A 115,343-nucleotide genomic window follows, 5' to 3' on the forward strand; every position below is an offset into this window, starting at 1 on the left:
GCATCAGCGCAGCAGAAAGACCACCGAATACGGTTCTGCCCTGACCCCAGCTCGCTGGCAATGTCAGCTGGGCTTGTGCGTTTTTTAATGCGGGTAGAGAAATGAGTTCGTCAAATGTCATAGGACTTATGTTTAGTTAGGTTTTGATGCTCTTATCTGGTCATACCAGGGTGAAAATGTCAAATTTAGCAAAATTTTGATGAAAAAAACGGCATGGCGAAAAAATTTCAAAAAAAATCACTTTTTTTTTGTTGTGACGCTTGAATTACAAATTGCCGCCCCTATTTATCAAGTCATCTAACAGAACAACGAATTTTTGAAGTCGGAGAAGATTCACATGGGTAAAATTATTGGAATCGATTTAGGTACTACTAACTCTTGTGTAGCGGTACTTGATGGTGATAAGACACGCGTTATCGAAAACGCTGAAGGGGATCGTACAACGCCATCGGTTATTGCATTTACCGAAGAGGGCGAAACGCTAGTAGGTCAACCGGCAAAACGTCAGGCTGTGACTAACCCTCAGAACACACTGTACGCAATCAAGCGTTTGATCGGTCGTCGTTTTGAAGACGAAGAAGTACAGCGCGACATCGGCATCATGCCATTTAAGATTGTTAAAGCAGACAATGGCGATGCCTGGGTTGAAGTACGTGGCGAAAAGCGTGCAGCACCTCAGATTTCTGCTGAAGTCCTGAAGAAAATGAAAAAGACTGCCGAGGATTTCCTGGGCGAAGAAGTTACAGAAGCAGTAATCACAGTTCCTGCTTACTTCAACGATTCACAGCGTCAGGCAACAAAAGATGCCGGTCGTATTGCTGGTCTTGATGTAAAACGTATCATCAACGAACCAACAGCTGCGGCACTTGCCTACGGTATGGACAAAAAACAAGGCGACAACGTTGTTGCAGTATATGACTTGGGTGGTGGTACATTCGATATCTCAATCATCGAGATTGATGAAGTTGAAGGTGAGCACACATTCGAAGTACTGGCGACTAACGGTGACACGCACTTAGGTGGTGAAGATTTCGATAACCGTGTAATCAACTACCTGGTTGCTGAATTTAAGAAAGACCAGGGCATTGACCTGAAAACCGATCCGCTGGCAATGCAGCGTGTGAAAGAAGCTGCTGAAAAAGCGAAGATTGAGCTTTCATCTGCACAGCAAACTGAGGTGAACCTGCCTTATGTTACTGCTGACGCAACAGGTCCTAAGCACATGAACGTGAAGCTAACTCGTGCAAAACTAGAGTCTCTGGTTGAAGACCTGGTTGCACAGTCTATCGAGCCACTAAAGCGTGCACTGGCTGATGCAGATCTGTCTGTAAGCGACGTAAATGACATCATCCTGGTGGGTGGTCAAACACGTATGCCTCTGGTACAGAAGAAAGTTGCAGAGTTCTTTGGTAAAGAGCCTCGTAAAGACGTTAACCCTGATGAAGCGGTAGCCGTTGGTGCTGCGGTTCAAGGTGGTGTACTTGCTGGTGATGTAAAAGACGTCCTACTGCTAGACGTTTGTCCTCTGTCTCTGGGTATTGAGACTATGGGTCAGGTTATGACTGCGCTTATTGAGAAAAACACGACGATCCCTACCAAGAAGTCGCAAACTTTCTCAACAGCAGAAGACAACCAGTCTGCGGTAACGATTCATGTACTGCAAGGTGAGCGTAAGCGTTCAAGCGACAATAAGTCTCTTGGCCAGTTCAACCTGGAAGGTATTCGTCCTGCACAGCGCGGCGTACCACAAATCGAAGTAACGTTTGACGTTGACGCGGACGGCATCTTGCATGTATCTGCGAAAGACAAAGACACAGGTAAAGAGCAGAAGATCACGATTCAGGCGTCTTCAGGTCTGAGCGACGATGAAATCGAAAATATGGTTCGTGATGCAGAAGCGAATGCCGAAGAAGACAAGAAGTTCGAAGAGCTGGTAGGCGCTCGTAACCAGGCTGATGCTTTGGTTCACGCTACTCGCAAGCAAATTGAAGAAGCCGGCGACGACCTGCCAGCTGACGACAAAACAGCAATCGAAGCGGCACTGTCTGAGTTGGAAACAGCGATTAAAGGCGAAAGCAAAGAAGAAATCGATGCTAAGACCCAGGCACTTGCAGAAAAATCTCAGAAGCTAATGGAAATTGCTCAGGCGAAAGCCCAAGCGCAACAACAAGCTGGCGGTGACGCAGGTGCACAGCAAGCAAACAAAGCTGACGACGATGTAGTAGATGCTGAGTTTGAAGAAGTTAAAGACGACAAGTAATTGTTGACTTGTAAGCGCACACAGGCCTAGCCTGGAGTGCTAAACAGGGCCTGTTTATCCTTCAAGTTCTAGCGAATGGCAAAGGTAAGCAGGCTCTGACGTATTTAAATTAGAGCGGATAAGTGGACGAACAGAGGCGCTAAGCCTCATCTGTGGCACAATTAAACACCTATTCGCCAGGCGGTCATCATAGTGGCTGATCGCTCAGTAAGATGTGTGAGAACTATGTCAAAACAAGACTATTACGACGTTCTTGGGGTATCAAAAGACGCCGGTGAACGTGAGATTAAAAAGGCCTATAAACGCCTTGCAATGAAGTATCACCCAGACAGAACGGCGGGCGATGCTGAGCTGGAAGCAAAGTTTAAGGAAGTAAAAGAAGCCTACGAAGTCTTAACTGATAGTCAAAAACGCCAGATGTATGATCAATACGGCCATGCTGCCTTTGAACAAAACGGTGGTGCAGGCCATGGTGGATTTGGCGGCGGTGCTGATTTTGGTGACATTTTCGGGGACGTATTCGGTGATATTTTTGGAGGCGGCAGACGTCAGTCACGCCAACAGCGCGGAGCAGACTTGCGCTACAGTTTGGATCTGAGCCTGGAAGATGCGGTACGAGGCAAAGAAGTCGAGATCCAGGTACCGACCTGGGTATCCTGTAAGCCTTGTGATGGCAGCGGTGCAAAGTCTGGATCTAAGCCTAAGACGTGTTCTACCTGTCACGGTGCAGGCCAGGTGCAAATGCGTCAGGGATTCTTCGCGGTGCAACAAACCTGTCCTACCTGTCAGGGTAGCGGCCAGGTTATTTCGGACCCCTGTGATAGTTGTCATGGTCAGGGTCGCGTTGAGAAGACTAAAACCCTGTCTGTTAAAATCCCTGCTGGCGTTGATACCGGTGACCGTATCAGATTGTCAGGAGAGGGCGAAGCGGGTATGCACGGTGCACCAGCTGGTGACCTGTATGTTCAGGTGAGCGTGAGAGAGCACCCGATTTTTGTCCGTGATGGTAATAACCTGTACTGTGAAGTGCCTATCAGCTACACCACAGCAGCATTAGGTGGGGAAATTGAAGTACCGACGCTTGATGGCAGAGCAAACCTCAAAGTGCCTTCTGAGAGCCAAACCGGAAAAATGTTCAGAATGCGCGGTAAAGGCGTGAAGTCGGTCCGTAGTGGCGCTGTGGGCGACTTGATCTGTAAAGTCGTGATAGAAACACCGGTTAACCTTAATGAGAGACAAAAAGAGCTACTAAAAGAGCTGGAAGAGAGTATGGGCAGTGATGCAGGTAAGAACCGTCCCAAGGCTCAGGGGTTTTTTGATGGCGTGAAGAAGTTCTTTGATGACCTGACCAAGTAATACGACATTTGTCATTGATAATGTTTAACGCTCGAAAAACAAACGGCGCTTAATTGCGCCGTTTTCTCTCAGTTTAAAAGCATGAGATAATCCATATCTCCAGTGCATTTACATGCCAGCACCGTTCGACTGTGCCCTGTTAAGAGAAGTCCATCGTTACAGCCTAATCGCTTACACTTGGACGCACAGGCCACACTGCTTTCCCAAAAGTGATATTCATTGGTCAAAAAAGACAGAGCAACGTAGCTAACCGCACATACGGCCGCGATACGAACAAGATGTCTGTTCATAACGACTCCAAGCTGCAATAATACAGTGCGTATAGAGTTAATAAGACTTTAGTCTAATTTGGCACTTTGTCCACCATCGGGTAAGTTTAAATTCAGATAAAGTGCAATTACTGATTTGTAGGCAAACAAAACCAGGAAGATCCGCCATGACCCCTGCGATAACCTTACTTGAACGACAAAAAATCAGCTATCAAGTTTTGAAGTTTGACCACGACCCCGACGTTACCGATTTTGCACAGGAAGCGACAGAGGCTTTGGCATTATCACCCAATCAAGTGTTTAAAACGCTAGTGATCAATGTGGATGGTAAGTTGAGTATCGCAGTCACACCGGCAAATAAATTGGTCGACTTGAAGGTATTTGCCAAGCGTTGCAAAGGTAAAAAAGCACAGCTTGCAACACAACAACAAGCAGAAAACGCCACCGGGTATCAACTGGGTGGTATTAGTCCCTTTGCGCATAAGAAGCGCTTACCAGTAATATTGCATAGCTCAGCACTAAGTTACGATACGATTTATGTGAGCGGTGGCCGGCGAGGGCTAGAATTAGCCGTGAGTCCCATTGCTTTACAAGTAGTTTGCTCTGCGCAAGTGGCTGACTTTTGAATTGGCTCATCATCCCTGTGCGATAACCCCCTCCGTCAAAGATATAGTTAAGTCTCATCAACGCTTAATTCAGAACAAAAAACAGACAACAAGATAATTTCAGCGAACACTTGTAAGCTATTAATTCTTTATAGGTTTTTTAATCAACTCAGACCATTCAGTAAAAAAGCCGTTAAAAAAAGGCTTAGAGTAATTGATCTAAACGAAATTTTGTGCCGTAATGTAACTATATCAATCTGGTCGGATGAGTTTATTATGAGTTTAAGAACACAACTAAGAAAAATATTGCCTAGCATTTCGGTGACTGAACAAGAAGCACTCGATGCGGGTGATGTATGGCTTGAAGGCTCTATCTATCGCGGGAAACCAGACTTCGACGCATTGCGCGCGGTACCAGAAGCCAAATTAAGCAGCGAAGAACAAGCATTTCTGGACGGTCCGGTACAGGAATTGATGGCGATGATCGATGATTCTGTGATCCAGAACGAAAAGCATTTGCCAGAGCATATCCTTGAATTTTTGAAAAAAGAGCGTTTCTTCTCTTTGATCATTCCTAAAGAGTACGGTGGCAGAGAGTTCAGCCCTTATGCAAATTCAACCATAGTGGGCACTATCGCAACTAAGTCTTCGGCTGTTGCTGTGACCGTGATGGTTCCAAACTCGCTTGGTCCGGGCGAGCTACTGATGCACTACGGCACTAAAGAGCAGCAGGCACACTACCTGCCACGTTTGGCGAACGGAACTGACATTCCATGTTTTGCGTTAACCAGCCCGGAAGCCGGCTCAGATGCAGGTGGTATTCCTGATCAAGGGATCGTAACCAAAGGTGAATACAATGGTGAAGAGGTTCTGGGCCTGGAAGTGACCTGGGACAAACGCTATATCACTTTGGCGCCTATTGCCACGGTACTGGGCCTGGCGTTTAAAGTCTTTGACCCACAAGGTTTGTTGGGCGGTAAAGAATCTCTGGGTATTACCTGTGCCCTGATCCCTAAATCACATCCAGGTGTTGAACTGGGCAATCGCCACGACCCTATGGGTATTCGTTTCTATAACGGTACGACGCGTGGTGAGAAAGTGTTCATTCCGATGGACTTCATCATCGGTGGCCAACAAAACATCGGCCGAGGATGGCAAATGCTGGTGAGCTGTCTGGGGGCTGGTCGTGGTATTTCATTACCTGCGTTGGGCGTATCGACCAGTCAGGTAGCGCTTAAGTCTGCGTCTGAGTACGCGGCAGTGCGTGAGCAGTTCGGGCTTGCAATTGGTCAGTTTGAAGGCATTCAGGAAAAACTGGCTGATATCGCAGGTAAAACTTACCTGCAAGAAGCCATGCGTGTTTTAACCACAGAAGGTCTGGGAATGGGCCTGAAGCCTTCAGTGGTCACGGCAATTGCAAAGTATCACATGACGGAAACTGGCCGAGATGTACTTGATTCCGCAATGGATATCTTAGCGGGTAAAGCCATTCAGAACGGTCCGCAAAATACGCTTGCCAGCGGGTACGTAGCTCAACCAATTGCAATTACAGTAGAAGGCGCCAACATCCTCACCCGTAATCTGATGATTTTTGGTCAAGGTGTAATGCGTTGTCACCCATATCTGCAGTCAATGGTCGAAGCAATTCATAGCGAAGAGGCTAACGCTGACAAGACATTTAACAAGATATTACGTAAGACGGTTGGCTACAGCGTTGCAAATAGCTTACGTGCATTCAAGTTGGGTCTGCTGCCTTTCACGGCGGGCAGCAAATCAAGTTTGCCAGAAGTGCAGCAATATGAAAAAGCAGCTCAGCGTTTGTCAGCAAAACTGGCAGTGTATGCGGATTTTTCACTACTTGTTTTGGGCGGAAAGTTAAAACAAGCTGAAATGTTGTCTGCGCGTTTGGGCGATGTGATGAGCTACTTGTATGCCGCGATGGCTTCTATTAAGTACTACGAGCAAAAAGTGGCTGTTACAGACCGAGAAGCGGCTGCACCTTACTTCCACTATGCAACACGTTATGCACTGGTTGAAGCTGAACAGGCACTGCATAAGTTTCTGGACAACTTCCCGGCGGCCGGAACGCGTAAATTTATGCGTGTACTGACTCTGCAGTTTGGTCATGCTATGCCACGTATCAACGATGACATGGTACGTGAATTGGCGACGGCAGCACAACTGGATACCGCGTTCAAAGCCCAGTTGACTCACCTGGTTAAGCCTCAAGCGGGCGATGGACACGACATCAACGAGCAGGCCTACAAAGCTAAGATTGCATGTCTGGATCTGCTGAGCAAAGTGAAGAAGGCCCTGAAGAAGCGCGAAATCAAAGCGGGTGTGCGTTTCTACGAAACACTGGATAATGCCTTGATTGCCAAAGTGATCACTGAGACTGAGTATGCACAGCTGATTGACTACAACCGCAAGCGTGAAAAGGCGATCCGTGTTGATGAGTTTGACTTTGATCTCAACCTTCTGGACGATCAGGCTGGATCAGGTAATGTCAAATCAGCTGTGAATCAATAAGCAGTAAAATAATATTTTTTACAAAGCCCCGTTTAACCGGGGCTTTTTCGTAAGTCATTGTCATTGCTATCCTTGAAGTATTTGTAGGCGTGTTACACTGTGAGATAAACATATCTTCAGTACGTTATTGTCAACATAAACTTAAGAACTCAGGGAATGTTATGTCAGCCACCACACTTGTTTCACACGTGATGACCATGTTGCCAGACTCGCAGCACAGCCAAGCGCTGTGGAGTGGCTGTGGTCACATTTATAAGTTTACTTATCAAGGACACATGCTCGTTGCGAAAGTTGCGACTGTGCCAGCACAGCTCGATCACAGGCACATTACGCAAAGTGAGCATTCGCTGAATCGTAAGTATCGCTCCTTTGAAAAGGAACTGAGGTTTTATCGGGATACAGCGCAAAGTTATGCTAATGAATGTGCATTACCAGAAGTAAAAGCCTTAGCAAACCAAAATCAGGTTTTTATCTCTGTATTTACTGACTTTGAATCTCAGGGATATCACAACGTCAGCAAAGCAGACCCTGTGCACGTGAATCTAATGATCGCGTGGCTGGCGCGTTTTCATGCGGCAGGACTTGTCAGTCCAAACCTGCGCGGCATATACGGGCGAGGAAACTACTGGCATTTGAGCACACGTCCGGACGAGTATGAACGCATGACGTCAGGCTTACTTAAAAGCTGTGCGAAACAGATTGACCAACGGTTGTTGGATTGTCCCTATCAGACCCTGATTCACGGTGATGCAAAGCTGGCTAATTTCGCTTTTTCTCGGAGTCAGGCGTTGGGCTACGATTTCCAGCATATAGGGGAGGGTATTGGAGTTGCTGATGTTATGCTGCTGCTTACCAGCTTGTATTGTGGACGTGATCTGGAGTTACATGCTGAGCAATATCTTGACGTATACTTTGAGCAGCTTTCTGAGGCATTAGCTGAGCACTGGTCCAAAGAGCAGTTTCACGACCTGGAAAAGTGCTGGCGACAACGATGGGCGTTTGTATGGGCGGATTTTCATCGCTTTTTACTTGGCTGGAAACCGGATCATGAAAAACTGACATCATACATGCTCCACCAAACAGAGCTTTGCCTTGAACAACTTGGAGAAGCGTAATGCTGATGGCCCTGTTCAGTGCTCTGTGCTGGGCGTGCTTTGATTTCTTGCGCAAGCAATTGGCTCAGCAATTTAGCGCCCCATTAATGTCAATTATGTTCAGTTTGCTGGTGTTACCTGGCTACCTGATTTACTGGGCCTGGCTCGAAGCCCCTCTGCCTGAAGCAGGGTATTTTATTCCAGGCACTGTCAGTGGCTTGCTCGCGGCACTAGGCAGTGTGTGCTTTATTCGCGGCTTAGCAGTAGGAAAAATTGCTGTGATGCTCCCCTTGCTGTCTGTCACCCCTGTGGTGTCTGGCGCTTTTGCCTGGGCCTGGCTGGGAGAGCCGTTAGGTGAAGCTGAGTTAGTGGCCTTGACGGCCATTACTCTGGGGTCGTTCATATTACAAGGTGGCAGACTGTCAATGACAGAGCGGGGTACAGGGTACATGCTGGTAACCGCATTGTGTTGGGGGATGTGCATCGTATTCGATAAACAGGCACTTAAATTTGGCACTGTCAGCTTTCATTTAATCTTTTTGACTTTGTCCGTGGTACTCATAAACAGTATTATTTTCAGGCCTGAGCTAGCCATTAAATTGATTTTGAGATCGAAATGGCTGTGGGGATGTGCGGCATTCGTATTTTCATTCGCTGTATTATGTCAGCTGGTTGCCTTACAGCAGTTACAGCCTGGGGTAATGGAAGCCATTAAACGTGCCATCGGAATTATCAGTGCGGCGTTGCTAGGCGTTTATTTCTATAAAGAAACACTAAAACGCCACCAGTGGTTCAGTATCTTTGTTATCCTTGCCGGGACCTTGGCCTTATATTAAAAGAGCAAGCTTAGTGCCTGCTCCCTGAGCGACAACCTCATCCCTGAGCGCTGTCTTGGTTTAGTTACTTACATTGCGCGCCTTTGCGCCATACATTGCTGAAGATGTCAGGACGAGCGCCCAGTGACCACCAGGTTGCCTGATACTCGTAGCCTTTGTAAGACACTTTATCGCCTGTGTTGTAGTAGGTGCCTGAATTCCACGCTTCTACACCACTACAGCCCCCACCATTACCGCCATCTGTCACAGTAACACTCAGGCTCTTAGTCGCCGTTTTGTTATTTGTACCAGTTACTGTCAAAGTGACGTTGTAAGTACCTGCCTGTGCATAGGTGTGGCTAGGGCTGGTTTGTGAGCTCGAATTACCATCACCAAAGCTCCAGCTATAAGAGCCTGCGCTTGATTTGTTACTGAACTGGACGCTCAGGCCGTTTGAAGTTGCTGAGAAGTCGGCGATAAGGCCAGGACCACTACAGTTTCCATTTGTCAGATAGTCATAGGCAGCTTTCGCCTGTACGATACCGTGTCCATAATAGTTATCGCGTCCAGCTGCACCTTTGTCCTTCGCTGTAGCATTCAGTGCAGAGCGGATCTGATCTGCACTACAACTTGGGAAGTTGCTCCAGACCAGTGCTGCCACACCAGAGACGTGAGGTGTAGCCATAGATGTACCGCTGATGCTCTTATAGCCATTGTCATTCCAGGTTGAATTTACATTCACACCCGGGCCTGCAATTTCAACCTGGCTGTTGTACTGTGAAAATGAAGCGACTCTTTCAGAGCTATCTACGGCTGCTACAGAGACAACTGCGTCATAAGAGGCTGGGTAGCTGAATGAGCTATTAGAGCCATTACCTGCTGCTGCGATGTGTAACATGCCACGCTGTGCACTTTGGGCAAAAGCATTGCGTTCTGCTGTTGAGCTACCGCTGCCTCCCAAACTCATACTAGTTACGTTTGCGCCCGCTGCCTCACATTGCTCGATTGCTTTTATCAGGTCTGAACCGTAAGCCCAGCGGCCTTGGTCATTGAAGACCTTAACAATATGTAAACCAAGTTGACCTGACGGATTCACACCAACCACACCCTGGCCATTGCCACCAAGGGCTGCAATCGTACCAGCAACGTGTGTGCCGTGGCCATTGCCATCCTGATACCAATTGCCAGTGTTATAAGAGCCGTGGCCGTCGTTGCCGGTAACACCTGTGTTTGGCAGGTCCGGGTGGCCGCGTGTGTAACCCGTATCCATGATACAGACTTTCTTATTTCCGGCACTGCTATCACTAACCTGGTTTGCCTGAACCATAGTGATGCCGTAAGGGACTGACTCTGCGTAAGGAGAGACAGACTGGCTGCTCACCTCAGGTAGAAAGCGCTTAGGATCCACCTCTACAGATTCAACGTTTCCACTGGCTTCCAGCTCTGCTAATTGTTCAGCGGTTAATTCCATAACGACGGCATTGACACTTGGCAAAGTCTCAATCGCTTCAACATTGGCCTGTGTAGCAATGCTGGCCAGGCCCTGTGCTTTAAACTGAGACAGTTCTGCGCCTGATACACGCATAGGAAGTGTATTCGCAACTGCTGAATCTTTGACTGTAACGATGACACGCTGCGTTTCAGCAGCTTGCGCTGTGCTAAGTGCTGCTGTGACACTCAGGGCCAGCAATGAGTATTTTACGCCTGTTAGAACTTTGGTTTTCATAAGTTTACCTTTATTACATGTTGTTAACCCTTATAACTAAAACAGGGAATGTTAGCGCTGTCAATAATGAAAAAATTAGGAATATTTCCTTGGGGATTTTTTATACTTTTGAGGCTGGTTTCGTGGATAGAATTTTGTTGCATATGCAACTTGCGTGGTAATATATTTTTTATATTAAGAATAAAAAAATTAAAATTTTATTTGCTGATTCAGTGTCTTAATATTGTAACTTTGGCCGCCAGTCGTAAACTTTTTGAAGTCTATGTCACGTAAACCACGACCGTGCAATGCGTCATACAATGGTCTAAATTTTTCAGAATATGGTCGAAAAATAGCGATTTTTTGCTCGCCGATTGCACTTATCTTGCGGTCATGGAATTTTCTAATCTCTGTTAGCAGGTAGCCACCTAAGAAAACGTGACCGCCCAGTGACACATCGACTGCCTTTTCGTGTCCTTCATCCCAGTTTATGCCGCCAATGTGTACTTGATCTCTGATATTGAGTTCTGTTGCAGCCCGTGCGGCGCCGCGGGCAATAGCGTCATTAGCGCACCAGATCAGTCTTGTATCCGGAAATCGTTGCAGTAGTCCTGTTGCCAACTCATACGCACTTTTTTCTGACCATTGTGCATCAACCCGGTCAACCAGGTTGACACCATAGTTTCTGTTGGTATAGCCAAGCAAGCCTTGCTCTCGTTCAATTGCAGCCCTGGTGGCAACATCGCCGAGCAATGCTAGCATAGTGCTGCGTTCTCCTGTTTGTTGTAACTCATCAGGCAAAGACTGATGGAGTAGTTCTGCAAGCAGTCGGCCAGCCTGATAGTTGTCTGGGGTGACGGAACCCAACACGCCAATCCCTTTAGCTGAGACGCGCTTCAGCGCAAGCTTATCAGGACTATTGAGTAAAAAGGAGACCCGTTTATGCTCGCCTGTTGCTGTAAGCAATGCGTCAGTAATTACCCCTTTTTCGTCAACCAATACCAAATAGTCTGAATTGGACAGCAGGGCTTGCTGAGCGAGTTTTTTCATAACGATATGATTTCGTTCCGCGTATAGCGTCGTCAGCTGGATATCGAGATCCTCAGCAGCAGCATCCATGACTTTAGAAACATTGTGCCAGAAAGCCCCGGTAGGATTGTCTTGTTTGTGGCCTGGATTTATAAAGGTGACTGTAATTGGCTGAGCGTAAGTGGTGAATGCAGCAAAAAACAGTGTGATGACCATGATAAGTAATCGTTTCATTACACCTCTCAATATGAAGACGTTAGTTTGTTTGCCACGTTTTTACTTATATACTAGCCCATTCTTAAATAAGGGGGGAAAATGAGACGCCTGGTAATTATTCTTTTTTCACTGTTTTTTGTTCAGTCGGCTATTTCATCACAAGGTCAGGATTTAAATCAGACCATGAAAAATATGGGGCATGCATATAAGCAAGCGATGGAAGCCACAGAAGCGCAAGAGATTAATCGACATCTGAACACCATGTTGTCATTACTCAAGCAAAGTAAACTACATAATTTTAAAACCGATGTTAAAGCTGAGTCATTACAGGGACTTGAAAAAGTTGTTGGTGTAATAAACGAAGCGCAAAGTTTGCTGGCTCAACAGCAAATCCAACAGGCTAAACAGTTGTTAAAAGAAGTCGATGCATTGCGTAAAGACTATCACAAGTTGCACGAGCCGCCTGGCTTTTGGGAGTTGCTGTTTGGTAAATAGCGTTTAGCGTTTCCACATTGCCCCGGGGTCACGTAATGGTGGGCCTCAGGGCAAAAGCGTCCTAAATTTGCCAACTTATATCAAGTTTTATGGTTCGTTCGGCATGATAGGGTGCATCTTCGTCTGCTGTGGTTCGATGCAGACGGTTGAAGAGGTTTAAAACGCCCGCTCTTAGTGTCCAGCTTTCGTCCACATACCAGCTCATATTTAAGTCTGCGACAAGGCTGCGATCCAATGCTGCTTCACCAGAGCCAACGTTTCGTTTTGCCAGTTGATAATGGACGGCGGGTGCAAACTCAAAGGACTGCCAGACATATCGGCCAGACAGGCTAAGTTTGCTGGGTGAAATGTCAGCAAGATAAGCGCCCGATTTACTTTTTCCTTGCTGATGTGTGTACCCGAATGTATAAGACAGTGCGTCACTGACTTCTATGTGAGTGGATACTTCTGCCCCGGAAATTGTTGCCTGATCCAGGTTTTGATAAGTTCTGTCTCCCGACACCAGTTTGACTCTTTCTATATAGTCATCCAGCTGGGTATGAAATAAGTTCACGGTGGTATCTATACTGTCTTTTTTGAGGCGATAAGTCAGTTCAAGTCCCTGGCTTGTCTCAGGCTCTAGTTCTAGATTACCCAGCGTATTTCCTCGTGGTGTAACACCATTAAAATATAGCTCTGTAAGTGTAGGGAACCGGAACGCACTGGCATAGTTTAAAGACAGGCTATGGGATTGCCATTGCTTGGTGACCCCAAGGCTGTGGCTGATATGATTGTCAGATTTGCTGATGCCAAAGTTACTAGCACTGAAATGGTCAAAGCGCGCACCAAAATCGACTCTCCACCCCTTGTCTTCCCATATGCCGTTAATAAAGGCCGCAATATTGTCTTGTGTGCCATCGAGCAAAGTACTGCTCGCAGGATCGCCTGCGTCTTTCAGGTCTGATTCTTGATCTGTGATTGATACTCCACGCCTTGCTGTCCAATCTAAGCCAGCGCGTAGCGGCAGGCCGTACAAGTCGTATTCGTGATACAGGTTAGTCCCTAGCGTGTGGGACTGGTATTGGGTTAAGTTATGTCGTTTTCCAATACGTGTAACGTCGCTATCCCAGTTTTGATAATGATGAAACACATTAACAAACCACTGCTCAGAGTTTAAAGACAGCTGTGCGAGACTGTGCATGTCTTCGGGATAAACCGCTATCTGGCTGTCAGGGAAAGTGACACTATTCTTTCCGACGTCTTTGCTAATGGAAGGGAGCCAAGACATGTTTAGTTCGATACCATTAGTAAGTGTATGATGGTAACGTAAACTAGAGGAAAATTGCTCAAATCCATTGTTTAGCTCGTCGCCGTTTGGTGCGTAGCTCTTTTCTTTTTTCCTGTATGCAAACGCCAGGTTGTAGTGCTCCTCTCCGGTAATGGCAAGCAGGCGACGGCCTTTTCCTGTATCTTCATACCCTAGCTCAAGCGTATCCTGCTCCCCCTGAACTGAATTCATGGAAATAACGCCGCCTATTGCTTCTGAACCATAGAGCATGGCCGCAGGGCCTTTTTGAACACTGGCAAGTTGCAGTAAGCCCGGATCAATAAAAGAGGCTGAATTACCAGCGCGCCTGTCGGTGAGTAAAACGATGCCGTTGACTTCTGTTCTGACACGCCAGCGACTGAGGCCCCGAATACTATAGCTCTGATATAGGCCACCCTGACCATTCAGCGAAACGCCTGGAACCTGTATTATCCAATCTGCAATAGTGTTATTCGCACCAAGCAAATCATCCTTGCTAACATGTGCTATGTTAACGTTTGTAAATGATTCTGAGGCAAGTAAATTTTTCCCGCCTATGACTTCAATTGTTTCAATAGCGCTGCCTTGCGCCGCGATCGTGGATAGTAATAAACACTGGATCATGTACTGCAAACCCTAATTTAGCTGTTCTTATACAGTAAGAACTCATTCATATTTGATGAAATTCTGTTATTGTTACATTTTGAATGTACCTTTAATTGCTAATGAAGTTAAAGCAAATGCGGTGAAATGACGTTGTTTGTAACTTTCTGTATTTGTGCTTAACTTTATTGACGTTTTTTGGTGTGAACGGTTCAAAGGCAAACTCGTGTTTCGGTTTGCTGACATTTAATTAAAACGATAAATAAACTGAAGGGAAAAATATGAAACTCTTACATCCTGTTAGCCTGGCTGTGGCGATAGCGCTGGGCGGTGCCAGTTATTTGACATATCAACATGCGCAAGAGACGCCATATGAGCAAAAGGCTGACTATCTGGCTGCAAAAGCAGAGAAAAAAGCTAATTCACCGAAACGTTATGACAAGCCGAAAGAGGCACAAGAGTTTTATATTTCGCAGCGTCTGCCTAAAGGCGTAGAAACGATTCCAACTGAAAAGTATTCGCAGGCGCTTGAAGATATTAAAAATATGCGCCGTTACTCATTGGCTGACAACAAGGTTGTCTTTGATTATGTGCCTCAGCTTAACTCTCCTGATGGAGTACACCGCGAACTTGGGCAGTGGGAAGAACTAGGCCCGGGTAACATAGGCGGTCGTACCAGGGCCTTAATCATTCACCCAACTGAACACGATACTATGTATACTGCGGGTGTTGCTGGTGGTGTCTGGAAAACAACTGATGCGGGCAAATCATGGCATCCACTGAGTGATCTAGCAACAAACCTTGCAGTAACAACCCTGACTTTTGCTCCAAACGATCCTAATACTATCTACGCGGGTACGGGTGAAGGCTTTTTTAATGCAGATGCGTTACGCGGTGATGGCATCTTTAAGTCCACAGACGGCGGTATGACCTGGACGCAACTGGAAGCGACTGCTGGTAATGAGCTATTCCACTACACTAATAAAATCGTATTTGGGAAGAACGACCCGTCGACACTTTATGCAGCCACTCGCGGTGGTGTTCAGCGTTCAAAAGACAATGGTACAAGCTGGGAAACGGTATTCGTAAAAGAGGGTGCGGGTGTTGGGTGTACAGATTTGACTGTAGTCGATGGTGGTGATCACGATGTGCTAGTCACCGCTTGTGGTTCTTTTGATACAGGTGGATTGCACCGAAGTGCCGATGGTGGTGATACCTGGGCGGCAGTGCTGGAACTTGAAAACCAAGGCCGCTCAACTATCGCTGTGGCACCGTCTGACAATAACATCATGTATGCACTGCTGGCCAATATTGGTGATCACGGTATGGAAGCAGTCTATAAGTCAGAAGATATGGGTGTCACCTGGACCGCGACTGTCACTCGGGACACGGCAGATGATTTTAGCCGACTCTTACTGAGTAATACTGTTTTCGGATTATTCCCTCAGTGTGGATATGGTCCAGAGCCACAGTTTTATAACCAGGGCTGGTATGACAATATCATTGCTGTAGACCCGGTAAACCCTGACGTTGTGTGGACGGGTGGTATTGATATGTTCCGTTCTGATGATGGTGGTAAATCCTTCGTGCCGGCCAGTATCTGGTGGTTCGATATGGACCACGAGCTTTATGCTCACGCAGACCAACATACCATCGTTTTCCACCCAGCGTATGATGGTGTGAATAACACGACCATGTTCGTTGGTAACGATGGCGGTATCCAAAGAACGGACAACGCGCTTGATAAGCGCCTTGATATTGAACAGGTCTGTGGTGCATCCAACGATCCTACAGGAAAAGTGAATTGGCAAACACTTAACAATGGGTATGCGGTAACACAATTCTACCATGGTACGGTTATGCCTGATGGCACGGCTTATTTTGGTGGTACTCAGGATAATGGTACTTTGCTTGGTGAAGACGGCGGGTTTAACGAATGGCGTGAAATTTCCGGTGGTGATGGCGGTTGGACTGCTGTTGACCCAACCAATCCAAATATTCTTTTCTCTGAGTTCACAGGTCTGTCAATTCAAAAATCGCTTGATGGCGGTCAGACTTTCGCGGATGCAACGAACGGCATCAGCGGCGATGATGGCTTCCCGTTCATTACGCGATTCGAAATGGCACCATCTAATCCTCAGGTATTGTGGATTGGAGGAAGCCAGTTGTGGCGTACGACTGACCAGGCTGAAAATTGGGTAGCAGGTAGCCCGGCATTAGACAGCTCTGTTTATGCTATCGGTATTGCGCCGCAAGACGAAAACATTGTTGCTGCGGGTACCCGAGAAGGTTATATCTACATTAATTACAACGCTGGAGAAGCAGACGCTTCCACTCCTTGGAATAGCTTCAAGATTGGAGAAGAAGGTGAGCGCGCCACCGTCAGCGCGATAGCATTTGACCCGACGGATGACAAAATTGCTTACGCAACTGTTTCGACTTTTGACCAGGCACATGTTTGGAAAACCACTGACGGTGGTAAGAGCTGGATGCCTATCGATAAAGACATTCCGAACGTGCCGGCAACGTCTGTTGCGGTTGATCCAAACAACGCACAACGCGTTATTATTGGTACCGACTTAGGTGTGTTTATTTCGACTGATGGTGGTGAAAACTGGTTTGCTGATGGTTCAGGTCTGGCAAATACCAACGTTGCTAAGGTGACTTTCCATGGAAACGAGGTCTTTGCATTCACCCATGGACGCAGTGCTTACAAAGTCGCATCAGCCACCGACGAGCATTATGAAATTACGCTGGATGAAGACTCTTCAGTGAACGTCTCGTCTGCGTTTGCAGACAGGTTCAAAAACGCTTTTGCATCGGTCGAAATTGCTGAGCTACCTGAATCAGGCGATCTGATGCTGGGAGAAGAGTTATTGGCTGTTGGTGCGGTTGTTGCGCTGGACAAGTTCGACATGGTGACCTACAAGCCAGACGCTAATTTTGCCGGAGAAGATTCCTTCAAGTTCACCGGTACTGCTGAAAAAGCCGAGTCGACGCAAGAGGTAACCGTTGAGCTTACCGTTGAAGGCGTCAATGACATGCCTGTTATCGCCGAGCTTGAAAACCTTGAAATCATGTTAGGTCAGGCAGTTGAAGTTGACTTTAATGGCAAAGTTTCTGACATGGACAGTGAAGACATTACCCTGTCAATTGAGCCGCAGGTCCCAGGTCTGAGATTCTCAGAAGGTGTCTTGAGTGGTATTGCAAGCAGCGTATTCAGCGGTGATGTTAAACTACATGCAACAGATGGGGAGCATGAGGTATCAGCAAGCTTCGCTGTCAATATCTATGATGCTTCTCCGGTCATTGAGTCAAATCAGAGCTTCGAAGTGGCTGAGAATACACCAATCGGCACCGTTGTCGGGCAACTGGTATTCAGCGACCCAGATGCAGAGGTATCGCCGGTAGAGAAGTTCCACGTCTATGGTGACAGCTTCTTTAGTGTTGACGCTGAGGGTAATGTAATCGTTGCGAAAGAGTTGGATTTTGAGTTCCAGGAAGAGGTCTACTTTGGCGTTCAGGCTGAAGATACCTATGGTAACTTGTCTAACCATGCTGAAGTGCATGTCACAATCAGAGATCTGCGTGGTGATGACGATGATGATGATGATGGCGATTCAGGTTCATTCGCTTGGTTATCACTACTAAGTTTACCATTAGCAATGCTACGCAGAAGACGCAAGTAATCTAACTGAAGATGAATTTAAGGCGAGTCGGTGTTAACTGATTCGCCTTTTTTGTGTCCTGAGCCAGCGCGTAATTTGCACGTTATGCGCAATTTAGTCGAACTGAGGTTACTTTTTATAACAAATTGTTGATAGATTGACCGAACGGCATACAAAGCACTGGATCTTACGAACTAGGCTGATATAACTAGCTATGGATTGAGAAACAGGAATTCGTCATGATGGACAAAACACAACAATTGGATAACAGCGTGATTGCTGAATTACAAAATAAAGACCATTCAGAGCAATTAAAGCAACTGGATAACCTGAGCTGCACCCATGGCGATATCATTGAGCTATTGGCACAGTACCTGGCTTTGAGCGAGCAAGATGATGATAGCCAGTTTGACGCCTGGTACGATGCGTTATGCCCAGATCAACTGACCGTTTTAAAGGCGTTCGAAATTTTTCGGGCCCACTATGAGCAGGCCCATTAATCATTCGAAAGTTGCGGGTGTTCAAAGACCACACTCGTTAGCGTATTGAGAGGTCGTATTTTGCTACCAGGCACTCAATGTATTTATAACGGATAGACATGGGCTTTTCGTGTTCCATATGGTGACTAAGTGCCCGGTTTAAGAGTTTTAGCGCGCTTAGCAATTCAGCTCTATGTTCTGGCGCAATATGGCTGGCTGTGCGCTCTTCAGTCAATGCATCGACCAGCGCACGGCCCAGGTCAATGTATACGACTTCTTCCACGAGTCCATTTTGGCTGATAACACCGTACTTGCTGCACAAGTATTGCTGCCAGCTTTGCTGAATATGTTCCGGTAAGTCTTCGTTAAATCGACAATCATGGCTGACGAGGCCTTGCTGAGCACATTTGCTCAATGTCTGAGTGTACTTTTGCTGGAATAATTCATAGGCATGTGATGATTGCTCTACCTGATGTTTAAGTAATTGCTGACCCCATTGTTCCGCTCCTCGTGGATAAAACTCTGTGTGCTCAACACATTCATACAGCCCAAGATAGGAACTGCATTTTATCTGGTTTTCCAGACTGTAACTGGCATTAGGAAAAATACACAGCTCCTGCCAATTGAGCAGCTGATCCTGCGTGATTCTGAGCGTGCTGCATAGCTCTTCGGCACTGAAAAAGTGTGTATTAAGATGTTGGGACAGACGCATAAAATAAACACTGGTTATATGTACAGTGCTTGTATTGTGTCGGAATCAACCTGTTTAGGCAAGTTGTTTTACAAAATTTCCACTTGCCCCTCGGATCTGACATTTATTTATGTTAAAACTTAGCGCCAACAAAGAACTGAACGATATCCGTATGCGCAACATAAACACCATAAAACAAGCCAGTTTAATTACTGCTATCAAAACACCTTATGATTTGCATGGTAACATTGACCTTGCCGGCTTCGACAGGCTTGTCGACGCTCAGGTAGCGGCGGGCGTTGATGGGATCATTGTGGGTGGTACCACAGGTGAAGGCCAGTTGATGAACTGGGAAGAGCACCTGATGCTCATCGCCCATAGTGTGAATAAATTTTCAGACAGACTGGTGATTGTCGGCAATACCGGTAGCAACAACACCCGTGAAGCGGTCAAAGCAACGGAATATGGTTTCGCATCAGGAATGGATGCTGCACTGCAGATCAACCCTTATTATGGACGTACGTCAGAGGCAGGGTTGAATGAGCACTTTTCGCGTTTGCTTGAGATTGGGCCTGCATTTATCTACAACGTGCCAGGGCGTACAGGTCAGGATCTGACACCTGATATTATAGAGCCACTTGCTCAACATGCTAATTTTGTTGGTATGAAAGAGTGTGCGGGACATGAGCGGATCGCCCATTACGAAGAGAAGGGCATTGCTTGCTGGTCTGGCAACGATGATCAGGCTCATGACAGCCGCCATTTACATCAATCACATGGGGTGATTTCGGTTACCTCAAATCTTGTACCGCAGTTATTCCGAACACTGATGGACAATAAGAATGATGAGTTGAATGCTCAGTTGCAGCCATTGATGAATTGGTTGTTCTGCGAACCAAACCCTATAGCGATTAACACAGCGTTAGCAATGACCGGCGCGGCATTGCCTGTATTTCGCTTGCCTTATGTGCCATTGAACGAGGAACAACAGAAGCTCGGCGCAGAGCTTATCAACAGTCTGAGTCACGAAGCTGTGGTCGGTGGTGCTGCTACAGTCATCAACTCTGAAGATGTTAAATTATATTAACCGCTTACTATTGGTGACACTGAACCCGTAAATAGCGTATAATCTGCGGCCCTTCATTATTGGTCGCAGGTTTTTTGCTATGAATTTTAAGTCTTTCAGTTTTCCCGATGCCTTGTTACAAGCGCTTGATGAATTAAATTTCCATACCCTGACGCCGATACAGCAAGCTGCTATTCCAGTGGTAAGGCGTGGACACGATGTCCTGGCAACGGCGCAAACCGGAACGGGTAAAACCGCAGCGTTTGCACTGCCTGTGATCCACCGTCTGTTGGAGGGAGAGTCACTAGAATCGCCAAGAGCGTTGATCCTGGCTCCGACTCGTGAGTTGGCAGAGCAAATTGCCACTAACTGCGACGCATTTTGTCAATATACCCCTTTAACCGTTCAGGCTGTCTTTGGTGGTGTGAACGTTGATGGCCAAACACAGCGCTTGTCTCAGGGGGTGGATATCCTGGTTGCGACACCGGGCCGTTTGCTCGATTTAATTCGTTTAGGTGCTGTCAGTCTTGCACAAGTTAAATACTTGGTGCTGGATGAAGCTGACCGTATGCTGGATATGGGTTTTATCGCCGATATGCAGAAGGTTATTAACATGGTGAGCGAAGACAGACAGTTGTTGTTATTCTCTGCGACCTTCCCAACAGCCGTAAAACAATTCGCAAAGCAAGTGCTTAGAGAACCAAAACTCGTTCAGGCAGCCAAAGAGAATACGACTGCTGAAACTGTACGGCATGTCGTGTACCCGGTAGAACAAAAACGTAAGCAAGAGTTACTTTCAGAATTAATCGGCAAGAAAAACTGGTTGCAAGTGCTGGTCTTCGTCAATATGAAGGACGATGCAGATCAGCTTGTCAAAGAGCTTGAATTGGATGGTATTAGCGCGACAGTATGTCACGGTGACAAAAGTCAGGGTGCTCGCCGTCGTGCACTACGCGAATTCAAAGAAGGTAAAGTCAGAGTATTAGTGGCAACTGAAGTAGCGGCTCGCGGTATCGACATTGATGGCCTGCCGCGTGTTATTAACTATGACCTACCGTATCTGGCAGAAGACTATGTGCACCGTATAGGCCGTACCGGTCGTGCCGGCAATTCGGGTCAGGCAATTTCTTTTGTGGCGCGAGAGGAAGAGCAGACCCTGATCCACATCGAAACCTTAATAGGGCAAAAGATCAAGCGATACTACTTACCCGGCTATGAGGTCGCGAGCAGAGAAAACCTGATTGAAAACTTGGCCAAGAAGCCATCTCATCAGCGTCGAAAAGCACGTACTAATCGACCAAGCAACCAGGCCAGTGGCGAAGCTCGTGCTAAAAACCGCTCTAAAATTAGTAATGTACGTCAGAGATTAAAAGGCGCCCAGCTAAAATTACAGAAATAACTAAAAGCTAGAGGTCTGGTCCGGCGGGCCAGACCTCAGCGATCAGCGATACATGCCTAATTCAGTCCCTTCTTTTTTACATACCGCTTCAATAGCAGGGTGTCTTGAGATACCTCCCAGATAGCGGCCCAGATGCTCAAACTGCAGTGGAGGTTTGGCAAGCTCGTCTGCCCAGATGCACAGCATAAATAGATAGCAGTCACAGACTGTGAATTGCTCACCGACCATATAGGTCTTGTCCGCGAGATGTCTGTCCAGCAAAGTGAGCATGTCCTGAACCCGCGACTGCTGAGTCCGAATAATGTCATCATACATTAGCGCGCTTTGTGTATGCCGCTCCGGATAGAAATAGATCATCAACTCCGCTTGCACTGTTGTAGTGAGATACATCAGCCATTGATAAAACTCAGCTCTGTGCTGTGGCTCTGAAGGTATTAGGTTGCCTTCAGGATGTTTTTCACATAAATAGAGGCAAATTGCAGCACTCTCAAACAAAACAAACTCGTCATCTACCAGCGTAGGGATCCTTCCTGTGGGGTTGAGCCGTAAGTACTGTGCCGATCTTTGAACATTTTTTTTTCTGTCGACAAGTTCAAGCTGGTAAGGGACCTGGAGGGCTTCTAGAACAAAGTGGGGTGCTAAACTCGCATTGCGTGGATAGTAAAACAGTGTATACATGGTTAGCCTTAAATAGTTTATGTCGTAGGTTGTAAACTCCTTTTCGGCGATTCCTATAGGACTGTAGGACAGCATCGACTATTAAACAAATAGAACCTTGCATATTCGCCAAAAAAAATGCCAGCAAGCGCTGGCATCATTTCGTTAGGGTTGATAATAAATTGGTGAGTTAGGCCCGACAGGTAAGCCAAACCCAAATACCCAGATATAGAAAAGTGCCACCCAGCCGACAAAGAAACACATACTGTAAGGCAGCATGGTTGCGACCAGAGTACCTATTCCCATATCCTTTTTATATTTGGTAGCAACGGCCAGGATCAGGCCAAAATAACTCATCATAGGTGTGATCAGGTTAGTTACTGAGTCACCAATACGGTAAGCGGCCTGAATCGTTTCAGGGGCATAGCCCACCAGCATCAGCATAGGCACAAAAATTGGCGCCGTAACTGCCCACTGAGCCGATGACGATCCCAGGCTCAGGTTAACAACCGCACACATTAAGATAAACAATACGAAGACTTCAGGTCCCGTCAGGTTCAGTGCTTGCAACATAGCGGCGCCATTGATAGCCAGAATAGTTCCCAGGTTTGTCCATTTAAAGAAGGCAACAAACTGAGCGGCAAAGAATACCAGCACTATATACATGCCCATCGAACTCATGCTCTTACTCATGGCATCAATGACGTCACGATCGTTGCGCATGGTGCCAACAACGCGTCCGTAGACAAAACCAGGAATAGCAAATGTCACAAAGATAAATACAACTATACCCTTAAGGAAAGGAGAGCCTGCGACCGCGCCTGTTTCGGGGTGACGCAGAATGCCATTTTCTGGGACTATGGTTAATGCTAGCAGAGCAGAAACAACCAGTAAGGCAACACCGGCCCACTTTAGACCAGATCTTTCTTTGTCAGTGAGATGTTCAATATTGTTGCTTGAGAGATCGATACTGGCTTCATCGGGGTTATATTTACCCAGTCGAGGTTCAACAATGGCTTCCGTTACCCAGGTACCTACGATGGCAATCAGGAATACAGAAATCATCATGAAGTACCAGTTTGCCTCCGGCCCAACCTGATAGCTAGGGTCGATCATCTGAGCAGCAGGAGTGGTAATACCGGCAAGAAGTGGATCTATAGTACCCAGCAATAAGTTTGCACTGTAACCACCCGAAACACCTGCAAATGCAGCCGCCAGACCTGCCAATGGGTGGCGTCCCAGGCTATGGAATATCATGGCTGCCAATGGAATTAAAACAACATAACCGAGTTCTGAAGCGGTATTCGAAAGAATCGCAGCAAACACAACCATAAAGGTAACGAGGCGTTTTGATGCGCCCATTACCATGCCTCGCATTGCAGCAGAGAGCATACCTGAGTGTTCTGCAACACTCACACCCAGAAGTGCGACCAGAACGGTCCCAAGTGGCGCAAAGCCGGTAAAGTTAGTAACGAGTCCGGTGACAATACGCTGCAGACCTTCTGCGCTCATCAAGCTGACTACCTCAATCACACCGTCTGGCGCGCGACCTTTTGCTCCTTCTGGGCGAGGGTCTATGGCACTGAGGCCCATCCAGTCGGCAATGCCACTGAAAACGACAATGGCGACACAGAACATCGCAAACAGAGTGATGGGGTGGGGCAGCATATTGCCCAGAAACTCAACCGTTGCTAAAAAGCGGTTAAACAGGCCGCCTTGCTTTTGGTTGGATTGATCAGCTGACGTCTCTACAGCATTCGACATAGCAAATTTCTCGGTTATAAAAAATGCCGTTACTCTACCACCATTCACTCGCTAGTTTTATAGCAAAGCGTTAATTTTGAAAGATTCTGAGACAAAATGAGTAAAATACTCAGCTGTACCTAACAATAAAGGTCAATCTTTGGCCTCGTTAGCCATTTGGTATATAAAGTTGAGCTTATTGATAAAGTCCTCTTTATTCTTCTCGTGCTGGTAATCCATATGATAAGTATTGTGAAAACCAAACCTGAGTAACAAAGCACTGCCTTCAAGATAGATGGTATAGCCATCGGGATCTGAGTAGGCACGGATCCCCTCAAACAGCTTACCGTTTTCCTCTGCTTCACCATGTTGCTGAATATATTCATATACGGCGAGTATTTGACGACTATCGATTTCATTTTTCATATCTTACTCCTGTCATAGCAATGGGTTTGCAACTTCCTTCGACCAGGGCACCAAACCTAACTGAATTCAACTGGCCCTGGTTCCACTGTAACCTAAGCTGTGGCAGGATCAATGTCTCTGACCGCATTTTAGGAGTTGTTTTGCAGTTACATTTTTTAGGGACTTCATCAGGAAGCCCGAGTCTGAGCAGAAATATGTCAGCAACCGGCGTCAGTTTCGACAAAAGCAAATCCTGGTTGCTGGTAGACTGTGGAGAAGCGACTCAGCACCAGCTTCTAAAGTCCGATTTATCCGCCTATCACTTAAGTGTGATTTGTATCAGCCACCTGCATGGCGATCATTGTTATGGTTTACCGGGTTTACTCGCGTCTATGGCCATGTCAGGCAGGCAAGCTCCGGTTCATCTTATTGCCCCTCAGGCGGTCATCCAGTTTGTTATGTCGACACTGGCAGTAACTCAAGTGGCTTTGCCGTTTAGTCTGTATACGATGCCAATTGAGCAAAATGATCAGTTAGTGTGTTTTGAGTTTTGTAAGATAGAAATTATTGCGCTGAAACACCGAGTGCCCAGTTTCGGATTCAAAATCACAGAAACTGGCATCCCGCGTAAATTAAGAGTGGCCCAGTTGGCAAAGGACGGTGTTACAAGCGGTCCACATTACAACTCCCTGCAAAAAGGTCAGGATGTCAATTTTGCAGGGCGACAACTACGCGCTGATACTTATGCCTTTCCCAGCTGGCAGCCTAGAGTGGTGATTATTTGCGGCGATAACGAAAAACCTGCGTTGTTGACACCCCATTGCGCCGAAATTGACATGTTGGTTCATGAGGCAACGTTTACCCACTCTGACCTTATGAAGGTCGGCACGCACACAGGGCATAGCGATGCTAAACGGGTTGCGCAGTTTGCACAGCAGCAAAACGTCAGTGCATTAACTCTGACTCATTTTAGTGTCAGATATCATGGTGAAGGCATGCTGGAAGCACTTGAGCAGGAAGCCAGAGCTTATTTTCAGGGTACATTGCATCTGGCTTTCGATTCTTTGGTGGTGACTATTCCCAAACGACTACTTTCTGAGTGAACAGAATAGGCCCCAGTCTTGTTCAACCTGGCTTGCATAATGGTTTGCTGACGCGATAAGTTCGGTTTTATACTCCGGCATGATGTCACAGACAACTTGCTGGAACATCAATGAGCGACGGTCGCCACGCATATGTGCATAGGCCAGGGCTTTGGCACAGGCTTCTGTATACTGACTCAAGCCATTGCGCTCAGCGGCACGTTTGCCTAACACAATGTGCTCCGGATCAATGCCAACGCGGGCATGATGGCGGGAACGTACTAGCCAGTGGACTCCTTGCCATAACGCATCATCCAGAACCAGATCGGGCCTGCGCTGCATCTGACGCTGGCAATTGACCGTCAGGTGAGCATGATTGAGTCGATTTGTTGGGCTCAGGTCGGCATTATAATGTAAGGGGGCGGCGAGTCTTTGCTGCTTGACTTCGACTATGTGGTATAGCTCAGCTGAAGAGCAACATTTCGGACCTACCAGTAAGTAATAACGTTTGAGATTATTCGACCCCGTGCCAGCATCAATGCGCTCAACGCAATCGACTATCTCGTCGTCAACATATGGGCGGAAATATTCAACTAAGGTATTGTACAAATCTTCATGAAGCCGAGAGAATTTCTCACCATTGTCCTTAAACCTAAGAGGGGTAGTGTTGAGATCTACTTCTTTGGCCAGGCTACTTTTTAGGTTAAATGCGACGCCCCCGACCAGGCGCTGCAGGCCCTTTTGCCAACGCTTGTGTAATATATGCTCCTGGTTGAACTCGGTCAGGGCACTTTGATTATTGTTTTCTCCCCGCAATGAGGCCTGGCAGGTAGCCACATAACTGTCAATGAAAGTCTGTTGGGCCTGATTAACCTGTGCCGAGTCCGCCAGCGGCTTTTGCCTGAGCTTTAAATCATCGCTGGAGCTCTGAAGCAAGGCACCCTCTTGCTGGGCAAGCGGTATGCTGACCAAAAAACGCAGCAGATCCCAAACTGCATGACCAATACAGGCATCATCAAAATCGTTGGGTGAAAAAACCAATGTCTCACCATGAGAGCCTTCTTCACTCAAAAAGCCAAAATTACTGGCATGACAATCCCCCTGGACATAAGTCAGGGGTAACTCAAACAGTGGTTGTGGCAATGTAATGACATCATTGGCAATGTCTCTGTACATTAAAGGGGCGCTGCCACGGAAAAAACGGAATGCGCTCGACGCCATTTTAGTGTGTTTAGGCAAAGTCATGCTTGGGTGTGTACCATCATGGTGATCAAAATATTGACCCAGTACATCTGCTCTTTCCATTAGTCCTTCCTCTTATGTTTGATACCTAAATGCTCTTTTGCCAGTTTAACCACATTTGGGTCAACCGGAGGCGGTGTAATATCGACCCCCTCACTTAGCGTTTTAACTAGCGTTTTTAGTACTTCTACCCGGGTATACCATTTGTGCTCTGCAAGTACCAGATGCCAAGGCGCTTGTTGGGTATCGGTCAGGGTAAACATGTCATCTACAGCTTGCTCATATTCTTTGCGTTTATTGCGATTTCTAATATCTTCTTCTGTCAGTTTCCAGCGTTTGTAGGGGTTGTTTAGTCGTTCCTCGAAACGTTTGAGTTGCTCGTCGGCGCTGATATGTAAAAATAGTTTTACCACTTTGACGTTGTCATCATGGAGCAGGCGTTCAAATTCATTGATTTCCTGGTAAGCACGCTGCCACTGCGTTTGTGTCGCAAACCCTTCAACACGTTCTACCAGCACTCGGCCGAAATAGGAGCGGTCAAAAATAGTCAGCGTGCCGGCTTTGGGCAACTTGTTATAGAAGCGATAAAGATAGTGTCTGCTTTGTTCTTCTTCTTTGGGGGCACTGATGGGGAAAACCTGATATCCTCGAGGATCCAGGCGTTCAGTAATGCGGCGGATAGCGCCGCCTTTACCTGCGGCATCCCATCCTTCAAAGATAATCAGCGCCCTGTGGCCCTGATGGTAATACGCTTGTTGCACATGTAGCAGCTCATTCTGCCAGTATTTGAGTGCCTGACGATAGGCCTTTTTGTCATCCAGCGCAGGATGTTCCAACGGTGCCTTAACCGTGATTTTGCGATTCAATAGTACACTTAACTTTGGTTCAATATTCACAGCTGCACCTCGTTGGCAGTTTATACTGTCATGACCGCGACACGTTGTCAGCTAAACAGCTTCTACGCTAGCTCACATAAATGACAGTTTAGTTAAGGTCATTATCCGACAACAGAAAACTTAACCTGTAATCTGCCCTGAAACAACCGGTGTGTGGTCACATACTGACATAGTTTTTGCTGTGGAGTATTGATCTGGCAAGGGAAATAGATTTGACTGACAATAAAAAAGCAGCCGATTGGCTGCTTTAACAAGTTACTGTGATATACGCTTAACGTGCGTTAGTACTCTCGAAAATCTTGTCGGCTGATGCAGCAACAAAGCCCGTGTAGATCTCGCCATCTGGCTTGTTGTAGCGTAGTGCGAACTCGTAGAAACAGCTTGGAATGCTGAATTCACCATCGCTGAAAGCAAGGGTATGGTGGTCTGCCAGAGTAGATGACTGTTCAAGTAGCACTTCAGGAGAACCTTTGATCTCGCCGCCCGATGCGTTTAGTTCGAATCCAGCATCTTTCAACGCTTGGTTTACGGACTCAATAGTCTCGAAGTTGCCCAGATGGTTAATACTGACTGTAAAGTGGTTAGCACGGTAGCCCCAGGCTGCCATCCAGGCTGCGTATTCAGACTCGGCCAGAAGTTGTTTGTAAGTTTCATGGCTGACCTGCCAGTGCGTACCTGAATACAGGAAGTTGTCAGCAGTGACGGCGCTCTCATCGATTTGCTCAACAAGTTCGTTCACAATGGCTTGAAGTTCTTCAGAGCACTTTTCAACCAACAGCTCAGAGATGAATACTTTTGGCTTAGTCGGGTCGCTGTGTTCGAAATGTTTAGCGTATAGTTTTTTAGCTTCGAAGTGGTATTCACCGCACTCTGTATAGCCTACCGCTTTGAAATGAGCAGCCAGTTTTTCCAGGCCAATTTTTTCGTGGTTAAAGGTACGCAGTGCAATATGATCGTTGATCACGTCATCTTGCTGTGTAGAACCAAGTAGTTCGTGAACTTTAACAGCAGAAGGAGTAACTTCAAGGTAGTTATTCCATAGTTTTTCAAATAAGCTATCTACATTGTTGTGCATAATGACAATCCTTAAAATGGCGGCTCAGCCGCGTTAAATGTTACGACTAAGCACGACGCAAACGTTTAATTCAGTTGTGACATCAGGCGAAGATATTGGTTAGTCAAATAACCTGATGTACTAATGTGTATCAGAGTATAAACCCGCTGATTTCATCGCCCTCACAGACTTGAAGTGCTGTTGCAATGTCGGCACTTACTTTGAACGTGCTGGAGTCCGCGCACCACCTAACCTGAGTGGCAAAAGTAGCCCTAAAATCGGCTAAACGACAGTTAGAAACAGACCAGGTTTCGCTTCCCGTTATACTAAGTTCAGCTGAGCTGACGATGCGTGCACGACCGCGTTTAGTTTCACGTACCGTTTTAATGTTGTGCAGTCTGGACTCAACGGTTGGACCTGCATCGAATAAATCAACATAGCCTCGGTGTTCGAACCCCTCTTTTTGCAGCAGTCGCAGGGCAGGCTTGGTTTTTTCGTGCACCTGACCTATTACTGCCTGTGCCTTCTTGCTAAGTAAGTTTGCATAGATCGGGTACTTTGGCATTAGCTCACTGATGAATACTTTGTCACCGAGCCCGACGAGATGATCAGCCTGAGGAAATTCAATGCTGAAAAAGTGTTCCTGCAACCATTGCCAAAATGGTGAATGTCCGTCTTCATCACTGACGCCACGCATTTCGGCAATCACGGTATCGCTGAAGCGTTCGGCATGCAGTGCCATAAAGTTAAAGCGCGTGCGAGACAAAAACCGGCCGGCCAGGCCCTGACGGAATGGCTCTCTCAGGAACAAGGTACAGATCTCGGACGCACCTGTGTAGTCATTGCACATGGTCAGGATGTCGACTGTGTTGTAAACATTCAGGGTGCGCGAATGGTGAACTGTTTTGCCTAAGTGATAGTGGTACAGCGGGGTTTGCATGCCAACTGCAGCTTCAATTGCGGTGGTGCCTAAGATCTCACCACTGTTGCTGTCTTCCAGTACAAACAAATAGCCTTCGTCGGTACGCAAGCCGGCAGTTTTTTTAAAGCTGTTTTCTGAGCGTGCAATTTTACTGCTTAGTAAATCATCATCAACAGGCAGGGACGTGAATCCGTGGCCAGACTCGACAGCGATGGTTTTTAAAGCCGCAAAATCTTTTTCTGAAATAGGTCTGAGTACTTGCATAGATTTAGCAGGGCGCTTTCGCGCCCCTCACCATTAACCGTTCACAACATCCGCTACTGCCAGCTCAAAGCGAGCCAGACCAGCCTGGATATCTTCATCCGGAATCACCAACGATGGTGTGAATCGAACCACATTCATACCTGCAACCAGTGCCATCAAACCATGCTTGCCGCTGGCAACCAGGAAGTCACGGGCGCGACCATTAAACTTGTCGTTCAGAACTGCTCCAAGCAGTAGCCCTTTACCACGTACTTCGCTAAATACATTATACTTTTCGTTGATAGCAGCAAGGCCGTCACGGAATAGTTGCTCTTTACGTTTTACGTCTGCCAGTAATTGCTCATCATTAACAGTGTCGAATGCAGCTTCAGCTACCGCACAGGCTAGTGGGTTACCACCGTAAGTCGAACCATGAGTACCGATTTTTAAGTGTTTGGCAATGTCTTTGGTTGTTAGCATTGCGCCAATTGGGAAACCACCACCCAGTGCCTTAGCCGTAGTAAGGATATCAGGTGTTACGTTCAGACCCTGGTATGCATACAGGTCACCTGTACGGCCAACGCCAGTTTGTACTTCGTCAAAAATCAGCAGTGCGTTATGTTTATCACATAATTCGCGTACGCCCTGAATGAATTCCTGGGTGGGTGGAATGATACCGCCTTCACCTTGCAACGGTTCCATCATGACCGCGCAGGTTTTGTCAGAGATTAGTTTGGCAAAGGTCTCAAGGTCATTGTAGTCAACATGGGTCACATCTTGCGGTTTAGGTCCAAAGCCATCTGAATATGCAGCCTGACCACCTACGGTAACCGTGAAAAATGTACGACCGTGGAAGCCTTTATTGAATGCGATGATTTGAGTTTTTTCTTCTGAAAAGTTATCAATTGCCCAACGGCGTGCAAGTTTCAGTGCTGCTTCATTGGCTTCTGCGCCTGAGTTGGCAAAATAGACTTGCTCACCAAAAGTGGCGTCTGTTAGTTTTTTCGCCAAGCGAAGAGCTGGTTCATTGGTCATCACATTTGACAGGTGCCAGATTTTCTCACCTTGTTCTTTCAGCGCGTTAACCAAAGCAGGGTGACAATGGCCAAGACAGTTTACGGCGATACCACCAGCGAAGTCGATGTACTCGTCGCCTTTTTGATCCCAAACACGTGAACCTTTCCCTTTTACAGGGATCACTTCAGATGGATTGTAGTTTGGTACCATTACTTCGTTAAACAACTCGCGATTCACTTGCATGATGACTTCCTCTTAATAAATCTTTACTTCTTCAGGGCTATTTTGGGCGCTCATCTGCAACAGACGAATCCGCATTCCCCGCTTTTTTGTCATTATTACGCGTTGTGTTGTCAATTTGCAGTGCAAAAATAAATAAAATGATTAAAATAACGATCAAAATGACGATTGAAGTTTTCACAATGATCCATTCACAAGACGAACGTTTACTTTCTGAACTGAGGAAAAATGCCCGTGCCAGCATCTCTGAGCTGGCAAGAACGCTTGATATGTCCAGGACAACGGTCCAAAGTCGTTTACAAAAATTGGAACAAAATGGGGTGATCCAAGGCTACAGTGTTGAGCTGGGCAGACAATATCAGGCGTCTCAGGTTGCTGCCCATGTGTCTATTAAGGTCAGACAAAAACTGACCGCACAAACCAATAATGCACTTAAGCAGATCAATAATATCTCGGCTTTGTACGCCATCAGCGGCGAATACGATATGATTGCGGAGGTGGAAGCACAAAGTCTTGAACAGCTGAGCCAGCTGCTCGACGACATAGGGAACCTGGAAGGGGTAGAACGCACGACTTCTTCGGTGATTCTGGAAACCAAGTTTAAGCGCTAGAGAGCTCATGATGGCTTAACTGGATTCAGGCAGCCACACACTGGTTCCTGTAGAAGCAATATGGTTCATGTTACTTTTAAGCACTTTGTTACCCACTCGGCTCGAGGTTTCGGGGCGCGAGACCAGGTAACCCTGAACACAGCGTATGCCCATTTGTTTAACCAGCTCAAACTGATCAACCTGCTCGACCCCTTCGGCAACAATTTTAAGGTCCAGCTGTGCACCGAGCTCGCTGATTGAATTGAGTATCTTGTAATACTTAGGATTGTCCTTTGCCTGAGAAATAAATAGCTTGTCAATTTTGATAACATCAATTGGCAAGTCTGCCAAAGTGCTCAGTGAGCTAAACCCAGTACCGAAGTCATCAATAGCAATAGTGACGCCCGCTGCACGGCAGCGCTCCAGCTGAGCGATGATTTCATTGCTTGCGGTGATCAGCGTTGACTCTGTTATTTCCAGCATTAAAGAGGTGGGAGGCAGACCAGTTTTTTCTAAAGCAGCCATCACCCAATCGAAAATAGCGCGGTGTTTGAGCTGGATCCCAGAGACATTAACCGAGATGCGTACTCGTTTCATCCCCGCATTGTGCCAGGCCGACATCTGGCGACAAGATTCCAGTAAAATCCAGTCACCAAGATCCAATATGAGATTCGACTCTTCGGCAATAGGAATAAATTCAGAAGGAGGAATAAGCCCTTCAATCGGATGATGCCAACGAGCCAAAGCTTCAAAGTAATCGATTGAGCAATCTTCCACATGGACTATGGGTTGAAATGACAGGTGGAAGTTCTGTGACGCAATTGCCAGTCGCAACTCTTCCAGCAAGTAATGATAGCGTCTGATTTTGTTACCCATTTCCGGCGAATAAACTCGGAAGATACCCCGGCCATCCGTTTTTGCCCGATACATAGCAACATCAGACATCTGCAGCAAGGCATTTGGGGTCGCTGCGCTGTCTGGGTATACCGCAATACCGATACTTGCGCTGATTTTAACCAGTTTGTTACCCAGTACAAAATCACGCTCAATTTCTCCAAGAATGGTCTGCGCCACTTCAGTGCAAAACCCAGTATCTTTCAAGTCTGGTATAAAGATAGAAAACTCATCGCCACCAAGTCGCGACAGGTTTTGGTCTAGTCCATGCACAGCATGAAGTGCTTGCAACTGATACTGGCGTACTACCTGGCATAAACGCTCGGCAACCTGAATTAATATTTCATCACCAAAGCTGTGCCCGAAAGAATCGTTCACCTGCTTAAATCCGTCCAGGTCGATAAATAATAAGCCACATTTACTTTGCTGTTGCTCAGCCATCGCCAACTCATTGCTGATGTGCTCAATGTAAGCGTGGCGGTCTATCAGCTTGGTTAGTTTGTCCTGGAAGACATGGCTGTCAGTCTTTATTTTTATACGCTGAATATTGCTCGCTATGGTATGAACGGCGTGACTTATTTGGGCTACTGACCCCCCAATTGGTAGGGCTTTGTAATCTATTTCAAGATTACCAATGATATCTTGCAGGTCTCGGTCAATATCGGATAGCGCTTTGGTTCGTGTATGTTGTTGTCTTAATTCGCGCAATCTGGTCAGAGTGAGTAACAGCATCACCATAATCAGTAACAGCAAAACAGGCGAAGAGAGAACGCGAGTTAAGACGTGCTTTACAGTCACCGAAACGGTGCCCATTTGATCTTGCTTAATCAGGACATGTGTTTGGCTGTTTACATCTAAAAAACGTTGATCAGGGAACAGAAACCCAAACCACGGTGTATGTTCAGTTTGTGCGCTTAAGGGCTGTTTATGCAATGCCACAGTGGTACGACCGGTTTGAACGTCGACTACATGTTTTGTAAACAGCAGGCTAATGACGATGCCAATCACGACAAAACAGACAATACAGGTTGCTATATTTTTAAAAACACTTTGCATGATTGAGCGTATCCACCTACCTAATGAAATTCATCCCTGCCAGGAGCAGTAAGTATACTATAAATAAGCCCTAAGTATGACATGTTTTACACCTAATTCAGGGTGATCTTAATCGCAGCTCAGTGCCTCACTGTATTCTAAATTATTAATACTGCGGTGATGTGTTTGAGATCAAGTATCAATTAAATTCACTTTACACGAGAATAGTTCTCACCTAACTTTTTAACAAGTTTTGGCGCGTTTATTGCCCGTATACTAATATACAGGCAGTTGTGCCAGCTTTCTAAGTGAAAATCACCACATTTGTGCAAGACTGGACTGTCATTGCACTGTAATGAAGCGTACACACTGTATGTAGACAATGAGCAATTATGCTTTGTAGTTTCACAGCAACCGTTCGTCTAGCTGTAACGGGCACGGCACTGTGGCAAGGATAAACAACCTAGCGGTTTTTTGGAGCCCACAATGTTAACTAAGCGTTTTTTCAAAACAAAAAGCGAAGCGGAAGTCACGTTTGAAATCACTCATCCGGAAGCTCTTAAAGTTGAGTTGGTCGCTGAATTCAACGACTGGCAGCCTTTAACGATGAAATTCCACAAAAAAGACAAACGATTTAAGCTTAAGTATCGCTTACCGACCGGGCACGAGTATCATTTTAGATATCTGATTGATGGTGAATACTGGGACAATGACGAGCAGGCCGATGGTTATGTGCCAAACGGCTTCGGGACGCAAAACAGCGTTGTTGATACACGTAAACAGGCCTAAGCGCAATGCAAGGGCTGGATCAGCTGTTTTACCTGCATGGAATAGGCTATGACTACACTAAGTATAATGGCGAACATGTCTATTTCGATCACCAAACAAGGCTCAGCGCGCTACGCTGTTGTGGTGTAAACACCGAAAATGGCTCTCAAGTTGATGAGCTGAACTTTGATCTCGATGTCAAGCCCTGGCTCAATGTGGTCGAAGAGGTGACACTGGCTGATGCCAACAGTGGGGAGTTTTCGTTAAAGATATCTGAATCATATCGAAGTGACTCTATCGTTATTCGTATTCCGGAACTGTCTTTGTCTGTCACTATCGGATTGTCACAAGCACCGGTGTGCGGTGACTATCGCTATGAAAGTCAGACTTATCTTGAGGTTAAAGTTAGGCTAGGTCAGCTGCCAGTCGGCTATTTTGAAACGGAAATAGAAGGGCCGTTTGGGACAAAAACAACACAATTGTGGTCAGTGCCACCACGCTGCTACACAATAGAAAACGACCACGAAAAACGAGTTGGCCTGTCGGTTCAGCTTTACACTTTGTGCAGTGCACGTAATTCAGGCATAGGCGATTTTAGGGATCTATACCAGCTGATAACCAGTGCTGCTGCCAATCAGTGTGACTTTATTTTGCTCAATCCACTTCACTTGCTATTTGAAGCGCAACCAGAGCGGGCAAGCCCCTATAGTCCTTCTCACCGCTGTCTGATTAATCCTTTGTATATTGCACTGGATTGGAGCGTTGAATCGCTCAGCAAAGACTATCATCTGGTTATTGAAACGAGTGATGAGTCTGCTCAGAGCAGCCACCGTGGAGACTACATTGACTATTGCGCCGTAGCTGAGGTGAAGTACCGTCAGTTAACGCACTTGTTTGAGCAATGCCAAGGTGTACGAGCAGTTTGCGAGGCAATCGAAGCGTTTAAACTAAGCAGAACACAGGCGTTAGACCTGAGTTTTCTTAGCGAGCGAGAATGGTTTTTTCAGTGGCTGGCCTATGAGCAATTAAGCGCATGCCAGTTGCTTACAAAGGCATCTGGGATGGTGATTGGGCTGATCAATGATCTCGCTGTAGGGTGTGCAAAAGAAGGGCATGAGTTTGCTCAAAATGACGCACTATTCGCACGAGGAGCCAATGTTGGCGCGCCACCGGATCCATGGGCGGAATCAGGGCAGAACTGGGGGCTTCCAGCCCTGAATCCAGTCACCTTGAAACAAGGTAGGTACGCCTATTTTCGCTCATTGGTGAAAAGCAACATGATGTCCGTTGGCGCACTGCGTATTGACCACGTTATGGCTATCAGGCGTTTGTGGTGGTGTTTTGAAGCCGACGGTCAGCAAAGCGGGTGCTATGTTTACTATCCGTTTGAACATTTACTGGCCATTTTGAAGATTGAATCTCATCTCAATCAGACTATGGTGATAGGAGAGGACCTGGGCATTGTGCCGTCTGAAATATCAACCGCCATGGAGGAGTCAAATCTCTACGGCAATATTTTGATGTATTTCGCAAAAGATCCGTGTGGTCATTTTAAGCCAGCTCACCAATATCGTTCAGATACGTTACTGATGGTCGCCAATCACGATGTTGCGCCGTTTTTTGCGTGGTGGAATTGCTTGGATGTAGGTCTCAGAAAAGAATACCAATTGTGTAATGAACAAGAAGCTGCGCAGATGGCGCTGACAAGAAATGAAGATAAAGAGCGCCTGTTATCCTGGCTTGAGCTAAGTGCAATGCAAGCTGAGCAGATTAAAAGCGACGCTATGCGTGTGTACTGTGCGGTTCTTAAGAAGCTAGCTGCGAGTCCGAGCAAATTACTGGCTATCCAGCTGGACGATCTGGAACAGCAACAACTACCCGTCAACATCCCTGGCACAGACCGGGAATATCCCAACTGGCGCCGACGTTTGGCTGTAGAGGCAGAGCAAACAATCAAGCAAAACAGTGACTTAATGACAGAAATTAAAAGGATCAGAGAGCAGGCATGAATTCAGCGAGTAAGACGCCCATTATTACCCACGACTATGCAGCACAGATCTCGGCACTAAAAGCCGGGTGTTTTCGTGATGCCTTCTCTTTTCTCGGTTTACATAGTGCCGGGCAGGGATCCATTATCCGAGTATATGTGCCCGGTGCACTGTCAATCACTGTTTTGCATGACAAACAACTGACCGAGCTTCACAGAATAAACGACTCTGCATTGTTTGTGATGCAGTTTGGCCAACCGGTTTCTTCAGGTTACCTGCTGAGAATCGAATACCCTGAAGCGACGATTACAACTCGGGATGCTTACGATTTTAGCAGTGCGCTTGACGAGGCTGCCATGTACCTGTTTAACGAAGGGTCGTTAGAGCACGGTCATTTGCATTTTGGCGCCCGTGCTATTTCACATCAGGGGTGTGCAGGTACCCAATTTTGTGTTTGGGCGCCGAACGCACGTAGTGTATCTGTGATAGGTGAGTTTAATCATTGGCAGGCTACCCAGCATTTTATGCGCTTTCACCCTGCCAGTGGCGTGTGGGATCTATTTGTGCCGCATCTTACGGGCGAGCAGGGATACAAATACTCCATTGTTGGAGTGGATGGTGTTGTGACTGAACGCGCTGACCCATATGCAATCAAAATGCAACAGGCCCCAGGCACCGCAAGCGTTATTCAGCCTGAGCAGCATAATCTGCCTCTCAGCCAGCAGGAGCAGGAGCGGCGTCGTGAGCGCAACGCTGTTGATGCGCCCATCACAATTTATGAAGTGCATTTAGGGTCGTGGAAACGCAGAGCTCAGGAAAATGGTCGATATCTGACATACCGTGAACTGGCTGATGATTTACTGCCTTATGTGAAGAGCCTAGGGTTTACTCATATTCAGCTTATGCCTGTCAGTGAGTATCCTTTCGATGGTTCCTGGGGATACCAGCCTGTGGGGTTATTTGCGCCAACCAGCCGGTTTGGTAGCCTAGAAGATTTCCGCTATTTCATTGGGCAGTGTGCTGAGCTGGACCTGGGCATATTAGTCGATTGGGTCCCAGGGCATTTTCCCTCTGATCCACATGGATTACATCGTTTTGATGGCACACACCTTTATGAACATGCCGACAGCCGGCAGGGCTTTCACCCTGACTGGAATACTTATATCTATAACTATGAACGACCAGAAGTTAAGAGCTTTTTACTTTCCAATGCAAATTACTGGCTGGACGTATTTAAACTCGATGGGCTAAGAGTCGATGCTGTGGCCTCTATGCTTTACCTGGACTATTCTCGCAAAGATGGTGAATGGGTTCCAAACCAGTTTGGTGGCAGAGAAAATCTGGGGGCGATAGACTGCATCAGAGCGGTGAATACACGCGGATATGGCCGGCATCCACATATTATGATGGTTGCAGAGGAGTCAACTGCATGGCCTGGTGTTACTCAAACGGTTGAGCACAATGGGTTGGGATTTGGTTACAAGTGGAATATGGGCTGGATGAATGACAGCTTAAGCTATATGCAGCGAGACCCCGTTCATCGTAAATATCACCATCACGAAATGACTTTTTCAATGGCCTATGCTTACTCGGAAAACTATATTTTACCTCTGAGTCACGATGAGGTCGTGCATGGTAAAGGTGCATTATTGAGTAAAATGCCAGGTGATGACTGGCAACAATTCGCCAATTTGCGTGCCTATTATGGTTTTATGTATGCGCACCCAGGTAAGAAGCTTTTGTTTATGGGCAGTGAACTGGCTCCGCGTACAGAGTGGGATCATAATTCAGGGTTGGACTGGACGCTACTGGAATCACCAGCGCACAATGGTATATACCAGACTATCAAGTCCTTGAATCAACTTTACACTAACTCCCCGGCTTTGTTTGAGCTTGATAACTCGGCGTGCGGATTTCAGTGGATAGATTGTCACAATGGTGAACAATCGATTTTAAGCTTTGCCCGTTTCGGCAAATCACGCGCAGATCTCATGCTGGTGGTGTGTCATTTTACGCCGCAGGTTTTGTACAGCTATCGGATTGGTGTGCCTCAGGCAGGTATCTATCAGGTCGTGTTTAACTCGGATGACGCTGATTTATATGGCAGTGGCATAACCCCCGTCGCACATCAACAGCAAATGCTGCAGAGCAAAGCAATTGGTAGCCATGGCTTTGAGCACAGCATAGAAATAACGATTCCTCCGTTAAGCACCGTGTATTTACAGTATTTGGGTACTGACGAGTCATGTTAACGTCGCACCGAGGCCAATCTGCCCCATTAGGTAGCTCATTGCACGAACAAGGCGTGAACTTTGCTGTATATGCCCCAGATGCGACTGAGGTACAGCTATGCTTGTTTGATCAAAGCGGGCACAGTGAAATCGCCGCGCTTACAATGTATCGTCATGAGGGAGGCTTGTGGTCTGTGTTTGTCTCTCCGCTGCGCGCAGGTGCTTTGTACGGTTTCAGGGTCAAAGGTCTCTATGATCCCGACAAAGGCCAACTGTTTAACCATCACAAGTTGTTATTGGATCCCTATTGTAATGACTTTCAGGGCGAGTTTACCTGGAGTGAGCGACATTTTTGTCACTTGCCAGTTGGGACATTCAACACCAGCGATAACGCGGTGGATATGCCCAAGTCCAGGGTTGAAGATATACCCAGATATGACGGGGCAAGGCCCGGTATTCCCTGGTCTAAAACCCTCATTTATGAGTGCCATGTGCGAGGCGCTACGCAACAATGTGAGTTTGTGCCGAAGCATTTGCGTGGCAAGTTCCTGGGGCTTAGCCACAGCAATTTTGTGGCACACCTTGCCAGCCTGGGTGTTACAACACTTGAGTTATTGCCATGTCATGCATTTATTTCTGAGCAGTTCTTAACAGCCAAAGGGTTAAAAAACTACTGGGGTTATAACTCACTGAGCTTTTTTGTCCCCCATAAAGCCTACCTGGTTGACGGACAAATCAAAGAATTCCAGCAAATGGTGCGAGAGTTGCACCGGGCCGGGATAGAAGTGATCCTGGACGTGGTTTATAACCACACAGCGGAGGGGGGAATGGATGGCCCGATGTTGTCACTCAAAGGGTTAAATAACACGGGTTACTATCGCATGGTGGGTGAGCCGGCAAACTATATTAACGACACCGGGTGTGGCAACACGCTTAATATAGACGATCCTTATACCCTAAAATTGGTTGTAGATAGCCTGAGATACTGGGTTGAATATATGGGGGTGGATGGATTTAGGTTTGACTTAGCAACGATCTTGGCGAGGACCGAACATGGCTTTACTCAAAACCATGCATTTTTACAGGTACTCACACAAGATCCTGTGCTGAGCAAAGTAAAGTTGATTGCAGAACCTTGGGATGTAGGACCAGGAGGCTATCAACTAGGCGGTTTTCCATCACCCTGGCGCGAGTGGAATGACAAATATCGGGATACTGTGAGGCGTTTTTGGCGTGGGGATGCAGGGACTTTGTCAGAATTGGCTAAGCGGGTACATGGTTCGCATGAGCTGTTTGAACACAACCAGCGTGGGCCGCTCAATTCCGTGAACTTCCTTACCAGCCATGATGGATTTACGCTGGCGGACTGGGTGAGTTATGAGCAAAAACATAACTTTGCCAATGGGGAAGATAATCGCGATGGTCACAGTGAAAATATCTCCTTTAATTGTGGTGTAGAAGGTGAGACTGAACACGGACATATCCTCTCGTTAAGGCTTCAAATTCAGAAAAGTGCGCTCATAACGCTGATGATGTCCAAAGGCGTACCAATGTTGGCGGCAGGCACCGAAATTGGCCACTCACAGCAGGGCAATAACAACGCCTATTGTCAGGACAATGAAATTAGCTGGCTAGACTGGCCTGCGAGCATCGTTGGGCGCCGAACTCAAAATAAAAGGTTGACTGACTGGTGCGCCAAAGATGAGGCCAGTGTGCTATGCGACTTAATGTCTAGGCTTCAGAAGTTAAGGTGTGATTACGCCATATTCCATCATCCATTTTATATTCATACCAAAGATGAGCGGTTCAATATTAGCTGGTTTGGCAAAAATGCAATGCCTATGACTGAAGGTGATTGGCATGACAGCCACAACAAAACGCTTATCTATATGCTGACAGATACGCTTAGAAAGCAAAATTTGTTAGTGATATTGCACGCCGGAAACGACGATCTGCAGGTCAAGCTACCCGTGATTCCAGGAACAATCTGGAAGCTGCTACTGAGTTCAGTACATCCTACTGAAACCAGCGATAATGGCCATCAGACTCAAACCCTGAGCGCACACAGTGCCTGGGTATACCAATCTCTTAACGAGGATCTCAAGAATGACTAAGAAAACGTCAAATGTGTGTGTTGTAAAGCATTGGCAGGAAGCCCCAAAGCTGGACGAGAGTACGCTTGCGGATGATCTGATGCGACACTTTTACTATACCCTAGGGCGCGACAAAGTTGGAGATTCAAAACACTATTTATTTCAGGCACTGGCGCTGACAGTCAGAGATCGACTGGTGGCCAGATGCAGAGCAACCAATCAATACCTGGCAGACAACAATTGTAAGCGGGCAGCCTATTTGTCGCTGGAGTTTTTGATGGGGCGGGCATTAGGTAACGCAGTACTCAGTCTTGACCTGGAGAAGCAAACTCGTGATGCACTTAAAGAATACTGCACTGAATTTGAATCCGTGGAACAGGCCGAGCACGATGCTGGTCTCGGGAACGGAGGTCTGGGTCGTCTGGCTGCGTGTTTTTTGGATAGCTGTGCAACGCTTGCGTTACCCGTGATTGGTTATGGGATCCGTTACGAATATGGCATGTTCAATCAGTCGTTGGACCAAGGGTTCCAGGTTGAGCATCCGGACAACTGGCTACGTGAGGGGCATCCCTGGGAAATGCCTGCACCGGAGCAATCCCGAGTGATTAAGTTCTTTGGTCATGTAGAGACTCACCAGGATAAACAAGGTCGCTCTCATCGTATCTGGGTGAATACTCAGGATGTACTGGCAGTACCTTACGATGTGCCGATCCCTGGTTACCGAAATGGGGTTGTCAACACCCTGAGACTCTGGAAATCAGAGGCTACGGATGAGTTTAACCTAAAAGAGTTCAATGCCGGAAGTTACTCTGAAGCGGTTGCCAAAAAGAATCTGGCAGAGCAAATCACTATGGTGCTATACCCAAATGACAGTAGCGAAAACGGAAAAGAGCTCAGGCTTAGGCAGCAATACTTCCTTTCCAGTGCTAGTTTGCAAGACATACTACATCAATGGGTGGAGCAACATGGAGATGATTTCAGTGAATTTGCCGATTTACATGTTTTCCAGCTTAACGATACACACCCAAGTATCGCAGTTGCTGAGCTGATGCGTCTGCTGGTCGACGAACATGAATTGGAGTGGGAGGTTGCCTGGTCGATCACGACCTCGACTATGGCGTATACCAACCATACATTATTACCCGAGGCGCTTGAAAAGTGGTCTGTAGCCTTGTTTTCACGCCTGCTACCCAGGTTACTTGAGATTATTTATGAAATTAATGCGCGTTTCTTATCTGAGGTCGCACTTATGTGGCCAGGTGACATGGAAAAACAGCGTGCATTATCTTTGATAGAAGAGGGCGATTATCCTCAGATCCGTATGGCTTATTTAGCTATTGTGGGTAGTTATTCGGTAAACGGTGTCGCTGCACTGCATACTGAGTTACTCAAATCCGGACTCTTTCACGACTTCTACCAACTTTGGCCTGCTAAATTTAACAACAAAACCAATGGGGTAACACCCCGACGCTGGCTGGCGTATTGTAATCCAGCGCTGGCTAAACTGATTACCAGTAAAATTGGAGAGCAATGGCAAGCTGATTTTTCCGAAATAAAGACTTTGCGACGTTATTACGACGACAGGGCTTTTCAGACGCAGTGGCAGTCCGTTAAGGAAGGTAATAAGCGTAAGTTAGCACAACTTGTTAAAGCGCGATGTGGCGTTGAATTTGATGCCAAGATGATGTTCGATGTTCAGGTTAAACGGATCCATGAATACAAGCGTCAGCTATTGAACATATTGCACGTCATTTCTTTGTACGACCGCATTCGTCGCGGTGATACGCAAAACATGGTACCACGCTGCGTGCTTTTCGGCGGAAAGGCAGCCCCCGGTTACGCCATGGCCAAACAAGTGATTAAACTCATTAATAATGTCGCTAATGTCGTTAATAAAGACGAACAGGCTAATCCTTTGTTAAGAGTAGCATTCTTCCCAAATTATAATGTCACAGCGATGGAAACAATCTGTGCAGCAACCGACCTGTCAGAACAAATATCAACGGCAGGGAAGGAAGCATCGGGAACCGGCAATATGAAGTTCATGATGAACGGCGCACTGACCATAGGCACTTTGGATGGTGCAAATATTGAAATCAGAGAGCAGGTGGGGGCGGATAATTTCTTTCTATTTGGTGCCACTGCTCAGCAGGCAGATGAGGTCCGTCAGCACTATGACCCCAATGCCATTATTCAGTCCAGCCAAGCTTTAAGCAATACGATGACTTTGCTAGAAAGTGGTCATTTTAACTTGTTTGAACCTGGTATTTTTAACGACATCATTGCCTCTATTCGCAGTCCCCACGATCCCTGGCTGGTCGCGCACGATTTTGATAGCTATCTAGAAGCTCAGCAACGAGCCGCTGAAACCTATCAGGACCAGTCGCAGTGGCTGCGAATGAGCATACTTAATACGGCCGCTAGTGGCAGCTTTTCTAGCGATCGAACTATTCAACAATATTGTGACGATATTTGGCGCTTAACCCCAATGCAGTAGATCGTAGATAGACTTTTAATGGAGATAATGAATGCCCAGTTATGCAAACCGATATATTAGTAACCTGACCAGAGAAACGTATGCACTGATACTGGCAGGTGGTCGTGGTAGCAGGCTGCACGAGCTGACCGACTGGAGAGCTAAGCCCGCAGTGTATTTTGGAGGCAAACACAGAATAATAGACTTTCCGTTATCAAATTGTATTAACTCGGGTATCCGCCGAGTCGGCATCGCTACGCAATACAAATCTCATTCTTTGATCAGGCATGTTAATCGTGCCTGGGGCCATTTTAAGAAAGAGCTTGGCGAGTCGGTGGAAATATTGCCAGCGTCTCAGCGTTACGGCGATGAGTGGTACTGTGGCACGGCAGATGCCGTGTTCCAGAATATGGATATCATTCGTCATGAACTACCTAAGTATGTAATGATTTTGTCCGGAGACCATGTATACCGTATGGACTACGGTGCACTACTTGCAAAGCACGTTGAAACCGGTGCGGATATGACCGTTTGCTGTATTGAAGTGCCCTGTGAGGATGCTGCAAATACTTTTGGCGTGATGACGGTAGATGAGAATAAGCGGGTCAGGCGCTTTGATGAAAAGCCGCCAGAGCCCAGCGAAATCCCGGGTAAACCCGGTTTGTGTCTTGCGTCGATGGGGAACTATGTCTTTAATACAGAGTTTCTTTTTGAGCAGCTAAAAGAAGATGCAGAACGTGAAGGATCAGGTCGTGATTTTGGTCATGATATCATCCCCGCAATTATTGAAGAGCATAATGTATTTGCGTTTCCATTTCGTGATCCCAGCCACCCAGGTCAGCCTTATTGGCGCGATGTTGGAACAATAGATTCATTCTGGGAAGCCAATATGGAGTTAGTTTCACCTCAGCCTCAACTTGATCTGTACGACCCGAGCTGGCCAATCTGGACTTACCAGGAGCAGTTACCACCGGCGAAATTCATCTTTGATGACGACGAGCGTCGCGGTATGGCGGTAGATTCTACGGTATCTGGCGGCTGTATTATCTCAGGATCCAGAGTGCGTAAATCTTTGTTGTTTTCTAATGTCCATGTTCATTCATACTGTGAGATTGAAGGCGCGGTCGTGTTACCTGGTGTGGTGATTGAGCGTGGCTGTCGCATAAAAAATGCGATTATTGATCGAAGCTGCCATATCCCGGAGGGGATGGAAATTGGGTATGACAGGGCACAAGATGAGAGAAACGGTTTCAGAGTATCTAAAAAAGGCATCGTGCTAGTGACTCGTGATATGCTAACTGCGTTAGAAAAGCAACAGCGGCTGTTAGCAGGGCAAACCCAGGAAACAGCATAAAAGGACAAGCATGCATGTAGTTATGGTGGCAGCGGAGAACGACCGTCTGCCTAATTGTAAAGTCGGGGGAGTTGCGGATGTGATCCGTGACATCCCGTATGCACTGGCAACACAGCAAGTGCGTTGTTCCGTTATTGTGCCTGATTACGGTCAGTATGCACTAAATCGGACGTTTGTGGCGGACATCGCAGTGCCCTTCAAACAGCATCTGGAAACTGCCACTTTGTGGCGGGTAGCCAGTGACGCTGGTGTAGATCAATATGTGGTTTCACACTCTTTGTTCTCGCAGCATGATGGTGCAATTTATTGCAATGATGGTGATCAGCCTTTTGCAACGGATGCGAATAAGTTTGCATTGTTTTGCGCTGCGGTAAGTGAGCTGCTTGAGCATGCAATGATTGGCCCTGTCGATGTACTTCATTTACACGACTGGCACGCAGCGGTTGTTGCAGTGCTAAAAACCTTTAGTCCGCGGTTTGTAAATCTGAAACAGATTAAAACGGTTTACACAGTGCATAACTTAGCCCTTCAGGGGATCCGCCCTTTCAAACATGATGATTCCAGTCTGGAATCCTGGTTCCCTACGTTAAGTTATGATGGCAGTCAGATTTGTGATCATGTCTATCCTCACTGTTTTAATCCGATGCGTGCCGCGATTAGTCTGTCTGACAAAGTTCACCTGGTTTCTCCTACTTATTGTCAGGAAGTACAACTCAGTAGTGACCATGAAAGGGGGTTTTTTGGTGGGGAAGGGTTAGAGCATGATATGCAGGCCGCGGATCGAACCGGGCGACTGGCCGGAATTCTGAATGGGTGTACTTATGATGCATCATCAGACGACACAAATGACATCTCTTTGCATCAATACTGTGATCTGGCGGAACAGGCGCTGTTTGTGTGGATGGCAAACGGAGGCACGCTTAAACCGGCCCATTATATTGCACATCAGAGAGTCATTCAGTGGCGTCAGCAATCAGTATTTCGCAGACCGCTCATCACCAGTGTCGGGCGCCTGACGGATCAGAAAGCTTTGTTGCTCAGACAACCAAAAGATGGGCGGCTCATTCTCGATCATATTGCAGCTTTGATTAATGGGTATGGTGGTGTACTGGTTATTTTGGGTTCAGGTGACCCCCATCTGGAATTCCTATTTACTCAGGTGATGGCCCGTAATGAGAATGTGTTGTACTTACAAGGATATGGACAAGCTTTGGGAGATCACCTTTACACACTCGGCGATTTGTTCCTGATGCCTAGCTCATTTGAACCATGCGGCATTAGTCAAATGTTAGCCATGCGTTCTGGACAGCCCTGCCTGGCACATCAGGTTGGAGGTTTGAAAGACACCATCATACATTATGAAACAGGGTTTTTATTCGGTGGTGATAATTTGTCGGAGCAAGCAGAGCAGTTACTGGAGCGCTTAGGGCAAGCGCTTGATGTACACAGAAATGACCCACAGAAATACCTTGAGATCAAAGCAAATGCAGGGGCACAACGCTTCAGCTGGGATACGATTGCAAGCCAGTATATAGAGAAATTGTATGAGTAGGCGTTTGCCTGCTCACTCAGCTATCGACTATTCTAATACATTAATGTTTTAGTTTGATTTTTTTTCTAATGAAATGGGGTTAAAATATTCCCCAATAGAACAAACTAATAAAACAAAAGTGCTATTAATTTGAGCAGTAGATAGCTGGGAGCAATGATTTGAAAGTGTTTGTGGCAAGGCAGGCCATCTTTAATCGAAAGAAGCAGGTGGTTGCGTATGAATTGCTGTTTCGTGATGGTAAACAAAATTGCTTCCCCAACATTGCTGATGATGCCGCGACAGCCAGGCTGATTATGGACAACCAGCTCAATCTGGGCACCCGTTATCTGACGTCGGGAAAGAAGGCGCTTATCAATATCGGTGAAGAGTCACTGAATCAGGAGCTTGCACATTTCTTACCAAGCAGTGACGTAATCCTCGAGTTACTCGAAACCATTCCTCCAACGAAGGATAATTATGAAAGAGTGAGACAACTGTTTCATAATAATTATCGTCTGGCGCTGGATGACTTCACCTACTCTAAAGACTGGGAGCCTTTCCTTAAGCTGGTCAGACTTATTAAGTTTGATTTAGTTGAAAGTCCGCTGGAGACGATAGCCCCACTGGTAGAGCAACTAAAGCAGCGCAAAAACCTCAAGTTACTCGCCGAGAAAGTCGAGACTGAAGAAGAGTTCGTGCAAGCGAAAAAGATGGGCTTTACATTTTTCCAGGGTTACTTTTTTGCAAAACCAACCATGATATCCCAGCAGGACATCGAAATTAATTATGCCATAGTCATGTTGATTTATGCCGAAGTGCTGAAACCTCATATGAATTTGGGGCGGATCTCCGAGCTATTCGCCCAGGATACAGCATTGGCCTACAAGCTGCTACGTCTGATAAATTCTGGTGTCTTTCCGATAAAAAGCCGCATCGAATCCCTGAAACAGGCGCTTGTTTACCTTGGTAATGAGCGTGTGCTCAAGTTTGTAAATCTTATCATGACGGCACATGTAGCAACGAACAAGCCAACCGAGCTGACCCGTCTGAGTATTGTTCGTTCACGCTTTTGTGAGCTGATTGCCCAGCAGATCGCCCCTGGCATTGCAAGTATGAGTTTTCTGACGGGGCTGTTTTCATTGCTTGATGCAATTTTAGATAAGCCAATGGAGTTGTTGGTGGGACGTTTGCCATTTCCAGAAATAATACACGACGCGCTGTTAGGTAAATCAAACACGTTGTATTACATTTTGAATGTCGTGAAAGCCTATGAGAGTGGCAGCTGGTGGGCATTACAAGAAGCCTGTGCATTACTCAATATGCCAGACGAAAGCTTACCCGAGTTCCATGCGTCGGCTGTTACTTGGGCTGATATGTATCGTGATCATGTGTATTAATGTTGAGAAATCCATTTATTGACAGTGTTAGGGGGTTTGCTTTACTTGGTTTGAGCCTGACCAACCTGTTTTTTATGGCCAATTTTTCGTATGGCTATATTCCTCCTGTCGACACAGATCTGTTTGAACAGGTGTTATCTTTTCTGACCACTGTGTTGGCTGATGGGCGATTTCGAACCTTGTTTTGCCTGGTGTTTGGCGCCGCTTTATTGATCCAGTTTAAGAGATATGAGCAGAGCGCTCACCGCCTATTCCCTATAAAAACCAGGCTCTGCATACTCGCTTTGTTTGGTATCTTGCATGGGTACTTGCTATGGCCCGGAGACATTTTGCTAAACTACGCGTTGTCAGGATTGCTGGCTCTGATGTGGTTAGAATCAAAACAGAGACTGTTTGCAGCTGGCTTACTGACCGTTTTGCCTGTGGGTTTATTAGTTGTACTCAGCTATCTTGTGCGTGAACCCGCCATAGATCGGACGAGCGTGGAATATGCCATTGTGATGGATACTTTGCCGCTGACCTACAACGAGTTGCTGAGCCAGAATATGGGCAACTTCACCATGATGATTTTACTCATCCCCATTGCCACTTTATGGAATACCCTCGGATTAATGTTGCTGGGTATGGAGCTGTATGAACGCGGATGGTTTACACAGAAAATATTACTTGCCCGGAAGTGGCTATGGGCCGCATGGTGGGCCAGTTTTTGTGTCTCGTTGCTCTTTTGGCTTGTGAAAGAGTCGGTCATGGGGCAGGTGCTCGAAACAGTAAACTGGCTCGCAGCCATCCCTATGGCACTATGTTATTTAGTTTTGATTCAAGCTATATATAAAAACATCCCCACGTTGAGCGGCGTGCTGGCGATAGTGGGGCGTTATTCTTTGACGCTTTACTTAACCCAAACGGTCATCGGAATAGTTTTTTTTCATTTTGTTTTTCCGGACAGCCGACTCTCATTTACCCGCGTTGATTACTTCTTGTTTTTCCTGATCCTTACGCTGGGGCAAGTGATTTTGGCTATACTGCTTGATAGGACCAAACAATCGGGTCCGGCTGAGTACATATTGAAGCGTTGCGTAGGGTATCTGAGCCGTGCGTAACACAAAAAAAGGCAGTTTATCGTGAAGTTTGTACAGTGTATTTTCTGGGTTTTTCTTTTATTGTCATCTCATTTGAGCTTTGCAAAGGCGGACTTTTCAGTCCTGTTGGTTAATCCTTCTATATCCGGTGAGCCTTTTTGGCAAAAAGTTGAATCTATTGCACAGGCTGCCAGTAAACAACTCAATGTGAAACTAGACGTGATATATGGTGATGGAAGCCGATATATTCAGCTAGCCGAGCTACAAAAGTATCTGGAGTACCGCGCCACCCCCGACTTCGTGGTGCTAATGTTGTACCCAGGCAATGCGGAACAGCATCTGGATCTGTTAGAGAAATATGGGATTCAATACCTGACTCTGGAACAAACCATCAACGGGCCTGAACAGACTGAAATAGGTAAACCCGGACAAAGGTATAAAAACTGGCTGGGAGAAATTTACTTTGATAATTTTCGTGCCGGGGCTGAGTTGGCAAAGGCATTAACAGAGTCACTACGTGAAAAAGATAGTCGTGTAAAACCTCAGGCGATAGCAATCAACGGTCATTATGGCAGCGAGTCAGATGCTCGTAATCAGGGAGCGCAGTCTTATTTCGGTAGCGAGGGAGTCGCGCTACAGCAGTCTATATATGCCAGTTGGTCTAAGACTCAGGCAATGGAAAAAACGCAGCGGTTGCTTAAGCGATATCCTGAAACCAACATTATCTGGAGTGCGTCTGATTTAATGGCCATGGGCGCGCTTAGTGCAGTCAAACAGCAAAGTAACGACAAAAACAGGTTTGTGGCAATCGGCGGCTTTGACTGGCTCAATGATACACTTGGATTGATCGATAAGGGGGAGATACAGGCCTCTGTCGGCGGACATTTTATTATGGGTGGGCTTGCCATTTTATCCTTATACGATAGGTTTCATGGTCATAAATACTGGCATGATCACCAGTCAATCACTTACCCATTGGTTGTTATAAACAGGCAGAATGTACATCGCTACCTGTGGCTGGCTGATAAATCAGACTGGTCAGGTGTTGACTTTAGTAAGTTCAGCTTACTAAAAAATAAACAGCAGCAATATTTGGTATCGCCGGCATTTTTGGCCAGAGATACGGGCTCTGGTGTGATTGCAAAGTAATCTGTGCGCGGGCCTTATGGTGCTTGCTGGCCATTGTGACAACGAAACATTTCTACTGACTTGCAAAGTTTGTTACCATGCGCCCCCTGTAACTCACCTTATCGTAAGGTGCGTATTGCCTCTATGTATAAGATAAGATAACTGCTTCTTTATGAACGAACTTAAGCGATTAAATAAATACATCAGTGAAACAGGGTTTTGTAGCCGCAGAGAAGCGGATACGCTGATCAGCGACGGCCGGGTATCCGTCAATGGCCAGGTCGCCGAAATGGGACTGAAGGTCAGTGATTCAGACACCATACTGATTGACAATAAACCGCTAAAATCTAAACCAAAGCGGGTATATATCGCTTACAACAAGCCCGTAGGTGTGACTTGCACAACGGAGCGCAAAATAAAAAGTAATATTGTCAGTGCTATTCAATACCCCGAGCGCATATTTCCTATTGGTCGACTGGACAGGCCATCTGAAGGCCTGATCTTTTTGACCAATGAAGGTGATATCGTCAATAAAATACTTCGCGCTGGAAACAACCATGAAAAAGAATACGTGGTGACGGTCGACAAGCCCGTTACCGAGGAGTTTATTCGTGGTATGCGCTCAGGTGTGCCAATTCTTGGCACTGTCACTAAAAAGTGTTTTGTTAAGAAAACCGCAGCGAAGCAGTTCACTATCGTGTTAACACAGGGACTGAATCGCCAGATCCGACGCATGTGCGAATACTTTGACTATGAAGTACAAACGCTTAAGCGTGTGCGCATCATGAATGTCAATCTGAATGGGTTGCGCCCGGGGCAGTGGCGTCACCTCAGTGAATCGGAAATGGCAGAGATCAATGCCTCAATCGAAGGGTCATCGAAAACGGAAGAAGCATCCGTTGATGAGCAAAAACGTGTCGCACGACAACCAGCCAGGTCAGACCATAGTCGTCATGAATCGGCACCAAAAAGTACCAGAAATAAACCTGGTCAGGCTAAAAACCAGCATGGCTCAGACAGAAGTCGATCCGAAAAAGCAGTGCGCTCTGAAAAACCAAAAAGCCGCGCGGGCGCCAATCCACGCAAGCGAGTTAAAGGGACATTGTCTTTGAAAAAATAAATGAGAAAAAGGGCCGCAGTATGCGGCCCTTTTACTATTTCGGAGCGGTTACTTTAAAGAATAAACAGTAAATAACGGGTAAAACTATCAAGGTCAGGACTGTCGCAAAGCCGAGACCAAACATGATGGTTACGGCCATTGATTTAAAGAACACGTCAAATAACAGAGGGATCATACCCAATATGGTGGTGACCGCAGCCATTGAAACGGGGCGCACACGGCTCACACCGGAATCGAACACCGCCTGGTAGGGGTCTTTACCACTGTCTAATTCCAGATTTATTTGATCCATCAGAACAATGCCGTTTTTAATCAACATACCAGACAGGCTGAGTAACCCAAGTAGTGCCATAAAGCTGAAGGGAGCCTGAAATATGACCAGTCCCGCTGTTACTCCTATAATGGCAAGTGGTACTGTGCTCCAGATCACCAGAGGTTTGCGTACTGAGTTGAACAGCAGCACAGTAATGATAAACATGGATAAGTAACCCAGAGGAAGTGAGCCAAAGATCGCCTTTTGTGCCTTACTCGAGGATTCAAACTCACCGCCCCACTGCATTTCGTAACCTTGTGGTAGTTCAATGGCTTCGATGTCAGCACGAACCCGGGCAAACAGCTTAGCTGGTGTTTCATTGCCAATGACGTCATGATCTGCCATGACGGTGATCGTCCGCTTACGGTCGCGACGCATTATCAGGCTGTCTTCCCAGACGACTTCGACGCCGTCAAGGATCTGGCCTAACGGCACATAGACATTGAGGACCGGGCTGAATATCTGCAGGTCAACAAGGTTTTCGACATTGCGCCTTTCGATTTCAGGAGCACGCGCGACGATTGGTAGCATTTTGGTGCCATCGCGATACAGGCCAACTTTGTTGCCCGATACACTGGTCAGCAATAGTTGATCGAGATCGGATTTACTGATCCCCAGGCGTCGTGCTTTTTGCTCATTAAACACCGGCTCCAGCACTTTAGAACGCTGACGCCAGTTGTCACGGATATTAAATGCCCCTGAGTCTTGGGCTAACCTGTTTTTTGCCTGATCTGCCAGCTGACGCAGGACCACAGGATCGGGCCCGGAAAAGCGGGCTTCAATTTTAGCATCCGTCGATGGCCCAATCTCCATGCGCTTGATTTTGAGTTTGCCATCGAGTTCATTGTTAGCGGCAAAGTCTCTTACCTTCGCTATCATTGTTGCCACGGCATCCCGGTCGGTAACCCGAATGATCAACTGTCCATAAGAAGCGTATTGCTTTTCCGGACTGTAGGTGAGCATAAATCGGGGGGCACCCTGGCCGATAGTGGTGGTGATCTCCTCGACCAGATCATCAGATTGCAAAAACCGTTCAAGTTTTTCAAGGTTGTCTGCTGTACTGCGAATATCAGCCCCCTGATAATGCCAATAGTCGACATAAAACATAGGTGTGTTTGAAGCTGGAAAAAAGGACTGCTTTACTGATTTAAAACCAACCATGGCACACCCGAGTAGTGCAATCATAGCAACGACAGTTGTCCAGCGGAATCGCAGGCAAGCTCTTAGCAGGGCTTTGTATGCGGTGAAGATCAAGCCCTGGTAGGGATCTTCATTGTCGTTACCTTGTCGGATTTCTTCTTTGAATAATATGTTTGCAAAAAAGGGCGTAAGTGTGATGGCCGTTACCCAACTAAGTAGCAAAGAAATGAGTAACACCCAGAATAGGGAGCCAGCAAACTCGCCACTGGCATCAGAACTTAGCCCAATAGGTGCAAAGGCGGTGATGCCAATCACTGTCGCACCTAATAGTGGCCACTTAGTTTGCTCTACGATGTTGACTGCTGCTTTAACCTTAGTTTGCCCGCGTTTGAGGTTGATCAGTATCCCCTCAGTCACGACTATGGCATTGTCGACTAACATACCGAGCGCGATGATCAGAGCACCCAATGAAATTCGTTGTAAGTCAATTGCAAACATCTTCATGAAAACGAATGTACCAAGCACTGTGAGAAGCAGGATACCGCCAATCAGAATACCGCTTTTGACTCCCATAAAGATCAACAGTACGACAATAACGATGGCAACGGCTTCAAGCAGACTGACGATAAATCCGTCGACGGATTTTTCTACTTCGTTGGGCTGGTTGTAAACTGTGTGGACAGACATACCGTGAGGGCGTTGATACTCCAGCGAGGCAAGGTGCTTGTCTATGGCTTTACCTACTTCTACTACATTGACACCCGAGCTGAACGAGATCCCGAGCAGCAAAGACTGGTCGCGATTGTAGCGTGTGATATGCGTCGGAATTTCTGCATACTCACGTCTGACCGTTGCAACATCACCCAGGTAAATCAGCTCTTTGGCGCCTGGCTTTGAAATCAGCAGATCTTCGAGCTCGGAAACCTGGTTAAATTCCCCTGTGGGGTGAATACGGATAGACTCGTCTCCGACACGGATCTTACCGGCATTTGACACACTGTTTTGTGTCTGGAGTAGCGAAAAAATACGGTTATGTGATATCCCGAGCTGCGAAAGCTTCTGACTGGATATTTCAACGGTCACTTGAGCCTGTTGCTCTCCGGCAATGGTGACCTTGCTGACGCCATCGACTAACACGAGCTCTCGCTTCAGGTAATCTACGTATTCCTTAAGTTCTTCATAGGAGTACCCATCTCCGGTTACAGCATAGAGTACGCCATAAACATCGGCAAAATCATCCATGATCTTAGGAGGGTAGACTCCCGGTGGTAAATTGGGCTTTAAATCATTAATTTTACGCCTTAACTCATCCCAGATTTGTTTCAGATCTTCCTTACGATAGGTGCTTTTCATTTCAACCGTGATTTGAGACTGGCCCGGCGAAGAGATAGACGTGACATAATCAACATAAGGCAGGCTTTGAATAGCGTTCTCTATGGGATAAGTGACCTCCTCTTCAACCTGCTGAGGGGATGCACCCGGATAAACGGTGATGACCATCGCCTTTTTAAGCGTAAATTCAGGGTCTTCCAGTTGCCCGAGGCCAAAGTACGAGACTGTCCCTGCTAACAACAGCAGGAGTGCAAACATCGCACTGATGACTTTGTTTTCAATAGACCATTTGGCAAGACTCATATTACAGGCCTCGCTCTTTAGTCCAGGGGCGGACTTTCAGACCGTCGCTGAGGTGATGTACGCCGGCAGAGACAATGATTTCACCCGGTTGCAGGCCACTCTTAATCTCGAATCCTTGTTGGCGCAACAAACCCGGTTGGACGGCGCGTTTTGAAACAAGCTGAGTATCTGGGTTATAGATCCAGACGTAGTGATTGCCTTCAGCGGCCTGAGTCTGCTCTGAAAAAACCGCTTCATTAGGCACGATAATCGCGGAAGTACTTTGATTGGTGATTTTGCTCGGGTCGACATAGACATGTCCCGTCATACCGGCAAGCAGGTTAAAGTCTTCCGGGATGGGCAGTGAAAACACGACTTTATATGTGAGGGTGACGGGATCGGCTTGTGTGTCCCACTCTTTTATGTTTAGCAGATAAGATTTGTCCGGGTAGCCGTCGAAAATGACCGTCGGGTGATAATCCAGATCTTTGTTAACGCGGGCAACTAGCTTTTCGGGTACCTGAATAACCACATCCATACGGTCGCGTGTTTCAAGGCGCAAAATATTTTGTTTGGCGACAATGTTCTCAAAGTTTTTCACAAATACTTTGGCAATCGTACCGTCAAATGGTGCTCTGAGTTCGCTGTTTTCCAGGTTAGTCTGAGCGATTTTAAAAGCGGATTCGGCAACCTGCTCATTTGCCAGAGCCTGATCGTATTCCGCTTTGCTGGCTATTGATTTCTTATACAAAGATTCAATACGGTTCAGCTGTGCAACGGCCAGTTCAAATTGAGCTTTTCGTTGCTGATACTGTAGCTCAAAGTCTTCCGGGTCGAGCTTAGCCAGAAGCTGTCCTTTTTGCACCTCCTGACCGGCCAACACCGGAAACTCCATTAACTCTCCATTGACTCTGAAAGCAAGATAGGAGCCCTGATTGGCGACGACTTCTGCAGGGAAGCTACGCAACTGGCTGGCTTGCGGATCGGACACGGTATGTAGTTTAACAGGGCGAATGACTTGACTGGTTGATGCCGGCTGTGTGGCTTCCTGACAGGCAGACAATAACAGCAAAGCAGGAAAAAAGAGTGCGAGTTTATTCACGAAAATTACTCCCTCAGACTAAAATTTAGTGCAGGATAATGAATTTGGGCATAAAATAAAAATTATTAAAACTTTGGTATAAAATAAATTTTTTTTATGAAGTTGGCAGATATTCAGGTACTCGATGCCGTAGCAAATGCACAAAGCCTGAGCGAGGCGGCAAAACGATTGTATAAATCACAACCAGCGGTCACGCAAGCCTTAAAAAGGCTGTCCGATGAGCTGGGCTTTGCGCTGGTTACGAGAGAAGACTATCGGATAAGGCTTACAGAGCAGGGCAAGCGCTTTCATCAGCACGCTCAAAAGTTGTTGGAGCATCATAACCATCTCAAAATTCTGGCGGATGAATTTTCTCAGGGCAACGAAGCAAAATTTCGTATTTGCTATGAACCTATGTGCCATCAGGAAACGTATAACGCCCAGATTAGTAGCACTTTTAAGCAATTTCCCTCAACTGAACTGGTGATTTCCAGCGGCAGGCGCTTTGTGGCTCTTGAGCAAGTGAATGCTGGCGCCGCTGATCTGGGAATAGGTCCTTGGTTTGACTTGTTTCACGCCACCGGAGAACTCGAATCTGTTGCAATCGGAGAAACTAAACTAGGGGTGGTTGCCAAGCGAGGCTTGTTGCCCAAACGTATGTACTATGATGAACTGAGCCTCTATCCTTGTCTTGCGATGGTTGAGAGCGGTTTCGATTTTGACAGTGAGCGTTTGGCCTATTCCAGAGGATTACATGTGATGAAACTGGATGATGTCAGTACCATTAAACTATTCTTATCTCAGGGAGTTGGGTTTGCTCTGACCAGCCTCAACACCTGTCGGCAGGAGTTGGAAAGCGGTGAGCTTGAGCGCATTGAGATCATAGATCGACAACATGAGTTCACTGCCGCAATACATGCATTTCGTCGTCATCAAAGTCATTATGGGCCGGTTGCCCGGCATTTATGGCAACAGTTCACAGCATTAGGAGCGCAGTTTGCTAGAGGAAACTAAAGAGGAATTCAGGACCAAAGTCTTCACCCTGATTGGGGCCATTCCACCTGGCAATGTAGCAACATACGGGCAAATAGCTGCTCTTGCCGGGGCACCCAAGCATGCAAGGGCGGTTGGTTACTTATTGAAGCATTTGCCTGCGGGGTCGAGTCTGCCCTGGTACAGAGTGATTAACAGTCAGGGAAAGATTTCTTTTCCACCTGAGAGCGACAAATTCAGCGAGCAGAGTGCGTTGCTGCGCTCGGAGGGTGTACAGATACAAGGCGGTAAAGTCGCTTTACGCCGGTATCAGTGGTGCTAAATCTATCCGTCATTTTTAAGTTATGGAGAGAGCAATGATAGAGCAAGCTTTTAACTTCAACAGTCCCATTAAAATAGGTATCAGCGCGTGTCTGGCAGGGGATAAAGTGCGTTTTGATTCCGGGCATAAACGCAGCAATTTTTGTATGGACGAACTGGCTGAGTACGTCGAATATGTACGTTTTTGTCCTGAAGTGGCCATTGGTTTACCCATTCCGAGAAAAACTATTCGTCAGGTCAGGGTAGAAGATGTGATTAAGGTCGGCCCTGCGCACAGTGATGAAGATTATGCCCCTGACCTTGCTGAGTACGGAAAGAAGGTATCAGATCAGCATGGCACGCAGTTGTCTGGCTATATCTTTTGTGCCAAAAGCCCTAGTTGCGGTATGGAACGGGTGAAAATCTATAATGAAGCCGAAACGGGCAATACTTCCGAAGGTATAGGCATCTTTGCCGAACAAATCATGGCACGTAACCCGCTGCTGCCGTGCGAGGAAAATGGCCGACTGAACGATATGCACCTGAGAGAAAATTTCGTGATGCGTGTCTATGTGTATAAAAGTTGGCAGGAACTGGTGGTCAGTAACCCAGGATTACATGAATTAACGACCTTTCACGCGCGCCACAAATATTTATTGATGAGCCACAATTACGAGGCTTATCGCGAACTTGGCAGGCTGTTGGCCGAAGGCAAGGGAACAAATCTGGATGAGCTCAGAGGGACTTACATCAAAGGGCTGATGGAGGCCTTATCACGACCCGCCAGACGTAAAGATCAGGCGAATACTTTGTCGCACTTACAGGGCTATTTTAAGAAAGTGCTGGGCAAGGTTGAGAAACAGGAACTTTGCCGTGCAATTGATGAATATCGCATTGGCCAGGTGCCTTTGCAGGTTCCATTAACCCTGTTGCGCCATCACCTGATAATGCATCCAAACGACTACCTGATGCAACAGGTGTACTTCCATCCTTATCCTAATGAACTCAAATTGAGGTATGCGATTTAATGTCTGCACTGTTTTGGTTTCGTCGCGATTTACGTGTCTATGGCAATGAAGCGCTTATAGAGGCCGTTGAAAGTGGCGCCCGTGATGCACTTTTCTTCGTCTGTGAGCAGCAGTGGCAACAGCACAATGCTGCTCCTGTTCAGGTTGACTTGCTTAAGCGGCGAGTGGTGTGGTTGGGGCATAAACTGGCCGAGTCAGGTGTGCGCTTACATGTACTTGATGCAGGTAGCTTTGCTCAGGTACCCGCATTGCTAGCGCAGTTTTGTCAGACCCATGAGGTTAATCAGGTTTATGCCAACCGCGAGTATGAAGTGAATGAGCAGGCCAGAGACAAAGCCTGTCAGGAGACGGGAGTACAATTGCACCTATTCGATGGCGATGTCATCGCACCGCCTGGGAGTGTTACGACAGCCAGTAACGAAATGTATAAAGTGTTTACGCCATTTAAAAAAGCCTGGCTCAAACAGTATGAGCAACAGCACTTTTTTTTGCCAGGCTGGCCCGAGCTAGACCTGACGCCACTAGAGTGGGAAGCGCCTGAGCTACTAACGGGGGACGGAAGCTCAGATAAGTGGCCAGTTGATGATGAAACCCTGGTGAAGGTCGCGCAAGCATTTATTCAGGATAAAATGGCAGATTATAAGGAGCACAGGGACTTCCCGGGTGTAAAAGGCACCTCAGGACTGAGCCCTTATCTTGCATTGGGTATGGTATCGGTGAAGCAATTATTGGCTGAAATCCAGCTTCATTTCCCTGATTTGTTACACACGACCAGTACCCCTGCGTTCAGCTGGGTGAATGAGTTGATCTGGCGCGAATTTTACCGACACCTTATTTGCGCTTATCCAAAACTGTGTAAAGGCTTTAATTTTAATGAAAAGTACAATGACGTCAGTTGGCGTCAGGATGAGGCTCAGTTTCAGGCCTGGTGTGCAGGTAAAACAGGTTACCCGATAGTCGATGCGGCTATGCGCCAGCTTAACCAGACCGGGTGGATGCATAATCGTTTGCGCATGATAGTGGCAAGCTTCTTAACTAAACACCTGTTGATAGACTGGCGCAGAGGTGAGCAGTACTTCATGAGCAAGCTGATTGATGGAGACCTGGCGAGTAACAACGGTGGCTGGCAGTGGGCTGCCAGTACCGGGTGTGATGCACAACCTTATTTTCGGATTTTTAATCCGATTAGCCAAAGTGAAAAGTTTGACCCACAAGGTGATTTCATTCGTAAGTTTGTGCCTGAGCTAAGTGGGGTACCGGCGAAGTCAATCCATTTCCCTCATGATTATTTGCAGGCATTTGCGATAGATGGTTACGTTGAACCTATAGTGGAGCACAAAGCTGCACGGGAAAGAGCTTTGTCTGCGTTTAAGGTTTGAGCGGCGACAGATATTTACTGTGAGCTCACAGGTGACGCGGGCTGGGACGGGATGTATGCAAAGTAATCAAAAAGTGCGCGTTTTTGTGCCTGATATGTTTACACCCGCGTCAGATAAGGCGAAATAGCGTAAATATTTTAGTTAAAAGGGGATTTTAGGCTTGCACAAAGAAAAAAAATGGATAAACATAGAATCCGCTTCGGCAAATTATAAAAACATAGGAATTATACAATGAATAAAGCTCAACTAGTTGAAAAGATGGCGGCTGACGCTGAGATCTCAAAAGCTGCAGCGGCACGCGCGCTGGAAGCATTCACTGGTGCTGTAACTCAGTCTCTTAAAGATGGTAACTCAGTGGCACTGGTTGGTTTTGGCACTTTCTCTGTAAAAGAGCGTTCAGCGCGTACGGGTCGTAACCCTCAAACTGGCGCTGAGATCCAAATTCCAGCGGCGAATATCCCTTCTTTCAAAGCGGGTAAAGGCCTTAAAGATCAGGTTAACCCTTAATAAACTGCTAGCACAGTTTTATATATTTTAAAAAAGGGGCTTTTGCCCCTTTTTGTATTAACCTCTTAATGCTTTATCTCCTCGTCCTATTCCTACAGTTCCGGAACGCACGATTTCAATAATATCGCTTTCATGTCTGAGCATATCCAGAAATGACTCTATCTTGTCACTGCTGCTTGCCAGTTGTACGGTATAACTGCGTTTACCCATGTCCAATATTACGCCACCAAAGACGTCTGTTACACGCGTGACCGAGGCTCTGGTTTGTTCATTACCCGCAAATACCTTGGCGAGCAATAGCTCGCGCTCGATATGAGCAGCTTCAGTGAGGTCGATGACTTTAAGCACGTCAACGAGTTTGTTTACCTGCTTAGTGATCTGTTCAACAACTCTGTCATCTCCATGTGTCGTTATGGTAATGCGAGAAAGTGTTCTGTCGTCGGTTGTGCCTACAGTTAAGCTGTCAATGTTATATGCGCGTTGAGAGAACAAGCCCACAATGCGTGACAGAGCGCCCGGCTCGTTTTCAAGTAAAATAGCCAATATTCTACGCATTATGCTTTTACTCCTTTTTTCAACCACATATCATCAATGGCACCCAGTTTAATTTGCATGGGGTAAACGTGTTCATTTTCGTCCACGCAAATATCCAGAAAAACGAGACGGTCATTGATGGCGAATGCTTGCGCTAAAGCGTCGTCTAATTCATCCGGGTGGTCGACTCGGATCCCGACATGTCCATAGCTTTGGGCAAGCGCAACAAAATCGGGCAGGGATTCCATATAAGAGCTCGAATGACGTCCCCCATACATCATGTCCTGCCATTGGCGTACCATACCCAATGAGCGGTTATTGAGTGAGACAATTTTCACATTGAGTCCGTACTGAAGGCAGGTAGAAAGTTCCTGAATGTTCATTTGTATAGATCCATCACCGGTTACGCACACAACATCCGCGTAGGGGTAGGCAACTTTTACGCCCATTGCAGCGGGCAGACCAAAACCCATGGTTCCAAGGCCGCCGGAGTTAATCCATTGTCTGGGGTGTTTGAAGGGATAGTACTGGGCTGCAAACATTTGATGTTGGCCTACATCCGAGCATACATATGCGTTACCTTGGGTAATTTGGTAGAGCTTCTCTATCACGGTTTGTGGTTTGATTTTTTCCCCTTGAGCCTCGTACGACAAACAGCGCTGTTCTCGCCAAGCTGTAATTTGCTGCCACCATGACTCCTGTGCTGCACGATCAATACGCAATGTGCTTTTCTCAATTGCACTTTGCAGCTGTTCCAGTACGGTTTTCAGGCAACCGACAACAGGAATGTGTGCCTGGATTGTCTTGGAAATTGAAGTCGGATCTACATCAACGTGCACTATGGTGGCATCGGGACAGAACTTTTTGACATTATTTGTTACCCGATCATCAAAGCGGGCACCCAATGCCAGAATAACGTCTGCATTGGCCATTGCTTTGTTTGCTTCCAATGAGCCGTGCATACCTAACATGCCCACAAAATTTGGGTGCGTACCGCTGATCCCGCCCAGGCCCATTAAAGTGTTGGTGATCGGGGCATTGAGTGTCTCAACCAATTCTGTGAGTTGCTCTGAAGTATTAGACAGAATGATCCCGCCACCTGAGTATACGACCAGCCGCTTTGCACCCAAAATAGCATCTACCGCCTTCTTGATTTGGCGAGAATGCCCCTTTGAACTTGGGTTGTAAGTTCTCATTTCAATACGTGACGGCATCTCGTAATCGAATTTAAGCTGGGGATTGAGAATATCCTTTGGCAACTCAACAACCACGGGTCCTGGTCTGCCAGAATTTGCCAGATAGAATGCTTTGGCTAGCACCGATGGGATCTTTTCAGCGTCACGACAGTTAAAGCTATGTTTCACGATGGGGCGCGAACAGCCAACTATGTCAGTTTCCTGAAATGCGTCATCGCCAATCAAATTTGAAGGCACCTGACCAGACAGCACCACCATAGGAATACTATCCATATAGGCGGTTGCTATACCCGTTACACAGTTTGTGGCGCCTGGTCCAGAAGTTGCGAGTACAACACCGGTTTTTCCCGTACTTCTGGCATAGCCGTCTGCCATATGTGTAGCCGCCTGTTCATGTCTGACCAGGATATGTTCAACCTGATCTTGTGCAAACAGGGCATCGTAGAGATCCAGCACTGAACCACCCGGATATCCGAAAATATAGTCAACTTCCAGTTCGGCCAGTGCCTTTACAACTAGCTCTGAGCCGTTAAATTGCTCACTCATTACCTCATTCCTCAGCAAAGTTTAAATTAAAGGCAAAAAAAAACCCCGCTAGTGCGGGGTCTGTGCAAACGTTCGCTCACAACGGCCCCGCTGGACTTAACACTAAGACCAGTACGAGTACCACAACTGTGAATAGAATAGTTTGCATAGTTAATTTCTGCGTAAAAAGTTTAATCTGATGTTCTTTATTTAAAGGGTAATCACCGGAACTGTCAAGTTACAAAATGGCCAAAGTGCATTAATGTGCCTTTTTGGTGTTTTAAATATTGAAATGTAGTATTTCATGGCATTTTAATGATGCATTTATGGATAAATAATGCGTTTTCTTACATTTGTAGCGTGTTTAGAATTATACTCAGCAACCTGTTACTATCCCTTTGACTATTGTATTGGGTATATTTAGTATGAAATTCAGCCTTTTAGTTCTTATTGCATTGCTTGCACTGCCATTGCAAGCGATACAAGTAGACAAACAGCAGCTTCGTTACTGGCTAGAAAAGCGTGCGGGTCGAGCGCTTTCTGACTACGAGGCCAGACAGCAAATTTCAGATTATATCTCAGGGTTAGGTCGCTTTTCTGTGCGTGTGCCTTTCAATGGCAGACCACCTGGGGAGTCCACGGATTTACGCGGCTATCAGGGGGTATCAGGCAATTCAGTGAATGGTGCGAAAATACTGGCTATTCTGGTCGATTTTCCTGATTTGCCCCATGATGATAACCGTTTGGTACAATCTGACTCTGATATGTTCTATCCAACCTATCCTGTGAGTCATTACGAGCAACTGGTATTTTCAGAACAAGGGTTTAAAGCGCCTGATGGGCAAATACTCATGAGTGCTTATCAATACTACCAGCTGGCCTCAGGGGGGAGCTTTAGCCTAACGGGCGAGGCGTATGGTTGGATCACGGTAGCTCAAAAAGCACAATACTACGGCCAAAGAGTCGGTGTCAGCCGGGACATTAATGTCGCCTCGTTAGTGAAGGAGGCGGTGGAGCTCGCAGTCAGCCGCTATGACATAAATCTGAGCGAGTACGATCTTACCGATTTAAACGATCTGGATGGGGACGGCATCATCAATGAACCCGACGGCGTTGTGGATCATATTATGCTGTTTCACTCAAGCATTGGGGAGGAAGCTGGTGGCGGAGCCTTAGGCACAGATGCCATCTGGTCACACCGCTTTGTGGTATCAGAAGATGGTTATACACCCGTAGCAATTTCCAACAGTGACGTACGCATCCATAATTACACCGTTAACCCAATTGACGCGAGCGTAGGTGTAGTGGTACACGAGTTCGGTCATGAGTTGGGTCTGCTTGACGAATACGATCTGAGCAATGGAAATATAGGCGAACCGGTTGCAAACTGGTCTGTGATGTCTAATGGAAACTGGTTGGGGACTCTGCGAGGCTCACAACCCGTGTCTTTCTCCCCCCGTAACCTGGAAAGGTTACAAGCAAAATTTGGCGGAAACTGGGTAATTCAGAATGAGATGCAGCTTGCTCAGTTAACTCAGGCAAGCCAGGTAGAGTTGAATCATATTGGTGAGTATACCGGCAAGCCAGATCAGCTTAAGGTGAATTTACCTGTGTCGCTTGAGTATATAGGCGAACCAATCAATGGTAAGTATCAGTATTACTCTGGTCAGGGTAATGCCAAAATCAACCGTGCTTCTGTGACAATGATGTTACCTGACAACGAGGAGCTTCGCCTTGTCGCTCAGGCTCGTTTTGATATTGAGGACGGTTACGACTTTTTTCAGGCAAAGATCAATGAGCAGCCCCTTGCTGGTAATTTTACGAAAGCACAACATCCCATTTATCCGTCTGTTTCTAATTATATAGACGGCGACAGTGGCCGTAATGAAGGCGGTTCAAATGGGAGTAAAGTTGTCGAGTTAGTATACCCGCTTACTGAGTATTCAGGCCAGACAGTCACTTTGGAACTGTTATACCAAACGGATAATGTTGAATATGGTTTTGGAGTTCTGCTGGATGATATCACTGTATACGCTGGAGAGAATGTGCTCTCTGTTGCTGATGCAGAATCTCCCGAGCAGCTTTCGCTCATAGGTTTTAGTCGAATTGCCAGCTACAGAGCAGGGCTTGAACAGGCATACTATTTACAGCTGAGATCTCATCTTGGCATAGATACGGGACTACAAGGTGCCAGTTATGCGCCCGGTGTATTGGTCTGGTACGGTAATGAGAACGTCGAGAACAACTCTGTATCATTGCACCCGGGCAAAGGTAAAATCCTGGTGGTCGATACAGACCAACTTATCATACCCGGAGCAAATGGCGTGACGCCTGCTTCAACTCGGATCCAATTACGAGATGCGGCAATGAGAGTACATGATCAACCCGCTGGTCTTGGCGACAACCGATTGCAGGCCGTATCAGAATTTAATGATAGCCAGGACTATAGTCACCCTCAGCAACCTCTGTCTGGGGTAGTGTTACCTGAAAACGGACTGTCTATTGAAGTCCTCGAGGTAGGTGAAGATTACCGCAATGCACAGCTCCAGATATCTGTAGATACAATGCCTAAAATTCACGTGAAAGTGAATGACTTGAGTGTCGGTTTTTCCGTTTCCGGTCTGGTGCTCAATACGACTGATACCTTCGAATGGCAATTTGGCGATGGTATGCGTAGTGAACTGCTTGAGCCAGAACATCAGTATCAGGGTCAGGGAGTATATAAAGTAATTTTCACACGTACCAATGAGTCAGGAGAGACACAGTCGATTGAGCAACAGGTGACGATTGCTGCGCCATTAGTGTTGAGTGGTACAAATGTGGTTATCGACAAGGGGAGCCTGGCAGCCAGTGCCCAGTTCCAGGGAGGGGCTAACCCAGTCATTGTAAGTTGGGAGCTGGGTGACGGTACGATATTGAAGGGGAGTGATATTAAACATCAATATCGTTTTTCCGGTCGCTACTTAATCGTAGTCACATTGGAAGATGCCAACGGCAGCAAAGTGAGCAAATCGATAGAAGAAAGTGTTGTGGTACCGCTCAGTGGAAAGATTAACGTGGTAAAGAGTGGGCTGACGACAGACTTTGCATTACTGGCTCAGGGTGGCTCAGGAAATTATGAAATTAGCTGGGCTTTTGGTGATGGTCAGACAGGAAGCGGCGCATCAGTCAGTCATAGTTACGACGGTGCCGGTAGCTATCAGGTGTCAGCAACGCTCACGGATCTAAGCGATAATCAGCAAGTCGTGGTGTCAGCAGATGTAACGCTTGTTGAGTCAACAGGCGAAGAGCAGGGTGGATCCGCGGGTGGTTTATTGGCGTTGAGTACTCTGATGCTTGTAATGACAGGGACAAGAAAACGCCCTGCATAAGCAGGGCGCTGTGATATTTCGAGCGTTTGTAAGGTTTACAGGCGCTCGATAACTGCTTGTGTGAAGTCAGTTGTACCGTGGTTGCCACCCAGATCGCGTGTTGTACGGTCACCTGATTTGATCACATCAGCAACGGCATTGCGGATCTTGTCAGCAGTCTCACCCATATCCAGGTATTCAAGCATTTGAATAGACGCCAGGATTACAGAAGTTGGGTTTGCCAGGTTCTTACCTGCGATATCTGGAGCACTACCGTGTACTGCTTCAAAAATGGCAGCATTTTCGCCGATGTTTGCGCCTGGAGCCATGCCCAGTCCACCAACCAGACCTGCACACAGGTCAGAAATGATGTCACCAAACAGGTTAGTTGTGACGACAACGTCGAACTCTTCAGGGGTCATAACCAGCTTCATACAAGTTGCATCGACGATCATTTCCGCTGATTCGATTTCCGGGAAGCGCTCTCCAACTTCGCGTGCTACTTTCAGGAACAAGCCAGAAGTAGACTTCAGGATGTTTGCTTTATGAACTGCGGTTACTTTTTTACGGCCTTCACGCTGGGCTAGCTCGTATGCAAAAGTAACGATCTTCTCAGCACCTTCACGCGTGATTTTAGACATAGCTTCTGCTTCGCTACCGTCTTCAGAGACAACCTGGCCCAGGCCTGAGTACATACCCTGTGTGTTTTCGCGTACTGTGATGATATCGATATCGTCGTAGCGTGCTTTTGTGCCTTCAAAAGATTTAACAGGGCGCACGTTTGCATACAGACCAAAGTGCTTACGCAGTGTTACGTTGATTGAAGTAAAGCCTTCACCAACAGGCGTCGTCAGTGGGCCTTTAAGAGTAATTTTGTTGCGTTCAATGGCTTCCAACGTTTCAGGAGGCAGCAGCTCACCGGTTTTTTCCAGTGCAGCTAGTCCCGCGTCAACGTACTCATAATCGAATTCACAACCAGCCGCATTCAAAATTTCAATTGCTGAGTCGATGATGCTTGGACCGATGCCGTCGCCACGGATCACCGTGATAGTTTGCTTAGCCATTTATGTTTCCTTTATCAAAAGTAAATTTACATCTAAGAACAGATTAAACTAGTGTAGTTGACCTTTTCTGTGATGTTAGATCGCTTGAAAATTTAAGCGCGTTTTATAGCAATTTATTCATTTATATTCCAGTAAGGAATGAATAAATGGCATAAATACGGTGAATACCCGAAATGCATGTTATTTATCGGGTAAATATCAGTCAATTAAATTGTATAAGCCGATGGACTGAAGGTGTGTCATCAGGGTGTCAAGATTAGTCCAGTCATGCAATCTGGCCTGATCTTCCAGCACCTGACGTTGCCAGGCTGAAGTTTCAAAATTTGAGTCGCAGATTAACAAAGTTAATATCTTCACAGCGGTAAAGGTGAGTGCCAGGCCCGAGAGTTTCGATTTACGAGATAGTTCAGACTGTTCAAACGCACGGTGGGCATCACTGGAGGCAAAATGATTATGAAAGTAGTGCTTGAACTCCTCTTCACTGAACTCTGCAAAGCCAAATAGCTGTGCCAGAGAAACCGGGTGAGTACTGTCAGATGAGTCGATGGCGAAGGGAAATCGTTTTATGTCTACACTGTGTCGCTTCAGCATAAATGCGATAGCAGCACTTACCGGAGAGAGTATGTGTTCATAGTGATGGCCATAATTTTGCTGTACAAGTGCGGCCAATACCTGAGCGAATAATTGATATTTATGCCAAATGTCTTTTGCAAAAGGGTGCTTAAGTTGCACTATTAATTGCTCAACCAATACCCGCTGGCAAAGTAATGCCGCTGCGTCCAGGCCAACCATAGTGAGGCAATGTCGCAGATTTGCGCCTTTTTGTGCTTCTCTGTTGTAGAGTCTTGCCGCTTGTGACAAGGCTGTTTCAATTTCTGGGAATGGCGCTATCGTTTTTTCTATGGCTCTGAAGCTACCAAAGTTTGCGCCTCCAAGCTGTTCGACTACATGTAAGGCTTCGGTCATCTGATCCGAAGATGTTGCCAGCGACATGGGCGGGATACGAGACCATACACGATATAACAGCTGTGGATCTGACACTTTTAGCACACGGTAGCACTGCCGATAACGCCTTTGTGTTTTGATCAGGCGAGAGATTTTCCCTGATTGCATAATCGCAAGAATTGCATGGTTTTCTTCCTCGCTAAGTAACAGTGCCTGATGATCAGGGTGTTGTTGCACTGCCCCTGCTGGGTAGGCATCAAGCTGCCTGGCAAGCAGTTGCAAACTGATTTGCAAAAAAGTATGGGTATTATTCAGATACAGTTGCTTAATAACGGCTGGCAGAGAAGTTCGATGATCCTTTTTCATTAATGCGACTGAAATCTGAGTCGCAATAGCGACCAGTAATGTCACATTGTCATACAAAGGTGTGGCGCGTTTGCGACAGATAGACAGCTCATAGCCAGATAACCTTGCGAGGATCCGGGTTACCTGAGGCGACTGTAGTTGTCCGGCACTTAGTACTTTAACAGCCAGTTGATGGCGCAGTCTGAGTTTTTTCGACTCGACACTTGATAAGGACTTATCAGCTGCGACTTTGTCATATTCGCGACTGGCGCACAATACACTGGCAAAGCTTGCAACCAACAGTTCATGGATCATTTGCTCTGCATAACCATGGGCATAGCCAAGCATGCACAGCAATATTGACTGCTTAACCAGCACGTTAGTTGAATGTCTGTAAGGAGTGGCTACAAAGTGTAGATGGGCATGCAGGGCATTCGGAGCTTGGCGGTACAAGCGGGTGTATTGTTCAGCGAGCTGTGCAAGCGTGACATCAATTTTAGGCCAGCTAGCCTTATCGTAGTACAAGGACAATACGGACTCAGATTGAGTCAGGAGTTTATGCAGCTGCCTTGCTATATCCTCATTGACAGTCATTAGAAAGCCTTGTCGTACGCAACAATTGCGCCAGCTCCCCAAAGTGTAAGCTGGCCATTTTCAAACAGTAATCCGGTACATTCATCTTGCGTGGTGATCCCATCCGGTTTAACCAGCTGTGTTCTGTAAAAGACGATCTGCAGCACGCGATCGCCCTCTGACTTAACATAGGTCAGGTCAGGGCTGCCAAGCGTTTCTAACACCTCATCCAGTTCGACTACCATGTCGGGCTTGAGCTTGCTGATATAACGTTTATTGAAGGCTTCTCTGTCTTGCCAGATCATGGCCTGAGGGTCATCTTTATAGAAATTAATGACCAGATACACAATGACACCGTATACGGCAAGACCAAGAAAAACGTATTGTAAAACCTTTTTAATCATTGAAATACACCAAAAACTCCCGAAGCTAGCGTAACGGAAGCGCATGACCGGAACAAGTTATTTGCGCTCAATCACTCTGAGTTGACTTAAATTAAAGCCAAGATTGATGTCAGTTTGTAGTGAAACGAGTGTTTTACTCAAAATAAAGTCATCCAGACCCGCTTCTAGCTTGCGTCGGGTAGTCGACGAGAGGCTTGATGTGTTTAAGGCTTGTTCAACATCACCGAACTCTGTTATCAGGTCTATGGCGGTTTTTTTTCCTACACCTTTAACACCTGGGATATCATTGGTTTTATCACCCATTAATGCCCATAATTCTGTGAGTGCATGGTAAGGCACTGAAAACTTTTCCAAAATTTGCTGATGACTCATATAGGATTGGGAAAAATAGTTGTAAACGGCCACTTTGTCTGAACACAGAGGCAAAAACCCTTTGTCCGTTGACACGATCACTGAGGGCACCTGGTTGTGGCTTGCTTTGCTTGCCAGCGTGGCAATAACATCATCAGCCTCATCTTGCTCCGGGAAAAATGTGGTAATACCGCACGTTTTAAACCCTTCGGCAATCCGGGAGAGGTTTTGCTTGAGTGACTCAGGCATAGGCTTTCTGCTGTGTTTGTAATTCGCGTAATAATGATAGCGCCAGCTGCGCTCGCCATCAAAAACGGCAATCGCATGGGTTGGTTCAACGCGCCGAAGCAGTTTTGTGCAGGCATTGCTGACACGAGCTTTACATGATTGCATGACTTGCTGTTCACTCACTCCCTGTTGATCAGCATCAATTGCGTAGATTCGCCGAATAAGGTTAAGTGCATCTATAAGAAGTAGTTTTGCCATGTGTGAATTAGGGGGATTTCTTAGAGGTTAAAAATAGGGGGTAAGGCAGTACCTTACCCAAGTGTCATGATTTTATTTCATAGCAGGGCACATAAGTACTGCCGGGTAATTTCATTCTGCCTTGTGCAACAAAAGCGTGTAGCAGCTTGTCCATATCGCTCATTAAAGAAGCGTCACCGCTGAGGGTATAAGGCCCTTTCTGCTTGATGGCAGTGATACCTTGTTCCTTTACATTACCTGCTACTATACCAGAAAACGCTCTGCGCAGGTTGGCAGCCAGATCTTGCTTAGGCTGCGCTAAGTGTAAATCCAGGCCTGCCATATTCTCGTGAGTCGGTTCAAATGGTTGCTGGAACTGATCTTCGATTTTCAGTGTCCAGTTAAAGTAATAGGCATCGCCTTGAACTTTACGATATTCTCTGACCTGCTCCATACCCCTGCGTAACCTCTGTGCAACTTGCTCAGGTTGGTCAACCAGCACTTCAAATTTACTCAGGGCTTCTTTGCCCAGTGTTTTCTCTACAAAATTACAGAGTTCGTCGAAGTAGGCCTTTGCCGAGCTTGGGCCGGTTAATATAACAGGCAGCTGTTGCTTGGCGTTATCCGGGTGGAGTAAGATCCCGAGCAGATAGAGCAGTTCTTCAGCTGTGCCTGCACCGCCAGGAAAAATGATGATGGCGTGTGCGGTTCTGACAAACGCTTCCAGGCGCTTTTCTATGTCAGGCAGGATCACTAGCTCATTGACTATAGGATTTGGCGGCTCGGCAGCAATAATGCTGGGTTCAGTCAATCCAAGGTAGCGGTTACTCGTTATCCGCTGCTTAGCATGACCAATAGTCGCGCCTTTCATTGGGCCTTTCATCGCGCCCGGGCCGCACCCGGTGCAGATATTCAGGCCTCTGAGTCCAAGTTGGTAACCAACTTCTTTTGTATATTTATATTCTTCTTCATTGATAGAATGACCACCCCAGCAGACAACCATATTGGGGTCGGTGTTAACTTCGAGTGCATCGGCATTACGCAACATATCAAAGACCATGTGCGTAATAGCTCTGGGATCTTTAATCTGTTCCTCGTGGCGCTGGCAGATGAACAAAATGTCTCTGATCACGGAAAAAATGTGTTCATGGATCCCGGCAATGATTTGACCATCGACGAAAGCGGATTCTGGAGGATTTGTCAGCTCTATTTTTATACCACGCTCACGAGCAATGAGCTTAATATCAAAGTCTTGATACTTATTATAAATCTCGTAGCTAGAGTCTGTATGACTGCCTACATTAAGTACTGCTAAAACACAATTTCTGAATAGTCGATATCGCTCAATCGTTGAGGACTGTTGAAGCAGATCGACTTCCAGTTTAGAGAGTAGATTAAGTACACCTGTTGGGTTCAACTGTACATGCATAGGCAGTCTCCTTGTTAATCACGTAAGCAAAGTTTATCTCTGCCGCTGTTTTTAGCTTCATACAGGGCTTCGTCGGCACGATCAAAGGCCGTCAATTTTGAGTCGCCTTCTTTGAGCTGTGTTGCCCCTAATGAGATAGTGATCCGCACTTCTTTGTCTTTGAAGCGAAACGGAATTGATTTAACCGTTGCACGAATTTTTTCCAGCGGTGCATAGGCTGCTTCAATTGGCATACCAGGCATAAGAATGACGAACTCTTCGCCGCCGTATCGTGCAATAAAATCAGATTTACGGATAGATTTTTTCAGTGCACGCGCAATCACCTGAAGTGTTTTATCTCCTGCGCTGTGGCCATATTTATCATTGATAGATTTAAAGTGGTCTACATCAACAACGACTAAAGTAACGTCATTGCCCTGTATCTCAAACAAATGAAATTCCTGGCTGTATCTATCATCAAAGGCCGATCGGTTAGGCAGTTTGGTTAAGCCGTCCAGAAGACTTTTAAATCTCTGCTCATTAAGCCGCTTTTTGTAGGTATTGACTTTGTTCTCAAGTACATTAATACGACTATTAATCGTATCAAAGCTCTCGAGCAAGGCTTCTTTGTCCCGGCGCTCGATGTTTTCACGCTCCACTAAGTCCTTACTTATCTGAGCAAGCTCATCGTCGACTAGCCCTTTAAGTTCGGCAATTGAGGAGGCTTTTTGAGTGTTTTCCGTTAGCCGTTTGATTTTTGATTCAATACGTTCATTTAACGCATTGAGCTCTTTGTTGATGGACTTGGAATGACTCGTAGTATCTAAGATAGATTTATGTAATTCTTCCAGAGTTTGGTTTAAAGATACCAAAAAACCTTGAGCTGATTGCCTTTCACGTGCGATCGACTTAGCAAAAATTCGAATAACAGCAATCGCATTCTCCAGCAATGAGTCTATATTTGAATCGGTCGAAATACTGTGCTTGATGGCTTTTACTTCGTCAGCAACATCATCTTCAAAAACAAGTTCATTGGTCAGCCCAAGTAATTCAGTTGCTAACTCTGGGTTGTTTTGTTGCGTCGAAGTATCAATGTCGTATTTGGCATCAAAGACCTGAAGATAAAATTGTAAAAGCTTATCAAGTAAAGGAACAAACTCTGGGATAGCATCGATGTCACCCAGTTCGTTGTCGAGTAAGTTGCGTAACTTGCGACGGGTATCTTCTGGCACCCCACGTAGCTTTTGCAGCTGCTTACCCGCACTTTGAATATGTGTCACAAGATTGCGGTGATTGGCAGAGTTAGTGCTATCTAGCTGTTTTAATTGAACACTGGTATTTTCGATCAAGGGGGCAAGGTGCTCAAAGTCCATCCCCTTTGCAAGTGCACTACGATACTTAGCCAACAGATTGTCTAAAGACACGTCTTGTCCTTTACAGCCAAGGGTGAGCTTTGCAGCAAATTCAGACAGAGTATCTACCTGCTGTTTTCTCGCTTCTTCCAGCGCTTTTCTTGCTTCAATTGCTTGTGATAGTTTTTTCTCTAATCGCGCAGTATTATCAGTCACAGAAACCTAACATTCTTATTTTAACCTACTCATTAGCAAGTCTACATCAAATTACTGATTAATGTGGAAGATTTTAAGTCGTAGATCTGCCTATTTTGGCCGTTGACTCGTCGTATTTGGTGGTATTGACTCAGACTTTTTTGTTAGCTTAGCCCTATATTTGCTATTTTACTGTTACTCTATGAAAAAAACCTGTTCCCTGCTCATTGCTTTGAGTGCTTTCCCTGCGTTTGCAGATGTTGAATATACCCTGACTATCACAGAACCAGAACACCACCTTGGCGAAGTTGAAATTACCTTTCCAAAGAGTGCCCAGGCGCACATGGATATCAAACTCGCTGACTGGCGAACCGGACGTTATGAAATTCTTAATCTTGCAAACGGGATCCGCGCATTCGATGCGGTCGATGCGAATGGGCAAGAACTTGAGTGGCACAAAGTAGATAAAAGCACTTGGCGTGTTCATCTTGATAGTCCTACTGAGGTGACAGTGAACTATCAGGTATACGCAAATGAACTCGGCCTCAGAGCGAGGCATATTGATGATAGCCATGCTTTTGTTGATGCCTCGGGCTTTTTCATGTTCAGCGAATCATTTCGTAGCGAGCCGGTTCTAGTTCAAATGAAGGTACCTGAGCCGTGGCGTTCCGTCTCAGGTATGGAATTCGCGGGGAACAAACATCGCTTTTCTGCGGCTAACTTTGATGTTCTGGTTGATTCTCCAATCGAGTCGGGGATTAATCAACTTCACACGTTTCGTGTTGATGGCCGGGACTATGAATTGGTGATCTGGGGTGAAGGTAACTATGACGTTGACCTGATGCTCAGCGACCTGAAGAAGCTCGTTCAAACGGGCAGTCTTATCTGGCAGGATTATCCTTATGAGCGTTATGTTTTCATGGTTCATGCGACCAGCGGCGCTAGGGGCGCTACGGAACATCTGAACTCAACCATTATTCAACGCCACAGAGATGCCTTTGCCAAGCGTGATGATTACATTGGATTTATTTCAACCGCTGCTCATGAGTTTATCCATACCTGGAACGTAAAAAATTACCGTCCAGCCGGACTTGTGCCCTATGACTATGTCAACCCAAATTACACTGACTTGCTTTGGTTGTCGGAGGGCTCTACCAGCTACCTCGAAGACTTTCTGTTGCTTAGTGCAGGGATCATTACTCATGAAGAGTATTATAAAGGTTTGACTAAGCGACTTAATCGCCATCTGAAAACACCGGGTAGAGAAATACAAAGTGTTGCGCAAACCAGCTTTGATAAATGGATTAATCAGGGCGGCGACCATGGCAAAAACTTCAGCACTAATATTTATTCAGAAGGCGCTTTGGTTTCGATGATGCTGGATATTAAGCTACTGGACGACAGTGATGGGAAGGTTAGTTACCGTGACGTGCACGCTATATTGGCAAAGCGCCATGCGTTGCCAAACTCGTTTAATAGCCAAGATGTGTTGGATATCCTTAAAGAGATCAGTGGTCAGGATTACACCCAGTGGTGGGCAAAGAACATTGATACGCCGTTTATACTGGATGTGGGAACCTTGATTGAAAAAGTGGGACTGGCTTATCAATATCCTGCAGGTAGTCAGACTATTGCCGGTTTTGACGGTCAGGCAAAATCAAACGGCGAGTTGCTTGAGTTAAGTCATGTGGCACGCAACGGCAATGCGTGGCAGGGCGGATTAACAAGTGGCGATAAACTGGTGGCGCTTAACAAGCATCAGGTGAGAAATACATTGGACAAAACAATGGCACTGTTTGAGCCTGGGCAAAAGGTGGTTGTTGACTTTATTCGTCGCAATAAACTGATGTCTACAGAAATGACACTGAGCGAAGTACAATCAAAACCAAAACAGGTCACAGCACTGTCGCAGCCTACGCAGCGTCAACAGATGTTGTATCGCGCCTGGATGGGTGTGCCGCATCCTAATGCGGGGCAAACAAGCCAATAAGCACGACACAAAAAAAAGGGAGCCGAGGCTCCCTTTTTTAAAATCGATTAAATTACATAATTCGCGAAAAGAAGCGTGATTTCTTCGTGCTTGAGCGATTGCGGCGCATAGAAGAGCGGATCTGAGAGCGCGTACCAGCCAACCAGGTTTCGCGGTCAACTTTTGCGGCATCACCACGGCGCGCTTCTTCAGTTGCGCGGAAGCCGCAGAACTGACGATAAGCACTTAAATCCAGCGACAATTCTTGCAACACCAGCTCAATCATGATGGCATCATCAATGTAACCCAGCACAGGGACATTATCTGGCACTATGTCTTCAGGTTCACTGAAATAGGCCAAAGATAGCATGATTTCGCGCTTTTCATCTTCTGGCATTTGCCATTCTTCGTCCTGCACTGCATCAATCAGTGCGGCAAGTGACATCATGCGCGTGCGCACGAACTCAGGTAAGTTAGACTTTTCCATGTTGTTGACCAGCTCTTTGGCCTTGCTGATGATTTCGTCGTCGCTCAAACCCTGGCTTTTTTCGATAGTCGCATTCATCATGCTACGAAAATGCGCTAGATCGGCATCGGATAATTCAAAGTTGATTTCAATTGACACTGGATTCTCCCTGAGGATTTTAATTTTTTATTGTGATGTCTGAAGTTAGGTGGTTATTGATAAGTTGTCAAACCCACCTTAACTGCTAACAACACTATGCCACTTTAGGTACTAATAATTAAGAGCGGATCAAAGATTTATTAAAGAATGCGGCGTGTTTGTTGTCAAATTAGACAAAAGTCGGGCAGATGATAAACACCTGCCTGTGATGCTGCTATTGGGAAATTTCTAATGAGATAACCCAAGGCGTTTTTCGATCCAGGCCAGTCCCTTGGCTAAGGGTAATTTTTGCATCTGAAGCGCTACTGGTGTAAAGCAGGGCAGTGGTTTTTACTTGGTCTTTTTGCCATGAGGTGCCCAGACAGGCACTTAATTGCTGATCGACGTTATTAAACAGTGTTGTCGCGTCAGACTCGGTAATGAATGATTTAGTGCATTCATAGGCGACACGCCCGCTACTGTATTGATTGATCTGACAACTGTTAGCGATTAAGTGGGCCTTTGGTTGCCATGCGCTCATCAGTGGTGAGCTGACTTCGCTGCCTTTAAGTTGGGCAAAGTCATCTTGAGTTCCGCGTGTCAGGGCAAGTATTTTGTCACAGTCACTCAATGTGTCGACGCGGTTTTGTACGTCGGCAGGCAATTGTTGGCATGCGGTGAGTGATAGCAGCGCAATAGGGAGAATAAACTGGCGATGATTCATGGCTATGTCCTTCATCTTAATTGTGGAGCCAGTCGAGCCTGAAATGACTCAACTGGCCTGAGCATAGCATGAAGCAGGTTGAGTTCGCAGAAAACTCAGCATTATTTATGACGTTCGCTCAGCGTTTCTACAACCTGCTCAAGGGATAAACCACTGCGTTGTAGCAATACAATCAGGTGGTAGAGCAGATCCGCAGATTCGTTGCGCAATTCCAGTTGATCTTGTTTCATGGCCGCCAGTGCCACCTCAACGCCTTCTTCACCAACTTTTTGGCAGCTGCGGCTGAGATCTTTGGCAAACAAAGAAGCCGTGTAACTTTGTTCTGGATCGGCGTCTTTACGCTCGCAAATGACGCGCTCCAGCTCAGACAAGAAGCTAATTGCCGGACGCGCATCGTCAAAACAACTTTGTGTGCCAAGGTGGCAGGTTGGTCCGGCTGGGTTTGCAAGCAGCAGCAGGCTGTCGCGATCGCAATCTGTATAGGCTGAAACCAGCTTTAACACATTGCCTGACTCTTCACCTTTGGTCCACAGCCGCTGTTTTGAGCGAGAGTAGAAGGTGACAAGGCCTTTTTCAAAAGTTGCGTTGAGTGCAGTCTGATCCATAAAGCCCTGCATCAGGATAACGCCGCTTTGTGCGTCCTGAACGATGGCAGGGATCAGCGCCATTTTATCAAAATCTAGAGTTGTGAGGTTGTCCGGAGTGAGTTTCATAATCTGCAAGGCACCTTGTTAGCCGCTAAATATTGTTTAAGCCTATCAATTTCAATGAGCTGTTTGTGAAAAACGCTGGCTGCCAGCGCGCCGTCGACATCGGCTTGCTGAAATACATCGACAAAGTCCTGCATAGTACCAGCGCCGCCAGAGGCAATCAGTGGTACGTCACATTGTTTGCGAATGTTGCTCAGCTGTTCAATGTCATAGCCTTTTCGTACGCCATCCTGGTTCATGCAGTTGAGGACAATTTCCCCGGCTCCGAGTTCCTGAACACGCTGAACCCATTCACTGGTTTTATAGCGTGTCTGGCTCGCGCTGTTAGGGTCGCCGGTTAACTGGTACACCAGATATTCGCCGGTGGTGGCATCAAAAAAGCTGTCTATGCCAACGACCACGCATTGTTTGCCAAATTCATCGTGCAGCTCTTTAATGAGTTCGGGCCGCGCGATTGCCGGGCTGTTAATGGAAATTTTATCCGCACCTTGTTCCAAGACTTTTGCGGCATCTGCCACCGACTTAATGCCACCGGCGACGCAAAAAGGAATATCAATATGGCGGGCTATGTCCCTGACCCAGTTAACATCCAGCAAGCGTTTCTCAACGCTGGCACTGATCTCATAGAACACCAGTTCATCGGCCCCGGCCTGACTGTAAAGCGCGGCTAGCTCAAGGATCTCGCCAACGATTTCGTGTTGTTTAAATTTAACGCCTTTAACAACCTGGCCATTTTTGACATCGAGGCAAGGGATTATGCGCTTTGATAACATGCAATTGCCTCCTCAACAGTAAATGCGCCATCCAGTAACGACTTACCCAGAATAATTCCACTTACGCCCAGTTCAATCAACTTACGAATATCATCTAAACTGCTGACCCCACCCGAAGCCTGAACCCTGACCCCTGGACTGTGCGCGACAATTTCCTGGTAGAGTGCAAAAGAGGGGCCTGTCATGGTGCCATCTTTACTGATGTCCGTACATAAGAAATCATACACGCCCAGCGCCAGGTAAAAATCAATGAGTTCGAACAGGCTTAACTGAGACTCCTCGAGCCAGCCATGGGTGGCAACTGCCCAACCTGATGCGCTGCGTTTTACATCCAGTGCGATGACAAAGCGCTCGGCACCAAACTCTTCAATCCATGCGGCAACTTCTTCTTTGCTGTCTACGGCCATGGAGCCAATCACAACTTGTTGCGCACCCGCTTTAAGCCATTGCTTCACGTCTTCATAACGACGGATCCCACCACCGACCTGATAAGGGGCCGTCAGTTCCGCAGTGGCTCGCTGGATCTGTTGCCATTGCTTCTTTTGTGGGTCGCGCGCGCCTTCCAGGTCAACCAGGTGCAATTTTGCGGCACCCGCATCCTGATACGATTTTAAGCGACTTGCCAGTTCGAAAGGGTAGAACTGTGCGGTGTCATACTTGCCCTGATACAGGCGTACAATCTGGTTTTGTAATACATCTAATGCAGGAATGATCATTATCTTGTCCTTATAATTGCCAGCTCAGGAAGTTATTCAGTAATGTTGCACCGACTTTGGCGCTTTTCTCCGGGTGAAATTGCATACCGGCATAATTGTCTTTGGCAACCACGGCAGAGAAACGTGTGCCATATTCGCTTTCGACCAGTGTGTTGGCGTTGCTGGCGTGGGCAAAACTATGGACAAAATACACCTGATCGTCTGGGTTAAGCCCCTGTGTCAGTGGGTGCGTAGTACACAAAGACAGAGTATTCCAGCCCATGTGCGGACTGGTTAACTGACCAGTTTCAAGGTAGCTGACTTTGCCGGGAATTTGGCCCAGACACTGAACATTCCCTTCCTCGGTTTCGTCACAAAGTAGCTGCATACCAAGACAAATGCCCATGAGCGGATTCTGGTATTCAGCGATGGCCTTGTCCCAACCCTGATCGCGCAGGCGTTTCATTGCCACAGAGGCGTGCCCGACGCCCGGCAACACTGCTCTGTCAAATTGCTTTAGCTGTGCCGGGTCGCGGATCACTTCCGGATCCACACCCAGACGTTCAAAGGCAAAGCGTACCGAGTTGATATTGGCACAGCCCGTATTAATAATGGCGATCATAAGCACCCCTTAGAGCTTGCAGTTTGCTGGCTGGTATCTTTTGCGATGGCCATACGCAGCGCTCGCGCAAAGACTTTAAACAAGCCTTCGACCTGGTGGTGGCAGTTACCTTCGCTTACCGATAGGATCAGACTGATGTTGGCGTTATCTGCCAGCGACTTAAAAAAGTGCTCAACCATTTGCACATCCAGATCGCCCACTTTTTCGCGACTAAAGTCGGCGTTCAGCACAAATGATGCCCGGCCAGATAAGTCCAGCTGACACTCAGCTTTGCATTCATCCATTGGCAGAGCGAATCCATAACGGGCGATTTGTGACTTAGTCCCGAGTGCTTGTTTAAGCGCCTGACCTAGGGCGATGCCAATGTCTTCCACCAGGTGGTGCTCATCGATATGCAGGTCACCACTGGCTTCTATCGTCAGACCGATGTTTGCGTGAGTGCGAATTTGATCCAGCATGTGGTCAAAAAAGCCAAGCCCTGTGCTGATTGACCCGGAACTATTTTGGTCCAGGTTAAGTGCCAGACTGATCTGCGTTTCTTTGGTATTACGTTGTACTGATGCCTGACGGTTTTGGGTCGTCAATTGGGTGACAATTTCTGGCCAGTTGTCATCATAAAGGATACCTTCTATACACAGATTGTTAGCCAGTTCTACATCGGTTTGCCTGTCACCAATCACATAGGAGTTCGCAAGATCAACTTTGCCCGAGCGCATCAGGCTGGTCAGCAAACCTGTTTTTGGTTTTCGGCACTGACAGTTGTCTTCGTCAAAGTGTGGACAAATCAACACCTCTTCAAAACGGATCCCCTGACTGGTAAAAATCGCCATCATTTGATTGTGGGGCAGGGCGAAGTCTTCCTCTGGAAAGCTATCGGTGCCCAGTCCGTCCTGATTTGAGACCATGACTAGCTTGTAACCTGCGGCTTGTAGCGACAGTAAAGCCGGGATCACATTGGGCAGCAAGGCCAGTTTTTCCAGACTGTCTACCTGTTTGTCCGAAATGGGTTCTTCAATTAATGTGCCATCCCGGTCGATGAATAAATAAGGTGTGCTCATTGTTATTGTTCTGCCTGTGGTTGTGTCAGCCAGCGTCTGACTTGTTCTAATTCCTGCTCGCTACCAATTGAAATGCGTAACCAATTATCCTCACCAAAGAGGGTAAAGGGACGCATGATAAGACCTGATTGCATCGCCTGTTTAATATCGCTTACCTGCCGTACCTGGACTGTAATAAAGTTGCCTTCGCCAATCATGACCTTGGCAATTTTTTCGGATCCTCCAAGTGTCTCAGTGAGCTTTTCTTTTGCTTTATTGAGAATACTGACCTGACGGCGCATTTGGGTAATGGCATCCGGAGTCAGCGCTTCCTGTGCGATTTGCGCCACTACAGCAGACACCGGGTAAGGAGCGATAACCTTGCGGATTGGTGCAAGCACGTCGGGAGAAGCCAGGGTAAACCCGGTTCTGAGTCCGGCCAGGGCAAAGGCTTTTGACAAGGTTCGCAGCACCACCAGGTTATCGAAATCCGACAACAGGCTCGCCGCGGTGAGTTGTTCACAAAACTCAACATAAGCTTCATCGACGACTACCAGTGCCTTGCCTTTGAGGGCAGCAGCAATCGCAGCAATTTTATCTGTACTTACTGTTGCGCCGGTTGGGTTATTGGGATTACAGATAAATACCAGCTTGGCGGTGCCAACAGCGTCTGCAATTTCTGCGGCGCTGCCTTGTTTCAACAGGCTCTGCTCAAGTGCTGTGACCCCGACATTGTGGGTATCTGCCGTTACTTTATACATGCCGTACGTGGGCAAGAACAAAGCAATCTTGTCTTGTCCGGGTGTGCAATAAGTACGCACTAACAGCTCGATGCCTTCATCAGCGCCACGTGTCATCAACACTTTCTCTGGGCTAAGACCCGCATAACTGGCGTAAGCGTTGATCACCGCTTCGGGTTGTGGATCCGGATAGCGGTTGAGTGCTTCAAAATTGAGGCTTACACGCCGTGAATAAGGGCTTTCGTTGGCATTAAGCCAGGTTGTGCCGGTGAGCTTTTCGCTCTTTGCTGAACTATAAGCGTTCAGTGAGGCGATGTTTTCAGGTAATTGAATTTGACTCATGCGTTGTTCTCCAGCCTTATTTTGACAGCATTGGCGTGGGCATCCAGGCCTTCTGCCTCTGCCAGGGGTAAAATAGCCTTGCTTAGCAACTGTAAACCCCCTTTACTGATTGTCTGTTGCGTGTAGGTGCGATAAAAGTCGAGCAGGTTGAGGCTCGAATAGCAGCGACTGTATCCATAGGTTGGTAAGACATGGTTAGTACCTGACGCGTAATCACCCGCTGACTCTGGCGTGTAGTCACCAACAAACACAGAGCCGGCATTTTTCACTAAAGGCAGATAGGGCTCTGGTTCACCGAGCTGTAAGATCAGGTGCTCAGGTCCATAATCGGCGCTAACCGCAAATGCTTGTTCAATATCTTCGACCAGAATAAGCGTGCTATTTTCAAGCGCTTGTTTGGCGATGTCTGCGCGGCTTAGTTGCAACAACTGACGATCCAGCTCGCCCTGGGCCTCTTTAATAAGCTGTTTGCTATTGCTGAGCAGCAGTACCTGAGAGTCGGGGCCGTGTTCGGCTTGCGAGAGCAGATCCGCGGCAACGTAAGCCGGATTAGCGCGTTCATCGGCAATGACCAATACTTCTGAGGGTCCTGCGGGCATATCAATGGCAAACCCCGGAAGCGATTGCGACAATAGCTGTTTGGCCATAGTCACAAAGGCATTGCCGGGTCCAAATACTTTGTCTACTTTAGGCACGCTCTGGGTACCCAGTGCCATCGCAGCAACTGCACCGGCACCACCACTTTCAACAATTGTGGTAATACCGCATTTTTTCGCTGCATATAAGATGGCCGGATCGATACCTTGTTCGCCGTTTACCGGAGTACACAACACAATTGTTTGTGCCCCTGCCAGTTGCGCACAGACCCCTTGCATCAGTACAGAAGAGGGCAGTGGCGCACTGCCTCCCGGGACATATAGACCAACCGCATCAATGGCTTGATACTTAAGCTCGCATATCACACCAGGTTGTGTTTCGAGACGTTTTTCTACAGGCACTTGTAGTGCGTGAAAAGCGCGAATATTACTGTAAGCCTGGTCAATGGCCTGTTTTAGTTGCGCTGAAATAACGCCTTCACTGGCCTGAATTTCTTCAGCGGATACCAGTAACCGAGGCTGAGCACGTTTATCGAACTTACGGGCATATTCCAGCAACGCTTCATCACCGTTTATCTCGACTTCTGCAATGATTTTTGCAACGACTTTTTCCAGTTCATCACTGATAGTTACGGCCGGGCGTTCAAGTGCAGCCTTTTGTTGAGCCCGGTCCGCCTCATTCCAGTTAAACATGCGTCGTTACTCCATCATTTTTTCGATTGGCATAACAAGAATGGAGTTTGCGCCAAGCGCTTTGAGCTCTTCCATGGTTTCCCAGAACAGGGTTTCGCTGCTGACCATGTGCAGAGCAACATATTCTTCGCTTCCGGCCAGAGCAAGCAGGGTTGGTTGACCTGTCCCCGGTAACAACGCACAGATCTCATCAAGTTTCGCTTTTGGCGCGTGCAACATAATGTATTTGCTTTCTTTTGCCTGTTTCACACCACGCAAACGAGGCATCAGCTTATTGATAAGCGAGAGTTTATCGTCCTCATTAAGATTGGCGCTTTGGATAAGGCAAGCGTTCGATTCTAAAATGGTGTCGCCCTGCATCAGGCCGTTTGCTTCGAGCGTTGCGCCGGTCGATACCAAATCGCAGATTGCATCGGCAAGGCCAGCACGAGGTGCAACTTCTACCGAGCCCGTTAGCATAACGACACTGGCATCAATCTGCTCTTGTTCGAGGTACTGCTTCAAAATCTCCGGGTATGTGGTTGCGATGCGTTTGCCGTTGAACCAGCTCTTATCCTGCATACCCAGCTCCTGCGGCCAGGCCAGTGCCAGACGACAATAACCAAAGTCGAGTTTTGCAAGTTGAGTAACTTCGCTGGGTTGCTGGTTGCGTTGTCGTTCTGCCTGCGTTTCTACAAGTACGTTTTCGCCAACAATACCTAAGTCGCACACACCATCCATTACCAAACCCGGGATATCGTCATCTCGGACTCTCAGGACATCGATTGGCATATTGGTAGAGTGGGCGATCAGGCGCTGTTCGCGCAGATTTAATTTAATTCCAAGCTGTTTAAGCAGTGACTGACAATCCTTAGAAAGGCGGCCAGATTTTTGAATTGCAATTCGTAAACGGTTGTTGGTGTTCATAATTTATTTCCTAAGTTTAAAAACTAAAAGCCCCGAGGGAACCTCAGGGCGAAAATAAATTATGTTGAGTGCTAGTTCGCCGGAGGTTCCTTGAAGGAATAACCCACCAGCGAAATACCTGACAGGTTATCCCGGTGTATGATGGTGATGATGGATAGCTGTCAGTGTAATAAGCATGTCAGATTCTCTTGTTGTTTATCTAAAACGTGACGCGCATCAGGCGCTCAAAATGTATTTATAGATAAACACAGGAGAGGAATTGCGTGCAAGTACTTTTTTGCATAAATTAAAGAATAAATTATAACTGTCGATAATAAAGGCATGAAATACCACGAAATGAGGTGGATTATGGATGCATTTAAGCCGTTTCTGGCGCCGATAGTTCGGTTGCAGGTGAGTCATGATGGCCCGTTTAAAGTTGCGGGAGTGCTCGACAACCGAACAGAAAGGATTAAGCGTAAAAAGCACTTACTGGAGATGGCGCAACAAAAACATCAAGAGGAAGATACCCGCAAAAAAGACGAAGATGATAGTGAGATCGACGACGAAGAACAGCATTTAGATACATGGGCCTAATACCTAAGCCGCGGACAAGGTGTTTTGTCCGGGCTTTAGTGTCAGGCTTTATCTTGGCGGGTCTATTTTGCCTGAAATGGAGGTATTAACCCTAAACCAACCTGCAATAGAGTATCTGTCTCGTTTAGCGGGGAGTACTTCATGAGGAAACTCTTCACTTAAAAACAAGGCAAGTGTGCCGTGTAGTGGTACTACTTTTATCCCTTCAAGGTCATGGTCATCCTGATAAAGCACCATTTCACCGCCATCATTGTTTCCCCAGCCAGGATTCAGATAGGTAACCAGCGAGAGGACGCGGTTGGTTTCACCTCTGAACGCGTCGTAGTGGCGTTTGTAATAACTGCCACTGGCGTAATGGGCAAAGTGACTTTCAAATGAAAACAGTCCCATGAATAGGCGACGGTTCAAAAACTGCTGTAACCGGCTGGTCCAGTCAAGCCAGCGCTGTCCGGGCTCTGACTCGCCGTTTATCCAGCAAATTTCGTCTGTACGCACAAAATCGTTATGCAAAAAATCATCGCCACGGCCAATGCCGGCATGTTCATACTTTTGCGTACTTAAACTGTGCTGATAGGCCAGTAAATCGTCTGCCAGGTCGCATGGGAGTGCGCCCGGGCGAATGCTATAACCCTGGCTCAGTAAATCATCAGCAATGAGTGAAAACAGTGTATCGTCTGTGGGCGAATCGCCGTGCCCTGCACGAAAATGAACTAAAGCGGCCAACCTGATTTCCTATAGTAAGTCGTATCAACATAAAAGTGTGTCATTAAAGCAAAAGAGAAGAAGTAGTCTTAACCTCATGGCTCTGGGCTTTATGGCTTGCTGCCTGCTTTGCTGCGCGCATAATAGTCACTTTTTATCTGTTGGCAAGCAAAATATTTCAGCTTGTGTCTAATGGGGTATAATGTCTTAAAAATCATTGCGGAGTTGATTGATGAGCGTGAACAAAGAGCCTGAATCTGCGCAAGAAGTTGTGTCGGTGGCATCGCCTTGTATACGCCATTGTTGTCTTGATGATAACGATGTCTGTGTTGGCTGTTATCGTACGCTAAATGAAATCATGAACTGGCAGTCATCCAGCAATGAACAAAAAAGAATGATTTTAGAAGCGTGCGAGAAAAGAAGAGTGCGCTGATGTGTACATGGTTGTATCTGCTGACAACAACCGCTCCATAATATCTATGTGCCATAAAAATTAAAAATATATGAAGTTAGAAGCAAAGAGCGTTAAGTTTTTATCACCGGCGGATGAGCAGAGCTTTTTCGACCGGTTAAATGCGTTGTCTTGTGTTAATGATGTCTTTGGACAAGGGTTTTCGATAATCATTGAGACAGATAAGTCACTTGATGATGAAGAACTAAGAGAGATTATCGCCCTGTTTTATCGCTACGGCGTCAACATGAAACAGCTAAGGGCATTTCTGTGTGAAGGCAACAGAGTATGGTTTAAGCACAATCAACAATCATATTGGTATAAAAAGGTATTTGGAAGTCGATGAATGGTATCAATCTGTTTTTAAAGGTGTCTAGAACTGTCGCCGTCGAGAAATAACACGGGTTGATTTATTAGCTATCTGGTGCTTCTAATTTTGTCTGATAAGCAAAAACACCAGGGCCATAAAATGAATTGGTGTCTTAATTGACAGGATTTCATTGAACCAGAACTACAAAGCCAGGTACTTATTTTTTGGCCCGAGTACAATGTAGTAAAACAACACGCCCGGTGCACCAGAGAATACAGGACTTAAAGGTTCTGACTGACCACTATAGGAAACAAGCCTACTTGCGCTTACCCCTTATCCACCATAAAATTGCCCCGCCTAGTTATAATGCAGTGCTTTTAATTTTGTCTATCACACAGTATTTTTCAGAAAACGGTCCCCTGGCTCGTCACTTTAACGGTTATCAGCCAAGACAGCCCCAAATTGATATGGCCGAAGCCATAGATCAGGTGGTCAAAGAGGGTGGACAATGTGTGGTTGAAGCTGGTACAGGTACAGGTAAAACATTTGCTTATCTGGTTCCGGCACTTCTGAACAATAAAAAGGTCATCATTTCAACTGGCTCTAAAGCACTTCAGGAGCAACTTTACCACAGAGATTTACCTGAGCTACTCAAAGCGCTTGGTAAGGGTCGCAAAGTTGCCTTACTCAAGGGCCGGGCGAATTACCTGTGTACTTATCGTCTGAATGAGCATGTTGCGCATGTGCCCAGTGACGACCCCGATGTCATGCACCAGCTGGCGATGGTGGCAAAGTTTGCCACAGAAACCCAAAGCGGAGACCTTGCGGACTGTGTCGGTATAGAAGAAGACGCCAAAGTGCTGCCTTATGTTAATTCCACAGCTGATAACTGTTTGGGTAAGGATTGTCCTGACTTTGCAGAATGTTACATACGTAAGGCCAGGTTGAAAGCCGCTGAGGCTGATCTGGTGGTGATCAACCATCACTTGTTTTTTGCCGATATGTCGGTGAAAGAATCAGGCTTTGCCGAGCTGATGCCAACAGCAGATACCTATATATTTGATGAGGCGCACCAGCTAGGCGAGATTGCATCCGATTACTTCGGAGAGTCCATAAGCACTAAACAGTTGCAGGCGCTGATTAACGATCTAAGACTCATTTATCGCAGCGATATACCCGATATGCTGCAACTAGGCAAAACGCTGAACAAGTTAGAGACCAGTGTTGCAGACCTGCGACTGGTGTTCGGCAGCGACGGGGCCCGTGGAGATTGGCGAGAAAAGCTACAGGATAAGGTGATCTGTGATGCCTTGCACAGAGTGATCAGCAATCTGGACTTTTTGTATCAAGTACTCAAGCTATGTCTCGACCGTTCAGACAAAATTGAACATCCACTGGAGCGAGTCTTATCTTTTAAAGGGCAACTTGATAGAGCCTTTGACGTTAGTTTGTCTGGCTTTAGCTATTGGTTCGAAACGACCCGACGCTTTTTGACAATTCATATCACGCCTTTGGATGTCTCCATTCGGTTTAAAGACATGATGGCTAAAAGCGAAGCCAGCTTTGTATTTACCTCAGCAACTTTGTCGGTGGACAATAGCCTTGCGCACTTTAATGCCAGCCTGGGGCTTAAGCCTGATCACCAGGCTATTGTCGACAGCCCATTTGACTATGAGTCGCAGGCCATGCTCTGCCTGCCTCGCTACCTTCCTGAAAGTAAAGACGAGCTGATGCCCCATGCTTTGGTAAAAATTGCCAAGCAGGTGATCAATGCAGCTAAAGGACGAACGTTTTTACTCTTTACCAGTTACCGGGTCATGCATTTGGTGTACGAAGGACTGAGTACTGCAACAGAATATCCTGTATTTATGCAAGGGCAAGCCTCTAAACGCATAATTTTGGAGCAGTTTGTTCGCCACGGGAATGCTGTGCTCATGGGAACGGCTTCATTTTGGGAAGGGGTTGATGTGCGTGGTGATACATTGAGTTGTGTACTGATAGATAAACTCCCTTTTACTTCACCTGACGATCCTCTGCTACAAGCCCGGATGAAGGATGCACAGCTGCAGGATAAAGAGCCGTTTGATGATATTCAGTTGCCTCTTGCTGTAATCGCACTAAAACAGGGGGTTGGGCGTCTGATCCGGGATAAAAAGGACAAAGGTGTGCTAATTATTTGCGATAATCGCTTGGTTACGCGAAAATACGGTGAAACCTTTATTAAAAGTTTGCCACCCATGTCACGGACCCGTGATCTGGATAAGGCATTGTCATTTTTAGAGAATATTGACCAGCATGAAATATAATTTGCTTGCCCTGGATGCTTCAACCGAAGCACTGAGCCTGGCGTTGTCGTACAACAACAAGATCTATCGTCATTTTGAAGAATGTCCTCAGCAACACAGTCAGAAAATACTGCCCCTGATAAAACAGATTTTGTCTGACGCCGGTTGTCAGCTAAAAGATCTGGATGGACTTGTGTTTGGCCGTGGTCCAGGTAGTTTTACCGGGGTACGTATAGGGGTTGCTGTCGCTCAGGGGCTGGCTTACTCGGGCAATTTGCAATTGGCGGGTGTCTCGACGTTGCAAGCGATGGCTCAGCAAGCGTTTGCCCAGACAACTGCTCAACAGGTACTGGTGGCTATTGATGCCCGCATGGGTGAAGTTTATCTGTGCAACTACACCAGAGGAGAGAATAATCAGGCCGTAGCACTCACAGAAGAAATAGTGATTAAGCCTGAGCTCATAGAAGGTGACTATCAAGGTGCATTGGCCGTGGGCACCGGCTGGCAGACATATTCAGACGTTGCCGGGAAGCTGTCATTGGACCTGAATACAGACATTACGTTGCCTCATGCAGAGTACATGCTGATCACTGGTGCTGAACAGTTTGAAGCAGGACAGGTTGTGAATGCAGCAGATGCTCAGCCTCAGTATGTCAGAGATACGGTGACCTGGAAGAAGTTGCCTGGGCGCGAATAACAGGCTAATCTTTAATTGGTGCATTGTGTATTTGAGTGACAAAGACTGATGAAAATCAACCAGCTTGTTCAAAATCAGGATACTTACCAGCTAAGGCAGTCGGTTACAAAACCTGCTGCCAGCGAAACACCGTCACCTGTTCAACCAACGACTAAGCTCAAGTTTTCAGATGCTGGGGTTGCACTCGCGCAGCAGTACAATGAAGACAAACGCGCTGTGATCTATGATCAACCCAATTACAAAACCAGTGTTGCAATCCAATCCTACAGTGCTATTCAAAACCAGGACCGACGTAGTGAAGTTCAATCTTTGCTCGGTGTGAGTATATATGCCTGACGAGGCCTGTCTTTTAGACTGATATAGTTACTCACAATGTCACTGACGACACGTTCAACTATGCAAACTCCCTAAATTTACCATGAATATTTTTCAGCAAAAATTTAGTCAATTCATTTGTTTTAATCTGTTTTTGGAGTAATGTTAAAAGAAAAGAACAATTTATGGTTACGAGTTTGCTGAACAGATTTAACCAGTTTGCACTCAGGCTTTCTTCAAATACGATTGTTTTGTCCCTGCGTGAAGGCTACATCGCTCTTATCCCATTTTTTATCGTTGCCTCAGTGATCACTCTTTTAAATCAGTGGCTTGGGGATGACCTAAGCAAACTCAAGTATCAAGCTCTTGGCGACTTCAATACCCTGGTTTGGGGGATATTTCCTTTACTGACATTAATCTCTTTTAGTTACTATCTGTCAAAAAACTTAAAAATCCACACCATTGCTGGTCCAGTGTTGGTACTCGCCTGTTTTACGGCTACAACGGGATACATTGAAATAAGCCAGGGGAGCCTGACCATAGTGCATAGAAACGGTATGTTGTATTCACTGCTTATGCCAGTGCTTTGCTGCTATTTACTGGCCCATATAGAACGGGTTCGCTGGCTCAGGCTGGTAGGGATTAGCTCTATTAGTCTTTTTTTGCGTAAACACCTTAATCTCATCATCCCTTACATTCTGGTCACTGCTTTGATCTTAATGGTGATCCCTGTGTTTGACCATTTTTCTGGACAGATCCACAGTACTTTAAAATTACTTAACCCGACCTGGAACGTGTTCGAAAAGATTTCTGCCCAATTGATTTTTTCACATTTACTGTGGTTTATCGGCGTCCATGGTGACAACACTTACCACTTATTGGTTTCCGGTGAGCTGACCGATTATTTGGTGTTACCTCAACTTTCGAGTTACGACTTTTATACCTGTTTTGTGATTATTGGCGGAACAGGTTGTATCTGGGGGCTGATCATAGCGTCATTGCTACTCAAAAATGCACGCCATGAGCGAAGCATTGCCATGATAGCATCTCCACTTGCCCTGTTTAATGTTAGTGAGGTTATGCTCTATGCGCTGCCAATTGTGTTTAATCCTTACTTGCTCATTCCTTTTCTACTTAGTCCGTTGCTCAACGCCTTAATTGCTTATACTTGTATTTCAACCGGACTTATTTCACTGAACCCGGCAATGGATATTCCCTGGTTCACCCCTGTTTTTGTTAGCGGCTGGCTACTGACGCAGAGTATCAGCGGCATTGTGCTGCAAGTGGTGCTGATCGCGTTGAATGCATGTTTGTATTTTCCATTTTTAAAATTTAATCGCGATCATAACTTGTCCGGCAAGGCGCTTGATGTGCTGCTCAAGCGGTTTACAACCGGAAGGTTGATAGAAGCCGGAGCAGAAAGCTCGTATACGCGCTCTCAACGAGAAGAGCAGATCAATGTTCATAGTCTGAAAGAAGTCACCGATGCCCTGAATCGGGGAGAGCTGATGCTGTTTTATCAGCCTAAAATAAACCCCTATACTAAAGATGTTGTGGGCTTTGAAGCGCTTTTGCGCCTGAAAGATTCGGATGGTCGAGTACAGGGGCCCTGGTTTCTTGCAACCTTAGAGCATCATGCACTGCTACACATAATAGATAATTTTGTTATCGATCAGCTGGAAGTCGATCTGGAACAATTCGCCCGGGCTGGGTTCAGGCCAAAAGTGAGCTTTAATATCTCTCCGCAGAATTTACTCACAGGCGGCTATAAGCGCATTGTAAAGGCGTTTGCGGATTACCCTGGGCAAGTTGAAGTCGAGTTGCTTGAATCAAGTTACATAGAAGACTTTAACCGAACGGTTGATGTAGTTAATTTACTTCGTGAACATCAGATTGCCTGCGCGATGGACGATTTCGGCACAGGTTATTCATGTCTTTCAGTGTTGTCAAAGCTTAATATAGACACCATTAAATTAGACCGGAGTTTATTGCCTGAGAGCTATAACAGTAAGTCTGTGTCTTTGTATACCAATCTGTCAGAGATGATTGCCAAATTAGGGTTTCGGTTAGTGGCAGAAGGTGTAGAGACCAAAGAAGAAGAGAATTTGGTTAAGCAATCACAAGTAGATTGTGTACAGGGGTTCTTATATTACAAGGCAATGCCTATTGATGAGGCAATGAGCCTGTTAAAAGATCAGTGTAAGGACACAACAGAGCGAGTGGTTTGATAACAATGGGCCTGTTGTCCAGGCCCGCAAAAAAGAAGGGTTATTTCGTAATATAAGAAATGAGCTTATCTGCGATCTGGGTATTGTTCAATGACCCGATAAAGGCATCGCGGCCTTCTCCGTAGGCAAAGATTTGCACATCAATGGCGGTGTGGCCCTTTGTCGTCCATCCGGTAAAGCTGGCATCATTGATCAGTTTATTAGTCGCCTTATAGAACGCCTCTTTTGACTCCTTTTGTGCACTTGCCAGATGCTTTTTGGTCTCTTTGTCAAAAGGTAAGCCCGTCAATTCGGTCCAGGAACCAGCCATTAGTTCAGGCTTCATTTCGTACAGGGTATTTGTCAACTCTTTCACTGAGACTTTAACTTTCGCAACAACATCTGCCTTCCATTCATAAACGCCATTACTTCCGAGGGTCAGGCCACCGGTTGAGTGGTCTGCAGTGACAACCAGTAAGGTGTCTGGGTTAGCATCTACATATGCTTTCGCGAGAGAAATCGCGCCGGCGAAATCATCCATCTCTTTCATTGCACAAGCAATATCATTGGCATGACCACACCAGTCAATCTGGCTGCCCTCGATCATGACAAAAAAACCTTGTTCATTATGTTTGTGCAGTAATGAAAGGGTTTTATCGGTCATCGTCGTAAGGCGATTTGGCTGATCGCTATCTATGGCGTGAGGAAACGCTACCTCTGCAAATAACCCTAACGCCGGTAAGCGATTTAGTGAATTCAAATTGTCAAATGAGTCTGCGTATTGATAACCTGCCTGCTTAAACTCATTGACCAGGTTCCTGTCGTCACGAATGAAGTATTTTGTACCTCCACCTAGCATTAAATCGACAGGGAGTTGGTCTGCAACCTTGTTGTCTATGTAGTCATCGGCGATTTCGTCATAGTTGCGGCGTGACTCGTTATGTGCTGCAAAACTCGCTGGTGTGGCGTGGTTTATCTGTGAAGTTGCAACTAATGCCGTCGTCATACCTTGTTCTTTTGCCATTTCAAGCATCGTCTTAAGCGCATGTTTGTGGGTGTCCACAGCGATAGCTCCATTGTAACTTTTAGACGCTGTGCTGAGTGCGGTTGCGCCTGCAGCACTATCTGTGACTACGGTATCATCATCCGGATAGGTGTGTGCCATACCGACGAGTATTGAGTCAAACACAGTGGGTTCAACAACTTTAGTTTCTTTATTGTCTTGCATATAGCGGTAGGCGGTTGTAAACGCAGGCCCCATGCCGTCGCCAATCATGTAAATGATGTTTTTTGGTGCTGCCAGGGCTGTGTTAGGCAAGGTACAGCCCAGTGCGAGCGCAAGAGCGCTAATTTTTCGTATCATAGAAGGTCCTTAATTTTCCCGTGTGTCTGCTCGCCTTAGTGCCAGGGTAATCACTGTTGATGGGTGATTAATGCTTTGCACGCGAGCCAGAATGCGTAGAATATTAATGTAAAGTGTTCAATAAGAATATGAATTTATGTTGATTGCTAATAAAAATAAGATAAAACAAGGGAAAGTTGCCGGGCTCGCTTACCAGGAGCTGGGCAAGGGGAAGCGGACGGTATTGATGCTTCACGGCTGGCAGGATAATAGTAACAGCTTTGTGCCTATGCTTTCGAAATTGCCAAGTGACCAGCTTGCAGAATTCAGGTTTATAGCCTTAGATTTCCCAGGGCACGGCCAATCAAACTGGCGAGGCCCAGACGCTCATTATTATTTTGTTGAATATGTTTATGATATCTTGAGTTTTATTCGTTATATGGACATTGAGCGTTGTGATATTGTCGGCCATTCAATGGGCGCCTTGGTTGGGGGCTTGTTTACCAGCTTATATAAAGAAAAAGTCGAGTCGTTGACTTTGATCGATGGTATAGGGCTTTTGTACCAAAGTGATAAAAATGCCAGGCAACAGTTGCTACAGGCATTTACGTCGCGAGACTCATTAGATAAAAACTTTGATGCGCCAAGGCGACTTTTTGCTGACAAGCAGGCCATAATTAAGGCAAGGGTGAAAGTGAGTGATTTCAGCGAAGAAATTGCTGCTATATTAATGGAGCGAAATATTGCCATGTGTGAGGAGGGGGCCCGGTTAACAACAGACCCAAAATTGAAACTACCCTCGACAACGCGTTTTTCGCGTGCTCAGGCGCTAAACTTGCTGCAAGACATTGAAACACCCACTTTAGCAGTAATGGGGGCGTCTGGTTTTGCGCAGATGAAGCATAGTTTGACACAATTTTCTGATTGTTTTAAAAGGTTTACGTGTATTGAAGTCGATGGTGGGCACCACTGTCATATGGAAAATCCGGAGCAAGTGTTAGAGAAGATCTTAACGCATATTAAACATCCGAACCTTTCCTGATTGTATATTTATGCCAAATGTGGGACCATCCCAGCTTTAGAGTATTTACTCAATTGTTTATGTACCTTAATTATATTAAGGTAAGTTCAATATAAAAAATAACGAGAACACAGGAGCTAAGAGTGGAAAAAATCTGGTTAAAGCGCTACCCCGAAGGGATGCCGGAAACAATCGACCCAGAACACTACAACTCGCTGCTAGAATTATTCGACAACAGTTTTAAAGAGTTTGGCCAGTTACCAGCGTATAGTAACATGGGCAAAACAATGACTTACCAACAAGTTGATGAAGCGACCAAGGCCGTTGCCAGTTACATCCAAAATACCCTTAAACTAGGTAAAGGGGATAAAGTAGCGGTTATGATGCCAAATCTGTTACAAACACCAGTAACAATTCTGGGTGTGCTACGAGCCGGTTGTACCGTGGTGAACGTAAATCCGCTGTATACGGTGCGAGAGCTCGAACATCAACTTAATGATTCTGAAGCGAAAGCAATATTTATACTGGCGAACTTTGCGCATACCCTTGAAAAGGCATTACCTACAACGGGCGTTAAGCACATCGTCGTAACACAAATTGGAGATATGCTGGGTGGGTTCAAAAAGCATTTAGTCAACTTTGTGGTCAAAAAGCTAAAGAAAATGGTCCCAGACTATACGCTTCCAGATGCTTTACCTTTTGCACACGCAATGAGCGCAGACCCAGCTCACTATAAGGCACCTGATATCACGCTGAACGACCTCGCGTTTCTTCAGTACACAGGCGGCACAACGGGTGTATCTAAAGGGGCAATGTTGACTCACGGAAACATGGTTGCAAACCTTGAACAGGTATCAGGTTGCCTTGATAAAGTACTTGATAAAGGGCGTGAAGTCGTAATCACAGCATTGCCGCTGTATCATATTTTCGCATTAACTGCGAATTGCCTCACCTTTATGAAATATGGTGGCCACAACATACTGATCACTAACCCTCGCGACATGCCTGGCTTTGTCAAAGAGCTTTCAAAGTATCCATTTACGGCCATTACGGGTGTAAACACTTTATTTAACGGGTTGTTGAACACACCAGGATTCTCAGAGCTAGATTTCTCTACCTTAAAAATGTCGCTTGGTGGCGGTATGGCGGTACAGCGTCCGGTTGCTGAGCGGTGGCAGACAGTGACTAAAAGCAAGCTGATGGAAGGCTATGGCCTGACAGAATGCGCGCCTTTGGTTACCATTTGCCCCTGGGATCTTGACGGCTACAATGGCTCAATCGGTTTACCAGCACCAAGTACTGAACTTAAAGTTATCAATGACAGCGGAGAAGAAGTGCCGTTGGGTGAACCAGGTGAGCTATGTGTGAAGGGCCCGCAAGTTATGGCTGGTTACTATAATCGTCCCGATGCAACGGCTGAATGCTTGCAAGACGGTTGGTTCGCAACCGGTGATATTGCCATCTACGATGAAGAAGGCTTCTTCTATATCGTTGACCGTAAGAAAGATATGATCTTAGTGTCTGGTTTTAACGTGTTTCCGAATGAAATAGAAGAAGTGGTTGCGATGCATGATGGTGTGCTGGAAGTGGCTGCTGTAGGTGTACCACATGAGGTCAGTGGCGAACAGGTTAAAGTTTTTGTCGTGCGAAAGGATCCATCTTTGACAGAAAAAGATATAATAGGTCATTGTCGCGATAAGCTAACCAATTATAAAGTCCCTAAGTTGGTCGAATTCAGAGATGAATTACCAAAGACCAATGTCGGCAAAATATTGCGTAGGGCATTAAAGTAAGAAGAAACCGGCGAAAGCCGGTTTTTTATAGGGAGTAAATGTGCAGTATCAATTTATCCAGCAGCAAGCCGAGCTCGATGCCTTTACAGGAAAAATCTCAGACAGTCAGGTCCTGGCGATAGACACGGAGTTTATGCGTCGCAGAACCCTGTATCCTGAGATTGCCTTAATCCAGGTCTATGATGGCGAGCATCTGGCGCTGATTGACCCCTTATGCGAGCTTGATTTTTCAGGGTTATGGCATTTACTTCGTGATGAAAGCATTGTGAAAGTGTTGCATTCGCCCTCTGAAGACATTGAAGTCTTTCAAAAGTTTGCGGGCTTTGTGCCAACCCCTTTATTTGACACTCAGTTTGCACTTCAGTTACTTGGTGAGGGCAATTGTGTGGGCTTTGCAAATATGGTTAAGTCAATGCTCGATATTGAGCTCGATAAGAGTATGTCCAGAACCGATTGGCTTAAACGCCCGCTGCAGGCAAGTCAACTAGAATATGCGGCAGCAGACGTATTCTATTTGCTTCCTTGCTATGAAGAGATCAGCAGTAAAATAGCTGACAGAGGCCTGACTGACATAGTGATCTCAGAATCTCAGCTTATTGCTGATAAACGTGCTTTCAAAACGCCAAATGCTTATCTGTATCTCAATATTAAAAATGTCTGGCAATTAAAGCCCAGAGATCTGGCTGTTCTTCGTGAACTTGCAAGCTGGCGGCAGAACAAAGCTGAGAAAAAGAATCTTGCGCTTAACTTCGTACTCAAAGAGCACAATATGGTAGAGATTGCGAAACGCAGACCGAGCTCTCTAAACAGCCTGCGAAATATTCCTGGTGTTGAGTCTATGGAAGTGAACCGCTCGGGCAAAGAAATATTGGCGTGTATTGAAGCAGGAAAAGCAGTCGCAGAGTCTGAATGGCCAGCGCGCGTTCAGCGACTGATTGATTATCCAGGTTACAAGGGTGCTGCAAAGGAGATAAAACAGACAATCTCTGAAGTCGCCAAGCAAAAGAATATTCCGTTGGATGTGTTCGCATCTAAAAAGCAAATTAATCAGGTTATCGGGTGGAACTGGAAGTTGGACGATGAGCAAAGGAATACTTTTATGAAGCCAGATTTGTTTCTTGGCTGGCGTCACGACGTGCTAAAAGACGCACTGTCTAAGTGGCAAATATGAGTCGCTGAAAAAGAAAAACGCCGCGTATTAGGCGGCGTTTCTGTTTAGATGTTATTTTTGCTCATCATCGGGCAACGTGACATTGAGTTCCAGTACAGCTAGATCATCTTCATTCTGCTCAAACTGCACATTGACCGCATCTGAGTCAACCTTGACATACTTACGGATCACTTCGAGAATGTCTTGTTTTAGTTGTGGCAGATAATCGGGAGTGCCTCGCTTAGAGCGTTCATGGGCAACGATTATTTGTAGCCGCTCTTTAGCCAGCGATGCGCTGGACTTTTTCTCGGATCGAAAATAATCAAGTAAAGACACATTAACCTCCAAAAATCCGCTTTAGCAGTCCTTTCTTTTCAACACTTAAAAACCTGAAGTCGACGATTTCGCCTAGCAAACGATTGATGGCATCACTATATGCTTGGCCTGCATCCGACTCTGTATCCAGGATAACGGGTTGTCCTGAGTTAGATGCATTTAATACCGCTTTAGACTCAGGGATGACGCCAAGTAAATCGATGGCCAAAATTTCCTGGACGTCTTCGACTGATAACATGTCGCCACTTTCGACTCGCTCTGGGTTGTAACGGGTAAGCAACAAATGCTCTTTGACCGGCTCAAGGCCATCTTCCGCACGTTTTGATTTACTTTGCAAAATACCCAAAATGCGATCTGAGTCACGCACAGAGGAGACTTCAGGATTCGTTGTAACAATTGCTTCGTCTGCGAAATATAAGGCCATCATTGCACCGGCCTCAATGCCTGCAGGTGAATCGCAGATGATGAAATCGAAGTCTTCCGACATCTCTTTTAATACGCGCTCAACGCCTTCTTTCGTCAGAGCATCTTTGTCGCGAGTTTGTGAAGCTGGCAAAATATAAAGCTTCTCAACACGCTTATCTTTTATCAGTGCCTGATTCAAATTGGCTTCGCCATTAATGACGTTGACAAAATCATAGACGACGCGACGTTCACAGCCCATGATAAGATCTAAGTTACGCAGGCCAATATCAAAGTCGATAATGGCTGTTTTGTATCCTTTAAGTGCCAGACCTGTACCGATCGCTGCACTTGATGTGGTTTTGCCTACACCACCTTTACCTGAAGTTACGACAATAATCTTTGCCATCTGAATTATCCTTTGACCAATGCTGTTAATTCTAATGATTCGTTATTTTGTGAAATCTGGCAGGCTTTGCCCCAGTGTTCTCCTTGTAAAGAGTCACTGATCCAATAACTGCCACCTACTGAAACAAGTTCTGCTTCAAGCTTTTGGCAGTAAATGCTAGCCTCGTGATTTCCTTGCGCACCAGCAATAGCACGCCCTCTGAGCGTGCCATAGATGTGAATATTGCCATCGGCAATGACCTCCGCCCCATGACTGACAGCCCCCAGTACAATGAGGTCCCGATCCTTCGCATAAATTTGTTGCCCAGATCGAACTGTGCTGTTGATAACCTGGGCGCCGAGATAGACTTCTTTTTCTACCACCTGCGTGTCAGGGCTGTCCTGAGTCACAGGTTTAACGTCTTTAGTATAGTTAAGTACGGACAAGCCAATTTCTTTCGCCTCAGCATTATGCTGTTCTGTACCGTTACATATACCAACCGGATTCAGTGCCAGCTCTGCAAGAATGCGTTTTAAATCGCTGAGGACAATGCTCTGTTCCTGGACGTCGGCAAGATTGATGACGATAGGCGCTCCTTTAAAAAATTTAGGAGCCTGGGAAATTTTATCACTCAGTTGTTGCTTTACATTGCCAAGGTCGGCGTCGAAGAGGTGTAAAACTGAGAGTGTAAACAGGTTTCCCTTCAATTCAAAAGACTGTGTAGACATAAGCGCTCAATACCAGTGCGAACTCTGATTAATATTGTTCTGACCCCGTACTCTGTACGTTTGAGAGTCGCAAAACTTTCCAAATATTATATAGGTCATGGTATAGTGCTGCTCTCAGATTAGCAAGATTTTATAGGGTTATAATGCTAGCCGCAGTATATAAAAGTAGTAAAAAAGCCGATACTTATCTTTTTATTGAAAAACGAGACGATTTTAGCAAAGTCCCTGACCCTTTAATGGCGACTTTTGGTACGCCTATATTCGTAATCATTGTGGATTTAGCAAAACGCACCAGACTCGGGGTTGCTGATTTAAGTAACGTTAAGCAAAAATTAATCGACGATGGGTTTTATTTGCAGCTGCCGCCTCCACAAGAAAATCTTCTGGACGAATTAAAAAGACAAAACGGAGTAAAAAGTGACTAAAACACTATCCGCAATATTAGTATCTTTATGTCTGGCATCGCAAACCGTTAAAGCAGATGATCAGGCGCGCTTTGATAGTTACGTAGAGGTGCTAAAAGCTGAAGCCCTGGAAAGAGGCTATGAGCAGGCTCTGATTGAAAGGGCGTTTAGTACGGTCAAATTTAAAAAGAAAGTGATTAAACAGGATAAGAACCAGCCTGAAATAGTTGAAACGCTGGAAACTTATTTGCCTAAACGCGTACCAGACTGGAAAGTTCAGCGAGCAAGAAAGCTGTACAAAGAAAACAAAGAGCTGCTGGATAAAATCAGCCAAGACTTTGGCGTTCAGGGTCGCTTTATTGTTGCATTATGGGGACTAGAAAGTAGTTTTGGTCGCGTACAGGGCGGCTACCCTGTGATCAGCTCACTCGTTACTTTGGCGTTTGATGGTCGTCGTGAAGCGCTCTATAAACGTCAGTTGTGGGCCGCGCTTGACATTCTCAAAGATGGCCATGTCGATATTGACAACTTCAAGGGCTCATGGGCCGGCGCCATGGGCCAATCTCAGTTTATGCCAACTTCTTTTAATTCTTATGCTGTCGATTATAACAATGATGGTAAAAAGGATATCTGGACCAGCAAAGAAGATGCATTAGCATCGATAGCAAACTACCTGAAAAGTGTGGGGTGGAATGACAATCTGACCTGGGGGCGTCAGGTAAAGTTACCAGAAGATTTCCCGAGTCAGTATGTGCTCAAACGCGGTTCGAAAAACCACAAGCAATGGCTTGAATTCTGGCGCGATTCTGAGCGCTCACTCGAAGAGTGGCAAAATCTTGGTGTCAGGCGTACAGATGGCACCGACTTACCTAAGGTAAATATTAGCGCTGCGTTAGTCATGCCCGATGACATGAACGGTCGTATGTATCTGGCTTACAACAACTATAAAGCGCTCATGAACTGGAACCGCAGCTACTATTTCGCAACCAGTGTAGGTTATTTATCTGACCGTATCGGCTATCCGAAAATTTAGCCGTCCAGGTAAAAAACTAAAATAAAAAAGGCAGCGTGCGGGCTGCCTTTTTGGTTGGGCTAATGCAAGTGAAAATCAGTAGTAGCTCAGGTCCTGAGTTTTTCCCCAGAAAACCCGATAAGAAAACAACGTATAGCCAATGATAGCCGGCACCACCAGCACTACGCCGTAGAGCATAAAGGTGAGGGCAGACGGATCGGCAAGAGCCTCGAATATGGTGAGCGTACCTGGTACAACATATGGGAAGAAGCTGTATACCAGGCCAAAGAAGCACAGTAAAAATATCATCACTGTGATGGCAAAAGGTAACCAGCAACCATGGCTAGGGTTATCATTGAGTTTTACTAACACTCTGTCCTGTATGACAAAGAACACCATGCAGATCAATGGCAGCGGCAGCAGTAACAGGCTTATCTCGGACCCAAACCAGCGCGTCTGAACGTAGGCATTAATCAGTGGGTTGACCACAGAGACCGCCAGTACCCCCAGCAAAGCAATGAGGTTACTTAGCCGACACCAGCGTATGGCTGAATGCTGAATGTCACCTTCGCACTTCATAATTAACCAGCCAGCCCCTATTAAGGTGTAAGCAGCTATAACGCCGACTCCGCTGAGCGCAGCAAACAGGTGACTCGCAAGGCTGTGTTCAAATGACATCACATACAGACCCAGCATATACCCTTGCGTAAACGCGGTGATGAGACTGCCCAGCTTAAAACAGCGATCCCAGGTTTGCCGATAACGGGTTTTCGCTTTGGCGCGAAAATCGAAAGCGACGCCTCTTAGAATTAATCCCAACAGCATAAAGGCGATGGGTAAATAGAGCGCCTGCAAGATAATCGAGTGGGCAGTGGGGAATGCGATTAATGCAAGGCCAACAGCTAGCACCAGCCAGGTTTCATTGGCATCCCAGAAAGGACCAATTGACGCTATCATAGTATCCGCAGCGGGCTTATTTTTGCCTGGCAACAAAATACCGACCCCCAGATCATAGCCGTCCAATACAGCGTAAACGATAATCGCCAGTGCCATCAGCGCACTATAGAGCAAAGCAAGATATTCGGCGCTAAACATATTGACCTCCCTGAGCTAGTGTTGTCTGATACTCTTCAACTTGTACTGCATTACGCGCTGTATAGAACAACGTCTTTATGTATGCTGCCAGCAAAATGGCATATAAAGTGAGGTAGCCGATCAGGGTCAGTAAGACATGTTCGCTGGGGACATGTGTAACCAGCTCCTCTATCTTAACCAGACCATTTACCATAAATGGCTGGCGACCAATCTCAGTGACATACCAGCCCGCCAGCGTGGCAATCCACCCTGAAAATGTCATGACTACTAAAGCTTTCAGCTGCCAGATTGGGAGAGTCGAGCGTTTCCACAGGGTGTAGCGAGTTACCAAGGCGACGAGTATCATTAAAACGCCCATACCTACCATGATCCTAAAGCCAAAAAACACAGGTTTAACCGGAGGATGTTCCCCTTTAAATTCATTAAGGCCCTTGATTTCGCCTTGTGCATCGTGTGTCAGGATCAGGCTAGCCAAATTAGGAATGGCGATTTCAAAGTGATTGGTTCTGGTTTGCTCATCCGGTATGGCAAAGAGCAACATAGGCGCACCTTGTTCGGTTTCCCAGACACCTTCCATCGCGGCCACTTTTTGAGGCTGGTGCTCGAAGGTGTTCAGACCATGCAGATCGCCGACAAACATTTGCATCGGGGCGAGTAGGGCTGCGACCGTAAGCGATACTTTCAAGGTTAGTTTAGGGGCGTGCTTATGGTCCTCTTTAAGCAGTCGATAAGCACTTATTCCAGCCATCAGAAAAGACGCGGTGAGCCCGCTTGCCAGTAACATATGGAAAAAGCGATAACCGAATGATGGATTGAAGATGATCTCAAACCAGTCTTTGGGATAGAAAACCCCATCGACAAGCGTGTATCCAGTCGGGGTTTGTAGCCAGCTGTTTAAAGACAAAATCCAAAAAGCCGACAATGTGGTGCCTATGGCTACTATCAGTGTCGCAAAGGTATGCAGGCGTGGACTGACACGTTTCATGCCAAATAGCATAATGCCTAAAAAGGTCGCTTCCATAAAAAAGGCGGTAAGTACTTCGTAGCCCAGTAAGGGTCCAGCTATATTGCCGACGCGTTCCATAAAGCCGGGCCAGTTGGTGCCAAACTGAAAAGACATGGTGATACCACTGACTACTCCGAGTGCAAAAGTAAGGGCAAATATCTTAACCCAAAACCGATAGGCCCGAAGCCAAACCGCTTCGCCGGTCCGGTCATAACGGAACTTGAAGAGCACCAGAAACCAGGCCAAAGCGATGGTGATGGTAGGAAAAAGAATATGAAAGCTTATATTTGCCGCAAATTGAATACGCGACAACAGTAGGGTATCAAGCATGACGCACCTCGCATATTATATCAGCCTAACCGGGCCTGAGTCAGGCAAACGGAAACTGATACGACTGTAGTGCGCGGGCACGAACCGCGCACAATGAAAAAATCCTTTTCAAAAGCCACTCTTAGGACTTTCTGAGTAGCTTGTCCTTCAAATCAATCACCTTGCTGACCGATGAGCCAAGTTTCATCAAGGATTGCAACTGCTCGGGTGTTAACCGTTGCAGTTCAGCAGACCACTTGGTCACTGTTTCCAGCAAGTCGTGGATAGATTGCATTTGCTCTTGCGCGTATTTCTCTTCTGGTGAATTCGCGCTGTCGAGAATTTGATCGCGCAACAAGGTCAGGGTAGGGTCAATTTCACGTTTACGGCGTTCTTCAAAAACGCGGTTTGCCAGGTCCCAAATACTGCCATTTGGCGAATAGTATTCTTTTCTGTCCCCGGGAATATGGTGGACCTTAACCAGTTGCCATGATTGCAGCTCCTTGATCCCCATGCTGACATTGCCTCGAGAGATCTTGAGAGCTTCAGCAATCTCGTTGGCCGTTAAAGGCTTTTCGTTAATGACCAGCAGGCCAACCATTTGTCCAATGGTGCGATTGAAGCCCCAGCGGCTTCCCATCTCTCCACAATGGAGAACGAAGTTTTCGATTTTAGGTGATAGCTGCATTATTAAAGTTTCAGTAATTATTGAAACTTTAATATATAGTGCGTTTTGATTTGGATCAAGCCAAATATTCAACTAATTTAGAGGGCAAGAGAAGTTAAAAAATGGGAAAGCACAGATGTTTACTTTCCCATCGGTTGAAGGATGTTCTTATCTTGGATATTACGCCTTTATTCAGCGTGTTTACCTGTTTCCCAACGCTCATTCAGCAACGTTTGACCTGCATCAATGGCGCCTGGCTCTAACGTGGTCGCCATTGAGTCATTCCAGCGATTCAAATAACCAAATAACGCGATCACGCCAAGGATCTCGACAATTTCGCCGTCATTCCAGTGCGCCTGCATTGCGGCTTCAATGTGTGCATCTACAGCATTGGGTACACTTGATGCGGCGAGGGCAAATTCAAATGCCGCTTTTTCAGCTTCTGTGTACACCTCGCTTTCACGGAACTGCCAGATTTGATCCAATCTTTCGTCAGTACCACCGTAACGTTGTGCCGCAAGGATGGTATGTGCTTCGCAGTATCGACAGCCAGTGTTCGCACTGGTGATATACCCTATCAGTCTTTTAAGTTCTGATGTAACCCGGCCATGGTTTTCCATGACTGCCTTGTTCAGGTTGATGAAGGCACGGGCAATGGCAGGTCGAATTTGCATGGTCAGCACACTGTTGGGGCAAAAACCAAGTGTCTCATTAAAAAACTTTGCTAATTCTGCGACTTCCTGATCATGTTCTTGTGACAATGGGTTAACTAAAGGCATACTGTTTTCCTGTTAATGTTTATATGTTGCATATGCAACAACTATATGTGTAGAGGTACAAATTGTCCAGTGACAATGAAATGAAAATTGCCATTGCCAACAGAAAACGCGCTTTGGCGGTAACAAACCTTAAAGACGAAGCGCTTGATTTGGCTGCTCACGTACCCTTCCAGGTTGCTGTTGTAAGTAACCTCTTGTCACTCGATCGTGATCCGGTAATTCGTTCTTTGACTGAGCTTAATACAAGGGAACTGCGTGTTTTGCTTAACGTGGGATCTTATGGGCCAATTACTGCTGCTGAAGTCAGCTATCAATCCCGGCTTGATCCCTATTCAGTTACGCGTGCGGTAAACGTCTTATTGAAGCTTGGATTGGTTCAGTCAAAAGAAATAACAGGTAAAAGCAAACCTGTTGTACTAACCGCAGAAGGAAAAAGTATTTATGACAAAGTCACAGCACACGTACGTAAAAGGGAAGAAATGCTTACAGCGCATATGACCGAAGACGAAAAGGCGTTACTAGAGACTCTGTTGATGAAGCTTGAGCTCACAGCAGAAGAAATACTGGCAAATGAAGTGACTGAAATGGAAGCACAAGGGCAAGTGGTGACCCGTGACCACAAAGAAATGCTACGTTGGCATAAACGTAGCAGACACGGTTAATCAGAGCACACCTATGCGGTCGATAACGACATTCCGGCTGTCGAATAAACAGCGTGCTGAGTCATAGCTAAAGGTATCAAGATAACGACCGTTGATGATTTTTGTCGTGGCTGGCTTAGCCTTGTCCTTTAGTAGCAGGATGAAATGTGATTCTGCCTCAAGTTGGTTATGGTTACGGTAGAAACTGGATGATGTCATCATATGAATGGTATTCGTGGTGTGGCGCGCTTTATCAAATCGCTCGACTATTTGCGTTTTACCATTTAATTCGATATTGAGTTTCTCAACTGTAAAACGGGCGTCGTCAGTGAACAGGTTAGCATATTGTGTGGTTGTGCCTGTATCGCGAATTTGTGGGTACGCATATACAAGTGTCTTGCAGGTGTTTTCTTCGGTTGGGTTGTCAAATGATGTACAACCGCCAGCAAATAGCAGTGGCAGGAGCAGACGATACATGTGTATGGCCTCTGTTAATTAAGTGTATGTGGATGATTACACAAAATTAATCAGGGGCCAAGACGGGAATATGAGTTGCCTCAGTGCTTTTTGTGAGCTTGTTTACTTGCGTTTCTAAAAGCCTCTCGAGCGGCAATCATGCGGTATCCAAGTGCACAGGCAATGTAGACAAGCACTAGTGCACTGCCTGCAAGTAAGGTTTCTTTATCCTGAACGAACATCCATAACATTGCTAACGCGATACTCGCAAAAGTAAAGTGTGTAACGAGTGGGTTCATTCTGGCTTTCTTTTTCATTTCAATAAAACTGGCATGGCTAAATATCGACCATATTATAAATCACATTATTCAGATGTGATAGTAATTTCCGCTTTTTATTATTTTATGTGGTCATAAAGTGCTGCTTTTTGGTTCATGCCTCATCCTTTGCTTTATTCTTCTTATCTCTGTGCCAACACCTTGGTTCTAAAATCGTAGATGGGAATGAATTAGGCACAGAGAATTTGACCCAGAATAAGTTCTTCATCCTGCGATATTTTACAATGATACAGGTCGCAACGACTGTGCTTATAGAGGGAGGATGTAGTGAAGGCAACCGAACGTAGAAAGCTGGGCCTTAAGCAACTTATATTATTGCTGGTAAGTGCTGGGATCGTTTTGTCCGTTTATAGTGCGCTCATGGCAAGCTATCGTGTGCATGAGCGCGCTTTTATTAAAGATACTTTGGCTTCGAATCAGGCTTATGCTGAAAAGCTAGCAGAAGTCACTGAGTTGTTTTTACAGTCCTTAAATAGTCAGTTGAGGGTAAGTGCTGGCCATATTGCAAATCACTTTGAAGATCGTAAAGCGATAGATACGGAATTAGCACGGTTACTGGCTCAAACCAATAGTTTTGACTCTTTGGTTGTCATAAATGCTCAGCGCAAAGTCATCTCAGCTCAGCCTTCGACCCTTGAGCTAACTGGGCTTACCTTAGACTCGTCTTTAGCACTGCCTATTGAGCTACAAGCGCCTTATATTCTCGATCCATTTGTGTCGCCGGCGGGTAATCTTATGGTGAGTCCGACCTTTCCAATTTTTGCAACTGACGGGACATATCTTGGCTTTATCGCTGGAGGTATTTATCTGCAGGGCGATACCATCTTAAACCAGCTTTTGGGCACACACCATGTCTCAGAGCACTCGTATGTATATGTAATAGATAAAGATAAACGTCTCATCTATCACAGAAATAATAACCGGGTAGGCGAGCGAATCGTCGGCAATCTCGCAGTGAACAAGGTACTAAGAGGCGAATCTGGCGCGACAGAAACCGTAAATAGTCAGGATGTTAATATGCTGGCTGGTTTTGCTCCGATATCCAGCACTGGCTGGGGAATTGTGAGTCAACGCGCGCTGACCAGTATCGTTGCTCAACTGAATTTGACACACAAAGATGTACTTTATTCAACATTACCATTCGCGCTGGCAATCTTATGCGTCACATTAATCGCCGGGTTTGTCATTGCCAGGCCTCTTGCTTTGTTGGCCCAAAACGTTAGCTCTTTGAGCCCACGTAATTTGCGCTGTATTGATCAGACGCCCGCCTGGTATTTCGAGGCTGAAAATTTAAAGTCGGCGATCCTTAATAGCTCTGAGCTGCTTGGTCAGGAGATAAAAGAACTGGAACAAGACAGAAAAATGGATCCGCTGACCAAGCTCAACAACCGCTTTGCCATGCAGCTTTGGCTGGACAATGTAAAAACAATGCAATACCAGTTTTCAGTACTTGCTTTGGATGTGGATCACTTTAAATCTATCAATGACGAGTTTGGTCATGGAGCCGGCGACGACGTGTTGTGCGCACTTGCATGTGTTATGAAGAAAAATGCCAGATGTCACGACTTTGTTTGTCGAAGCGGCGGTGAAGAGTTTCTGGTTTTTATGCCATTTGTTGATGAAAAGCGGGCTTATAGTATCGCTGAGCGTTTGCGCATTGCGATAAGCGAACACCCCATGTCAATTCCAAGGCAGGTCACCGTGTCAATTGGTATTGCCAGTTGGCCTGTGAATCGCAAAAGCATTGAGGAAACACTTGAAATGGCAGACAAGGCGCTTTATCAGGCCAAGCGCAATGGCCGCAACAGGACATGTCGGGCAAAGGTCCACAGCGATGCTGCGAACAATGATGTTGCACAACATGCAGTTTGAGGTACATATGTGAAAAACATTGTACCGTTTAATAAAGGAGTGTTTGAACATGCTACTATGTTGTGATATGAATAATATCATATTACTGGTCAGACGTTATAGTTGTTACATTAACCTGATCACGACAAGCACAGGGATTGACGATGCTCAGAAAAAAGTTCGATTTATTGATCTGTATCGAGAATAAGACTTGCTTTTAATTCTATCATTGCAATTTATAAAAATACCTGTTGATATTGAAAACAATAAAATATAAGAACTTAGCCGAAAAATGACTTTTTCATTCAGTACTTTTTACAATTTGTGCAGCAGCGAGGCGCGCTATGAGCTGGCGCTCGATTTGATCTATGAGAAGTTCAAACCGGCGCATTGCTTGATTGGCAAATTCATTGATGCGGACACGCGTGTTAAAACGGTTGCTTATTCTGTCGATGGGAAAAGGTCAAATGATATCATCTATGATCTTGAAGGAACGCCCTGCAACGATGCAAAAACCAGCCAGGGCGTGTGCTCCATTAGCTGTAACCTGCAGCAGATGTACGCGGAAGATGAAATCCTTAAAATATTTGATATTGATGGCTATTTGGGTGTTACATTACGTGCGCTTGATCATAAGCCGATAGGGATTATGGTCTGTCTATTTGATGAAAAAGTAGAGGTGAGTGACGAGGACCGCCATTGGTTCAGAGAGTTGAGCTTACTAGTCGGGGCTGAGCTCAATCATAATCTAGAGATTGCAGCACAGCAGATCCTGGTAAAGCAATTGGCAAAAGGTGAACGTATAGCAAAGCTGAGTTCCTGGACGTGGAATATCAGCCGAGACAAGCATGTGTTTAGTCATGAAATGCGTCGTTTACTGCAGCACAGAGAAGAAACCCTAACGCTAGACGACTTTACTGATTGTTTAACTGAAGCGGATCAAAAACGGCTCAGAGTGATTATCCAAAAGCTCAGGACCGGTCATTTAGATTATATTGATGTGAATGTCACTCACAAAAAACGCACTAATTTAAGGGGTCTATACAGAATCATTGGTCGTGTTGAACAGTGTGAAGAGCAGCGCGACGAACGTGTATTTAGCGCCACGGTGCAAGATGTTACCTATATTTATTCTTTGAATAAGCAGCTGGAACTAACCAATGTCGTGTTCGAGCATGCTACAGAGGCCATCATGATCACCGATGGGGACAACAAGATCATCATGGTGAACAGGGCATTTGAGCGTCTGACGGGCTATACCGGTCATGAGTTGATGGGACGCGATCCATCAGTACTGTCTTCAGGTCAGCATAGTAACGACTTTTATCATAAAATGTGGAACAGCTTGATGAGTGCCGGTTGCTGGAAAGGGGAAATATTTAACCGCCGTAAAAACGGTCAGATTTTTCCGGAAGAGTTAACGCTGAGTCTGGTGAAAGATGAACAAGGCGAAATACTGAATTATGTTGCCATTTTCCGCGACATTACTGAGTGGAAGCGCAATGAGGCGCAGCTGACCTTTTATGCAAACCATGAGCCCCTGACCGCATTGCTGAATCGGCGCTGTTTCATCGATATAGTTGAAGAAAAAATATCTGCCAGTCGCAGTCTGCATACACCTTGCTCTTTGTTGTTTATTGGCCTTGATCACTTCAAGGAAGTAAATGATATCTACGGTCCGGAAATAGGCGACAAAGTGCTCGTGTCGGTCGCAAAAAGGCTTAGAAACGGCATCAGAGAGAATGATACGATATCCCGTTATGGCGGCGATGAATTTGCTATCTTACTTGACAACACTGACGTAAAAAGCGCCTTGCAGGTTGCCAAAAAGCTCAGTGATAAGATTAAACAGCCATATGTTTTCAATGATTTGACCGTTGAACTCAGTGCAAGTACCGGGATAGCGCAACTGGAAAATAGAGGCAGAATTACCGCTGCCAAATTTATACGCAACGCAGCACATGCATTGGAGAGTGCGAAGAAAACTCATCGAGGACATGTTGCTTTACATAATGCCGCTATCCAAAATGCTTATCTGAATAAGGTCAAGCTCAAGGACAAGCTTAAAGCGGCACTGAAAGCAAACTTACTGACCGTTTACTATCAGCCGATAGTTGATGTACAGCGCAGAAAAATCGTTAAGTTTGAAGCGCTGGTAAGGTGGTTCGATGACGAACAAGGTATGGTATCACCCGGAACCTTCATTCCCATCGCAGAGGAATTTGGCTTAATTCATATGATAGGGCAGTTTGTGTTGGAAAAAGCCTGTCAGGATCTCAAAGCGTTACATCTGCATGGGTATGACGATGTCAGTATTTCTATTAACCGATCGGTTAATGAGTTCAAGACGAGCAACGATCAGTTCAAACTCGTTACCGAAGCCATTTCCAACGCCGGGGTTCCATTTGAGAAAGTCACGCTTGAGGTTACTGAGTCTATGGCGACGAACCGCTACACTTGGGAACTACTTTCTAAATTAAGAGAGCAGGGCGTGAAAATCGCGCTTGATGACTTTTGTACTGGTTACTCCTCTCTTAGTCACCTGATAGAAAATCAGGTTGACTACTTGAAAATAGATAAGTCGTTTGTAGATAGTCTAATGGCAGACAGAAACAAAAAGGTGATGATTAGCTGCTTGCTTAATCTGGCTGAAGAGCTGGGTATTAAAGTTATTGCTGAAGGGGTGGAGTCTCAGAGTCAACTGACTATGCTGGAACAACTGGGTTGTCATCATATACAGGGCTTTTACTACAGCCCGGCTCAGCCTTTATCTGCTTGCCTGAGGTTATTACAAGAGTTTAACTCCGGTCAGGTGTTTAACGATGAACTTATCTATATCAGTAAATCGTCACAGCAACATTAATGAGCAAGGGGCCTGAAACGGCCCCTTTTATTTACTTTAAGTACGGTTTAAGTACGTCCAATAATGCGAAGAGATGATCATCTCTGTCGTTGAGTGCCGGGATATAGTGGTAGGTTTCACCACCCGCTTCCAGGAAGTACTCGCGGTTTTCCTCTTCCAGCTCTTCGAGTGTCTCAAGACAATCTGCGCTGAAAGCAGGACTCAGTATAGCGACTTCTTTAACGCCTTTCGTTGCCAGCTCTTTGAGTGTGACGTCGGTATAGGGCTGCAGCCATTCCTCACGTCCGAACCGGCTTTGGAAAGTCGTCATAATTCTGTCTTTATCAAGCTTGAGTTGCTCACAAACGAGGCGCGTGGTCTGGTGGCAAAAGCAGTGATACGGGTCCCCACTATCTAAAAACCGCTTAGGTGTGCCATGATAAGAAAAAAGCAGCTTCTCAGGTAATCCATGTTTATCAATATGTTCCTGTACCGAATTTGCTAAAGCCGTAATGTAACTCGGCTGTTTGTGATATCCGTTTATAAAACTCAGGCTTGGTACCCAGCGCCATGTTTTGAGTACATTTGCGATTGCATCAAATGTTGAACCTGTCGTTGCACTCGAATATTGAGGGTAGAGGGGAAAAACAACAATATTAGTGATCCCTTTTTCACGGAGTGCTTCAAGACCACTTTTTATAGAAGGATTGCCATAGCGCATCGCCATCACAACTTCGACATGCTCGTAGTGTTGTTCTTTTAATAATGCGCTTAGCTTATTACACTGATCTTGAGTGATCTGAACCAATGGCGAGCCATTTTCTGTCCAGATACTTGAGTAGGCTTTTGCTGAACGACTCGGTCTTATCCTCAGAATCACGCCGTGTAGTATCAACCACCAAAGTGCTCTGGGAAGTTCGACGATACGTGGATCTGACAAAAACTCTCTTAAGTAATTTCTTAATGCAGGGGCTGTTGGTGCGTCAGGGCTACCCAGGTTAGTTACCAGAACACCGATTTTTTCATTAAATCTGTTCTCGTGCGGATTATCAGTTATTGCAGAAAGCTTTGGCACTCAAGGCTCCTTTGGTGTGTTCTTCTAGCCCTGCTATTCTACATAAAAGGCCAGAGTGAAAAAACGATTTTTGCTTATACGCGTTTGGCATCATATTGGATCTAGTTATTTTGTCTTAAAAAATCGGCGAAATATAGATTTGTTGTTGCAAAAACAGCGCATTAGTCGTATTTTCTCGCTCCGCACCAGCAATTTACAGCATAGAATTCGAGTTAACAATGCGATTGAACCACCCCGTCACGAATCAGGAAAAGCGTTTTTCCGCAGACACCCGGCTCATTTCAGTGACAGACCTGAAAGGAACGATACTGGATTGTAATGAACATTTTATTGAAGTCAGTGGCTATGCCAGAGAAGAACTGATAGGACAACCTCATAATCTCGTCCGCCACCCGGATATGCCAGAACTTGCATTTAAGACGATGTGGGATCAGCTTAAGGCGGGCAAGCCTTGGATGGGCTTAGTAAAGAACCGTTGTAAAAACGGCGACCATTACTGGGTAAATGCGTATGTCACGCCGATGACGCAAGACGGGAAAATTATAGGCTACGAATCCGTTCGTAGCTGTCCGGACCGTGCATCTGTTGAGCGGGCAGAAGCGTTGTACAAACGGGTTAAATCGGGACAGCGTGACGGATTTAAGTTGCCTAAGCTACGCTCGATCTGGTCGTCGTTAGCCGTGGTTATTGCGATTTTACTCTATATGTCTGCAGGCGAAGCAATCGGGTTTGCCTGGTTGGTTGTCAATACACTCGCATTATTTGCATACAACACATATCGAGATAACGAGCAGCTAAGTCGAATTGATAAGGTGATGTCTCATAGTTTTTGTGACGATATAGCAACTCAGGTTTACTCGCCTTGGACGGGTAAGATGGCTCAACTGCACGTCAAGTTGCTTAGCGAGCGGGCGCATCTAGACACCATTATCACTCGTATCGAGTTTGCCGCTAAAGGGGTTGCCAGTGGTGCAACAATTAGCAACTCTAAGAGTATTGAGACTACCGAGTGCCTGACTAAGCAGCAGCTTGAGACCGAGCAAGTTGCCACTGCTATGAATGAAATGGCTACTACAATCAATGAAGTGTCGCATAGCGTTCAGGCTAGCTCGGAAGATGCAAAAGGGGTGCTTATTCTCGCACAGGAAAGCGCACGAAGCTCTGAAGAAACCCGCGCTTCAATCGAGAATCTTGGTGCAACGGTCGTTGATATCAAAGACTCGGTGCTAGGTGTTGCCAAACAAACTTCCAAGATAGCAGAAGCTGCGCAGATAATTGAACAAATCGCTGAGCAAACTAATTTACTTGCATTGAACGCGGCAATAGAAGCGGCGAGGGCCGGGGAGCAGGGGCGGGGTTTTGCCGTTGTTGCAGATGAAGTACGCCACCTGGCGCAAAGAACCCAGGAATCAACGAAAGAGATCCATGCAATAATCGAACAGTTGACGCAAAGTACGCAAAACGCCGAGTTCATAGCGCAACGAGGCGAGGATGAATCTCGCCAGGGGATAGAGCAGCTTTCTCAGTCTTCTATGAAACTGGAAGGCATTTACCAATTGATAGAAAAAATCAGCGCCAGTAGCATGCAAATTGCCACTTCTGTAGAAGAACAGGCAGCTGTTTCTGAAGACATTAACCAGCAAGTTGTTAATATTGCTACGCTGGCGAATACCAGTGTAAGCAGCTCTAATGAAATGCATGTCATCAGTGAGGAGCTAACGACAGTAGCAAATGACATGTACGAGCTGGTGGTACGTTTTAAGCGCTAGGCTTTAATCAGGATCCTAAATGGGGAAGGTTTTTGGGTTTCTAACTGTTGTAGTTTGGCAACAGTTGTTTCCGTGAAAATGTGCCCCTTGGGTAACAGCATGATCCCTTTATGGCTATGGATAGCCAGTCCAAGTTCCATACCCGGTTCAAGAGCTTGAGCACTAATGATGTTCATTGACCCAACCTGGCTTGTAGTTGACGTGTCGGCTTTTATCGCTTGTTCAAGTGCTAAGACTACTTTGGGGTGGTAGAACGACCCGCTATACATTTTAATAATTTCAAGTGCATGTACACGCTTGGTCTCAATATCTCCCTGATTTTTTGTAAGATTTTCTACATAATCTCTTGCAGCAGCGAGTATTTGTGCACCAATAGGAATTTGTTTGCCTTTAAGCCCTTTTGGGATCCCCTGACCGTTATATTTTTCAAATTGATGATATATTGCTTCGCCAACATCACTCAAGTGCTGAGCAGGCATCAGCATAAGCTGTGCGGTCGCCGGATGTGTAAAAAATAACTTTCGTTGCTCTGAGCTGAGCTGTTCAAGTGGCTTATCGTACAATACAGGGTCCATAGCCAGTAGCCCGACCTGTGCCAGATAACCAGCCATTTTTGTCAGCTGTACCACTTTGTCTCCCAGGCCCAGCTTTTGTGCGATTAAGCCACTAAGATTGGCAATCTGTTTAGCCATATCCGCATCAATGTAGGGATTTGCATTGATGAAGTTGTAGAGTAGTTCTACGGTTGCCTTGTGTTCATCCTGCTCGCGTTTGTTGGCTGTTTCTAATTGGCGCAGTACAGTGCGGATCTGAGCGGTTCGCTTTTCGACTAATTCTTCGAGATTGCCGTTTAATATTTTTAACTGTGCATTTTGATTGCTTATAGCAGTCTGAAGCTCGGCATTGTATTGTTTGAGGCGATACTTCTCTGCCGCATCTTTGATAACATGAATGAGCGCTTCATTTTGCCAGGGTTTTTGAAGAAAGTTATGGATTCCACCTTCATTGATGGCTGCAATCGTAGAGTCCATATCTGCATAGCCAGATAATAATATACGCTGTGATTGCGGAGAAGCTTGCCTGGCTTTTGTCAAAAACTCCACGCCATCCATTTCGGGCATACGCATGTCCGAAATAATGACCTCATAGTCATGCTCAGCTAGTGCCTGTAACGCTTGCTCGCCACACTCAAACAAAGACACTTCCATGCCTGCAAAGCCGAGTGTTCTTCTGAGCACTTTTAGAACGCTAGGCTCATCATCAAGGCACAATACTCGAATAGGGCCTGTGGGAGGAGCAATCGTAACTTGCTGTGGATCGTGTTCAACCATATATCAATTAGCTAAAGCAATAGATAATATAAAAATTAGTCTAAACTTTGTTTTATAACAATTGCTGCAGCGAGTTTGCTGTTAAATTACCCCTGCTAAGGAGCAAACAATGAAAGGCATTATATTTCGTAGCTTAGAGGAGTTGGTTGTCAAAAATCTGGGTATGGGTGAATGGAATACGTTATTGGACAAGCATAGCCCGGCCCACCGTAGCTATGTTTCAGCTGTATCCTACCCCGATGAAGAGCTGTTTGCGTTGGCAAATGGCGTCGCGGAAAAAATGGCTTTGCCATTAGCGGATGTACTAGGCGTATTTGGACGGTTTTTGTTTGGTTCATTGGCTGCTAAGCATCACACTGTGCTTGAGCCTTTGAATACTTTTGAGAAGTTAATTCTTGCCATAGACAGTGTGATCCACGTAGAGGTGGCAAAACTCTACGATGAACCTAACCTGCCCAAAATAGATGCAAAGGTCATCGAGGAAGGTAAAATTCTCGTTGATTATCGTTCACCCCGAAAACTATGCTTTTGTGCTGAGGGGCTCATTTACGGGGCTGCGGATCATTACAACAAACAAATTGAAATATCTCACACCAATTGCATGCACGAAGGGGATGAGCACTGTCGTTTTGTGGTCAGTATATTGTCTTGATAAGACGATAATAGTAAGGCTCAGGACAATTGATATAGTAGAAGCGACTGAGAGCCGGAGGGTAAGTATGTCGAACGAAAGCAACGAGTACTATAAAGCATATCATAGAGAGAAGCAGGCTCGAGACGAACTAGAGACCCTGCTGGAAGATAAAACCCGCTCTTTGTACCTTGCAAATCAGGAGCTGGAAGCAAATCTGGCGCAATTAAAGCGGCAACACGCTGCGATACTGCAAAGCGAGAAAATGGCCACCCTGGGTGTAATGTCTGCCGGCGTCGCCCATGAGATCAATAATCCGCTTGCATATATAAACGGTAATATAGGCACCCTTGGACAAGTAGCTAAAGGTGTCTCTGACTTAATCAAGGCCAGCCAGTCGTTTGCAAAGAATGCGTTAGATCAAGACCAGTTCAAAGAAACATTTGCGCAATTAGAGTCTCAGTATCAGCTGTGTTTTTTCGCCGAAGATGCCCAGGATTTAATCGATGATTGTCAGGATGGTTGCCAGCGTATTGCAACTATAGTTGCCAGCTTGCTTGATTTTGCCAGACCTAAAAACAACGAATTTGTCATGGCGGATATGACTGAGGCCATAGACAGTGCTCTGGGCTTGCTTGCAAATCAGCTCAAACATATAGAGCTAAGTGTAAAGAAATCCGACATTCCAATGAGCTATTGCAATCTGGCTGCGCTTAATCAAGTCGTGATTAATCTATTAATGAATGCTAAATATGCTTGTGAGCAAGCTAAATCAGATGGCGTGTGTGCTTCTCCTGCGATTGAGCTTCATGTCAAAAAGGTTGGTAGCCAAATTATTATAGAAGTGATAGACAACGGTACCGGTATAGCTCAGGACGCTATAGCGCATATTTTCGAACCATTCTATACGACCAAACCTGTGGGTCAGGGAACGGGCATGGGATTGGCGGTTGCATATGGCATCGTTTCCGAACACAGTGGCACTATCAATGTTGAAAGCACAAAGGGTAAGGGTACTACAGTGACCGTTGCTATCCCCGTTAACCATGTCAAATAAACAGGCCCTTGTTCCCATAACCTTTACACCGCCTTTGTTTCAGCGTTAGTTTGTCCCTAAAAAGAGTATATTTGTGTCCCGCACCCACCTGTTAACCTTTACGTTAACTAGATGTATACATACTGATCTTGGTTAATTTGCATATAACCAATACGCATAAGATATTCCTTTGGTAAATTTTTTTATGGATGCAATTCGGATTAATAAAACTTATCCGAAACCATAAGTTTTTCTTTTTTATGTCTCTTTTTTTGACTTAACTGGTTGTTCTTATAGCAATAGAGGGGAGTATACGAACTGTCATATATGAATTTAACTCACTTAACAAAGTGAGGGGGCATGTGAGAAAAAGTCCATTCATTTGAATAATTGATAATAAAAAAGGGTTGGTTTTGTCGTTTGTGAGATTAAAAAGTAGTCATGCTTACGTTGACGTACTCAAATTCTATGTTAGCTTTACTTTAAAAATGTTAATCAATAAAACGGTAAAGGTTGAAGAAAGTATGAAAACGAGAAACAAATTCAAGATGGCAATGCAGCTCAGCGCAATCGCCATTGCGATCGGCTCAACACAGGCTAACGCATATGATTGTACCGGGCTTAACCCATGGGAATCAGGTAAAGCATACACGGGCGGTCAGCAAGTCGAGCAGAATAGCAATGCTTATGAAGCTAACTGGTGGACACGTTCTGAGCCCGCAACCAATTCAGGCGACTGGCAAGAATGGACTTGGCTGGGCCAGTGTGACAGCGTTGTCGAAAATAAGCCGCCTGTCGCCAGTAACTTACAGCCTGTTGCTGGTTCTGAGTTCGTCGAAAATGACAGCGTTGCCATCAGCGTGAAAGCAGTCGACTCCGATGGCACCGTAAACAAGGTTGAGTTCTTTGTCGATGGTGCTTTGGTTGCCACTGACGTAAGCGGAACCGCGGATATGTTCGATGCGCTGTGGAGCGCCAGTGTTGGTAGCCACAGCATCAGTGCAACGGCGTATGATGATAAGGGGGTTGCATCTAATGTATTGACGAGCCAAATCCTTGTTAAGCCAGCTGATACAGGCAATAAGGCTCCAGAAGCACAGTTAGTAATAAAGAGCCAGCCAGCAGAACTCGTTGTCGGTTCACAGGTTGTTTTTGGCTTGTCTGGAAGCGATGTAG

The 115,343-nt window shown here is 46.2% G+C and carries 98 protein-coding genes (2 of these 98 running past the window's edge); 50 read left to right on the forward strand and 48 right to left on the reverse strand.

The genetic code is table 11. The features are described 5' to 3' along the window. Positions 1-121 carry the start of an acyl-CoA thioesterase gene (locus tag ACXAH1_RS12900; protein WP_475197222.1) on the reverse strand. It extends 683 nt beyond the left edge of the window, so only the first 121 of its 804 coding nucleotides appear in the window; the start codon lies at positions 119-121; its stop codon lies off the left edge, out of view. Positions 122-337: 216 nt separating this feature from the next. On the opposite strand from ACXAH1_RS12900, the gene dnaK reads away from it, so the two are divergent. The 6 genes from dnaK to ACXAH1_RS12930 all read left to right on the forward strand — a co-directional run bounded on the left by dnaK (position 338) and on the right by ACXAH1_RS12930 (position 8,949). Next, positions 338-2,260, forward strand: a complete 1,923-nt coding sequence (gene dnaK, locus ACXAH1_RS12905; RefSeq protein ID WP_138543373.1) for a molecular chaperone DnaK — start codon at positions 338-340, stop codon at positions 2,258-2,260. Between the two features lie 225 nt (positions 2,261-2,485). After that, on the forward strand, positions 2,486-3,616 hold the full coding sequence (dnaJ, locus tag ACXAH1_RS12910; protein ID WP_475197226.1) for a molecular chaperone DnaJ: 1,131 nt from the start codon (positions 2,486-2,488) through the stop codon (positions 3,614-3,616). A gap of 436 nt (positions 3,617-4,052) precedes the next feature. Continuing rightward, the gene (ybaK, locus tag ACXAH1_RS12915; RefSeq protein WP_475197228.1) at positions 4,053-4,511 is read left to right on the forward strand and encodes a Cys-tRNA(Pro) deacylase; all 459 of its coding nucleotides are present in this window, start codon (positions 4,053-4,055) and stop codon (positions 4,509-4,511) included. 255 nt (positions 4,512-4,766) lie between these two features. Beyond that, on the forward strand, positions 4,767-7,019 hold the full coding sequence (locus ACXAH1_RS12920) for an acyl-CoA dehydrogenase (protein ID WP_475197229.1): 2,253 nt from the start codon (positions 4,767-4,769) through the stop codon (positions 7,017-7,019). Positions 7,020-7,180: 161 nt separating this feature from the next. Continuing rightward, positions 7,181-8,134, forward strand: a complete 954-nt coding sequence (locus ACXAH1_RS12925) for a phosphotransferase (RefSeq protein WP_475197230.1) — start codon at positions 7,181-7,183, stop codon at positions 8,132-8,134. Beyond that, positions 8,134-8,949 carry an SMR family transporter gene (locus tag ACXAH1_RS12930; RefSeq protein WP_475197231.1) on the forward strand — a complete coding sequence of 272 codons (816 nt, stop codon included), beginning with the start codon at positions 8,134-8,136 and terminating at the stop codon, positions 8,947-8,949. The genes ACXAH1_RS12925 and ACXAH1_RS12930 overlap by 1 nt, the downstream gene beginning before the upstream one ends. Before the next feature lie 64 nt (positions 8,950-9,013). Here ACXAH1_RS12930 and ACXAH1_RS12935 read toward each other — a convergent pair whose 3' ends face one another. Further along, positions 9,014-10,654 (reverse strand): S8 family serine peptidase, encoded by a 1,641-nt coding sequence (locus ACXAH1_RS12935; protein WP_475197232.1) that lies wholly within the window; start codon positions 10,652-10,654, stop codon positions 9,014-9,016. A gap of 189 nt (positions 10,655-10,843) precedes the next feature. Next, positions 10,844-11,896 (reverse strand): ABC transporter substrate-binding protein, encoded by a 1,053-nt coding sequence (locus ACXAH1_RS12940; RefSeq protein WP_475197234.1) that lies wholly within the window; start codon positions 11,894-11,896, stop codon positions 10,844-10,846. 81 nt (positions 11,897-11,977) lie between these two features. Between ACXAH1_RS12940 and ACXAH1_RS12945 the strand changes: the two genes are divergently transcribed. Continuing rightward, on the forward strand, positions 11,978-12,373 hold the full coding sequence (locus ACXAH1_RS12945) for a cytochrome b562 (protein WP_253049933.1): 396 nt from the start codon (positions 11,978-11,980) through the stop codon (positions 12,371-12,373). A gap of 61 nt (positions 12,374-12,434) precedes the next feature. On the opposite strand, the gene ACXAH1_RS12950 is transcribed toward ACXAH1_RS12945, so the two are convergent. Then, positions 12,435-14,282: a TonB-dependent receptor gene (locus ACXAH1_RS12950; protein ID WP_475197235.1), complete on the reverse strand. Its 1,848-nt coding sequence runs from the start codon at positions 14,280-14,282 to the stop codon at positions 12,435-12,437. A 260-nt stretch (positions 14,283-14,542) separates the two neighbouring features. Here ACXAH1_RS12950 and ACXAH1_RS12955 point away from each other — a divergent pair, with 260 nt between their 5' ends. Together ACXAH1_RS12955 and ACXAH1_RS12960 are read left to right on the forward strand one after the other, a co-directional pair. Continuing rightward, positions 14,543-17,950, forward strand: a complete 3,408-nt coding sequence (locus ACXAH1_RS12955; protein ID WP_475197238.1) for a rhombosortase-dependent cadherin domain-containing protein — start codon at positions 14,543-14,545, stop codon at positions 17,948-17,950. Positions 17,951-18,171: 221 nt separating this feature from the next. Next, a complete protein-coding gene (locus ACXAH1_RS12960) occupies positions 18,172-18,429 on the forward strand; it encodes a hypothetical protein (protein WP_138543624.1) in 258 nt (85 codons plus the stop codon). 37 nt (positions 18,430-18,466) lie between these two features. Here the strand turns inward: ACXAH1_RS12960 and ACXAH1_RS12965 are convergent, their stop codons facing one another. Continuing rightward, complete coding sequence (locus ACXAH1_RS12965; RefSeq protein WP_253049939.1) at positions 18,467-19,120, reverse strand: DUF6058 family natural product biosynthesis protein; 654 nt, start codon at positions 19,118-19,120, stop codon at positions 18,467-18,469. A gap of 151 nt (positions 19,121-19,271) precedes the next feature. On the opposite strand from ACXAH1_RS12965, the gene dapA reads away from it, so the two are divergent. Then, the gene (gene dapA / locus ACXAH1_RS12970; RefSeq protein ID WP_475197384.1) at positions 19,272-20,186 is read left to right on the forward strand and encodes a 4-hydroxy-tetrahydrodipicolinate synthase; all 915 of its coding nucleotides are present in this window, start codon (positions 19,272-19,274) and stop codon (positions 20,184-20,186) included. Positions 20,187-20,265: 79 nt separating this feature from the next. Continuing rightward, positions 20,266-21,564, forward strand: coding sequence for a DEAD/DEAH box helicase (locus tag ACXAH1_RS12975; protein WP_253049941.1), 1,299 nt, complete (start codon positions 20,266-20,268; stop codon positions 21,562-21,564). 42 nt (positions 21,565-21,606) lie between these two features. On the opposite strand, the gene ACXAH1_RS12980 is transcribed toward ACXAH1_RS12975, so the two are convergent. The 3 genes from ACXAH1_RS12980 to ACXAH1_RS12990 all read right to left on the reverse strand — a co-directional run bounded on the left by ACXAH1_RS12980 (position 21,607) and on the right by ACXAH1_RS12990 (position 24,390). Further along, entirely contained in the window at positions 21,607-22,242 is a 636-nt protein-coding gene (locus ACXAH1_RS12980) for a glutathione S-transferase family protein (RefSeq protein ID WP_253049943.1), read from the reverse strand. A 144-nt stretch (positions 22,243-22,386) separates the two neighbouring features. After that, positions 22,387-23,985 (reverse strand): AbgT family transporter, encoded by a 1,599-nt coding sequence (locus ACXAH1_RS12985; RefSeq protein WP_054016680.1) that lies wholly within the window; start codon positions 23,983-23,985, stop codon positions 22,387-22,389. Between the two features lie 132 nt (positions 23,986-24,117). Then, the gene (locus ACXAH1_RS12990; RefSeq protein ID WP_054016679.1) at positions 24,118-24,390 is read right to left on the reverse strand and encodes a DUF3081 domain-containing protein; all 273 of its coding nucleotides are present in this window, start codon (positions 24,388-24,390) and stop codon (positions 24,118-24,120) included. Between the two features lie 140 nt (positions 24,391-24,530). Here ACXAH1_RS12990 and ACXAH1_RS12995 point away from each other — a divergent pair, with 140 nt between their 5' ends. Beyond that, the gene (locus ACXAH1_RS12995; protein WP_475197241.1) at positions 24,531-25,472 is read left to right on the forward strand and encodes a ribonuclease Z; all 942 of its coding nucleotides are present in this window, start codon (positions 24,531-24,533) and stop codon (positions 25,470-25,472) included. On the opposite strand, the gene ACXAH1_RS13000 is transcribed toward ACXAH1_RS12995, so the two are convergent. The 6 genes from ACXAH1_RS13000 to ACXAH1_RS13025 form a co-directional block, all read right to left on the reverse strand. Continuing rightward, positions 25,458-26,756: a DUF2252 family protein gene (locus ACXAH1_RS13000; protein ID WP_475197242.1), complete on the reverse strand. Its 1,299-nt coding sequence runs from the start codon at positions 26,754-26,756 to the stop codon at positions 25,458-25,460. The genes ACXAH1_RS12995 and ACXAH1_RS13000 overlap by 15 nt on opposite strands. Next, positions 26,756-27,589, reverse strand: coding sequence for a polyphosphate kinase 2 family protein (locus ACXAH1_RS13005; RefSeq protein WP_475197244.1), 834 nt, complete (start codon positions 27,587-27,589; stop codon positions 26,756-26,758). Before ACXAH1_RS13005 ends, ACXAH1_RS13000 begins: the two co-directional genes overlap by 1 nt. 271 nt (positions 27,590-27,860) lie before the next feature. Then, entirely contained in the window at positions 27,861-28,664 is an 804-nt protein-coding gene (locus ACXAH1_RS13010) for a 2-oxoadipate dioxygenase/decarboxylase family protein (RefSeq protein WP_475197246.1), read from the reverse strand. A gap of 130 nt (positions 28,665-28,794) precedes the next feature. Then, positions 28,795-29,829 (reverse strand): arginine N-succinyltransferase, encoded by a 1,035-nt coding sequence (astA, locus tag ACXAH1_RS13015; RefSeq protein WP_475197248.1) that lies wholly within the window; start codon positions 29,827-29,829, stop codon positions 28,795-28,797. Between the two features lie 33 nt (positions 29,830-29,862). Beyond that, on the reverse strand, positions 29,863-31,068 hold the full coding sequence (locus ACXAH1_RS13020; protein WP_475197250.1) for an aspartate aminotransferase family protein: 1,206 nt from the start codon (positions 31,066-31,068) through the stop codon (positions 29,863-29,865). A gap of 37 nt (positions 31,069-31,105) precedes the next feature. Beyond that, positions 31,106-31,246 carry a hypothetical protein gene (locus ACXAH1_RS13025; RefSeq protein ID WP_475197251.1) on the reverse strand — a complete coding sequence of 47 codons (141 nt, stop codon included), beginning with the start codon at positions 31,244-31,246 and terminating at the stop codon, positions 31,106-31,108. Position 31,247: 1 nt separating this feature from the next. On the opposite strand from ACXAH1_RS13025, the gene ACXAH1_RS13030 reads away from it, so the two are divergent. Continuing rightward, positions 31,248-31,676, forward strand: a complete 429-nt coding sequence (locus tag ACXAH1_RS13030; protein WP_138552029.1) for an Lrp/AsnC family transcriptional regulator — start codon at positions 31,248-31,250, stop codon at positions 31,674-31,676. Positions 31,677-31,691: 15 nt separating this feature from the next. Here the strand turns inward: ACXAH1_RS13030 and ACXAH1_RS13035 are convergent, their stop codons facing one another. Then, positions 31,692-33,605 (reverse strand): putative bifunctional diguanylate cyclase/phosphodiesterase, encoded by a 1,914-nt coding sequence (locus ACXAH1_RS13035; protein WP_475197252.1) that lies wholly within the window; start codon positions 33,603-33,605, stop codon positions 31,692-31,694. 465 nt (positions 33,606-34,070) lie between these two features. Here ACXAH1_RS13035 and ACXAH1_RS13040 point away from each other — a divergent pair, with 465 nt between their 5' ends. From ACXAH1_RS13040 to rluF, 11 genes are all read left to right on the forward strand, one after another. Continuing rightward, positions 34,071-34,373 carry an isoamylase early set domain-containing protein gene (locus ACXAH1_RS13040; protein WP_253049967.1) on the forward strand — a complete coding sequence of 101 codons (303 nt, stop codon included), beginning with the start codon at positions 34,071-34,073 and terminating at the stop codon, positions 34,371-34,373. 5 nt (positions 34,374-34,378) lie between these two features. Beyond that, positions 34,379-36,361, forward strand: a complete 1,983-nt coding sequence (gene malQ / locus ACXAH1_RS13045) for a 4-alpha-glucanotransferase (protein ID WP_475197254.1) — start codon at positions 34,379-34,381, stop codon at positions 36,359-36,361. After that, positions 36,358-38,592, forward strand: a complete 2,235-nt coding sequence (glgB, locus tag ACXAH1_RS13050) for a 1,4-alpha-glucan branching protein GlgB (RefSeq protein ID WP_475197255.1) — start codon at positions 36,358-36,360, stop codon at positions 38,590-38,592. The genes malQ and glgB overlap by 4 nt, the downstream gene beginning before the upstream one ends. After that, positions 38,586-40,685, forward strand: coding sequence for a glycogen debranching protein GlgX (glgX, locus tag ACXAH1_RS13055; RefSeq protein WP_475197256.1), 2,100 nt, complete (start codon positions 38,586-38,588; stop codon positions 40,683-40,685). Before glgB ends, glgX begins: the two co-directional genes overlap by 7 nt. Continuing rightward, the gene (locus ACXAH1_RS13060) at positions 40,678-43,161 is read left to right on the forward strand and encodes a glycogen/starch/alpha-glucan phosphorylase (RefSeq protein ID WP_475197258.1); all 2,484 of its coding nucleotides are present in this window, start codon (positions 40,678-40,680) and stop codon (positions 43,159-43,161) included. Before glgX ends, ACXAH1_RS13060 begins: the two co-directional genes overlap by 8 nt. Positions 43,162-43,192: 31 nt before the next feature. Further along, on the forward strand, positions 43,193-44,494 hold the full coding sequence (gene glgC, locus ACXAH1_RS13065; protein ID WP_253049980.1) for a glucose-1-phosphate adenylyltransferase: 1,302 nt from the start codon (positions 43,193-43,195) through the stop codon (positions 44,492-44,494). 10 nt (positions 44,495-44,504) lie between these two features. After that, entirely contained in the window at positions 44,505-46,046 is a 1,542-nt protein-coding gene (locus tag ACXAH1_RS13070) for a glycogen synthase (RefSeq protein WP_475197259.1), read from the forward strand. Positions 46,047-46,204: 158 nt separating this feature from the next. Further along, entirely contained in the window at positions 46,205-47,422 is a 1,218-nt protein-coding gene (locus ACXAH1_RS13075; protein ID WP_138543345.1) for an EAL and HDOD domain-containing protein, read from the forward strand. A gap of 329 nt (positions 47,423-47,751) precedes the next feature. Then, positions 47,752-48,522 (forward strand): DUF418 domain-containing protein, encoded by a 771-nt coding sequence (locus tag ACXAH1_RS13080; RefSeq protein ID WP_475197261.1) that lies wholly within the window; start codon positions 47,752-47,754, stop codon positions 48,520-48,522. Positions 48,523-48,543: 21 nt separating this feature from the next. After that, entirely contained in the window at positions 48,544-49,650 is a 1,107-nt protein-coding gene (locus tag ACXAH1_RS13085; RefSeq protein WP_475197263.1) for an ABC transporter substrate-binding protein, read from the forward strand. A 151-nt stretch (positions 49,651-49,801) separates the two neighbouring features. Beyond that, positions 49,802-50,749, forward strand: a complete 948-nt coding sequence (gene rluF / locus ACXAH1_RS13090) for a 23S rRNA pseudouridine(2604) synthase RluF (RefSeq protein WP_475197264.1) — start codon at positions 49,802-49,804, stop codon at positions 50,747-50,749. A gap of 34 nt (positions 50,750-50,783) precedes the next feature. On the opposite strand, the gene ACXAH1_RS13095 is transcribed toward rluF, so the two are convergent. Further along, positions 50,784-53,837, reverse strand: coding sequence for an efflux RND transporter permease subunit (locus tag ACXAH1_RS13095; RefSeq protein WP_475197265.1), 3,054 nt, complete (start codon positions 53,835-53,837; stop codon positions 50,784-50,786). 1 nt (position 53,838) lies between these two features. Beyond that, entirely contained in the window at positions 53,839-54,918 is a 1,080-nt protein-coding gene (locus ACXAH1_RS13100) for an efflux RND transporter periplasmic adaptor subunit (RefSeq protein WP_475197268.1), read from the reverse strand. A gap of 96 nt (positions 54,919-55,014) precedes the next feature. Here ACXAH1_RS13100 and ACXAH1_RS13105 point away from each other — a divergent pair, with 96 nt between their 5' ends. The 5 genes from ACXAH1_RS13105 (at position 55,015) to ACXAH1_RS13125 (ending at position 59,104) form a co-directional block, all read left to right on the forward strand. After that, positions 55,015-55,911, forward strand: coding sequence for a LysR family transcriptional regulator (locus ACXAH1_RS13105; RefSeq protein WP_475197269.1), 897 nt, complete (start codon positions 55,015-55,017; stop codon positions 55,909-55,911). Further along, a complete protein-coding gene (locus ACXAH1_RS13110) occupies positions 55,895-56,212 on the forward strand; it encodes an MGMT family protein (RefSeq protein WP_475197271.1) in 318 nt (105 codons plus the stop codon). The genes ACXAH1_RS13105 and ACXAH1_RS13110 overlap by 17 nt, the downstream gene beginning before the upstream one ends. A gap of 34 nt (positions 56,213-56,246) precedes the next feature. After that, positions 56,247-57,218, forward strand: coding sequence for a YbgA family protein (locus tag ACXAH1_RS13115; RefSeq protein ID WP_475197273.1), 972 nt, complete (start codon positions 56,247-56,249; stop codon positions 57,216-57,218). Continuing rightward, positions 57,218-58,597, forward strand: a complete 1,380-nt coding sequence (gene phrB, locus ACXAH1_RS13120; protein ID WP_475197274.1) for a deoxyribodipyrimidine photo-lyase — start codon at positions 57,218-57,220, stop codon at positions 58,595-58,597. The genes ACXAH1_RS13115 and phrB overlap by 1 nt, the downstream gene beginning before the upstream one ends. Before the next feature lie 231 nt (positions 58,598-58,828). Next, on the forward strand, positions 58,829-59,104 hold the full coding sequence (locus tag ACXAH1_RS13125) for an HU family DNA-binding protein (RefSeq protein ID WP_054016655.1): 276 nt from the start codon (positions 58,829-58,831) through the stop codon (positions 59,102-59,104). A 57-nt stretch (positions 59,105-59,161) separates the two neighbouring features. On the opposite strand, the gene ilvN is transcribed toward ACXAH1_RS13125, so the two are convergent. Beyond that, positions 59,162-59,659, reverse strand: a complete 498-nt coding sequence (ilvN, locus tag ACXAH1_RS13130) for an acetolactate synthase small subunit (RefSeq protein ID WP_475197275.1) — start codon at positions 59,657-59,659, stop codon at positions 59,162-59,164. Continuing rightward, the gene (locus tag ACXAH1_RS13135) at positions 59,659-61,380 is read right to left on the reverse strand and encodes an acetolactate synthase 3 large subunit (protein WP_475197277.1); all 1,722 of its coding nucleotides are present in this window, start codon (positions 61,378-61,380) and stop codon (positions 59,659-59,661) included. The genes ilvN and ACXAH1_RS13135 overlap by 1 nt, the downstream gene beginning before the upstream one ends. A 404-nt stretch (positions 61,381-61,784) precedes the next feature. On the opposite strand from ACXAH1_RS13135, the gene ACXAH1_RS13140 reads away from it, so the two are divergent. Next, the gene (locus tag ACXAH1_RS13140; RefSeq protein WP_475197279.1) at positions 61,785-64,730 is read left to right on the forward strand and encodes an immune inhibitor A domain-containing protein; all 2,946 of its coding nucleotides are present in this window, start codon (positions 61,785-61,787) and stop codon (positions 64,728-64,730) included. Positions 64,731-64,765: 35 nt separating this feature from the next. Here ACXAH1_RS13140 and ACXAH1_RS13145 read toward each other — a convergent pair whose 3' ends face one another. From ACXAH1_RS13145 to ACXAH1_RS13170, 6 genes are all read right to left on the reverse strand, one after another. Further along, the gene (locus ACXAH1_RS13145) at positions 64,766-65,773 is read right to left on the reverse strand and encodes an isocitrate dehydrogenase (protein WP_138551911.1); all 1,008 of its coding nucleotides are present in this window, start codon (positions 65,771-65,773) and stop codon (positions 64,766-64,768) included. 198 nt (positions 65,774-65,971) lie between these two features. Then, positions 65,972-67,657 (reverse strand): hypothetical protein, encoded by a 1,686-nt coding sequence (locus ACXAH1_RS13150; protein WP_475197281.1) that lies wholly within the window; start codon positions 67,655-67,657, stop codon positions 65,972-65,974. After that, complete coding sequence (locus ACXAH1_RS13155) at positions 67,657-68,040, reverse strand: DUF3192 domain-containing protein (RefSeq protein WP_138543332.1); 384 nt, start codon at positions 68,038-68,040, stop codon at positions 67,657-67,659. Before ACXAH1_RS13155 ends, ACXAH1_RS13150 begins: the two co-directional genes overlap by 1 nt. Before the next feature lie 57 nt (positions 68,041-68,097). Further along, positions 68,098-68,877, reverse strand: a complete 780-nt coding sequence (gene xni, locus ACXAH1_RS13160; protein ID WP_475197283.1) for a flap endonuclease Xni — start codon at positions 68,875-68,877, stop codon at positions 68,098-68,100. A 64-nt stretch (positions 68,878-68,941) separates the two neighbouring features. Further along, positions 68,942-70,285 (reverse strand): nucleotide 5'-monophosphate nucleosidase PpnN, encoded by a 1,344-nt coding sequence (gene ppnN / locus ACXAH1_RS13165; protein WP_475197284.1) that lies wholly within the window; start codon positions 70,283-70,285, stop codon positions 68,942-68,944. A 14-nt stretch (positions 70,286-70,299) separates the two neighbouring features. Further along, positions 70,300-71,832, reverse strand: coding sequence for a GGDEF domain-containing protein (locus tag ACXAH1_RS13170; RefSeq protein WP_475197285.1), 1,533 nt, complete (start codon positions 71,830-71,832; stop codon positions 70,300-70,302). Between the two features lie 181 nt (positions 71,833-72,013). On the opposite strand from ACXAH1_RS13170, the gene ACXAH1_RS13175 reads away from it, so the two are divergent. Then, the gene (locus tag ACXAH1_RS13175; protein ID WP_475197286.1) at positions 72,014-73,801 is read left to right on the forward strand and encodes a M61 family metallopeptidase; all 1,788 of its coding nucleotides are present in this window, start codon (positions 72,014-72,016) and stop codon (positions 73,799-73,801) included. 52 nt (positions 73,802-73,853) lie between these two features. On the opposite strand, the gene ACXAH1_RS13180 is transcribed toward ACXAH1_RS13175, so the two are convergent. The 10 genes from ACXAH1_RS13180 to hisG all read right to left on the reverse strand — a co-directional run bounded on the left by ACXAH1_RS13180 (position 73,854) and on the right by hisG (position 82,222). After that, a complete protein-coding gene (locus tag ACXAH1_RS13180) occupies positions 73,854-74,405 on the reverse strand; it encodes a YkvA family protein (RefSeq protein WP_475197287.1) in 552 nt (183 codons plus the stop codon). Between the two features lie 214 nt (positions 74,406-74,619). Continuing rightward, positions 74,620-75,108 (reverse strand): hypothetical protein, encoded by a 489-nt coding sequence (locus ACXAH1_RS13185; protein WP_475197288.1) that lies wholly within the window; start codon positions 75,106-75,108, stop codon positions 74,620-74,622. A gap of 101 nt (positions 75,109-75,209) precedes the next feature. Continuing rightward, positions 75,210-75,821 carry a bifunctional phosphoribosyl-AMP cyclohydrolase/phosphoribosyl-ATP diphosphatase HisIE gene (gene hisIE / locus ACXAH1_RS13190; RefSeq protein WP_475197290.1) on the reverse strand — a complete coding sequence of 204 codons (612 nt, stop codon included), beginning with the start codon at positions 75,819-75,821 and terminating at the stop codon, positions 75,210-75,212. Next, the gene (gene hisF, locus ACXAH1_RS13195; protein ID WP_475197291.1) at positions 75,818-76,591 is read right to left on the reverse strand and encodes an imidazole glycerol phosphate synthase subunit HisF; all 774 of its coding nucleotides are present in this window, start codon (positions 76,589-76,591) and stop codon (positions 75,818-75,820) included. Before hisF ends, hisIE begins: the two co-directional genes overlap by 4 nt. Next, complete coding sequence (gene hisA, locus ACXAH1_RS13200) at positions 76,573-77,307, reverse strand: 1-(5-phosphoribosyl)-5-[(5-phosphoribosylamino)methylideneamino]imidazole-4-carboxamide isomerase (protein ID WP_475197293.1); 735 nt, start codon at positions 77,305-77,307, stop codon at positions 76,573-76,575. The genes hisF and hisA overlap by 19 nt, the downstream gene beginning before the upstream one ends. 10 nt (positions 77,308-77,317) lie before the next feature. Further along, positions 77,318-77,908, reverse strand: coding sequence for an imidazole glycerol phosphate synthase subunit HisH (gene hisH, locus ACXAH1_RS13205; protein ID WP_475197294.1), 591 nt, complete (start codon positions 77,906-77,908; stop codon positions 77,318-77,320). Continuing rightward, positions 77,905-78,966 (reverse strand): bifunctional histidinol-phosphatase/imidazoleglycerol-phosphate dehydratase HisB, encoded by a 1,062-nt coding sequence (hisB, locus tag ACXAH1_RS13210; protein WP_475197296.1) that lies wholly within the window; start codon positions 78,964-78,966, stop codon positions 77,905-77,907. Before hisB ends, hisH begins: the two co-directional genes overlap by 4 nt. 2 nt (positions 78,967-78,968) lie before the next feature. Then, positions 78,969-80,027, reverse strand: coding sequence for a histidinol-phosphate transaminase (gene hisC, locus ACXAH1_RS13215; protein WP_475197297.1), 1,059 nt, complete (start codon positions 80,025-80,027; stop codon positions 78,969-78,971). Then, positions 80,024-81,316 (reverse strand): histidinol dehydrogenase, encoded by a 1,293-nt coding sequence (hisD, locus tag ACXAH1_RS13220; RefSeq protein ID WP_475197299.1) that lies wholly within the window; start codon positions 81,314-81,316, stop codon positions 80,024-80,026. Before hisD ends, hisC begins: the two co-directional genes overlap by 4 nt. 6 nt (positions 81,317-81,322) lie before the next feature. Continuing rightward, complete coding sequence (gene hisG, locus ACXAH1_RS13225) at positions 81,323-82,222, reverse strand: ATP phosphoribosyltransferase (protein WP_475197300.1); 900 nt, start codon at positions 82,220-82,222, stop codon at positions 81,323-81,325. 348 nt (positions 82,223-82,570) lie between these two features. On the opposite strand from hisG, the gene ACXAH1_RS13230 reads away from it, so the two are divergent. Continuing rightward, on the forward strand, positions 82,571-82,798 hold the full coding sequence (locus tag ACXAH1_RS13230; protein WP_475197301.1) for a hypothetical protein: 228 nt from the start codon (positions 82,571-82,573) through the stop codon (positions 82,796-82,798). Between the two features lie 48 nt (positions 82,799-82,846). Here the strand turns inward: ACXAH1_RS13230 and ACXAH1_RS13235 are convergent, their stop codons facing one another. After that, positions 82,847-83,521, reverse strand: a complete 675-nt coding sequence (locus tag ACXAH1_RS13235) for a 2OG-Fe(II) oxygenase (protein ID WP_475197303.1) — start codon at positions 83,519-83,521, stop codon at positions 82,847-82,849. 211 nt (positions 83,522-83,732) lie between these two features. Between ACXAH1_RS13235 and ACXAH1_RS13240 the strand changes: the two genes are divergently transcribed. The 6 genes from ACXAH1_RS13240 (at position 83,733) to ACXAH1_RS13265 (ending at position 89,786) form a co-directional block, all read left to right on the forward strand. Further along, on the forward strand, positions 83,733-83,933 hold the full coding sequence (locus tag ACXAH1_RS13240) for a DUF1289 domain-containing protein (RefSeq protein ID WP_475197304.1): 201 nt from the start codon (positions 83,733-83,735) through the stop codon (positions 83,931-83,933). 70 nt (positions 83,934-84,003) lie between these two features. Further along, a complete protein-coding gene (locus ACXAH1_RS13245; RefSeq protein WP_475197306.1) occupies positions 84,004-84,297 on the forward strand; it encodes a hypothetical protein in 294 nt (97 codons plus the stop codon). A 347-nt stretch (positions 84,298-84,644) separates the two neighbouring features. Then, entirely contained in the window at positions 84,645-86,567 is a 1,923-nt protein-coding gene (locus tag ACXAH1_RS13250; protein ID WP_475197307.1) for an ATP-dependent DNA helicase, read from the forward strand. Then, positions 86,557-87,243, forward strand: coding sequence for a tRNA (adenosine(37)-N6)-threonylcarbamoyltransferase complex dimerization subunit type 1 TsaB (tsaB, locus tag ACXAH1_RS13255; protein ID WP_475197308.1), 687 nt, complete (start codon positions 86,557-86,559; stop codon positions 87,241-87,243). Before ACXAH1_RS13250 ends, tsaB begins: the two co-directional genes overlap by 11 nt. A 48-nt stretch (positions 87,244-87,291) precedes the next feature. Continuing rightward, positions 87,292-87,579 carry a hypothetical protein gene (locus ACXAH1_RS13260; protein ID WP_475197310.1) on the forward strand — a complete coding sequence of 96 codons (288 nt, stop codon included), beginning with the start codon at positions 87,292-87,294 and terminating at the stop codon, positions 87,577-87,579. 164 nt (positions 87,580-87,743) lie between these two features. Next, positions 87,744-89,786: an EAL domain-containing protein gene (locus ACXAH1_RS13265; protein ID WP_475197311.1), complete on the forward strand. Its 2,043-nt coding sequence runs from the start codon at positions 87,744-87,746 to the stop codon at positions 89,784-89,786. Positions 89,787-89,826: 40 nt separating this feature from the next. Here the strand turns inward: ACXAH1_RS13265 and ACXAH1_RS13270 are convergent, their stop codons facing one another. After that, positions 89,827-91,128: an alkaline phosphatase gene (locus tag ACXAH1_RS13270; RefSeq protein ID WP_475197313.1), complete on the reverse strand. Its 1,302-nt coding sequence runs from the start codon at positions 91,126-91,128 to the stop codon at positions 89,827-89,829. A 136-nt stretch (positions 91,129-91,264) separates the two neighbouring features. Here ACXAH1_RS13270 and ACXAH1_RS13275 point away from each other — a divergent pair, with 136 nt between their 5' ends. From ACXAH1_RS13275 to rnd, 3 genes are all read left to right on the forward strand, one after another. Continuing rightward, positions 91,265-92,149 carry an alpha/beta fold hydrolase gene (locus ACXAH1_RS13275; RefSeq protein WP_475197315.1) on the forward strand — a complete coding sequence of 295 codons (885 nt, stop codon included), beginning with the start codon at positions 91,265-91,267 and terminating at the stop codon, positions 92,147-92,149. A 122-nt stretch (positions 92,150-92,271) separates the two neighbouring features. Then, positions 92,272-93,921: a long-chain-fatty-acid--CoA ligase FadD gene (gene fadD, locus ACXAH1_RS13280; RefSeq protein ID WP_253044834.1), complete on the forward strand. Its 1,650-nt coding sequence runs from the start codon at positions 92,272-92,274 to the stop codon at positions 93,919-93,921. Between the two features lie 40 nt (positions 93,922-93,961). Next, positions 93,962-95,092 carry a ribonuclease D gene (gene rnd / locus ACXAH1_RS13285; RefSeq protein WP_475197318.1) on the forward strand — a complete coding sequence of 377 codons (1,131 nt, stop codon included), beginning with the start codon at positions 93,962-93,964 and terminating at the stop codon, positions 95,090-95,092. A gap of 51 nt (positions 95,093-95,143) precedes the next feature. Here rnd and minE read toward each other — a convergent pair whose 3' ends face one another. From minE to minC, 3 genes are read right to left on the reverse strand one after another with little or no spacing between them, the layout of a single operon-like run. Then, a complete protein-coding gene (gene minE / locus ACXAH1_RS13290) occupies positions 95,144-95,407 on the reverse strand; it encodes a cell division topological specificity factor MinE (protein WP_010381216.1) in 264 nt (87 codons plus the stop codon). A 1-nt stretch (position 95,408) separates the two neighbouring features. Then, positions 95,409-96,218, reverse strand: a complete 810-nt coding sequence (gene minD / locus ACXAH1_RS13295; protein WP_475197321.1) for a septum site-determining protein MinD — start codon at positions 96,216-96,218, stop codon at positions 95,409-95,411. A gap of 5 nt (positions 96,219-96,223) precedes the next feature. Beyond that, positions 96,224-96,925 carry a septum site-determining protein MinC gene (gene minC / locus ACXAH1_RS13300; protein ID WP_253044826.1) on the reverse strand — a complete coding sequence of 234 codons (702 nt, stop codon included), beginning with the start codon at positions 96,923-96,925 and terminating at the stop codon, positions 96,224-96,226. A gap of 143 nt (positions 96,926-97,068) precedes the next feature. On the opposite strand from minC, the gene ACXAH1_RS13305 reads away from it, so the two are divergent. Together ACXAH1_RS13305 and ACXAH1_RS13310 are read left to right on the forward strand one after the other, a co-directional pair. Beyond that, entirely contained in the window at positions 97,069-97,350 is a 282-nt protein-coding gene (locus tag ACXAH1_RS13305) for a YcgL domain-containing protein (RefSeq protein ID WP_475197324.1), read from the forward strand. Next, a complete protein-coding gene (locus ACXAH1_RS13310; protein ID WP_475197325.1) occupies positions 97,343-98,362 on the forward strand; it encodes a lytic murein transglycosylase in 1,020 nt (339 codons plus the stop codon). Before ACXAH1_RS13305 ends, ACXAH1_RS13310 begins: the two co-directional genes overlap by 8 nt. Before the next feature lie 75 nt (positions 98,363-98,437). Here ACXAH1_RS13310 and ACXAH1_RS13315 read toward each other — a convergent pair whose 3' ends face one another. The 4 genes from ACXAH1_RS13315 to ACXAH1_RS13330 form a co-directional block, all read right to left on the reverse strand. Beyond that, the gene (locus ACXAH1_RS13315) at positions 98,438-99,436 is read right to left on the reverse strand and encodes a cytochrome d ubiquinol oxidase subunit II (protein ID WP_475197328.1); all 999 of its coding nucleotides are present in this window, start codon (positions 99,434-99,436) and stop codon (positions 98,438-98,440) included. Further along, entirely contained in the window at positions 99,429-100,772 is a 1,344-nt protein-coding gene (locus ACXAH1_RS13320) for a cytochrome ubiquinol oxidase subunit I (protein WP_475197330.1), read from the reverse strand. Before ACXAH1_RS13320 ends, ACXAH1_RS13315 begins: the two co-directional genes overlap by 8 nt. A 121-nt stretch (positions 100,773-100,893) precedes the next feature. Next, a complete protein-coding gene (locus tag ACXAH1_RS13325; protein ID WP_046005214.1) occupies positions 100,894-101,439 on the reverse strand; it encodes a GbsR/MarR family transcriptional regulator in 546 nt (181 codons plus the stop codon). A gap of 167 nt (positions 101,440-101,606) precedes the next feature. Continuing rightward, a complete protein-coding gene (locus tag ACXAH1_RS13330; RefSeq protein ID WP_475197333.1) occupies positions 101,607-102,197 on the reverse strand; it encodes a carboxymuconolactone decarboxylase family protein in 591 nt (196 codons plus the stop codon). Between the two features lie 80 nt (positions 102,198-102,277). On the opposite strand from ACXAH1_RS13330, the gene ACXAH1_RS13335 reads away from it, so the two are divergent. Further along, positions 102,278-102,859: a MarR family winged helix-turn-helix transcriptional regulator gene (locus ACXAH1_RS13335; protein WP_475197334.1), complete on the forward strand. Its 582-nt coding sequence runs from the start codon at positions 102,278-102,280 to the stop codon at positions 102,857-102,859. Here ACXAH1_RS13335 and ACXAH1_RS13340 read toward each other — a convergent pair whose 3' ends face one another. Further along, positions 102,860-103,315, reverse strand: a complete 456-nt coding sequence (locus tag ACXAH1_RS13340) for a nuclear transport factor 2 family protein (protein WP_475197336.1) — start codon at positions 103,313-103,315, stop codon at positions 102,860-102,862. Between the two features lie 80 nt (positions 103,316-103,395). Further along, positions 103,396-103,593, reverse strand: coding sequence for a hypothetical protein (locus ACXAH1_RS13345; RefSeq protein WP_171045226.1), 198 nt, complete (start codon positions 103,591-103,593; stop codon positions 103,396-103,398). Positions 103,594-103,899: 306 nt separating this feature from the next. Here ACXAH1_RS13345 and ACXAH1_RS13350 point away from each other — a divergent pair, with 306 nt between their 5' ends. Together ACXAH1_RS13350 and ACXAH1_RS13355 are read left to right on the forward strand one after the other, a co-directional pair. Continuing rightward, positions 103,900-105,504: a sensor domain-containing diguanylate cyclase gene (locus tag ACXAH1_RS13350; protein ID WP_475197338.1), complete on the forward strand. Its 1,605-nt coding sequence runs from the start codon at positions 103,900-103,902 to the stop codon at positions 105,502-105,504. Positions 105,505-105,775: 271 nt separating this feature from the next. After that, positions 105,776-108,346, forward strand: a complete 2,571-nt coding sequence (locus tag ACXAH1_RS13355; RefSeq protein WP_475197339.1) for a putative bifunctional diguanylate cyclase/phosphodiesterase — start codon at positions 105,776-105,778, stop codon at positions 108,344-108,346. Positions 108,347-108,377: 31 nt separating this feature from the next. On the opposite strand, the gene hemH is transcribed toward ACXAH1_RS13355, so the two are convergent. Next, positions 108,378-109,400: a ferrochelatase gene (gene hemH / locus ACXAH1_RS13360; RefSeq protein WP_475197341.1), complete on the reverse strand. Its 1,023-nt coding sequence runs from the start codon at positions 109,398-109,400 to the stop codon at positions 108,378-108,380. A 218-nt stretch (positions 109,401-109,618) separates the two neighbouring features. On the opposite strand from hemH, the gene ACXAH1_RS13365 reads away from it, so the two are divergent. Next, positions 109,619-111,169: a methyl-accepting chemotaxis protein gene (locus tag ACXAH1_RS13365; RefSeq protein WP_475197343.1), complete on the forward strand. Its 1,551-nt coding sequence runs from the start codon at positions 109,619-109,621 to the stop codon at positions 111,167-111,169. On the opposite strand, the gene nosR is transcribed toward ACXAH1_RS13365, so the two are convergent. Then, positions 111,166-112,500 (reverse strand): response regulator c-di-GMP phosphodiesterase, NosR family, encoded by a 1,335-nt coding sequence (gene nosR, locus ACXAH1_RS13370; protein WP_475197345.1) that lies wholly within the window; start codon positions 112,498-112,500, stop codon positions 111,166-111,168. The two genes, ACXAH1_RS13365 and nosR, sit on opposite strands and share 4 nt — an antisense overlap. A 109-nt stretch (positions 112,501-112,609) precedes the next feature. On the opposite strand from nosR, the gene ACXAH1_RS13375 reads away from it, so the two are divergent. From ACXAH1_RS13375 to ACXAH1_RS13385, 3 genes are all read left to right on the forward strand, one after another. Further along, on the forward strand, positions 112,610-113,152 hold the full coding sequence (locus ACXAH1_RS13375; RefSeq protein WP_475197349.1) for a heme NO-binding domain-containing protein: 543 nt from the start codon (positions 112,610-112,612) through the stop codon (positions 113,150-113,152). 67 nt (positions 113,153-113,219) lie between these two features. Next, positions 113,220-114,188 carry a sensor histidine kinase gene (locus tag ACXAH1_RS13380; RefSeq protein ID WP_475197353.1) on the forward strand — a complete coding sequence of 323 codons (969 nt, stop codon included), beginning with the start codon at positions 113,220-113,222 and terminating at the stop codon, positions 114,186-114,188. 503 nt (positions 114,189-114,691) lie between these two features. Next, on the forward strand, positions 114,692-115,343 hold the start of the coding sequence (locus ACXAH1_RS13385) for a glycosyl hydrolase family 18 protein (RefSeq protein ID WP_475197354.1). Its footprint extends 2,474 nt past the window's final position; 652 of the gene's 3,126 nt are visible here — the first part of the coding sequence; the start codon lies at positions 114,692-114,694; its stop codon lies off the right edge, out of view.

It is taken from the genome of Pseudoalteromonas sp. AWH4_217 (assembly GCF_056161105.1).

What these genes read in the sequence shown, in the direction of transcription:
- hisA (WP_475197293.1), bottom strand. Translation starts at nt 77,307, where the DNA reads ATGATCATTCCTGCATTAGATGTATTACAAAACCAGATTGTACGCCTG.
- ACXAH1_RS12955 (WP_475197238.1), top strand. Translation starts at nt 14,543, where the DNA reads ATGAAACTCTTACATCCTGTTAGCCTGGCTGTGGCGATAGCGCTGGGC.
- glgB (WP_475197255.1), top strand. Translation starts at nt 36,358, where the DNA reads ATGAATTCAGCGAGTAAGACGCCCATTATTACCCACGACTATGCAGCA.
- ACXAH1_RS13145 (WP_138551911.1), bottom strand. Translation starts at nt 65,773, where the DNA reads ATGGCTAAGCAAACTATCACGGTGATCCGTGGCGACGGCATCGGTCCA.
- ACXAH1_RS13185 (WP_475197288.1), bottom strand. Translation starts at nt 75,108, where the DNA reads ATGAATCATCGCCAGTTTATTCTCCCTATTGCGCTGCTATCACTCACC.
- xni (WP_475197283.1), bottom strand. Translation starts at nt 68,877, where the DNA reads ATGGCAAAACTACTTCTTATAGATGCACTTAACCTTATTCGGCGAATC.
- ACXAH1_RS13270 (WP_475197313.1), bottom strand. Translation starts at nt 91,128, where the DNA reads ATGATACGAAAAATTAGCGCTCTTGCGCTCGCACTGGGCTGTACCTTG.
- ACXAH1_RS13035 (WP_475197252.1), bottom strand. Translation starts at nt 33,605, where the DNA reads ATGCAAAGTGTTTTTAAAAATATAGCAACCTGTATTGTCTGTTTTGTC.
- dapA (WP_475197384.1), top strand. Translation starts at nt 19,272, where the DNA reads ATGCGCAACATAAACACCATAAAACAAGCCAGTTTAATTACTGCTATC.
- ppnN (WP_475197284.1), bottom strand. Translation starts at nt 70,285, where the DNA reads ATGCATGTACAGTTGAACCCAACAGGTGTACTTAATCTACTCTCTAAA.
- tsaB (WP_475197308.1), top strand. Translation starts at nt 86,557, where the DNA reads ATGAAATATAATTTGCTTGCCCTGGATGCTTCAACCGAAGCACTGAGC.
- hisF (WP_475197291.1), bottom strand. Translation starts at nt 76,591, where the DNA reads ATGTTATCAAAGCGCATAATCCCTTGCCTCGATGTCAAAAATGGCCAG.
- malQ (WP_475197254.1), top strand. Translation starts at nt 34,379, where the DNA reads ATGCAAGGGCTGGATCAGCTGTTTTACCTGCATGGAATAGGCTATGAC.
- ACXAH1_RS13305 (WP_475197324.1), top strand. Translation starts at nt 97,069, where the DNA reads ATGCTAGCCGCAGTATATAAAAGTAGTAAAAAAGCCGATACTTATCTT.
- ACXAH1_RS12920 (WP_475197229.1), top strand. Translation starts at nt 4,767, where the DNA reads ATGAGTTTAAGAACACAACTAAGAAAAATATTGCCTAGCATTTCGGTG.
- hisIE (WP_475197290.1), bottom strand. Translation starts at nt 75,821, where the DNA reads ATGAAACTCACTCCGGACAACCTCACAACTCTAGATTTTGATAAAATG.
- ACXAH1_RS13260 (WP_475197310.1), top strand. Translation starts at nt 87,292, where the DNA reads ATGAAAATCAACCAGCTTGTTCAAAATCAGGATACTTACCAGCTAAGG.
- hisG (WP_475197300.1), bottom strand. Translation starts at nt 82,222, where the DNA reads ATGAACACCAACAACCGTTTACGAATTGCAATTCAAAAATCTGGCCGC.
- dnaK (WP_138543373.1), top strand. Translation starts at nt 338, where the DNA reads ATGGGTAAAATTATTGGAATCGATTTAGGTACTACTAACTCTTGTGTA.
- ACXAH1_RS13010 (WP_475197246.1), bottom strand. Translation starts at nt 28,664, where the DNA reads ATGCACAACAATGTAGATAGCTTATTTGAAAAACTATGGAATAACTAC.
- ACXAH1_RS13320 (WP_475197330.1), bottom strand. Translation starts at nt 100,772, where the DNA reads ATGCTTGATACCCTACTGTTGTCGCGTATTCAATTTGCGGCAAATATA.
- ACXAH1_RS13275 (WP_475197315.1), top strand. Translation starts at nt 91,265, where the DNA reads ATGTTGATTGCTAATAAAAATAAGATAAAACAAGGGAAAGTTGCCGGG.
- ybaK (WP_475197228.1), top strand. Translation starts at nt 4,053, where the DNA reads ATGACCCCTGCGATAACCTTACTTGAACGACAAAAAATCAGCTATCAA.
- ACXAH1_RS13375 (WP_475197349.1), top strand. Translation starts at nt 112,610, where the DNA reads ATGAAAGGCATTATATTTCGTAGCTTAGAGGAGTTGGTTGTCAAAAAT.
- hisC (WP_475197297.1), bottom strand. Translation starts at nt 80,027, where the DNA reads ATGAGTCAAATTCAATTACCTGAAAACATCGCCTCACTGAACGCTTAT.
- ACXAH1_RS12975 (WP_253049941.1), top strand. Translation starts at nt 20,266, where the DNA reads ATGAATTTTAAGTCTTTCAGTTTTCCCGATGCCTTGTTACAAGCGCTT.
- ACXAH1_RS13105 (WP_475197269.1), top strand. Translation starts at nt 55,015, where the DNA reads ATGAAGTTGGCAGATATTCAGGTACTCGATGCCGTAGCAAATGCACAA.
- ACXAH1_RS13315 (WP_475197328.1), bottom strand. Translation starts at nt 99,436, where the DNA reads ATGTTTAGCGCCGAATATCTTGCTTTGCTCTATAGTGCGCTGATGGCA.
- ACXAH1_RS12990 (WP_054016679.1), bottom strand. Translation starts at nt 24,390, where the DNA reads ATGAAAAATGAAATCGATAGTCGTCAAATACTCGCCGTATATGAATAT.
- ACXAH1_RS13265 (WP_475197311.1), top strand. Translation starts at nt 87,744, where the DNA reads ATGGTTACGAGTTTGCTGAACAGATTTAACCAGTTTGCACTCAGGCTT.
- ACXAH1_RS13335 (WP_475197334.1), top strand. Translation starts at nt 102,278, where the DNA reads ATGAAAATTGCCATTGCCAACAGAAAACGCGCTTTGGCGGTAACAAAC.
- ACXAH1_RS13340 (WP_475197336.1), bottom strand. Translation starts at nt 103,315, where the DNA reads ATGTATCGTCTGCTCCTGCCACTGCTATTTGCTGGCGGTTGTACATCA.
- ACXAH1_RS13030 (WP_138552029.1), top strand. Translation starts at nt 31,248, where the DNA reads ATGATCCATTCACAAGACGAACGTTTACTTTCTGAACTGAGGAAAAAT.
- ACXAH1_RS12960 (WP_138543624.1), top strand. Translation starts at nt 18,172, where the DNA reads ATGGACAAAACACAACAATTGGATAACAGCGTGATTGCTGAATTACAA.
- ACXAH1_RS13325 (WP_046005214.1), bottom strand. Translation starts at nt 101,439, where the DNA reads ATGCAGCTATCACCTAAAATCGAAAACTTCGTTCTCCATTGTGGAGAG.
- glgX (WP_475197256.1), top strand. Translation starts at nt 38,586, where the DNA reads ATGTTAACGTCGCACCGAGGCCAATCTGCCCCATTAGGTAGCTCATTG.
- ACXAH1_RS13380 (WP_475197353.1), top strand. Translation starts at nt 113,220, where the DNA reads ATGTCGAACGAAAGCAACGAGTACTATAAAGCATATCATAGAGAGAAG.
- ACXAH1_RS12925 (WP_475197230.1), top strand. Translation starts at nt 7,181, where the DNA reads ATGTCAGCCACCACACTTGTTTCACACGTGATGACCATGTTGCCAGAC.
- ACXAH1_RS13140 (WP_475197279.1), top strand. Translation starts at nt 61,785, where the DNA reads ATGAAATTCAGCCTTTTAGTTCTTATTGCATTGCTTGCACTGCCATTG.
- ACXAH1_RS12935 (WP_475197232.1), bottom strand. Translation starts at nt 10,654, where the DNA reads ATGAAAACCAAAGTTCTAACAGGCGTAAAATACTCATTGCTGGCCCTG.
- minC (WP_253044826.1), bottom strand. Translation starts at nt 96,925, where the DNA reads ATGTCTACACAGTCTTTTGAATTGAAGGGAAACCTGTTTACACTCTCA.
- ACXAH1_RS13125 (WP_054016655.1), top strand. Translation starts at nt 58,829, where the DNA reads ATGAATAAAGCTCAACTAGTTGAAAAGATGGCGGCTGACGCTGAGATC.
- ilvN (WP_475197275.1), bottom strand. Translation starts at nt 59,659, where the DNA reads ATGCGTAGAATATTGGCTATTTTACTTGAAAACGAGCCGGGCGCTCTG.
- astA (WP_475197248.1), bottom strand. Translation starts at nt 29,829, where the DNA reads ATGCAAGTACTCAGACCTATTTCAGAAAAAGATTTTGCGGCTTTAAAA.
- ACXAH1_RS12985 (WP_054016680.1), bottom strand. Translation starts at nt 23,985, where the DNA reads ATGTCGAATGCTGTAGAGACGTCAGCTGATCAATCCAACCAAAAGCAA.
- ACXAH1_RS13345 (WP_171045226.1), bottom strand. Translation starts at nt 103,593, where the DNA reads ATGAACCCACTCGTTACACACTTTACTTTTGCGAGTATCGCGTTAGCA.
- glgC (WP_253049980.1), top strand. Translation starts at nt 43,193, where the DNA reads ATGCCCAGTTATGCAAACCGATATATTAGTAACCTGACCAGAGAAACG.
- ACXAH1_RS12980 (WP_253049943.1), bottom strand. Translation starts at nt 22,242, where the DNA reads ATGTATACACTGTTTTACTATCCACGCAATGCGAGTTTAGCACCCCAC.
- ACXAH1_RS12950 (WP_475197235.1), bottom strand. Translation starts at nt 14,282, where the DNA reads ATGATCCAGTGTTTATTACTATCCACGATCGCGGCGCAAGGCAGCGCT.
- ACXAH1_RS13355 (WP_475197339.1), top strand. Translation starts at nt 105,776, where the DNA reads ATGACTTTTTCATTCAGTACTTTTTACAATTTGTGCAGCAGCGAGGCG.
- ACXAH1_RS13040 (WP_253049967.1), top strand. Translation starts at nt 34,071, where the DNA reads ATGTTAACTAAGCGTTTTTTCAAAACAAAAAGCGAAGCGGAAGTCACG.
- ACXAH1_RS12940 (WP_475197234.1), bottom strand. Translation starts at nt 11,896, where the DNA reads ATGAAACGATTACTTATCATGGTCATCACACTGTTTTTTGCTGCATTC.
- ACXAH1_RS13155 (WP_138543332.1), bottom strand. Translation starts at nt 68,040, where the DNA reads ATGATTAAAAAGGTTTTACAATACGTTTTTCTTGGTCTTGCCGTATAC.
- ACXAH1_RS13245 (WP_475197306.1), top strand. Translation starts at nt 84,004, where the DNA reads ATGAAGTTAGAAGCAAAGAGCGTTAAGTTTTTATCACCGGCGGATGAG.
- hisD (WP_475197299.1), bottom strand. Translation starts at nt 81,316, where the DNA reads ATGTTTAACTGGAATGAGGCGGACCGGGCTCAACAAAAGGCTGCACTT.
- ACXAH1_RS13330 (WP_475197333.1), bottom strand. Translation starts at nt 102,197, where the DNA reads ATGCCTTTAGTTAACCCATTGTCACAAGAACATGATCAGGAAGTCGCA.
- ACXAH1_RS13070 (WP_475197259.1), top strand. Translation starts at nt 44,505, where the DNA reads ATGCATGTAGTTATGGTGGCAGCGGAGAACGACCGTCTGCCTAATTGT.
- ACXAH1_RS13175 (WP_475197286.1), top strand. Translation starts at nt 72,014, where the DNA reads ATGAAAAAAACCTGTTCCCTGCTCATTGCTTTGAGTGCTTTCCCTGCG.
- ACXAH1_RS13365 (WP_475197343.1), top strand. Translation starts at nt 109,619, where the DNA reads ATGCGATTGAACCACCCCGTCACGAATCAGGAAAAGCGTTTTTCCGCA.
- hisH (WP_475197294.1), bottom strand. Translation starts at nt 77,908, where the DNA reads ATGATCGCCATTATTAATACGGGCTGTGCCAATATCAACTCGGTACGC.
- ACXAH1_RS13115 (WP_475197273.1), top strand. Translation starts at nt 56,247, where the DNA reads ATGATAGAGCAAGCTTTTAACTTCAACAGTCCCATTAAAATAGGTATC.
- minD (WP_475197321.1), bottom strand. Translation starts at nt 96,218, where the DNA reads ATGGCAAAGATTATTGTCGTAACTTCAGGTAAAGGTGGTGTAGGCAAA.
- rluF (WP_475197264.1), top strand. Translation starts at nt 49,802, where the DNA reads ATGAACGAACTTAAGCGATTAAATAAATACATCAGTGAAACAGGGTTT.
- dnaJ (WP_475197226.1), top strand. Translation starts at nt 2,486, where the DNA reads ATGTCAAAACAAGACTATTACGACGTTCTTGGGGTATCAAAAGACGCC.
- ACXAH1_RS13095 (WP_475197265.1), bottom strand. Translation starts at nt 53,837, where the DNA reads ATGAGTCTTGCCAAATGGTCTATTGAAAACAAAGTCATCAGTGCGATG.
- ACXAH1_RS13150 (WP_475197281.1), bottom strand. Translation starts at nt 67,657, where the DNA reads ATGACTGTCAATGAGGATATAGCAAGGCAGCTGCATAAACTCCTGACT.
- ACXAH1_RS12945 (WP_253049933.1), top strand. Translation starts at nt 11,978, where the DNA reads ATGAGACGCCTGGTAATTATTCTTTTTTCACTGTTTTTTGTTCAGTCG.
- ACXAH1_RS13020 (WP_475197250.1), bottom strand. Translation starts at nt 31,068, where the DNA reads ATGCAAGTGAATCGCGAGTTGTTTAACGAAGTAATGGTACCAAACTAC.
- ACXAH1_RS13230 (WP_475197301.1), top strand. Translation starts at nt 82,571, where the DNA reads ATGGATGCATTTAAGCCGTTTCTGGCGCCGATAGTTCGGTTGCAGGTG.
- nosR (WP_475197345.1), bottom strand. Translation starts at nt 112,500, where the DNA reads ATGGTTGAACACGATCCACAGCAAGTTACGATTGCTCCTCCCACAGGC.
- hisB (WP_475197296.1), bottom strand. Translation starts at nt 78,966, where the DNA reads ATGAGCACACCTTATTTATTCATCGACCGGGATGGCACATTAATTGAA.
- ACXAH1_RS13135 (WP_475197277.1), bottom strand. Translation starts at nt 61,380, where the DNA reads ATGAGTGAGCAATTTAACGGCTCAGAGCTAGTTGTAAAGGCACTGGCC.
- ACXAH1_RS12930 (WP_475197231.1), top strand. Translation starts at nt 8,134, where the DNA reads ATGCTGATGGCCCTGTTCAGTGCTCTGTGCTGGGCGTGCTTTGATTTC.
- ACXAH1_RS13000 (WP_475197242.1), bottom strand. Translation starts at nt 26,756, where the DNA reads ATGGAAAGAGCAGATGTACTGGGTCAATATTTTGATCACCATGATGGT.
- ACXAH1_RS13060 (WP_475197258.1), top strand. Translation starts at nt 40,678, where the DNA reads ATGACTAAGAAAACGTCAAATGTGTGTGTTGTAAAGCATTGGCAGGAA.
- ACXAH1_RS13240 (WP_475197304.1), top strand. Translation starts at nt 83,733, where the DNA reads ATGAGCGTGAACAAAGAGCCTGAATCTGCGCAAGAAGTTGTGTCGGTG.
- ACXAH1_RS12965 (WP_253049939.1), bottom strand. Translation starts at nt 19,120, where the DNA reads ATGCGTCTGTCCCAACATCTTAATACACACTTTTTCAGTGCCGAAGAG.
- phrB (WP_475197274.1), top strand. Translation starts at nt 57,218, where the DNA reads ATGTCTGCACTGTTTTGGTTTCGTCGCGATTTACGTGTCTATGGCAAT.